The sequence below is a fragment of the Streptomyces sp. NPDC004435 genome (assembly GCF_042873895.1).
In the GTDB taxonomy this organism is placed as follows: domain Bacteria; phylum Actinomycetota; class Actinomycetes; order Streptomycetales; family Streptomycetaceae; genus Streptomyces.
On the sequence record NZ_JBIAMB010000001.1, the window covers coordinates 567,594 to 679,015 of the forward strand.

Annotated in this window: 107 protein-coding genes and 1 tRNA gene (2 of these 108 cut by a window edge); 42 read left to right on the top strand and 66 right to left on the bottom strand. The window is 72.2% G+C overall.

The features are described from left to right. The 3 genes from ACFYT9_RS02465 to ACFYT9_RS02475 all read right to left on the bottom strand — a co-directional run. A protein-coding gene (locus ACFYT9_RS02465; RefSeq protein ID WP_389160441.1) for an AAA family ATPase crosses the window boundary here: on the bottom strand, positions 1-272 show its 5' portion. The gene continues 853 nt to the left of window position 1, outside the view; the window shows 272 of its 1,125 coding nt (coding positions 1-272); it begins with the start codon at positions 270-272; its stop codon lies beyond the left edge, outside the window. Further along, on the bottom strand, positions 269-1,798 hold the full coding sequence (locus tag ACFYT9_RS02470) for a hypothetical protein (protein ID WP_389160443.1): 1,530 nt from the start codon (positions 1,796-1,798) through the stop codon (positions 269-271). The genes ACFYT9_RS02465 and ACFYT9_RS02470 overlap by 4 nt, the downstream gene beginning before the upstream one ends. Positions 1,799-1,990: 192 nt before the next feature. Continuing rightward, on the bottom strand, positions 1,991-2,407 hold the full coding sequence (locus ACFYT9_RS02475) for an organic hydroperoxide resistance protein (RefSeq protein ID WP_387274628.1): 417 nt from the start codon (positions 2,405-2,407) through the stop codon (positions 1,991-1,993). Between the two features lie 104 nt (positions 2,408-2,511). On the opposite strand from ACFYT9_RS02475, the gene ACFYT9_RS02480 reads away from it, so the two are divergent. From ACFYT9_RS02480 to ACFYT9_RS02495, 4 genes are all read left to right on the top strand, one after another. Continuing rightward, entirely contained in the window at positions 2,512-2,997 is a 486-nt protein-coding gene (locus ACFYT9_RS02480; protein ID WP_389160445.1) for a MarR family winged helix-turn-helix transcriptional regulator, read from the top strand. 120 nt (positions 2,998-3,117) lie between these two features. Continuing rightward, positions 3,118-3,585, top strand: a complete 468-nt coding sequence (locus tag ACFYT9_RS02485; RefSeq protein ID WP_387274624.1) for a GNAT family N-acetyltransferase — start codon at positions 3,118-3,120, stop codon at positions 3,583-3,585. Beyond that, positions 3,582-4,877: an MFS transporter gene (locus ACFYT9_RS02490; protein WP_387274622.1), complete on the top strand. Its 1,296-nt coding sequence runs from the start codon at positions 3,582-3,584 to the stop codon at positions 4,875-4,877. The genes ACFYT9_RS02485 and ACFYT9_RS02490 overlap by 4 nt, the downstream gene beginning before the upstream one ends. Before the next feature lie 180 nt (positions 4,878-5,057). Beyond that, the gene (locus ACFYT9_RS02495) at positions 5,058-8,744 is read left to right on the top strand and encodes a S8 family serine peptidase (RefSeq protein ID WP_389160446.1); all 3,687 of its coding nucleotides are present in this window, start codon (positions 5,058-5,060) and stop codon (positions 8,742-8,744) included. A gap of 100 nt (positions 8,745-8,844) precedes the next feature. Here the strand turns inward: ACFYT9_RS02495 and ACFYT9_RS02500 are convergent, their stop codons facing one another. The 4 genes from ACFYT9_RS02500 to ACFYT9_RS02515 all read right to left on the bottom strand — a co-directional run bounded on the left by ACFYT9_RS02500 (position 8,845) and on the right by ACFYT9_RS02515 (position 14,421). Further along, the gene (locus ACFYT9_RS02500; RefSeq protein WP_389160448.1) at positions 8,845-10,332 is read right to left on the bottom strand and encodes an acyl-CoA synthetase; all 1,488 of its coding nucleotides are present in this window, start codon (positions 10,330-10,332) and stop codon (positions 8,845-8,847) included. A gap of 58 nt (positions 10,333-10,390) precedes the next feature. Further along, positions 10,391-11,575 carry an MFS transporter gene (locus ACFYT9_RS02505; protein ID WP_376602491.1) on the bottom strand — a complete coding sequence of 395 codons (1,185 nt, stop codon included), beginning with the start codon at positions 11,573-11,575 and terminating at the stop codon, positions 10,391-10,393. A gap of 242 nt (positions 11,576-11,817) precedes the next feature. Next, positions 11,818-13,284 (bottom strand): GAF domain-containing protein, encoded by a 1,467-nt coding sequence (locus ACFYT9_RS02510; protein ID WP_389160450.1) that lies wholly within the window; start codon positions 13,282-13,284, stop codon positions 11,818-11,820. 39 nt (positions 13,285-13,323) lie between these two features. Beyond that, positions 13,324-14,421 (bottom strand): rod shape-determining protein, encoded by a 1,098-nt coding sequence (locus ACFYT9_RS02515; RefSeq protein ID WP_389160451.1) that lies wholly within the window; start codon positions 14,419-14,421, stop codon positions 13,324-13,326. A 238-nt stretch (positions 14,422-14,659) separates the two neighbouring features. Between ACFYT9_RS02515 and ACFYT9_RS02520 the strand changes: the two genes are divergently transcribed. Next, positions 14,660-15,877 carry a hypothetical protein gene (locus ACFYT9_RS02520; RefSeq protein ID WP_389160453.1) on the top strand — a complete coding sequence of 406 codons (1,218 nt, stop codon included), beginning with the start codon at positions 14,660-14,662 and terminating at the stop codon, positions 15,875-15,877. A gap of 36 nt (positions 15,878-15,913) precedes the next feature. Here the strand turns inward: ACFYT9_RS02520 and ACFYT9_RS02525 are convergent, their stop codons facing one another. Further along, positions 15,914-16,348 (bottom strand): MarR family winged helix-turn-helix transcriptional regulator, encoded by a 435-nt coding sequence (locus ACFYT9_RS02525; protein ID WP_376602486.1) that lies wholly within the window; start codon positions 16,346-16,348, stop codon positions 15,914-15,916. 91 nt (positions 16,349-16,439) lie between these two features. Between ACFYT9_RS02525 and ACFYT9_RS02530 the strand changes: the two genes are divergently transcribed. The 3 genes from ACFYT9_RS02530 to ACFYT9_RS02540 all read left to right on the top strand — a co-directional run bounded on the left by ACFYT9_RS02530 (position 16,440) and on the right by ACFYT9_RS02540 (position 18,883). Beyond that, positions 16,440-17,459, top strand: coding sequence for an NADP-dependent oxidoreductase (locus tag ACFYT9_RS02530; protein ID WP_389160454.1), 1,020 nt, complete (start codon positions 16,440-16,442; stop codon positions 17,457-17,459). Positions 17,460-17,523: 64 nt separating this feature from the next. Next, entirely contained in the window at positions 17,524-17,946 is a 423-nt protein-coding gene (locus ACFYT9_RS02535) for an organic hydroperoxide resistance protein (protein WP_030756379.1), read from the top strand. 109 nt (positions 17,947-18,055) lie between these two features. Continuing rightward, on the top strand, positions 18,056-18,883 hold the full coding sequence (locus ACFYT9_RS02540; RefSeq protein ID WP_389160456.1) for an EI24 domain-containing protein: 828 nt from the start codon (positions 18,056-18,058) through the stop codon (positions 18,881-18,883). Positions 18,884-18,937: 54 nt separating this feature from the next. On the opposite strand, the gene ACFYT9_RS02545 is transcribed toward ACFYT9_RS02540, so the two are convergent. Continuing rightward, entirely contained in the window at positions 18,938-19,915 is a 978-nt protein-coding gene (locus ACFYT9_RS02545) for a LysR family transcriptional regulator (protein WP_387274606.1), read from the bottom strand. Between the two features lie 136 nt (positions 19,916-20,051). Here ACFYT9_RS02545 and ACFYT9_RS02550 point away from each other — a divergent pair, with 136 nt between their 5' ends. Continuing rightward, positions 20,052-22,241, top strand: coding sequence for a M4 family metallopeptidase (locus tag ACFYT9_RS02550; RefSeq protein WP_389160458.1), 2,190 nt, complete (start codon positions 20,052-20,054; stop codon positions 22,239-22,241). Positions 22,242-22,393: 152 nt separating this feature from the next. On the opposite strand, the gene ACFYT9_RS02555 is transcribed toward ACFYT9_RS02550, so the two are convergent. Then, positions 22,394-23,119, bottom strand: a complete 726-nt coding sequence (locus ACFYT9_RS02555) for a carbon-nitrogen hydrolase family protein (protein WP_389160459.1) — start codon at positions 23,117-23,119, stop codon at positions 22,394-22,396. Between the two features lie 337 nt (positions 23,120-23,456). Continuing rightward, positions 23,457-24,053 (bottom strand): TetR/AcrR family transcriptional regulator, encoded by a 597-nt coding sequence (locus ACFYT9_RS02560; RefSeq protein ID WP_389160461.1) that lies wholly within the window; start codon positions 24,051-24,053, stop codon positions 23,457-23,459. Between the two features lie 121 nt (positions 24,054-24,174). Here ACFYT9_RS02560 and ACFYT9_RS02565 point away from each other — a divergent pair, with 121 nt between their 5' ends. Continuing rightward, a complete protein-coding gene (locus ACFYT9_RS02565; RefSeq protein ID WP_389160620.1) occupies positions 24,175-26,649 on the top strand; it encodes a glycoside hydrolase family 3 protein in 2,475 nt (824 codons plus the stop codon). A gap of 47 nt (positions 26,650-26,696) precedes the next feature. On the opposite strand, the gene ACFYT9_RS02570 is transcribed toward ACFYT9_RS02565, so the two are convergent. Next, complete coding sequence (locus ACFYT9_RS02570; protein ID WP_389160463.1) at positions 26,697-27,641, bottom strand: SGNH/GDSL hydrolase family protein; 945 nt, start codon at positions 27,639-27,641, stop codon at positions 26,697-26,699. A 265-nt stretch (positions 27,642-27,906) separates the two neighbouring features. Between ACFYT9_RS02570 and ACFYT9_RS02575 the strand changes: the two genes are divergently transcribed. Then, entirely contained in the window at positions 27,907-28,401 is a 495-nt protein-coding gene (locus ACFYT9_RS02575) for a DUF3145 domain-containing protein (RefSeq protein WP_376606204.1), read from the top strand. 71 nt (positions 28,402-28,472) lie between these two features. Beyond that, the gene (locus ACFYT9_RS02580; RefSeq protein ID WP_389160465.1) at positions 28,473-28,907 is read left to right on the top strand and encodes a hypothetical protein; all 435 of its coding nucleotides are present in this window, start codon (positions 28,473-28,475) and stop codon (positions 28,905-28,907) included. A 190-nt stretch (positions 28,908-29,097) separates the two neighbouring features. Here ACFYT9_RS02580 and fabF read toward each other — a convergent pair whose 3' ends face one another. The 5 genes from fabF to ACFYT9_RS02605 form a co-directional block, all read right to left on the bottom strand. Continuing rightward, positions 29,098-30,360 carry a beta-ketoacyl-ACP synthase II gene (gene fabF / locus ACFYT9_RS02585; RefSeq protein WP_376602442.1) on the bottom strand — a complete coding sequence of 421 codons (1,263 nt, stop codon included), beginning with the start codon at positions 30,358-30,360 and terminating at the stop codon, positions 29,098-29,100. Between the two features lie 109 nt (positions 30,361-30,469). Beyond that, the gene (locus ACFYT9_RS02590) at positions 30,470-30,718 is read right to left on the bottom strand and encodes an acyl carrier protein (protein WP_030756408.1); all 249 of its coding nucleotides are present in this window, start codon (positions 30,716-30,718) and stop codon (positions 30,470-30,472) included. A gap of 57 nt (positions 30,719-30,775) precedes the next feature. Beyond that, positions 30,776-31,807, bottom strand: coding sequence for a ketoacyl-ACP synthase III (locus ACFYT9_RS02595; RefSeq protein WP_376602441.1), 1,032 nt, complete (start codon positions 31,805-31,807; stop codon positions 30,776-30,778). An 18-nt stretch (positions 31,808-31,825) separates the two neighbouring features. Further along, positions 31,826-32,743, bottom strand: a complete 918-nt coding sequence (locus tag ACFYT9_RS02600) for an ACP S-malonyltransferase (RefSeq protein ID WP_389160466.1) — start codon at positions 32,741-32,743, stop codon at positions 31,826-31,828. Between the two features lie 89 nt (positions 32,744-32,832). After that, on the bottom strand, positions 32,833-34,014 hold the full coding sequence (locus ACFYT9_RS02605; protein ID WP_376602439.1) for a PucR family transcriptional regulator: 1,182 nt from the start codon (positions 34,012-34,014) through the stop codon (positions 32,833-32,835). A gap of 82 nt (positions 34,015-34,096) precedes the next feature. Between ACFYT9_RS02605 and ACFYT9_RS02610 the strand changes: the two genes are divergently transcribed. Further along, on the top strand, positions 34,097-34,750 hold the full coding sequence (locus ACFYT9_RS02610; protein ID WP_389160469.1) for a pirin family protein: 654 nt from the start codon (positions 34,097-34,099) through the stop codon (positions 34,748-34,750). Positions 34,751-34,759: 9 nt separating this feature from the next. On the opposite strand, the gene ACFYT9_RS02615 is transcribed toward ACFYT9_RS02610, so the two are convergent. Beyond that, entirely contained in the window at positions 34,760-35,941 is a 1,182-nt protein-coding gene (locus ACFYT9_RS02615; protein WP_389160471.1) for an Ig-like domain-containing protein, read from the bottom strand. A gap of 264 nt (positions 35,942-36,205) precedes the next feature. On the opposite strand from ACFYT9_RS02615, the gene ACFYT9_RS02620 reads away from it, so the two are divergent. The 5 genes from ACFYT9_RS02620 to ACFYT9_RS02640 are packed head-to-tail and all read left to right on the top strand — an operon-like array spanning position 36,206 to position 41,962. Beyond that, complete coding sequence (locus tag ACFYT9_RS02620) at positions 36,206-37,357, top strand: lipid II:glycine glycyltransferase FemX (RefSeq protein ID WP_387276324.1); 1,152 nt, start codon at positions 36,206-36,208, stop codon at positions 37,355-37,357. Beyond that, positions 37,354-39,006, top strand: coding sequence for a murein biosynthesis integral membrane protein MurJ (gene murJ / locus ACFYT9_RS02625; RefSeq protein WP_389160473.1), 1,653 nt, complete (start codon positions 37,354-37,356; stop codon positions 39,004-39,006). The genes ACFYT9_RS02620 and murJ overlap by 4 nt, the downstream gene beginning before the upstream one ends. A gap of 60 nt (positions 39,007-39,066) precedes the next feature. Next, the gene (locus ACFYT9_RS02630) at positions 39,067-39,750 is read left to right on the top strand and encodes a response regulator (protein WP_376601944.1); all 684 of its coding nucleotides are present in this window, start codon (positions 39,067-39,069) and stop codon (positions 39,748-39,750) included. A gap of 8 nt (positions 39,751-39,758) precedes the next feature. After that, the gene (locus tag ACFYT9_RS02635; protein WP_389160475.1) at positions 39,759-41,345 is read left to right on the top strand and encodes a sensor histidine kinase; all 1,587 of its coding nucleotides are present in this window, start codon (positions 39,759-39,761) and stop codon (positions 41,343-41,345) included. Next, positions 41,342-41,962 carry a hypothetical protein gene (locus ACFYT9_RS02640; protein ID WP_389160477.1) on the top strand — a complete coding sequence of 207 codons (621 nt, stop codon included), beginning with the start codon at positions 41,342-41,344 and terminating at the stop codon, positions 41,960-41,962. The genes ACFYT9_RS02635 and ACFYT9_RS02640 overlap by 4 nt, the downstream gene beginning before the upstream one ends. A 2-nt stretch (positions 41,963-41,964) precedes the next feature. On the opposite strand, the gene ACFYT9_RS02645 is transcribed toward ACFYT9_RS02640, so the two are convergent. Beyond that, positions 41,965-42,795, bottom strand: a complete 831-nt coding sequence (locus ACFYT9_RS02645) for a serine hydrolase domain-containing protein (RefSeq protein ID WP_376601949.1) — start codon at positions 42,793-42,795, stop codon at positions 41,965-41,967. A gap of 51 nt (positions 42,796-42,846) precedes the next feature. Here ACFYT9_RS02645 and ACFYT9_RS02650 point away from each other — a divergent pair, with 51 nt between their 5' ends. Continuing rightward, positions 42,847-43,266, top strand: coding sequence for a MerR family transcriptional regulator (locus tag ACFYT9_RS02650; protein WP_376601951.1), 420 nt, complete (start codon positions 42,847-42,849; stop codon positions 43,264-43,266). Then, positions 43,263-44,285, top strand: a complete 1,023-nt coding sequence (locus ACFYT9_RS02655) for an aldo/keto reductase (protein WP_389160479.1) — start codon at positions 43,263-43,265, stop codon at positions 44,283-44,285. The genes ACFYT9_RS02650 and ACFYT9_RS02655 overlap by 4 nt, the downstream gene beginning before the upstream one ends. 125 nt (positions 44,286-44,410) lie before the next feature. Here ACFYT9_RS02655 and ACFYT9_RS02660 read toward each other — a convergent pair whose 3' ends face one another. The 7 genes from ACFYT9_RS02660 to ACFYT9_RS02690 all read right to left on the bottom strand — a co-directional run bounded on the left by ACFYT9_RS02660 (position 44,411) and on the right by ACFYT9_RS02690 (position 52,256). Then, positions 44,411-45,607, bottom strand: a complete 1,197-nt coding sequence (locus tag ACFYT9_RS02660; protein ID WP_389160480.1) for an acyltransferase — start codon at positions 45,605-45,607, stop codon at positions 44,411-44,413. Then, entirely contained in the window at positions 45,604-46,587 is a 984-nt protein-coding gene (locus tag ACFYT9_RS02665) for an alpha/beta hydrolase (protein WP_389160482.1), read from the bottom strand. Before ACFYT9_RS02665 ends, ACFYT9_RS02660 begins: the two co-directional genes overlap by 4 nt. Positions 46,588-46,754: 167 nt before the next feature. Further along, positions 46,755-47,432: a response regulator gene (locus tag ACFYT9_RS02670; protein ID WP_389160483.1), complete on the bottom strand. Its 678-nt coding sequence runs from the start codon at positions 47,430-47,432 to the stop codon at positions 46,755-46,757. Between the two features lie 286 nt (positions 47,433-47,718). Continuing rightward, positions 47,719-49,062 carry a sensor histidine kinase gene (locus ACFYT9_RS02675; protein ID WP_389160485.1) on the bottom strand — a complete coding sequence of 448 codons (1,344 nt, stop codon included), beginning with the start codon at positions 49,060-49,062 and terminating at the stop codon, positions 47,719-47,721. A 227-nt stretch (positions 49,063-49,289) separates the two neighbouring features. After that, on the bottom strand, positions 49,290-50,156 hold the full coding sequence (locus tag ACFYT9_RS02680) for a DUF4429 domain-containing protein (RefSeq protein WP_387276293.1): 867 nt from the start codon (positions 50,154-50,156) through the stop codon (positions 49,290-49,292). A gap of 74 nt (positions 50,157-50,230) precedes the next feature. After that, positions 50,231-51,445 carry an alpha/beta hydrolase gene (locus ACFYT9_RS02685; RefSeq protein WP_389160487.1) on the bottom strand — a complete coding sequence of 405 codons (1,215 nt, stop codon included), beginning with the start codon at positions 51,443-51,445 and terminating at the stop codon, positions 50,231-50,233. A 166-nt stretch (positions 51,446-51,611) separates the two neighbouring features. Next, positions 51,612-52,256, bottom strand: coding sequence for a TetR/AcrR family transcriptional regulator (locus tag ACFYT9_RS02690; protein ID WP_389160621.1), 645 nt, complete (start codon positions 52,254-52,256; stop codon positions 51,612-51,614). 129 nt (positions 52,257-52,385) lie between these two features. Between ACFYT9_RS02690 and ACFYT9_RS02695 the strand changes: the two genes are divergently transcribed. Both ACFYT9_RS02695 and ACFYT9_RS02700 read left to right on the top strand, forming a co-directional pair. Further along, positions 52,386-54,008, top strand: coding sequence for an MFS transporter (locus tag ACFYT9_RS02695; RefSeq protein ID WP_387276289.1), 1,623 nt, complete (start codon positions 52,386-52,388; stop codon positions 54,006-54,008). Between the two features lie 124 nt (positions 54,009-54,132). Further along, entirely contained in the window at positions 54,133-54,543 is a 411-nt protein-coding gene (locus ACFYT9_RS02700; protein WP_389160489.1) for a peptidase inhibitor family I36 protein, read from the top strand. Between the two features lie 124 nt (positions 54,544-54,667). Here the strand turns inward: ACFYT9_RS02700 and ACFYT9_RS02705 are convergent, their stop codons facing one another. Both ACFYT9_RS02705 and aceE read right to left on the bottom strand, forming a co-directional pair. Continuing rightward, the gene (locus tag ACFYT9_RS02705; RefSeq protein WP_389160490.1) at positions 54,668-55,516 is read right to left on the bottom strand and encodes a potassium channel family protein; all 849 of its coding nucleotides are present in this window, start codon (positions 55,514-55,516) and stop codon (positions 54,668-54,670) included. Between the two features lie 101 nt (positions 55,517-55,617). After that, on the bottom strand, positions 55,618-58,350 hold the full coding sequence (aceE, locus tag ACFYT9_RS02710; protein WP_389160492.1) for a pyruvate dehydrogenase (acetyl-transferring), homodimeric type: 2,733 nt from the start codon (positions 58,348-58,350) through the stop codon (positions 55,618-55,620). A 444-nt stretch (positions 58,351-58,794) separates the two neighbouring features. Here aceE and ACFYT9_RS02715 point away from each other — a divergent pair, with 444 nt between their 5' ends. From ACFYT9_RS02715 to ACFYT9_RS02740, 6 genes are all read left to right on the top strand, one after another. Next, a complete protein-coding gene (locus ACFYT9_RS02715; protein WP_189851790.1) occupies positions 58,795-59,217 on the top strand; it encodes a DUF3052 domain-containing protein in 423 nt (140 codons plus the stop codon). A gap of 112 nt (positions 59,218-59,329) precedes the next feature. Further along, positions 59,330-59,788 (top strand): peroxiredoxin, encoded by a 459-nt coding sequence (locus ACFYT9_RS02720; protein WP_376606192.1) that lies wholly within the window; start codon positions 59,330-59,332, stop codon positions 59,786-59,788. A gap of 161 nt (positions 59,789-59,949) precedes the next feature. Further along, on the top strand, positions 59,950-60,525 hold the full coding sequence (locus ACFYT9_RS02725) for a TerD family protein (RefSeq protein WP_376606194.1): 576 nt from the start codon (positions 59,950-59,952) through the stop codon (positions 60,523-60,525). 142 nt (positions 60,526-60,667) lie between these two features. Further along, positions 60,668-61,243 (top strand): TerD family protein, encoded by a 576-nt coding sequence (locus tag ACFYT9_RS02730; RefSeq protein ID WP_376606000.1) that lies wholly within the window; start codon positions 60,668-60,670, stop codon positions 61,241-61,243. 29 nt (positions 61,244-61,272) lie between these two features. Further along, positions 61,273-62,421, top strand: coding sequence for a DUF475 domain-containing protein (locus tag ACFYT9_RS02735; protein ID WP_376605998.1), 1,149 nt, complete (start codon positions 61,273-61,275; stop codon positions 62,419-62,421). A 147-nt stretch (positions 62,422-62,568) separates the two neighbouring features. Further along, positions 62,569-63,306: a Tellurium resistance gene (locus tag ACFYT9_RS02740; protein ID WP_376598298.1), complete on the top strand. Its 738-nt coding sequence runs from the start codon at positions 62,569-62,571 to the stop codon at positions 63,304-63,306. 103 nt (positions 63,307-63,409) lie between these two features. Here ACFYT9_RS02740 and ACFYT9_RS02745 read toward each other — a convergent pair whose 3' ends face one another. After that, a complete protein-coding gene (locus tag ACFYT9_RS02745) occupies positions 63,410-64,297 on the bottom strand; it encodes a TerD family protein (RefSeq protein WP_389160496.1) in 888 nt (295 codons plus the stop codon). 302 nt (positions 64,298-64,599) lie between these two features. On the opposite strand from ACFYT9_RS02745, the gene ACFYT9_RS02750 reads away from it, so the two are divergent. Genes ACFYT9_RS02750 through ACFYT9_RS02760 form a run of 3 tightly spaced genes read left to right on the top strand, consistent with a single transcriptional unit; the run spans position 64,600 to position 69,475 of the window. Beyond that, positions 64,600-65,775, top strand: coding sequence for an HpcH/HpaI aldolase/citrate lyase family protein (locus ACFYT9_RS02750; protein ID WP_389160497.1), 1,176 nt, complete (start codon positions 64,600-64,602; stop codon positions 65,773-65,775). Between the two features lie 50 nt (positions 65,776-65,825). Further along, positions 65,826-68,582, top strand: coding sequence for a phosphoribosyltransferase domain-containing protein (locus ACFYT9_RS02755; protein WP_389160499.1), 2,757 nt, complete (start codon positions 65,826-65,828; stop codon positions 68,580-68,582). Further along, positions 68,579-69,475: an HAD family hydrolase gene (locus tag ACFYT9_RS02760; RefSeq protein ID WP_389160501.1), complete on the top strand. Its 897-nt coding sequence runs from the start codon at positions 68,579-68,581 to the stop codon at positions 69,473-69,475. Before ACFYT9_RS02755 ends, ACFYT9_RS02760 begins: the two co-directional genes overlap by 4 nt. A gap of 113 nt (positions 69,476-69,588) precedes the next feature. Here ACFYT9_RS02760 and ACFYT9_RS02765 read toward each other — a convergent pair whose 3' ends face one another. The 3 genes from ACFYT9_RS02765 to ACFYT9_RS02775 all read right to left on the bottom strand — a co-directional run bounded on the left by ACFYT9_RS02765 (position 69,589) and on the right by ACFYT9_RS02775 (position 72,188). Beyond that, positions 69,589-69,813, bottom strand: a complete 225-nt coding sequence (locus ACFYT9_RS02765; protein WP_389160503.1) for a zinc ribbon domain-containing protein — start codon at positions 69,811-69,813, stop codon at positions 69,589-69,591. Positions 69,814-70,065: 252 nt separating this feature from the next. Further along, the gene (locus tag ACFYT9_RS02770; RefSeq protein WP_376598288.1) at positions 70,066-71,433 is read right to left on the bottom strand and encodes a hypothetical protein; all 1,368 of its coding nucleotides are present in this window, start codon (positions 71,431-71,433) and stop codon (positions 70,066-70,068) included. Between the two features lie 77 nt (positions 71,434-71,510). Next, positions 71,511-72,188, bottom strand: coding sequence for a DUF4097 family beta strand repeat-containing protein (locus ACFYT9_RS02775; RefSeq protein ID WP_389160506.1), 678 nt, complete (start codon positions 72,186-72,188; stop codon positions 71,511-71,513). A 269-nt stretch (positions 72,189-72,457) separates the two neighbouring features. Here ACFYT9_RS02775 and ACFYT9_RS02780 point away from each other — a divergent pair. Next, positions 72,458-72,532 (top strand) — tRNA-Val (locus ACFYT9_RS02780). 72 nt (positions 72,533-72,604) lie between these two features. Here the strand turns inward: ACFYT9_RS02780 and ACFYT9_RS02785 are convergent. The 9 genes from ACFYT9_RS02785 to ACFYT9_RS02825 all read right to left on the bottom strand — a co-directional run bounded on the left by ACFYT9_RS02785 (position 72,605) and on the right by ACFYT9_RS02825 (position 78,608). Then, positions 72,605-73,756 carry a tyrosine-type recombinase/integrase gene (locus tag ACFYT9_RS02785; RefSeq protein ID WP_389160508.1) on the bottom strand — a complete coding sequence of 384 codons (1,152 nt, stop codon included), beginning with the start codon at positions 73,754-73,756 and terminating at the stop codon, positions 72,605-72,607. Beyond that, complete coding sequence (locus ACFYT9_RS02790) at positions 73,756-73,944, bottom strand: helix-turn-helix domain-containing protein (protein WP_382864466.1); 189 nt, start codon at positions 73,942-73,944, stop codon at positions 73,756-73,758. Before ACFYT9_RS02790 ends, ACFYT9_RS02785 begins: the two co-directional genes overlap by 1 nt. Beyond that, a complete protein-coding gene (gene repSA, locus ACFYT9_RS02795) occupies positions 73,941-75,338 on the bottom strand; it encodes a replication initiator protein RepSA (RefSeq protein WP_389160510.1) in 1,398 nt (465 codons plus the stop codon). The genes ACFYT9_RS02790 and repSA overlap by 4 nt, the downstream gene beginning before the upstream one ends. Then, on the bottom strand, positions 75,335-75,766 hold the full coding sequence (locus tag ACFYT9_RS02800; RefSeq protein WP_389160511.1) for a hypothetical protein: 432 nt from the start codon (positions 75,764-75,766) through the stop codon (positions 75,335-75,337). The genes repSA and ACFYT9_RS02800 overlap by 4 nt, the downstream gene beginning before the upstream one ends. 11 nt (positions 75,767-75,777) lie before the next feature. Then, the gene (locus tag ACFYT9_RS02805) at positions 75,778-75,936 is read right to left on the bottom strand and encodes a hypothetical protein (RefSeq protein ID WP_190103575.1); all 159 of its coding nucleotides are present in this window, start codon (positions 75,934-75,936) and stop codon (positions 75,778-75,780) included. Between the two features lie 20 nt (positions 75,937-75,956). Continuing rightward, a complete protein-coding gene (locus ACFYT9_RS02810; RefSeq protein ID WP_389160513.1) occupies positions 75,957-76,148 on the bottom strand; it encodes a mobile element transfer protein in 192 nt (63 codons plus the stop codon). Positions 76,149-76,160: 12 nt separating this feature from the next. Then, a complete protein-coding gene (locus ACFYT9_RS02815) occupies positions 76,161-76,856 on the bottom strand; it encodes a DUF2637 domain-containing protein (RefSeq protein ID WP_389160514.1) in 696 nt (231 codons plus the stop codon). 81 nt (positions 76,857-76,937) lie between these two features. Beyond that, positions 76,938-78,293, bottom strand: coding sequence for an FtsK/SpoIIIE domain-containing protein (locus ACFYT9_RS02820; RefSeq protein WP_389160517.1), 1,356 nt, complete (start codon positions 78,291-78,293; stop codon positions 76,938-76,940). Positions 78,294-78,296: 3 nt separating this feature from the next. Next, positions 78,297-78,608: a hypothetical protein gene (locus ACFYT9_RS02825; RefSeq protein WP_389160623.1), complete on the bottom strand. Its 312-nt coding sequence runs from the start codon at positions 78,606-78,608 to the stop codon at positions 78,297-78,299. 104 nt (positions 78,609-78,712) lie between these two features. Between ACFYT9_RS02825 and ACFYT9_RS02830 the strand changes: the two genes are divergently transcribed. Further along, positions 78,713-79,201, top strand: a complete 489-nt coding sequence (locus tag ACFYT9_RS02830) for a hypothetical protein (protein WP_389160519.1) — start codon at positions 78,713-78,715, stop codon at positions 79,199-79,201. Positions 79,202-79,388: 187 nt separating this feature from the next. Here the strand turns inward: ACFYT9_RS02830 and ACFYT9_RS02835 are convergent, their stop codons facing one another. From ACFYT9_RS02835 to ACFYT9_RS02885, 11 genes are all read right to left on the bottom strand, one after another. After that, on the bottom strand, positions 79,389-79,685 hold the full coding sequence (locus ACFYT9_RS02835) for a hypothetical protein (RefSeq protein ID WP_389160520.1): 297 nt from the start codon (positions 79,683-79,685) through the stop codon (positions 79,389-79,391). Positions 79,686-80,062: 377 nt separating this feature from the next. Further along, positions 80,063-80,371 carry a hypothetical protein gene (locus ACFYT9_RS02840; protein ID WP_389160522.1) on the bottom strand — a complete coding sequence of 103 codons (309 nt, stop codon included), beginning with the start codon at positions 80,369-80,371 and terminating at the stop codon, positions 80,063-80,065. Positions 80,372-80,705: 334 nt separating this feature from the next. Next, a complete protein-coding gene (drmB, locus tag ACFYT9_RS02845) occupies positions 80,706-82,598 on the bottom strand; it encodes a DrmB family protein (protein WP_389160523.1) in 1,893 nt (630 codons plus the stop codon). Further along, complete coding sequence (locus ACFYT9_RS02850; protein ID WP_389160524.1) at positions 82,595-86,062, bottom strand: helicase-related protein; 3,468 nt, start codon at positions 86,060-86,062, stop codon at positions 82,595-82,597. The genes drmB and ACFYT9_RS02850 overlap by 4 nt, the downstream gene beginning before the upstream one ends. Then, the gene (locus tag ACFYT9_RS02855; protein ID WP_389160525.1) at positions 86,059-87,795 is read right to left on the bottom strand and encodes an NERD domain-containing protein; all 1,737 of its coding nucleotides are present in this window, start codon (positions 87,793-87,795) and stop codon (positions 86,059-86,061) included. The genes ACFYT9_RS02850 and ACFYT9_RS02855 overlap by 4 nt, the downstream gene beginning before the upstream one ends. Continuing rightward, entirely contained in the window at positions 87,795-89,384 is a 1,590-nt protein-coding gene (locus ACFYT9_RS02860) for a hypothetical protein (protein ID WP_389160526.1), read from the bottom strand. The genes ACFYT9_RS02855 and ACFYT9_RS02860 overlap by 1 nt, the downstream gene beginning before the upstream one ends. Next, positions 89,357-90,247 carry a hypothetical protein gene (locus ACFYT9_RS02865; RefSeq protein WP_389160528.1) on the bottom strand — a complete coding sequence of 297 codons (891 nt, stop codon included), beginning with the start codon at positions 90,245-90,247 and terminating at the stop codon, positions 89,357-89,359. The genes ACFYT9_RS02860 and ACFYT9_RS02865 overlap by 28 nt, the downstream gene beginning before the upstream one ends. A gap of 553 nt (positions 90,248-90,800) precedes the next feature. Continuing rightward, positions 90,801-91,148, bottom strand: a complete 348-nt coding sequence (locus ACFYT9_RS02870; RefSeq protein ID WP_389160529.1) for a hypothetical protein — start codon at positions 91,146-91,148, stop codon at positions 90,801-90,803. Then, positions 91,145-91,852: a GntR family transcriptional regulator gene (locus tag ACFYT9_RS02875; protein ID WP_389160530.1), complete on the bottom strand. Its 708-nt coding sequence runs from the start codon at positions 91,850-91,852 to the stop codon at positions 91,145-91,147. The genes ACFYT9_RS02870 and ACFYT9_RS02875 overlap by 4 nt, the downstream gene beginning before the upstream one ends. After that, positions 91,809-92,072 carry a hypothetical protein gene (locus ACFYT9_RS02880; protein ID WP_389160531.1) on the bottom strand — a complete coding sequence of 88 codons (264 nt, stop codon included), beginning with the start codon at positions 92,070-92,072 and terminating at the stop codon, positions 91,809-91,811. Before ACFYT9_RS02880 ends, ACFYT9_RS02875 begins: the two co-directional genes overlap by 44 nt. Before the next feature lie 271 nt (positions 92,073-92,343). Next, complete coding sequence (locus ACFYT9_RS02885) at positions 92,344-92,622, bottom strand: hypothetical protein (protein ID WP_389160532.1); 279 nt, start codon at positions 92,620-92,622, stop codon at positions 92,344-92,346. A 78-nt stretch (positions 92,623-92,700) separates the two neighbouring features. On the opposite strand from ACFYT9_RS02885, the gene ACFYT9_RS02890 reads away from it, so the two are divergent. Beyond that, positions 92,701-93,459, top strand: coding sequence for a GntR family transcriptional regulator (locus ACFYT9_RS02890; RefSeq protein WP_389160533.1), 759 nt, complete (start codon positions 92,701-92,703; stop codon positions 93,457-93,459). A gap of 6 nt (positions 93,460-93,465) precedes the next feature. On the opposite strand, the gene ACFYT9_RS02895 is transcribed toward ACFYT9_RS02890, so the two are convergent. Next, positions 93,466-93,933 (bottom strand): DUF4240 domain-containing protein, encoded by a 468-nt coding sequence (locus tag ACFYT9_RS02895; RefSeq protein WP_389160625.1) that lies wholly within the window; start codon positions 93,931-93,933, stop codon positions 93,466-93,468. Positions 93,934-94,023: 90 nt separating this feature from the next. Here ACFYT9_RS02895 and ACFYT9_RS02900 point away from each other — a divergent pair, with 90 nt between their 5' ends. Next, positions 94,024-94,431, top strand: a complete 408-nt coding sequence (locus tag ACFYT9_RS02900) for a hypothetical protein (protein WP_389160534.1) — start codon at positions 94,024-94,026, stop codon at positions 94,429-94,431. Positions 94,432-94,521: 90 nt separating this feature from the next. Then, a complete protein-coding gene (locus ACFYT9_RS02905) occupies positions 94,522-94,812 on the top strand; it encodes a hypothetical protein (RefSeq protein WP_389160536.1) in 291 nt (96 codons plus the stop codon). A gap of 224 nt (positions 94,813-95,036) precedes the next feature. Here the strand turns inward: ACFYT9_RS02905 and ACFYT9_RS02910 are convergent, their stop codons facing one another. After that, on the bottom strand, positions 95,037-95,393 hold the full coding sequence (locus ACFYT9_RS02910) for a hypothetical protein (RefSeq protein ID WP_389160538.1): 357 nt from the start codon (positions 95,391-95,393) through the stop codon (positions 95,037-95,039). Between the two features lie 94 nt (positions 95,394-95,487). Here ACFYT9_RS02910 and ACFYT9_RS02915 point away from each other — a divergent pair, with 94 nt between their 5' ends. Continuing rightward, complete coding sequence (locus ACFYT9_RS02915) at positions 95,488-96,003, top strand: hypothetical protein (protein ID WP_389160539.1); 516 nt, start codon at positions 95,488-95,490, stop codon at positions 96,001-96,003. 215 nt (positions 96,004-96,218) lie between these two features. Here ACFYT9_RS02915 and ACFYT9_RS02920 read toward each other — a convergent pair whose 3' ends face one another. Beyond that, the gene (locus ACFYT9_RS02920) at positions 96,219-96,407 is read right to left on the bottom strand and encodes a hypothetical protein (protein WP_387279891.1); all 189 of its coding nucleotides are present in this window, start codon (positions 96,405-96,407) and stop codon (positions 96,219-96,221) included. A 161-nt stretch (positions 96,408-96,568) separates the two neighbouring features. On the opposite strand from ACFYT9_RS02920, the gene ACFYT9_RS02925 reads away from it, so the two are divergent. Further along, entirely contained in the window at positions 96,569-97,084 is a 516-nt protein-coding gene (locus ACFYT9_RS02925) for a DUF4231 domain-containing protein (protein WP_389160541.1), read from the top strand. Positions 97,085-97,150: 66 nt separating this feature from the next. Here ACFYT9_RS02925 and ACFYT9_RS02930 read toward each other — a convergent pair whose 3' ends face one another. Further along, positions 97,151-97,909 carry a GntR family transcriptional regulator gene (locus tag ACFYT9_RS02930; protein WP_389160542.1) on the bottom strand — a complete coding sequence of 253 codons (759 nt, stop codon included), beginning with the start codon at positions 97,907-97,909 and terminating at the stop codon, positions 97,151-97,153. A gap of 190 nt (positions 97,910-98,099) precedes the next feature. Between ACFYT9_RS02930 and ACFYT9_RS02935 the strand changes: the two genes are divergently transcribed. Both ACFYT9_RS02935 and ACFYT9_RS02940 read left to right on the top strand, forming a co-directional pair. Further along, positions 98,100-98,321 carry a hypothetical protein gene (locus ACFYT9_RS02935; RefSeq protein WP_389160543.1) on the top strand — a complete coding sequence of 74 codons (222 nt, stop codon included), beginning with the start codon at positions 98,100-98,102 and terminating at the stop codon, positions 98,319-98,321. 58 nt (positions 98,322-98,379) lie between these two features. Continuing rightward, a complete protein-coding gene (locus ACFYT9_RS02940; protein WP_376598182.1) occupies positions 98,380-98,646 on the top strand; it encodes a DUF2277 domain-containing protein in 267 nt (88 codons plus the stop codon). Here ACFYT9_RS02940 and ACFYT9_RS02945 read toward each other — a convergent pair. The 5 genes from ACFYT9_RS02945 to ACFYT9_RS02965 form a co-directional block, all read right to left on the bottom strand. Continuing rightward, the gene (locus ACFYT9_RS02945; protein ID WP_376598192.1) at positions 98,606-99,238 is read right to left on the bottom strand and encodes a DedA family protein; all 633 of its coding nucleotides are present in this window, start codon (positions 99,236-99,238) and stop codon (positions 98,606-98,608) included. The genes ACFYT9_RS02940 and ACFYT9_RS02945 overlap by 41 nt on opposite strands. A 319-nt stretch (positions 99,239-99,557) precedes the next feature. Beyond that, positions 99,558-100,037, bottom strand: coding sequence for a DoxX family protein (locus ACFYT9_RS02950; protein WP_389160545.1), 480 nt, complete (start codon positions 100,035-100,037; stop codon positions 99,558-99,560). Between the two features lie 363 nt (positions 100,038-100,400). Then, on the bottom strand, positions 100,401-101,051 hold the full coding sequence (locus ACFYT9_RS02955) for an HNH endonuclease family protein (protein ID WP_389160547.1): 651 nt from the start codon (positions 101,049-101,051) through the stop codon (positions 100,401-100,403). A 1,189-nt stretch (positions 101,052-102,240) separates the two neighbouring features. Then, entirely contained in the window at positions 102,241-102,909 is a 669-nt protein-coding gene (locus ACFYT9_RS02960; protein WP_389160548.1) for an HAD-IA family hydrolase, read from the bottom strand. Between the two features lie 135 nt (positions 102,910-103,044). After that, positions 103,045-104,292 carry a peptidoglycan-binding protein gene (locus ACFYT9_RS02965; protein WP_389160549.1) on the bottom strand — a complete coding sequence of 416 codons (1,248 nt, stop codon included), beginning with the start codon at positions 104,290-104,292 and terminating at the stop codon, positions 103,045-103,047. A 162-nt stretch (positions 104,293-104,454) separates the two neighbouring features. Between ACFYT9_RS02965 and ACFYT9_RS02970 the strand changes: the two genes are divergently transcribed. Further along, complete coding sequence (locus tag ACFYT9_RS02970; RefSeq protein ID WP_389160551.1) at positions 104,455-106,530, top strand: DHA2 family efflux MFS transporter permease subunit; 2,076 nt, start codon at positions 104,455-104,457, stop codon at positions 106,528-106,530. A gap of 151 nt (positions 106,531-106,681) precedes the next feature. Beyond that, the gene (locus ACFYT9_RS02975) at positions 106,682-107,506 is read left to right on the top strand and encodes a hypothetical protein (protein WP_389160553.1); all 825 of its coding nucleotides are present in this window, start codon (positions 106,682-106,684) and stop codon (positions 107,504-107,506) included. Positions 107,507-107,548: 42 nt separating this feature from the next. On the opposite strand, the gene ACFYT9_RS02980 is transcribed toward ACFYT9_RS02975, so the two are convergent. From ACFYT9_RS02980 to ACFYT9_RS03000, 5 genes are all read right to left on the bottom strand, one after another. Then, on the bottom strand, positions 107,549-108,037 hold the full coding sequence (locus ACFYT9_RS02980; RefSeq protein ID WP_389160554.1) for a GNAT family N-acetyltransferase: 489 nt from the start codon (positions 108,035-108,037) through the stop codon (positions 107,549-107,551). Positions 108,038-108,070: 33 nt separating this feature from the next. Beyond that, positions 108,071-108,397, bottom strand: a complete 327-nt coding sequence (locus ACFYT9_RS02985; RefSeq protein WP_389160556.1) for an antibiotic biosynthesis monooxygenase family protein — start codon at positions 108,395-108,397, stop codon at positions 108,071-108,073. 67 nt (positions 108,398-108,464) lie between these two features. Beyond that, positions 108,465-109,133, bottom strand: coding sequence for an O-methyltransferase (locus tag ACFYT9_RS02990; protein ID WP_389160557.1), 669 nt, complete (start codon positions 109,131-109,133; stop codon positions 108,465-108,467). A gap of 85 nt (positions 109,134-109,218) precedes the next feature. Then, positions 109,219-110,304, bottom strand: coding sequence for a DUF2330 domain-containing protein (locus ACFYT9_RS02995; RefSeq protein WP_389160559.1), 1,086 nt, complete (start codon positions 110,302-110,304; stop codon positions 109,219-109,221). Between the two features lie 107 nt (positions 110,305-110,411). Next, positions 110,412-111,422 carry the 3' portion of a cytochrome P450 gene (locus ACFYT9_RS03000; protein WP_376604072.1) on the bottom strand. Its footprint extends 249 nt past the window's final position, so the window shows 1,011 of its 1,260 coding nt (coding positions 250-1,260); its start codon lies beyond the right edge, outside the window — the gene reads right to left on this strand; its stop codon occupies positions 110,412-110,414.

Here is a 111,422-nt window from a genome sequence, read left to right on the forward strand (position 1 = left end):
GCGGTGTTGATCAGGTCGATGTCGTGCGGGTTCTGCCGGGGGGTGGCGCGGCCGACGACGCCGAGGCGGCGGTCGGTCTCGGCGCTCTCGGCCGGCACGGGCGGCAGGACGGGGCCACCGTCGAAGTTCCGCCAGCCGGGTGGCGGCGGCAGGATGTCGGCGAGGCGGATGTCGGCCAGGGGCCGGCCGGTGCCGCGGTAGATCCACCAGCTGCGGCCGCTGACGTGCCCTCCGTTCCGGCTGCTGTCGACCGGATGATGGACACCGCTCATGTTTCCCCCTCGTCGTCGTGTCCGCCGCGCGCGCTCCCGTCGGCCGGTCCCGGCGATCCGGACCAGTCGACGAGGCGGTTCGGGTCGTCGAAGAGGACGGCGAGGTGCCGCCCCACGTGGACGTCCCGCTGCGCCGCGGCGGCGGTGGCGGCCTCGCTCCGCAACTGTTTGACCCGCTGCGGGAGTTCGATCGCCCTTCCCTTCAGGAGGCGCTTGGCGCGCCTGCGGAACTCGGCGGGCGGTTCCGGGCGCCGGTCCCAGACCGCCAGCGGCACTCCGGCGCGCAGCGCGGTCTCCAGCGGGGAGCGGTCGCCGGCCGGGCCCCGGAGCGGGGGTGCGCCGAGGGCGACGGAGATCAGCCGTTCGTCGGCGACGAGCGTGCTGCTCCACCGGACGGCGTCGTGGCCGCGCCGGCCGGCCGTGTCCCAGTGGCAGACGGTCTCGGAGCTGTCGAGCAGCTGCTGCCAGCGGTTGTGCCACTTGCGGTGGTGTTCGGTGGCCCGCATCCGCTCCAGGCTGCGCAGGACCACCGGGTAGGTGAGGCAGAGGGCGGTGGTGAGGTCCGAGCCGGACGTCAGCCATTCCATCGGCTGGTTGAGCAGGTGGAAGGGGAGGACGAACTCCAGGACGGGGCGGCCGGGGCGGCCGGCCCACTCCTTCTCCGCCCGGTCGACCAGATCGCCCACGGCGGCGGGGACCTCGTCCAGGGTGACGAGCCGGTCCTCGCCGCGCTCCGGCCGCCAGGGGCCCGGCCTGATCTGGCGCCAGTGGGAGAGCAGGTACCGGTCCGGGTCCATTCCGCTTCTGCACAACTGGACAACGAGGCAGGCGGGCGAGGGGTGTGCGGCGGCGGCGCGGGTGAGCTCCGCGCGGACGGCGGCGAGTTGCGGGGCGAGGCCGAGGGCGGCGGCGCGGGTGTCGTTCCAGGTGCGCAGGGCGCCGGCGGTCGTCCGGTGGGCCTCGGAGTCGTCGAGGGCGGTGCTCACGTGCTCGATCAGCACGGTCACCGGGAGGAGCCCGTCGGGGCGGGCGTTGGCCCGGGCGAGGAGGTCGAATGCCTCGCCGAGGCCGGTGACGGGGAGCGGGGGGAGGGCGAGTCCGTCGGCCGCCGCGTACAGCAGCCCGTGCGCGTCGAGGTGCCGGACGCGGTCCAGCAGGGCGCGGGCCTCGCGTAACTCGGTGTCGGGCAGGACCGGGAGGACGTCCGGCGCGGGGGAGGGGGCGGGCGCGGCGGCGAGCTCGCCGATCCGGCGGACGGGGGCGGATCCGGGGGCGTAGAGGCTGAGGGTGTCGGCCAGTTCGCGCAGGCCGTGCGGTTCGCGCAGGCAGCTGCGGACGATCTCCAGGATGTCCAGCCGGGTGCTGCCGTGGCGCCGGACGTCGCCCACCTCGGGCAGCCGTTCCGCGAGCATGCTGATGAGGAGGTCGCGGCTGCCCGGCACGTCGAGACCGGGCACCGCGGAGAGCTGCTCGACCAGCTCACGCCGGAGGTCCGGTGCGTGAGCGCCGTGCCCCTCGTCGGACAAGAGTCCCCCCGTCACGGCTCCGGTGTTCCCAACTCCCGCTCGGGCATGGGTGGTACGGGCGCCGCCGCCCTGTCCTCCAGGGTATGGCGAGGGCCGGATCCGTCGCCACCCCGTACGCCGATCCTTCCTGCGGAACGGGTCGGGGCCGGCCCGGCGCCCGCCCGGACCGGCCCCGGCGGGGCTGCCCGCGGACTACTCGACGACGAGGTCCACGGTGATGTTGCCGCGGGTCGCCTTGGAGTAGGGGCAGAAGGCGTGGGTCTTCTCCAGCAGGACGCGGCCGGCCTCGCCCTGGAGGTGGTCGGGGAACTCGGCGCGCATGACGACGGCGAGGCCGAAGCCGCCGTCGGCGGCGTCCTTGCCGATGGAGACCTCGGCGGTGACGGACGCCTCGGAGATGTCGATCTTCTCCTGGCGGGCGACGACGCCCATGGCGCTGGCGAAGCAGGCGGCGTAGCCGGCGGCGAAGAGCTGCTCGGGGTTGGTGCCCTGGCCGTTGCCGCCGAGGGCCTGGGGGTGGGCGAGGGGGAGGTCGATGTGGCCGTCGGAGCTGACGGCGCGGCCCTCGCGCCCGTTGGCGGTGGCGACGGCGGTGTACAGGGCGTCCATGGGTTCTTCCGTTCTGTCCTCGGGAGGGGCTGCCCTCTATTAGTAGCGCACTATTCAGTTGTGCACAACTGAATAGTGCGCGGGGGTTCGCGTACCCTGGAGTCATGGAGACGCTCGACACGGTCCCGGACGAGGACTTCCTCCGGCTCGACCACCAGATCTGCTTCTCGCTGCACGCGGCCACCCGCGCGTTCAACGGCGTCTACCGCGAGGCGCTGAAGGAGCTCGGGCTCACCTACCCCCAGTACCTCGTCATGCTCGTGCTCTGGGAGCACGGCGAGCTGCCCGTGAAGGGCATCGGGGAGCGGCTGCGGCTCGACTCCGGCACCCTGTCGCCGCTGCTCAAGCGGCTGGAGGCGGCCGGATACGTGGAGCGCAGGCGCAGCGCGGAGGACGAGCGGTCCGTCACCGTCCGCGCCACCGCGGCGGGCGCCGCGCTGCGCGAGCGGGCCCTCGGCGTGCCCCGCCGGATCGCCGCCGCCACCGGCCTCGACCTCGCCTCCATCGGCGAACTCCGGGAACGGCTCACCGCCCTCGCCGAGCGCCTCGACTCCCTCGACCCCGGCGAGCTGCGCTCCTCCTGCGACTGACGGTTCCGGCGAGCTGCGCCCCTCCTGCGACTGACGGTTCCGGCGGACCGAGGCCCTCGGTCACCCGGCCGTCACCAAAATGTAAGGGCTGAAACTCGTAGACGCTCCTATACTCGGCGCATGCCCGAGATCACCGTCCGCCGCGCCACGGCCGCCGACTCCAAGCGCCTGACCAAGCTCGTCCGCGGCTCCGCCGCCTACCGGGGGCCGTACGCCGTCATGGTGGAGGGCTACCAGGTCGGCGGGGCCTACATCGAGCACCACCCGGTCTACGCCGCCGTCGACGCCGACGACCGCGTCCTCGGCTTCTACGCCCTCCTCCTCGACGAGGCCGAGCTCGACCTCGCCTTCGTCGCCGACACCGCCCAGGGCCTCGGCATCGGACGCACCCTGATGACCCACATGGCGGGCGAGGCCCGCGCCGCGGGGCTCGACGCCGTCCGGGTCGTCGCCCACCCGCCCGCCGAGGAGTTCTACCTCCGCACCGGCGCCCGCCGCACCGGCACCGTCGCCCCCACCGGACGCATCCACTGGGAGCGCCCCGAGCTGAGCTACGACCTCACCGGCCCCGCCGCGGCCGCGGCGTGACCGCCGTCGAGTCGCCGCGGGACGACAAGCGGCGGATCCTCGCCGACCTCACCCCGCTGCGCACCTCCGCCGACTACCGCCGCCTCTGGTTCGGGAACACCGTCTCCTGGGTCGGCCAGGGCATGACCGCCCTCGCCATCTCCCTCCAGGTGTACGACATCACCGGCTCGGCCTTCTCCGTCGGCCTCGTCGGCCTCTTCTCCCTCGTGCCGCTGGTCGTCTTCGGCCTGTACGGCGGGGCGATCGCCGATACCGTCGACCGCCGCGCCCTCGGGCTCGCCGGCGCCACCGGCTCCGCCGTCCTCGCCGCCGCGCTCTCCGCCGCCGCCTTCGCCGGCTTCCACCGCGTCTGGTTCCTCTACGCGATCGTCGCCCTCCAGGCCGTCTGCGCCGCCCTCAACTCCCCCGCCCGCAGCGCGATGATCCCCCGGCTGCTCCCGCCCGAACAGCTGCGCGCCGCCAACGCGCTGAACTCCATGGTCATGACCTTCGGCACGCTCGTCGGCCCCAGCCTCGGCGGTGTGATCGTGGGCGTCGCCGGCTACCAGACCGCCTACCTCATCGACGCCCTCGCCTTCTTCGCGAGCCTGTACGCGATGTGGCGGCTGCCCTCCATGCCGCCGGAGCGCACCGGGGCGGCGGGAGCCGCCTCCGCGGGAGGGAAGCCGGGAGCCCGGGAGAGGGCGTCCGTCCTCGACGGGCTGCGCTTCCTCGGCACCCGCCCCAACCTGCGCGCGACCTTCGTCTCCGACCTCTTCGCGATGATCCTCGCCCAGCCCAAGGCACTCTTCCCGGCCGTCGCCGTCCTCTGGTTCGGCGGTGACGCGAAGACCACCGGACTCCTCGTCGCCGCACCGGCGTTCGGTGCGCTCCTCGGCGGGGTGGTCTCCGGCTGGCAGAGCCGGATCCGGCACCACGGGCAGGCCATCCTCATCGCCGTCGCCGCCTGGGGCCTCGCCATCGCCGCCTTCGGCCTCAGCCGGAACCTCTGGATCGGCCTCCTCTGCCTCGCCGCCGCCGGATACGCGGACACCTCGTCGATGATCTTCCGGAACACGATGATGCAGGTCGCCGCCCCCGACGAGATGCGCGGCCGGCTCCAGGGCGTCTTCATCGTGGTCGTCGCGGGCGGGCCCCGGCTCGGCGACTTCGTCGCCGGCTCCGTCGCCGACCTCACCTCGCCCGCCGTCGCCATCACCGGCGGCGGCATCCTCTGCGTCCTCGCCGTCGGCGTGTTCGCCCTGTTCGCACGGGGGTTCCGCCGGTACGACGCGCTCGACCCGACCCCCTGACGCGTCCATCCGGAGCGTCCCGGACGCTCCCGTACCGACCCGTCTTCGCCCGACTGGCGGTTGGCCGCCACGGCACATAGCCGCCAGCCGCGACAGGACTCAACTTCCCTCCCAGCGACCAGACTCCTCGCGGATCCGGAATCCCACCCCCGAACCCCCGGGTCCGCGAGGAGTCCCCCCATGACCGCACCGTCGACCAGAGGAAGGGCCGGGCTGATCGCCGCCGGCGTCTCCCTCGTGATGCTCTCGGCCGGGCAGACCGCCGCCGCGCCGGGCGCCACGGCCGCCGCCGTTCCCGACACCTTCCGGGGCCCGGCCGCCTCCGCCACCGTCACCCTCGTCACCGGCGACCGGGTCACCCTCACCGGACTCGACGGCGGCCGGCAGACCGTCACCGTCGACCGGGCGAAGGGCGCCACCGGCGCCGTCCGCACCCAGGTCACCGACGGCCGGGTCACCGTCGTCCCCGACGAGGCCCGCCGCCACCTCGACTCCGGCGCCCTCGACCCTCGCCTCTTCGACATCACCGGCCTCGTCGAACAGGGCGTCACCGACACGCTCCCGCTGATCGTCACGTACGGCGGGAAGAACGCCCGCGCCGCCCACGGCACCCCGCGCGGCACCGAGACCGTCCGCGCCCTGCCCAGCGTCGGCGGCGCCGCCGTCACCGCCACCGACCCGGCCGCCTTCTGGCAGTCCTTCACCGGAGAGGCCGGCCCGGCGGCCCGCGCCGCCGCCCCCGCCAAGGTCTGGCTCGACGCCCGGGTGACGGCCGCCATGGCCGAGTCCAACGCCCAGATCGGCACCCCGAAGGCGTGGGAGGCCGGGCTCACCGGCAAGGGCGTCAAGGTCGCCGTCCTCGACACCGGCGTCGACGCGAGCCACCCCGACCTCGCCGGCCGGGTCGCCGAGTCGAAGTCCTTCATCGAGGGCCAGGAGGTCGCCGACCGCGACGGCCACGGCACCCACGTCGCCTCCACCGTCGGCGGCAGCGGCGCCGGCTCCGACGGCAAGGAGAAGGGCGTCGCCCCCGGCGCCACCCTCGCCGTCGGCAAGGTCCTCAGCGACGAGGGCTCCGGCACCGAGTCACAGATCATCGCCGGCATGGAGTGGGCCGCCAAGGACATCGACGCGAAGATCGTCTCGATGAGCCTCGGCTCCCGGGAGGGCAGCGACGGCACCGACCCGATGGCCCAGGCCGTCGACACCCTCTCCGCCGAGACCGGCGCCCTCTTCGTCATCGCCGCCGGCAACTCCGGCGCCCCCGGCTCCATCGGCTCGCCCGGCGCCGCCGACTCCGCCCTCACCGTCGGCGCCGTCGACTCCGCCGACGAGGCCGCCTCCTTCACCAGCAAGGGCCCCCGCTACCGCGACCAGGCCCTCAAGCCCGACCTCTCCGCGCCCGGCGTCGGCATCCTCGCCGCCCGCTCCCAGCTCACCGAGGGCACCGGCCTCTACACCTCGATGAGCGGCACCTCCATGGCGACCCCGCACGTCGCCGGAGTCGCCGCCCTGCTCGCCGAGAAGCACCCCGACTGGACCGGCGCCCAGCTCAAGGACGCCCTCATGTCGAGCTCCAAGACCCTCGACGCCTCCGTGTACGACCTCGGCGCCGGCCGCGTCGACGTCGCCTCCGCCATCGCCGCGGACGTCACCGCCACCGGCTCCGCCGACCTCGGCTTCTTCGCCTGGCCCTACGAGGAGAACAAGCCGGTCACGAAGACCGTCACGTACACCAACTCCTCCGACACCCCCGTCGAGCTGGACCTCGCCGTCGAGGGCATGCCGGCCGGCACCGCCGCCCTCGCCGACACCACCCTCACCGTCCCGGCCCACGGCTCCGCCTCCACCACCGTCACCGGCGACGGCACCGGCGCCCCGGTCGGCACCAGCTCCGGCCGGATCACCGCCACCGCCGACGGCACCCCGGTCGCCCGCACCGCCCTCGGCCTGGTCAAGGAGGAGGAGCGCTACACCCTCACCGTCCACGTCAAGGACCGCGACGGCGCCCCCGCCTCCGCCGGCCTCGGCATCAAGGAACTCACCCCCGGCGAGGACCCCTTCCCCGCCTCCGTCGGCGAGTCCGGCACCGTCGAACTCCGCCTCAAGCCCGGCACGTACACCGTCGACACCTTCCTCGACGTGCGCGGCGCCCAGGGCTCCGACTCCCTCGGCCTCGGCTTCATGGTCGCCCCCGAGGTCGTCCTCGACCGCGACCGCGAGATCACCCTCGACGGCCGGCAGCTGCGCGAGATACGCGCCGACGTCGAGAAGCGCACCGAGACCCGCCAGCTGGTCATGGAGTACGACCGCCAGGCGAACGGCACCGGCTACACCGACATCGTGCAGGTCCCGCTCACCTACGACTCCCTCTTCGCCGCGCCCACCGCGCCCGTGAGGAACGGCACCTTCGAGTACCGGACCGTCTGGCGGCTCGGCAAGCCGATGGCGGAGGCGAGCGTCGACGGCGCCCGCCTCGCCGACCTGCGCCCGCAGGGCGGCAGCGCCCTCCTCGAAGGCCGCCACCGCCTCCGCCTCGCCGACGCGGGCACCGGCACCCCCGCCGAGTACGCGGGGAAGGACGTCACCGGCAAGGCCGTCCTCGTCCGCCTCGCCGAGGGCGCGGACCCGGTCCAGGTCGCCCAGACCGCCCAGGACGCCGGCGCCACGGCGCTCGTCGTCACCGACGACACCGCAGGCCGGCTGCTGAAGTGGTTCGGCACCGCCGACTACCAGGACCGCCCGCTCGCCGTCGTCACCGTGAACCGCGCCGACGCCGCCCGGCTCGCCGCGGGAGCCGCCCGCGGCAAGCGCCTCGACCTCACCGGCACCCGCTTCACCCCGTACGTCTACGACCTCTCCGAGGGCCACCCCGGCCGCATCGGCACCGACCTCGTCCTCCGCCCCGGCCACCGGGACCTGGCCACCGTCCGCTCCACCTTCCACGCGCCGACCAAGCGGAAGGAACTGGGCGGCGAGTTCCGCTTCTCGATCACCGACACCTTCAAGGTCGGCGTCGGCTTCAAGGAGTGGATCGCCTTCCCGGCCGAGCGCACCGAGTACGTCTCCACCGGCACCGGCCAGCAGTGGCACGAGTCCGTCGACCTCGGCGAGTCCCTGGAGCAGCGCGGCGGCCGCTCGGTCTACCGCGGCGGCTCCGTCACCCGCAGCGAGTGGTTCGGACCCGTCTGGCACCCCTGGCTCGGCACCGGCCTCGGCTGGGGCCAGCAGCGCACCGGCAACGACCTGCGGTTCAACACCCCCGGCTGGGGCGACTCCGGCCGCGACCACACCGGCTTCGGCAACGTGTGGGGCGACGACAGCATGACCCAGTACACCGAGGTGTACGTGAACGGCGTCCGCGTCGACCGCAAGATGAGCTCCGGCGCCTACGCCTGGGACGCCCCGGCGGAGGAGGCCACCTTCAAGGTCGTCACCGACACCACCCTCGACCCGGCCCGCTGGCGGCTCGGCGCCAAGGGCCACACCGAGTGGACGGTCCGCTCCGCCGAGACCCCGTCCGACCGGGTGACCTACCTGCCGATGCTCAACCTCGGCTTCGACCTCGACACCGACCTGTACGGCGACGTCCGGGGCGGCTCCCGGATCCCGGTCGGCATCTTCGCCGAGTACGTCGAGGGCGCGACCGGCACCGGCACCATCACCGGCGGCAGCCTGGAGGTCTCCTACGACTCCGGCGCCACCTGGCGCGCGGTCGAGCTGCGGAAGTCCGGGAAGGGCGCGGCCTGGACCGGCGAGCTCCGCGTCCCGTCCGGCGCCCGGGCCGTCTCCCTGCGGGCCGGCGCGAGCGACGACCAGGGCGGCTCCGTCACCCAGGAGCTGATCCGCGCGGTCGGCGTGAAGTGACCCGCTGAGCGGAAGAGGGCCGGACCCCGTCGGGGGTCCGGCCCTCAGGGCGTGCCGGGCGTCGCGTGCCGGGCGGGACGTGCGGGACACGCCCTGGCCGTCATCCCCGCGGCAGCCGCTTCTTCAGCACCTTCCCCAGGTCGTTGCGGGGGAGGGAGTCCAGCAGGCGGACCACCCGGGGCCGCTTGTGCGGGGCGAGCAGCCGGGCCACGTGGTCCGCCAGCTCCGCGTCCGCCGGCGGGTCCGCCGGGTCGGCCGGCACCACCCAGGCCACGATCCGCTCGCCCAGGTCGGGGTCCGGCTCGCCGGTGACGGCGGCCTCCCGCACCCCCGGGTGGTCCAGCAGCGCGTTCTCGATCTCGCCCGCGCCGATCTTGTACCCGCCGCTCTTGATCAGGTCGGTGGCCTTGCGGCCCACGAGCCGGATCGTTCCGTCGGCCTCGCGGACGGCCATGTCGCCGGTGCGGAACCAGCCGCCGGCCACGCCCCCGTCGAAGGCCGCCTCCGTCGCGTCCGGCCGGTTCAGATAGCCGGAGAAGAGGTTCGGCCCGCGCACGTGCACCTCGCCGACCGTCTCCCCGTCCGAGCCGCCGAGCACCGAACCGTCCTCCTCCACCAGCCGCACCTCCACGCCCGGCAGCGGCGTCCCCACCGTGCCGGGGCGCGGCGGGCCGCCGGGCCGCACGCTGGTGTTCATCAGCGTCTCGCTCATCCCGTACCGCTCCACCACCGTCCTGCCCGTCGCCGCCGCGATCCGCTCGTGGTCGCGCACCGGCAGCGCCGCGGAGCCCGACACCAGCAGCCGCGCCCCGGACAGCGCCTCCACCAGCGCCGGATCCCCGGGGAGGGCGTCCGCGAGCCGGTGGTACATGGTGGGCACGCCGAACAGCATCGTGCCGCCGGAGGCCAGCTCGCGGGCCACCCCCTCGGCCGAGAAGCCGCCCAGGTGCCGGACCTCGCCACCGCGCCGCAGCGGCCCGAGGATCCCCAGGACCAGGCCGTGGACGTGGAAGAGCGGCAGCCCGTGGACGAGGACGTCGTCCGCCGTCCACGCCCACGCCTCCGCGAGCGCGTCGAGCGAGGCGGCGACCGCCCGGCGGGAGAGCAGGACGCCCTTCGGGGGGCCGGTGGTGCCGGAGGTGTAGACGATCAGGGCGGTGGACTCCGGACCCGCCCCGGCGGGCGGCGGCACCGCCCCGGCGCCTGGATCCGCCTCCGCTCCTTCCAGCTCCACGTCGACCCGGGGGAGCGCGGCGAGCGGGGCCGGCAGTTCCTCCGCCGGGCCCGCGAGAACCAGCTCCGGAGCGCTGTCGCCGAGGATGTGCGCCAGCTCCCGCTCGCCGGAGCGGGGGTTGAGCGGGACGGCGGGGACGCCCGCGAGCAGCGCCGCCACCACGGCCACCGCCGTCCGGGCGGTCGGCGCGGCCCACACGGCGACCCGCCCGGACCCGGCGATCCTGGCGGCGAGCGCGCCGACGGCCCGGGCCAGCTCCTCGTACGACAGCGCGTCCGGGCCGCAGCGCAGGGCCGGGCGGCCGGTGGGGGCCGCGAGGGCCGGGAACAGGGGCGGGGAGAGCGGGGCGTCCACCGGTCGAACTCCTCGGGTCGGGGGCGAGGGTGCTGCCGGGGACGATTCTGCCGGGGCGTCAGGGCGAGCCGGCCGTGACCTTCGTCGCCCCGGCCGCCGGCTCGTCGCCGCCCGGCCGGATCCCGCGCATCCGCCCGTAGGCGTAGACACACCCCGCGAGCGCCAGGTCGGAGAGGAGCATGAAGCCGATCGAGTACGAGTCCTTGGCGCTGTAGATCGCGCCCATGACCAGCGGCGGGACGAAGCCGCCGAGGCCGCCCATCGCACCGACGATGCCGGTCACCGAGCCCACCTTGGCCTGCGGGGTGACCTGCGAGACCAGCGCGAAGACCGAGCCGCTCGCGGTGCCCAGACCGGCCGCCATGACGAGCAGGGCGATCGTGCCGCCCGGGTTCAGCTTCGGGTCGAAGGCCTGGACGATCGCGAAGAGGGCGACGGTGCCGAGCGCCCACGTGGTGACGACCGCCGGATGGACCCGGTCCGAGAGCCAGCCGCCGATCGGCCGGAAGACGACGGTGACCAGCGCGAACCCGGCCGCCTTGGTGCCCGCGTCGGTCGGGTCGAGCTCGTACCAGGTCTTCAGGTACGTCGGCAGGTAGACGCCGAAGGCCACGATGCCGCCGAAGCCGATCGCGTACAGCGCCGACAGCTCCCAGGTCACCCGCAGCCGGCCGGCCGAGCCCAGCCGGCTCGCCAGCGAGGCGGTCGGCACCGGGCGGTCGGGGCGGTCGGTGATCAGGGCGGCGGCGAGCACGGCGTACACGGCGAGCGCGATCGCCACGACGATGAAGGGCAGGTTCTCGCCGTGCTTGGCGATCCGGGGGGTGAAGTAGCCGGAGAGCGCCACGCCGCCCATGCCCATGCCGAAGACGCCGAGCGCCAGACCCCGCTTCTCCGGTGGGAACCACGAGTTGACCAGCGGGATGCCGATGGCGAAGGTCGTGCCGCCGAGCCCGAGGAGGAAGCCGACCACGAGCATCAGGCCGTAGGAGTCCTTCACCACGATGAGCAGCAGCACCGGGATGATCGTCAGCGCCGAGACGAGCGGGAACATCAGCTTCGCGCCGTACCGGTCGGTCAGCGCGCCGGCCGGGATCCGGCCCAGCGAACCGACGAGCACCGGCACCGCGACGAGGAAGGACTGCTGGAAGGAGCTCAGGCCCAGGCGCTCGCCGTACCAGCTGCCGAGGGGCGCGATCAGGTCCCACGCCCAGAAGGTGAGCGTGAAGCCGATGGTGGCCATCACCAGATTGCGGTAGGCCGCCGCGGTGGGGGGTTTGGCGTCGGAGTTCACCCCCTCAGTCAAGATCCGGCACCGGCCCCGGGCGCGCGGGACTGCTCCGTCCGGGGGGTGGAGCCCAGGGGGCGTCTCGTCGATCAGGCCGGATCGAGGGAGCGACAGGCCGGATCAGGGAGCGCCGACGACGCGGCGGGGCGTGGTGCCGGAACGCCGCGAGCCCGGCCTGATCGGCACGACGCCCCCTACTACGGCCAGGTCACCTTCGCCGGTGGGGTGCCGTCGTCCTCGACGCGCAGCCAGGCGCCCTCGTCGCCGACCCCGACGTCCACCTGGATCCGCCCGATCCCGGACCGCCGGTGGGCCGCCGCGAGCGCCCCGCGCAGCGCGCCGAGCAGCTTCCGCGCCTCCGGTTCGTCCACGAGCGTGTCCACCGCCCCGGTGAAGCGCACCGACGGCTGGAAGCCGAGCAGCACCCCCGCCCCGCCGGTCTCCCGGAGCACCCGCCCCCGGAAGGTCGTCGGCGCCTCGGCCGGCGGCTGCTGGAGGGCGAAGATCGTCGTCCGCACCTCCTGGATCGTCGAGTCCAGCTCGTCCACCGCCCTCCCCAGCAGCTCGTCCTCCTCGGGCGGGCTCTCGGCGCGGCGGCGGGTCGACTCCAGCATCATCTCGGTGGCGAACAGCCGCTGGACGACGAGGTCGTGCAGGTCACGGGCGATCCGGTCGCGGTCCTCGAAGACCGCGAGCCGCTCCCGGTCGTGCCGCGCGTCCGCCAGGACCAGCGCGAGCGCCGCCTGCGAGGCGAACTGGGAGGCGAGCAGCCGGTCCACCGCCGAGTACGGCTCGGCGTCCCGGCGGCGGGGGAGGGCGAGCGTGCCGATCAGCCTCCCGCCGCTGCGCAGCGGCAGCATCATCGACGGCCCGAACCGCGAGCGGACCGGGGTCGTCATCCGCGGGTCGGTCGACGAGTCCTCGATGAAGACCGGCTCCCCGCCGAGGAGCTGGACGAGGACGGCGGAGCCGGGCCGGATCGTGGTGCCGACCAGATCGGCGGGGTCGTCCGTGGTGGAGGCAGTGACGATCTCCATCCCGCCCTCGGGGGTGGGCTGGAGGATCACGCCGGCGGCGGCGTCGGCGAGGATCCGGGCCTGTTCGGCGACGGTCATCAGGGCGTCCTCGGCGGACTCGCCGGTGAGCAGCGCCGTGGTGACGGCCGCCGCGCCCTCGATCCACCGCTCGCGCAGGCGGGCCGTCTCGTAGAGCCGGGCGTTGCCGATGGCGATGCCGGCCTGGGCGGCGAGCACCCGCAGCAGGGCCAGGTCCTCCTCGGTGAAGCCGCCGGGCTTCCCCGCGAGGTGGAGGTTGCCGAAGACCTGCGTGTGCACGCGGATCGGGACGCCGAGGCCGTCGCCGGGGCCGAGGTCGTCGGGACCGGCGAGGTCGTCGGGGCCGGCGGGGAGCCGGGCGGCGCGGGCCCGCTCCTCGTCGGTCATCCCGGTGGTGAAGAGTCCCGTGAGCCGGGGGCGCTCGGGGTCCACGACCCCCAGCGCCCCGCGGTGGGCCCCGACGAGATCGGCGGCCGAGTCCACGATGTGCTGGAGCGTGGCACGGAGTTCGAGGTCCGTGCCGACGCCGAGGACGGCTTCGAGCAGCATCGGCAGCCGGGCCTGCTCCCGCTCCTGCCCCTGCCCGGTGTCCTCGTCCATGATCACCATGGTCTCATCGGCGTACGAATCAGGCGATGTCGGGATTGTTCACTCCGTCAGGTCGTCGGCGAGCTCGCGGTCGAGGTCGCGGTCGTCCGCCAGGCCGCGGTGGGCGCCGAGCGGATCGAGGACCATCGGCTGGACCTTGCCCTCCAGCATCGCGCCGAGGCCCAGCACGGCGCAGACGTCGGGCCGTTCGGCGATGTGCACCGGCATCCCGGTCGCGTCCCGCAGCATCTGGTCCAGGCCCGGGAGCAGCGCGCTGCCGCCGACCATCATGATCCCGCGGTCGGCGAGGTCGGCCACCAGATCCGGCGGGCAGTCCCGGAGCACCTTGCCGATGCCGTCGAGGACCGCCGTCAGCGGGGTGTGGATCGCCTGGCGCACGGCGGCCGTGTCGACGGTGACCGAGCGGGCCAGGCCGGTGGCCACGTCCCGGCCGTGGATCTCGGTGGACGCCGGGCCGTGCGGGGTGAGGCCGTTGCCGCTCAGCGCGAGCTGGAGCGGGCGCACCGACTGGCTCGGCAGCATCAGCTCGTGGTGGTGGCGCAGGTGCTGGATGATCGCGTGGTCGATGGCGTCGCCGCCGACCGGCATCCGCTCGGCCGTCACGATCGCGCCGAGCGAGAGCACCGCGACCTGGGTCGTCGCCGCCCCGCACACCAGGATCATGGTGGCGGTGGGCTGCTCCACGGGGAGGCCGCAGCCGACGGCCGCCGCGATCAGCGTGTCGACCAGCTCGACCCGGCGCGCCCCGAGCCCCACCAGGGTCTCCACGGCGGCCCGCTGGGCGAGCGGGTCGCTGTCGTGCGGGGTGCAGGCGGCGGCGCGCAGCCGGGGCTTGCGGCGGAGCTGGCGGCGGAGCTTCTCGCCGAGGAGGTGGCGGAGCATCCGCTGGGCCATCTCGATGTCGACGACCGTGCCGCCGGAGACCGGGCGCACGACCCGGATGTAGTCGGGGGTGCGGCCGGTCATCTTCTCGGCGAGCGCGCCGACCGCGATCAGCGCTCCGGTACGGGTGTTGACGGCGGCGACGCTCGGCTCGTCGACGACGAGCCCGGCTCCCTTGACGAAGACCCGGGTGCGGGCGGCACCCAGGTCGACGGCGACATGGCAACGGCGCAGCTGATCGAGGCTGACGGTCACGGCGGATCCTCCGGAGTGCGGTGCTGACACGGGCGAGGTGTCGCGTTTCGGTTCCTGTTCGCATGGTGCGACCGCCGGGCCCGCCGCGCGCGCTGGGCTGAGCCGCCCGGGGCCGGGCGGACGGAGGTGGCGAAGCGGGTGAATCACGGCGCCACGGCGCTCACCTGTGGTTTCCTCACAGGATCCTCACGTCTTTGCCTCCCCGGAGCCGTGCCGCTCGTTCTAGCGTGCGAGCCCCATGGACTACTGCCACGCGTGCCGGCGGCATCTCAACGGGGCCCTCGCCTGTGCCGGGTGCGGAACTCCCGTCGAGCGGCTGCGGTACGACACCCCCCAGGCCCCGTCTCACCCCGCGCCTCACGAGGGCGCCGAGACCCCGGAGCCGTACCGGTCGGAGCCGTACCCGGCGGAGCCGTACGTCTCCGGGGCCCACGCCTCCGAGCCGTACGGGTCCCGGCCGTACCCGTCACAGGCGTACGGCGGGTCCGAGGCGTACGGCGTGCCCGGGCAGTACGGCGGCGCGTCCGGGCAGTACGGCGGCTCCGGGCAGTACGGCGGCTCCGAGGCGTACGCCTCCGAGCCTCACACCCCGACGGCGTACGCCTCCGAGCCGTACGCGCCCGTCCCTCAGCCGCAGGTGCGGGAGGAGGCTCCGGAGCCGGAGGCCGACGCGCCGCTCGCTCCCGAGCACGTCTTCGAGCTGGACGTGGTGGTGCCGCCGAGGTCCGGCGGAAGGGCGGGGGACCGGTCCGCCGCGCGCCGCCGGAAGCGGGGGAGCGGCGGGCGGGGCGGTCGCGGCCGGACGGTCGCGGTGAGCACGCTGGGGCTCGTCCTCGCGGCCGGGTCGCTGGGCCTGGCGAAGTCCGTGTTCGAGGAGCCGGAGGAGAAGGGGCCCGCCACGGCGGTGGAGGAGCTGGAGGTCACCGAGACCCCGCTGCCTCCCGCGCTGCCGTCCCGAGGTCCGGACGGCGGGGCGGGGGAGGACGGCGGGGAGGGCCGCGAGGCGGTCGGCGCTTCCGGGATTCCGGCGTCGCCGACCGTGCGCCCGCGCCGGATCAGTACGGGATCGGGCTCCGGCTCCGGCACGGCCGCCACCCCGGCGGGAGGCCCGGGCGCGGGTACGGGCTCCGGCATGGGAACGGGCACGGGTACGGGCTCCGGTACGGGAACGGGCGCCGGTGTGGCCACGGGCGGCGCGTCCGCCGGTCCGTCCTCCGCCGCACCGTCGTCGGCCGCCCCCTCCTCCCCGGCGCCGACCGTGCCGGAGGTCACCGGGGGGCCGCAGGGCGAGGGGCCCGGGCCCACGCCGAGCGCCTCGGCCTCGTCCACCGCCCCGGCCACGGGCGGCCCGGCGCCGAGCGCCTCCGCGAGCACCACCCGCCCGCCGACGACCGCGCCGGCCCCGACGCCGGAGCCCACGGAGAGCTGCACCCAAATCTTCTGGTGGTGCGTGTAGGGCTCCGCCGGGCGCCCCTTGCCGTGCCCCGCTCCGTCAGGCCGGGGATCCGCCGAGCATCCGGAGCAGCAGGTCGCGGAGGAGGGTGCGCTCCACGCCGGTCAGCTCGCCCAGCGGCTCGCGCGCGAAGTGCAGGGAGTCGCGCAGCCTGCGGGCGGTGTCCCGGCCCTCGTCGGTGGGCGCGGCCAGCTTGACCCGCCGGTCGGCGGGGTCCGGGCGCCGCTCGACCAGGCCCCGTGACTCCAGGCGGTCGATGATCCCCGTGACGTTGGACGGCTCGCACTTGAGCTTCTCGGCGATCTTCCGCATCGGCGTGGGCTCCAGGGTGAGCAGCCCGAGGACGCGCGCCTGCGCGCCGGTGAGGGAGTGGGCGGCGGCGGCCTCCTCGTACTCCTGGTGGTAGCGCGCCACGACCGTGCCGATCAGCTCGACGACTTCGAGGGTCACGGGGTCGGTGTGTGAGGTGGGCATGGGCACCATCGTACTCCGATGCTTGACAACATGAAATATTCAGGAGCATGGTTGTTTCATCAAGTGAAGCTTTTTCGAGGAGGTCCCCACCATGACCGCTCTGCCCGCCACCAGCCGTGAATGGCACCTCGTCGCCCGCCCGCACGGCTGGCCCGCCCCCAGTGACTTCGCCCTGCGCGAGGTCCCGGTCGAGGCGCCCGCCGAAGGCCGCGTCCTGGTGAAGAACCTCCACTTCTCCGTCGACCCGTACATGCGCGGCCGGATGAACGACGTGAAGTCCTACGCCCCGCCGTTCAAGCTGGACCACCCGATGGACGGCGGCGCGGTCGGCGTCGTCGTCGCGTCGAACGCGGAGGGCTTCGCCGAGGGCGACCACGTCCTGCACGGCCTCGGCTGGCGTGAGTACGCCAGTGTGCCCGCCGAGCACGCCACCAAGGTGGACCCGGAGCTCGCCCCCCTCTCCACCTACCTCGGCGTGCTCGGCATGCCCGGCCTGACCGCCTACGCGGGCCTCTTCGAGACCGCCTCCTTCAAGGAGGGCGACGTCGTCTTCGTCTCCGGCGCGGCCGGCGCCGTCGGCAGCCAGGTCGGCCAGCTCGCCAAGCTGGGCGGCGCCTCCCGGGTCATCGGCTCGGCCGGCTCCGACGAGAAGGTGAAGTGGCTGGTCGAGGAGCTCGGCTTCGACGCCGCCTTCAACTACAAGAACGGCCCGGTGCGTGACCAGCTCCGCGAGGCCGCCCCGGACGGCATCGACGTCTACTTCGACAACGTGGGCGGCGAGCACCTGGAGGCCGCGATCTCCTCGCTCAACGTGCACGGCCGCGCCACCATCTGCGGCATGATCGCCCAGTACAACGACACCGAGCCGGTCCCCGGCCCGCGGAACATGGCGATGATCATCGGCAAGCGGCTCCGCCTCCAGGGCGTCCTGGTCCGCGACCACTACGACCTCCAGCAGAAGTTCGTCGAGGAGGTCGGCGGCAAGCTGCGCTCCGGCGAGCTGAAGTACCGCGAGACCCTCGTCACCGGGATCGAGAACGGCGTGGACGCCTTCCTCGGTCTGCTCCGCGGTGACAACACCGGAAAGATGATCGTCTCGCTGGACCGGTAGTCTTCCCTCAGCCGTCGCGATCGTGGGCGCGAGTCGAGGCGGGGAGAAGAAGGCAGGAACCAGCATGTCCATCCAGCACTCCGACGTTCTCTACACCGCCGTCGCCACCGCGGAGAACGGCCGTGACGGCCGTGTCGCCACCGACGACGGCAAGCTCGACGTCGTCGTCAACCCGCCGAAGGCCATGGGCGGCTCCGGCGACGGCACCAACCCCGAGCAGCTCTTCGCGGCCGGCTACAGCGCCTGCTTCCAGGGCGCCCTCGGCGTCGTCGCGCGGAACGAGAACGCGGACATCTCCGGCTCGACGGTCACCGCCGAGGTCGGCATCGGCAAGAACGACGACGGCTTCGGCATCATCGTGAAGATCTCGGCCTCCATCCCGAACGTGGACGCCGAGACCGCCAAGAGCCTCATCGAGAAGGCCCACCAGGTCTGCCCGTACTCCAAGGCGACCCGCGGCAACATCACGGTCGAGCTCGCGGTCTGAGCCACCGGCCGCACCGCGTGCGGACCCGTGCGGGCCGCACCCCGACCGACCGGGGTGCGGCCCGCACGCATGTGCGGAGCCGGTGATCGCATGCCGCTAGGCTGCCCGCATGCGCGATTTCGGGGTGGGTTTCGGTTATCTGGTCCAGGGCCAGAAGTGGGTGGCACAGCACGGACGCCAGTTCGGCTTCGGGCTGCTGCCCGGTCTGCTGGCACTCGTCCTCTACGTCGGCGCGCTCGGGGCCCTCGCCTTCAACGTGACCGAGGTGGTGGCCTGGGCGACTCCCGTCGCCGACGACTGGTCCACCCTGTGGCGCGAGATCTTCCGCGACGTCATGGCGGCCCTCCTCCTCGGCTTCAGCGTCTTCCTCGCCGTCGTCACCTTCACCGCCGTCACCCTCCTCATCGGCCAGCCCTTCTACGAGAAGCTCTCCGAGGACGTCGACCGCAGCCAGGGCGGCGATGTCCCCGAGTCCGGCCTGCCGCTCTGGCGCGAGCTGCTGATCTCCGCCCGCGACAGCCTGCGGGTGGTGCTCCGGGTCGCCTTCTACGCCGTGCTCCTCTTCGCCTGCGGCTTCATCCCCGTCGTCGGCCAGACCGTCGTCCCCGCCCTCGGCTTCTGCGTCTCCGGCTTCTTCCTCGCCGAGGAACTGACCGCCGTCGCCCTCCAGCGCCGGGGCGTCGAGCTCAAGGAGCGCCTGACGCTGCTGCGCGGCCGGCGCGGAGCCACGCTCGGCTTCGGCGTCCCGCTCGCCGTCGCCTTCATCGTCCCCTTCGTCGCCGTCTTCCTGATGCCCGGCGCCGTCGCCGGTGCCACTCTCATGGTCCGCGACCTGCGCGGCGAGACGGGCGACGTGACCGGTGAGGACGACGATCACGAGGGCGGCAGCCTTCTCTCCCCGGGCGGCGACCAGGGGGCGCACCACCGCCCCCACTGACGCAGGACCCCGCGTGACGCCGCACGAGCGCGGTCGCAAAGCCTCGGACGTCGGCTACGCCCCGTCGCCGCGGTCCGCCAGGGCGGGGTGAAGCTCCGGCCTGGCGGCCCACCACTCCTGGTGGAAGGGGTTGTTGGTGACGTTGGCCAGGTACGCCTCGGCCGCCGCGCGGTAGAGGAGGTCCGCGTGGCGGGCGGAGACCGTGGAGCGGTTCCAGGCCAGGCGGATGCGGCCGGTCACCGGGTCGCCCTCCAGCGGGCGCAGGACCGTGCCGTCGGTGGGCGGGGCCGTGGGCTGGCTCAGGGAGATCGCGCGGCCCGAGGCGATCAGGTCGTAGTGGATCTTCCGGTCGGAGACCCGGTGCCGCAGTGACGGGGTGAAGCCGGCCCGCTCGCAGGCCGCGGTCAGCGCCTCGGGGCCGCCGTCGTCGTCCTCGACCAGCGTCATCCAGGACTCGCCCGCCAGCTCGGCCAGCGGAATCCGCTCCTTCGCGGCCAGCGGGTGCTCCGCGGACAGACGTACGCAGAACGGTTCCTTCGCGATGAGCGTCCGGGCCGTCGTGCCCTGCGGCAGCGGCACCTCGTGGTCGTTGACCTCGCCGTACAGCACCGCGTCGTAGCGGCCCGCGCCGAGCTGCCGGGTCAGCGTCGTCGCCGAGTGCTCCACCGTCACCGCGATCTCCCGCCCGGCCACGACCTGGTCGAGCCGGCCCAGCAGGGTGTCCACGAGCACCAGCAGGATGCAGCCGAGCCGCAGCGGGGTGTCCGGGTCGGCGGCCCGCGCCCCGGCCGCGAGCGCGTCCATCTCGCCGAGCACGAGCCGGGCCTTGGAGAGGACGAACTCCCCCAGCGGGGTGGGCTCCACCCCGCGCCGGCCGCGCAGGAACAACTCCCCGCCCGCGACCCGCTCGATCCGCCGCAACTGCGCCGAGAGGGCCGGCTGCGAGACGCCGAGGAGCTGCGCCGCGCGGCCGAGACTGCCCGCCTCCGCAATCCGGCAGACGGCTTCCAGATGCCTCAACTCCAGCTGCATTTCAGCAGCGTACGCAGGGCCGGACGGCCGCACCATAACCCGCGTCTTATGCCGGATGAGATGTCCCGAACTGGCCATGTCCACGCCCATACTCGGCGCGACGATCCGTCTCCCCCACCCTGAACGGAGCACGACGTTGCACCCCACCAGACTCACCGCGGCCGTGGCCGCCCTGGCCCTCTCGGCGAGCCTCGCGACCGCCCTGGCCGGACCCGCGGCCGCGGCCCCGAAGGAGCAGCCGGTCCCGCCGGGCCAGGGCAGGTCCCTCGCCCTGGCAGCCGCCGACACCGCCGCCGCCAGCGGTCTCGACGAACTGCGCCACGGCGCCGACGAGGACCTCGTCCGGACCTCGGTCACCCCGTGGTCGAACGGCCTCTACTACGCCGCCTACCAGCGGACGTACAAGGGCCTCCCGGTCCACGGCGGCGGTGACGCCGTCGTCCTCTCCGACTCCTCCGGCAAGGTCCGCGACGTCACCGGCGCCCCGGCCCCCGCCCTGAAGCTGGCCACCACCGCCCGAGTGACCTCCGCCGCCGCCCTCGCCACGGCCCGCGGCCGGCTGGCCGTCGTGGAGAGCGCGAGCGCCCCCGAACTCACCGTGCTCCTCAAGGCGGGCAAGCCCGTCCTCGCCTGGCACACCCTGGTCGTCGGCCGCACCGCGAAGGACGTGCCCAGCTCGCTCGACACCTATGTCGACGCCCGCACCGGCAAGGTCGCCCAGGCCACCGACAAGATCCGGCACGCCGACGGGCGCGGCTACCACAACGGCAACGTCACCATCGACACCGCCGCCGGCTCCATGACCGACACCAGCCGCGGCGGCTTCAAGTGCGGCGGCCAGAACGGCAGCGCGTACACCGGCTCCTCCCCGTGGGGCAACGGCGGCGCCAACGATCTCGTCACCGCCTGCGTCGACATCATGTACGCGGCCCAGCGCGAGTCCGACATGCTCAAGGAGTGGTTCGGCTACAACGGCATCAACGGGCAGGGCGGCATGGTCCCGGCCCGGGCCGGGCTCTCCCAGGTCAACGCCTACTACGACGGCACGAAGACCACGTACGGGCGCAACCAGAACGGCACCAACCAGCTCACCGGCATCGACGTCGTGGCCCACGAGTACGGCCACGAGATCTTCGACCGGACCCCGGGCTCGGCCGGCTCGTCCAACGAGAACGGCGGCATGAACGAGTCCACCGGTGACATCTTCGGCGCGCTCACGGAGCACTACGCGAACAACCCGAACGACACCCCGGACTACACGGTCGGCGAGGAGCTGAACTTCACCGGCAACAACCAGCCCATCCGCAACATGTACAACCCCTCGCTCATCAACAACGACCCCAACTGCTACCCGCAGCTGACCTCGGGCACCGAGGTGCACGCGGCGGCCGGCCCGCAGAACCACTGGTTCTACCTGCTCGCCGAGGGCTCCAACCCCGGCGGCGGCAAGCCCAGCAGCCCGATATGTTCCGGCGGCCCGTCCTCCGTGACCGGCATCGGCATCCAGAAGGCCGGCAAGATCTTCATGGGCGCCCTGCTGCTGAAGACCTCCACCTGGAACCACCCCGCGGCCCGCCGCGCCACCCTCACCACCGCCAAGAACACCTACGGCGCCACCGAGTGCAACGCGGTGAAGGCGGCCTGGAACGCGATCGGGGTCCCGGCCCAGTCCGGCGAGACCGACTGCGGCGGCACCACCAACCCGGACTTCTCGCTCTCCCTGAACCCGTCCTCGGGCTCGGCCCAGCCCGACACCTCCGTCACCACCAAGGTGAGCACGAGCACCACCGGCGGCTCCGCGCAGACCGTCCAGCTCTCCGCGAGCGGTGCCCCCGGCGGCGTCAGCGTCTCCTTCGACCCGGCCTCGGTGACCTCCGGCAGCTCCTCGACGATGACCGTCAAGGTCGCCGCGGGCACCCCGAACGGCACCTACCCGATCACCGTCACCGGTACGGGCTCCGCGACCCACACCGTCACCTACCAGCTGACGGTCGGCTCCGGCACCCCGCCCACCGGCTGCGACAACAGCGAGTACACCTACCGGGGCACGCTGGCCTCCGGTCAGGCCGGCGTCCAGCCGGACGGCTCGTACTACTACGCGGCGAGCACCGGCACCCACACCGGCTGCCTGCGCGGCCCGGCCGGCACCGACTTCGACCTCTACCTGCAGAAGTGGAACGGGGCGGGCTGGGTGGACGTGGCCGTCGGCGGCACCGCGGGCGCCGACGAGGACACGAGCTACCGGGGCACCGCGGGCTACTACCGCTACGTCGTGCACGCCTACAGCGGCTCCGGCGCCTACACGCTGGGCCTGAGCGCCCCGTGACGGGCGACGCGAGCGCCCCGGTGCGGGGCGCCTGACACCCCGCACCGGGGGAGGGAGACCGTACGGCGGACCGGGGGTTCTGTCGTACGGCCTCCCGGGCCGGGCCGCCGGAGTCCCACGGCGGCCCGGCCCCTTCCGCGTCCGGCCGGCGCTCAGCCCACCTCGGCGAGCACGAAGCACGGCTTCTCCGGCCCCGCGTCGGCGAGCCGGCCGCCGTCGGGACCCCAGACCCCGGACCTGCCCCCGCCGTCGCCGACCTCGCTCGGACCCAGGGCGTTGCCCAGCGCGACGAAGAGGCCGAAGTCCCGGGCCCTGACCGGGTAGACGGTCTCGAAGGAGTCGTTGTCGGCCTCCAGCATCGAACTCGCCAGATAGACCGCGCAGCCGTCGGCGGCGGCCCGCTCGGCGAGCTCCGGGAAGCGGTTGTCGTAACAGGTGGCGAGAGCGAACCGGACCCCGTCGAGCGTGAACCGCCCGTCGGCCGTGCCCGCCGTGAAGGTGTCCTGCTCGTCCCCGTGGTACAGGTGCCGCTTGTCGTAGCGGGCCAGCGTCGCACCGTCCGGGCCGATCACCAGCGTCGCCAGTCCCGGCAGCGAACCCCCGCCCCGCACCGGCCCGTTGACGACCGCCGCCGTGCCGGCGTCGCGGCAGGCGTCGCGGACCGGCTCCAGCCGGGGATCGTCCTCGGCGAGCGTCAGACCGGGGCGCTCCCGGATCAGGGCCGTGTCGTAGCCGGTGAGCGACAGCTCGGCGAAGACGACGACCTGGGCGCCGGCGCCCCCGGCCTCCCGGACCAGGCCGGCGATCGTACGGACATTGGCCTCGATGTCCCCGGGGACCGGGGCGAACTGGGCGGCGGCGAGCTTCATGGCCCCCATGCTCGCACCTCCGCGGCGGGCCCCCGCGCCCGCTCCCCGCTCCCCGCCGGCGGATCCCCGCGAGCACCCCCCGAGGTCCGGGCCGCACCTCCCCGGGCGGCCCCCGCGCCCCCCGGTCCCGCGAAAACCTAGGGCGTCCGACCGTCGTCGCTCCTAGACTCGCCGGCAGCGGCGCCGCGCGCGGGGTCGCAGGGTGCGGGGCCGTGGCAGAGCGGTCGATTGCGGACCCGGGTCGAGGAGGTCCCCGAGGCCCGGGAAGAGGGAGCGGTCGCCGGACCTGGCGGCAGGCTCGCGCGGGTTCGAATCCCGCCGGCCCCGCACCCGTCCCGTACGCCCGCTACGCCTCCGGGGAGCCTGGAGCGGAGCCCGGAGCGGAGCCCGCGAGCAGCCGGAGGAAGTCCCGGAAGGCGCCCGGCATGTCGACGGCGGACGGGTCGAGGAGCCACTGGTACTGGAGGCCGTCCAGCACGGCCGTGAGCAGGGGGGCGGCCCGCTCGGGGGTGAGCCCGCCCGGCAGCCGCTCGCCGAACTCCAGCCGCAGCACATCCGTCATGCTCGCGCGCACCTGCGCGTACCGCTCGGTGAAGAACTCCCGGGCCGGATGCCCGTCCGTGACGCTCTCGCCGAGCAGCGCGGAGAAGGTCTGCACGATCCCGGGCCGCATCGCGTTGTACTCCACCAGCGACTCCAGCAGGTCGAGCCGCCAGCCCTCCCGGCCCCGGCCGCCGCTGGTGTCCCAGCGGTCGCGCTCCTCCAGGACGGCGACGAGCAGGGCCTCCTTGGTGGGGAAGTAGTGCAGCAGGCCCTGCTGGGTCAGGCCGACGCGCTCGGCGACGGAGCCGAGCGTGGCGCCCCGATAGCCGCGCTCCGCGATCACCTCCAGGGCGGCGCGCAGGATCTCCGCGCGGCGCTCCTCGCTCCTGGTCCGAGCCATGGTCCGGCCCCCTTTCCGCGGGTCCCCGTCGACAGGACCGTACGGCATGGCCCGCGCCCCGACGAGCTTGGATAACGAAGAGATCACATCACCTACCGATTTACAGGTAAGTGGGTTCATGATGGCCGGACCAGCACTTCAACGCGGAGGTACGGACGTGAACGAGGACGCCGTGCGCGAGGCAGCGGTCGAGGCCGCACTCGCCCAGCTCGACCTGGACGCCAAGACCCGGCTGCTCGGCGGCCAGGACATGTGGTCCCTGCCCGCCCTGCCGGAGATCGGCCTCGCCTCGCTCGTGATGTCCGACGGCCCCATCGGTGTCCGCGGCGTGCGCTGGACCGCCGACGACCCGTCCGTCGCCCTGCCGTCCCCGACCGCGCTCGCCGCCACCTGGGACCCCGCCCTCGCCCGCCGGGCCGGCCGGCTCCTCGCCCAGGAGGCCCGCCGCAAGGGCGTCCACGTCCTGCTCGCCCCCACCGTCAACCTGCACCGCACCCCGCTCGGCGGCCGCCACTTCGAGGCGTACAGCGAGGACCCGTACCTCACCGGCGCCATCGGCACCGGCTACGTCCAGGGCGTCCAGGACGGCGGCGTCGGCACCACCGTCAAGCACTTCGTCGCCAACGACGCCGAGACCGACCGCTTCACCGTCGACAACACGATCGCCCCGCGCCCGCTCCGCGAGCTCTACCTCGCCCCCTTCGAGGCGATCGTCGAGAACGCCCACCCCTGGGGCATCATGACCGCCTACAACCAGGTCAACGGCGTGACCATGACCGAGCACCGCCACCTCGTCAACGAGGTCCTGCGCGGGGAATGGGGCTTCGACGGCGTCAACGTCTCCGACTGGATGGCCGCCCGCTCCACCACCGGCGACATCGACGGCGGCCTCGACGTGGCCATGCCCGGCCCCGGCACCGTCTACGGCGAGCACCTGGCCGCCGCCGTCCGGGCCGGCGAGGTCGAGGAGTCCGCGGTCGACGCCGCCGTACGGAACGTGCTCCGGCTCGCCGCCCGCGTCGGCGCCCTCGAAGGCGCCCCCGCCGCCGTCCCCGAGCCCCCCGCCCCCGTCGACGGCGACGCCCTCGCCCGCGAGGTCGCCCGCCGCGGCTTCGTCCTCGTCCGGAACGAGAACGGCGCGCTGCCCCTGCGGCCCGGCACCGTCGCGCTGTCCGGCGCCGCCGCCCGCGACGCCCGCGTCCTGGGCGGCGGCTCCGCCCAGGTCTTCCCCGAGCACGTCGTCTCCCCGCTCGACGGACTCACCGCCGCCCTCGGGGCGCTTCCCGGCGGGGCCTCGCTCACCTATGTGATCGGCGCCGACCCCAGCGACGAACTCGCCCCCGCGGACCAGGGCTTCACCCTCCGCGCGGTCTGCCGCGACGCCGACGGCGCCGTCCTCGGCGAGGGCAGCCTCCCCAACGGCCAGGTCCAGTGGATCGGCGACGACCTCCCGGCCGGCGTCACCCACGACGCCCTCGCCTCCATCGAGGTCACCGGCGTCTTCACCCCCCGCGAGTCCGGCGCCCACGCCTTCGGCACCCGCGGCCTCGGCGCCTTCACCCTCACCGTCGACGGACGCGAACTCTTCGACGGCGTCCAGGCGATGGGACCCGAGACCGACCCCTTCGAAGCCTTCTTCGGCTCCCCGGTCGAGCGCGGCACCGTCGAGCTCACCGCCGGGCGGACCGTCGAGGTCTCCCTCCGGCACACCCTCGCCAAGGAGTTCGCCGCCCCGCTCCCCGCGGTCATGTTCTCCTTCGTCCACCTCGGTCCCCGCCGTGACCCCGACGAACTGATCGCCGAAGCCGTCGAGGCCGCCCGCGCCGCCGACACCGCCGTCGTGGTCGTCGCCACCACCGAACGCGTCGAGTCCGAGGGCTTCGACCGCAAGGACCTCGCCCTGCCCGGCCGCCAGGACGACCTCGTCCGCGCCGTCGCCGCCGCCAACCCGAACACGGTCGTCGTCGTCAACGCCGGCTCACCGGTCGAACTGCCCTGGCGCGACGAGGTCGCCGCGATCCTGCTGAGCTGGTTCCCCGGCCAGGAGGGCGGCGCCGCCCTCGCCGACGTCCTCACCGGCGCCGAGGAGCCCGGCGGCCGCCTCCCCACCACCTGGCCCGTCGCCCTCGCCGACGTCCCCGTCACCGAGGTCACCCCCACCGAGGGCGTACTCGACTACACCGAGGGCCTGTTCATCGGCTACCGCGCCTGGGACAAGGCCGGCGCCGTCCCCGCGTACCCCTTCGGCCACGGCCTCGGCTACACCACCTGGTCGTACGACTCCGTCACCGCGACCCCGGAGACCGTCACCGTCCGCCTCACCAACACCGGCGACCGCCCCGGCCGCGAGACCGTCCAGCTCTACCTCGCGCCCGTACGGGACACCGTCGAGCGCCCCGCCCGCTGGCTGGCCGCCTTCGCCGGGGTCGAAGCCGCGCCCGGCGAGACCGTCGAGACGGTGATCGCCCTCCCGCGCCGCGCCTTCGAGATCTGGGACGAGGAGAAGAACGCCTGGACCGCCGTCCCCGGCCGCTACGAACTCCACGCCGCCCACTCCCTGACCGACGCCCGCCTCACCACCGAGGTCGAGCTGTAGGCACCCCCGGACCGGCCCCGGGGCGGGAACTGACGCCCGCCCCGGGGCTACTTCCCCGTGATCCTCCGGTACGCCAGCTCCGCCAGGCGCGCCTGGCCCGCGCGGCTCGGATGGAACCAGTCCCAGCCGCTCAGCAGCGACCCGTCGAAACGGAAGCCGAACACCGCGCCGCCGTCGTACCGGCAGAGCCCGTCCGCCGCGCAGACCTCCGCCAGGACCTCGTTGTACGCCACCACCCGGTCGCGCACCGCCGCCCGGCGCTTCCCGGCCGCCGCGCCCAGGTCCTCCGGATCCGCCAGCATCGAACCGCAGACGCCCAGCTCCCAGACCCGCAGCGCCGTCGGGCTCGTCCGGCCGGTGTCCCACAGCCGCAGCAGGTCCGGCACGCTCGCCACATAGACCCGCGCCTCGGGTGCGCCCTTCCGCAGCCGGGCCATCGCCGTCTCGAACGACCGGCGGAACTCGGCCACCGACGTCATCCCCGCCGGGGTCGGCCGGCAGGCGTCGTTCGCGCCGATCATCACCGTGACCAGGCCGGGCCGTTCGGCCGCCGCCCGCGCCATCTGCTCGGGCAGCGCCGCCACCCGGGCGCCGCTGCGCGCCAGGTTCCAGCTGTTCCCGGCCACCCGCCCGGTGCCGAGCAGCCGCAGCGCCAGACTGTTCACCGCCGGATCCGTCCCGGTCGCCCAGGACGCCTCGGGACAGTCCGCGAGCAGCGCGCAGGCGTCGAACGCGCGGGTGAGGGAGTCGCCGACGGCGGCGACGGAGCCGGGAGCGACGTCCCACGGCGAGGCCGGCGCAGGGGTCGGCGTGGGTGTCGGCGTGCGCGGCGGTGTGGGTGTCGGCGTGGGCTTCGGCTCCGGCGGGTGCGCCGAAGCCGTCGCGGGGGCGGCCGGCCCGGCCGCCGGGCCGCTCGTGCAGCCCGCGAGCGAGGCCGCCGCGAGCACGGCGCCCACGGCGGCGGTACGGAATCGGCGACGACCGTACGGCACCGGCCCCTCCTTCGCGCTGGCGGCCTCCTGGCGGGTGAAAGCTTGGTGTCCACCCGCCCCCGGACCGACCGTACGTCACCCCGATGACGGTGCGGCACGGTAGCTTTTCCCCCGTCGAACCTGCGGCGCGCCCGCGCCGACCGGCTCCGGTAAATTACATCACGTCACATGCTGTCCCTTTTCAGAAGGTTTGCGGAGTTCTTCGCCTGATGCTGTTTACCGAGGCCGCTGGGAAGGCGAACCTCGTCCCACACTGGAGGTCCCGGTGACGACACGTGGAGTCCTGTACGTACACTCCGCACCGCGCGCGCTCTGCCCGCACGTCGAATGGGCGGTGGCGGGCGTCCTCGGTGCGAGGGTCCAGCTCGACTGGATCCGCCAGCCCGCGGCGCCCGGCACCTGGAGAGCCGAGTTCTCCTGGCAGGCCGAGACCGGCACCGCCTCCAAACTCGCCTCCGCGCTGCGCGGCTGGCAGATGCTGCGCTTCGAGGTGACCGCCGAGCCCTGCCCGACCGCCGAGGGCGAGCGCTACAGCGCCACCCCCGACCTGGGCATCTTCCACGCGGTCACCGGCATGCACGGCGACATCCTCGTCCCCGAGGACCGTCTGCGCGCCGCCCTCGTCCGCGCCGCCCAGGGCGAGACCGTGCTGGAGGCCGAGATCGCCAAGCTCCTCGGCAAGCCCTGGGACGACGAGCTGGAGCCCTTCCGCTACGCGGGCGAGGGAGCCCCGGTCCGCTGGCTTCACCAGGTCGTCTGAGGGCGTTCACCCGGGCCCGATAGCTTCCCGCACCTGGGCGCGCAGGGGGCGCGCCGGGGCGGGGGGACGGCATGACAGGTCTGCGCAGAACGGCCGGGGCGGTCGCCGTCACCCTGGCGTCGGCCGCGCTGGGCGCGGCCCTGGTGCTGCTGGCCGGACTCGCGTACCAACTCGTGGACGGCGACGTGACCCGCCCGATGGTGGCCTGGATCCTCGGGCTGCTGCTCGCCGCGGTCCTGCTCTTCGGGGCCTTCGGAGGCACGCTCCCCGACGACCCGGCGGGCGCGGCGGACGGCCCGGACGGCGGCTCGGGCGGCGCCCCGGACGACGGCTCCGGCACGCCGGAAGGGGACTGGTACGACGCGCTCGTCTTCGGCCTCGTCCTGCTCGGGCTCGTCGCCGGAGGCCCCCTCGGCATCGCCGGCTACGAGGCCCTGCGGCCGGAGCGGCCGCCGGCCGTGGCACCGGCCCCTCCCTCCGCGCCCCCGGCGCCCGGCGTCAGGTGAGGCGGGGACGCCGTCGTCCCCGTCCGGCTCACCGGCCTCTCGGCTTACGCCGTCCGGGACGGGGCCGTCCGGTGGAACGTTCCGTCTCCGCCGCGCGAGGGCGTCCGCGCGACGAGCGAGGGTCCCGGGCGGCACACACGGAAGGCCCGCCCCCGTACCCGGGGGCGGGCCTCCTGTGTGGCGTCGTGTGTCAGATCGTGCGGAACGCGAGGACCACGTTGTGGCCGCCGAAGCCGAACGAGTTGTTGACCGCGGCGATCGTGCCCTGGGGGAGGGCGCGGGGCTCGCCGCGGACGATGTCGGCCTCGACCTCGGGGTCCAGGTCGTCGATGTTGATGGTCGGCGGGGCCAGGCGGTGGTGGAGCGCCAGGACCGTCGCGACGGTCTCGATGCCGCCGGCGCCGCCCAGCAGGTGACCGGTCATCGACTTCGTCGCGGAGACCGCCACGTGGTCGAGGTCGTCGCCGAAGACCTTCCGCAGCGCCTTGATCTCGGCGACGTCGCCCTGCGGCGTCGACGTGGCGTGCGCGTTGAGGTGCACGACCTCGGACGGCTTCAGGTCGGTGGAGTCCAGCAGGTGCTGGAGCGCGGAGGCGATGCCCCGGCCGGTCGGCTCGGGCTGCGCGATGTGGTGGCTGTCGGCCGACAGGCCCTGCCCCAGCGCCTCGCAGTAGATCTTCGCGCCGCGGGCCCTGGCGTGCTCCTCGGACTCCAGGATCACGACACCGGCACCCTCACCGAGCACGAAGCCGTCGCGCGCGGTGTCGTAGGGGCGCGAGGCCTTCGTCGGCTCGTCGTTGCTCTTCGACATCGCCATCATGTTGGCGAAGGCGGCGATCGGCAGCGGGTGGATCGCGGCCTCGGTGCCACCGGCGACGACCACGTCGGCACGGCCGCTGCGGATCATCTCGATGGCGTAGCCGATCGCCTCGGCGCCCGACGCGCAGGCGGAGACCGGGGTGTGGACGCCGGCGCGGGCGTTCACCTCCAGACCCACGTTGGCGGAGGGGCCGTTCGGCATCAGCATGGGCACGGTGTGCGGGGAGACGCGGCGGACGCCCTTCTCCTTGAGCACGTCGTACTGGTCGAGCAGGGTCGTCACGCCGCCGATGCCGGAGGCGATGACGGAACCGAGCCGCTCGGGGGCGATCGCGGCGTCCTCGCCGGCCGGAGCGGTGTAACCCGCGTCGGCCCACGCCTCACGGGCCGCGATCAGCGCGAACTGCGCCGAGCGGTCCAGCTTGCGCGCGAGCGGGCGGGGCAGTACCTCGCCCGGGTCGACCGCGGCGAACGCGGCGATCTGGACGGGAAGTTCGGCGAAGCGCTCGCCCTCGAGGGGCTTGACGCCGGAGCGTCCCGCAAGAAGACCTTCCCAGGTCGTTGCGGAGTCGCCACCCAGCGGTGTGGTTGCGCCGATACCGGTGACGACCACGGTGCGATTGGTCGAGCTCACAGGAATTCGTTCTCCATGTGTGTGATGGTCGAAGACGGCGCCACCGCCGGGTGGCGGACCGAATCAGCGGGGACCGGGCCCGGTAGGGCCCTGGTCCACCAGGGCCGAATCAGGCCTGGTGCTTGAGGATGTAGTCGACAGCGTCGCCCACGGTCTTGAGGTTCTTGACGTCCTCGTCGGGGATCTTGACGTCGAAGCGCTCCTCGGCGGCGACGACGACCTCGACCATGGACAGGGAGTCGACGTCCAGGTCGTCGGTGAAGGACTTGTCCAGCTGGACGTCCTCGACCGGGATGCCGGCGATCTCGTTCACGATCTCGGCGAGACCTTCGACGAGCTGCTCCTGGGTGAAGGCCATGGTGGCGCTCCTTCTGTGGTTGCTTCGGTGGGTTGGCGTCCGGGAGATCCCGGTCGCCTAGGGGAGAGTAACGACCGTCGCGGCGAACACGAGACCCGCCCCGAAGCCGATGACGAGCGCGGTGTCCCCGCTCTTCGCTTGTCCGGTCGCCAGGAGCCGCTCCATCGCGAGCGGGATCGAGGCGGCCGAGGTGTTGCCGGTGGTCTCGACGTCACGGGCGACCGTGACGTGCTCCGGCAGCTTCAGGGTCTTCACCATCGAGTCGATGATCCGCATGTTGGCCTGGTGCGGGATGAAGACGTCCAGGTCGTCCGGGGAGATGCCGGCGGCGTCGAGCGCCTCCTTGGCCACCTTCGCCATCTCGAAGACGGCCCAGCGGAAGACCGCCTGGCCCTCCTGCGTGATGGCGGGGAACTTGATCTCTCCGGCCTCGTTGAGGGGCAGGGTGGAGACGTCGCCGATGTGGAACTCGTTCCACGGGACGGTCTGCTTGATCGTCTCGGACTTGTCGCCCTCGGAGCCCCAGACGGTCGGGCCGATGTGCGGCACGTCGGAGGGGCCGACCACGACCGCGCCGGCGCCGTCGCCGAACAGGAAGGCCGTCGCGCGGTCCTCCAGGTCCGTCAGGTCGCTCAGCCGCTCGACGCCGATCACCAGGACGTACTCCGCCGAGCCCTCGACGATCATGCCCTTGGCGAGGGTCAGGCCGTAGCCGAAGCCCGCGCAGCCGGCGGAGATGTCGAAGGCCGCCGGCTTCCCGGCACCGATCTTGTCCGCGATCTCGGTGGCGACCGCCGGGGTCTGCTTGAAGTGCGAGACGGTCGAGACGACGACGGCGCCGATCTGCTCCGGGGTGATCCCGGCCTCGGCGATCGCCTTGCCCGACGCCTCCACCGACATGGCGGTGACGGTCTCCTCGGGGGAGGCCCAGTGGCGGGTGGCGATGCCCGAGCGCGAACGGATCCACTCGTCGGACGAGTCGATCTTCTCGAGGATCACCTCGTTCGGCACGACCCGGGCCGGGCGGTAACCGCCGACGCCCATGATCCGCGCGTACGGGGCGCCCTTGCTGGGCTTGATCTTCGACATGCTTCTCGACACTCCTCGTCAGACGGCCGTGTGCTCGGCGACGAGCGTACGGGCCGCGTCCAGGTCGTCGGGGGTCTTCAGCGCCACCGTGGCCACGCCCGGCAGCGCGCGCTTGGCGAGGCCGGTGAGGGTGCCGCCGGGGCAGACCTCGATGAGCGCGGTCGCGCCCCGTGCCTGGAAGGTCTCCATGCACAGGTCCCAGCGGACCGGGTTGGCGACCTGGCCGACCAGCCGCGCGAGGACCTCGGCGCCGGTGGCGACGGCCTGCCCGTCCTTGTTGGAGACGTACGGCACGGTCGGGTCGGCCGGGGACAGCTCCCGGGCGGCCTGCTCCAGGGTGGCGACCGCGGGTGCCATGTGGTGCGTGTGGAAGGCGCCGGCGACCTTGAGCGCGACGACCCGGCGGACGCCCTCGGGCTTGTCCGCCTCCAGGGCGGCCAGCTGCTCCAGCGTGCCGGCGGCCACGATCTGGCCCGCGCCGTTCACGTTGGCCGGGGTCAGGCCGAGCTTCTCCAGGTGCGGGACGGTCACCTCGGGGTCGCCGCCGAGCAGGGCGGACATGCCGGTCGGGGCGATCGCGGCGGCCTCGGCCATCGCGAGACCGCGGGTGCGGACCAGCTTCAGGGCGGCGGTGTCCTCGAGGACGCCCGCGAGGACGGCGGCCGTGAACTCGCCGACGCTGTGGCCGGCGACAGCGTCGGGGGCCGTCTGCCCGAGGGCGGCGGCGGAGAGGAGGCCGGCCGCGACGAGCAGCGGCTGGGCCACGGCGGTGTCACGGATGTCGTCCGCGTCCGCCTTCGTGCCGTAGTGGACGAGGTCGAGCCCGATGGCGTCGGACCAGGCCGCGAGGCGGTCGGCGGCGCCGGGGAGTTCGAGCCAGGGGGTCAGGAAGCCGGGCGTCTGGGCGCCTTGGCCGGGAGCGACGAGTACGAGCACCCTCACACTCTCTCTTGGGGACGGCGTCCGGCGCCCGTGGGGACTAGGACGAAGAACCGTCGGGGTAATTGTTGGTGTTCGACAAAAGTCTAGGACTGGCCGTCCGCCTCGGCCAAGCGTCCGAGGATCAGGGCGATCCGCAGGGTGAACGCGGATCGGACATCGGAGGGTGACCAGCCGGTGACGTCGGTCACACGTCGAAGCCGGTAGCGCACGGTGTTCGGGTGGACGAAGAGCATCCTCGCCGCGCCTTCGAGACTGCTGGCCTGTTCCAGATAGACACTCAGAGTTTCCAGCAGCGCCGAGCCCGCTTCCTCCAGCGGTCTGTAGATCTCCTCCACCAGCTGCTCGCGCGCCGAAGGGTCCGAGGCGATGGCGCGCTCCGGAAGGAGATCGTCCGCGAGCACCGGCCGGGGCGCGTCCTGCCACGCCGTGCACGCCTTCAGTCCGGCCGCCGCGGCCTGCGCGGACCGGGTCGCCGCCAGCAGGTCGGGCACCACGGGACCGGCCACGACCGGGCCCGCCGCGTACGGCCCGATCAGCGCCTTCGCCACCCCGAGCGGATTGTCGGAGCCGCCCGCGATCACCACCAGGCGGTTGCCGAGCACCCCGGTCAGGACCTGGAGCTTGGCGTGCCGGGCGGCCCGCCGGATCGCCTCCACGGTCAGCTCGCTGTCGCCGTCGGGGGCGGTGCCGAGCACCACGCACACGTGGTCCGGCGAGTTCCAGCCCAGCGCGGCGGCCCGCGAGACGGCGCCCTCGTCGGCCTCGCCGGACAGCACCGCGTTCACCACCAGCGACTCCAGGCGGGCGTCCCAGGCGCCCCGCGCCTCCGCCGCCTGCGCGTACACCTGGGCGGTCGCGAAGGCGATCTCCCGCGCGTAGACGAGGAGCGCCTCGCGCAGCACCGACTCGTCGCCGGGCGCCGCGACGTCCTCGATCGCGACCTCCATGACCTCGATCGTCGTCCGGACCATCTCCACGGTCTGGCGGAGCGTGATCGCCCGGGTCAGCTCGCGCGGGGCCGTGCCGAAGACGTCCGTCGAGATCGCCTGCGGCGTCTCGGGGTGCCGGAACCACTCGGTGAACGCGGCGATGCCCGCCTGCGCCACCAGACCGATCCACGAGCGGTTCTCGGGCGGCATCGCCCGGTACCACGGCAGCGTCTCGTCCATGCGGGCGATGGCGTTCGCGGCGAGCCGCCCGGAGGACTGTTCGAGGCGCTTCAGGGTCGCGGCGTGCGGATGGGCGGCGTTCGTGGGTTCAGACACGGGGACAAGACTGCCTCATCCGGGCACCGGCGTGCAGGGTCGGGGCGGTTTCGCCCGCGCCGCTCCGGCTACCGTACGCAGGGTGATCCGTATCCAGCGCTCCGGCGACCGGTACCCGGGCGGCGACCCCGGGGCCGGCATCGAGACCCGGCACGCCCTCTCCTTCGGGTCGTACTACGACCCCGACAACCTCCGTTTCGGCCCGCTCCTCGCCGTCAACGAGGAGCGGCTGGCCCCCGGCGCGGGCTTCGACGAGCACCCGCACTCCCACACGGAGATCGTGACGTGGGTGGTGGAGGGGGAGCTCATCCACCGCGACACCACCGGCCACGAGACGGTCGTCCGCCCCGGCGACCTCCAGCACCTCTCCTCGGCGGCCGGCGTACGGCACGTCGAGCGCAACGCCGGCGACGTACCCCTGGCCTTCGTCCAGATGTGGCTGGCCCCTCGCGAGGCCGGCGGGGAGCCCGCGTACACCCTCGTCCGCGGGCTACCGGGCCGGTACGAGCTCCCGGCCGCCGGCGCCACCCTCCACGTCCACCGCCTGGCGCCCAACGAGAAGGCGGAGCTGCCCGCCGCCGCGGCCCTCTACGTCCACGTGGTCCGGGGGACGGTCGCCCTGGGCGGCGAGGAACTGGAGCCCGGCGACGCGGCACGCGTGACGGAGGCGGCGGGGCTGACGCTCCGGGCGGCCACCGCCGCGGAGGCACTCGTCTGGGAGTCGGGCGGCGCCTGAGGCGGCCCTTCAGCCCAGCGCGCTCTTCGCCTTCCAGGCCGTCCAGGACAGGTTCCACGCCCCGTACCCGTTCCCCTCGGCGACGACGCCCTTCGTGTCGCCGCCGCGGATCTCGAACGGGTCCCCGACATTCACGCTCGCGTAGAACGAGGCCGCGTCCTCCGTACTCATCCCGATGCACCCCGAACTGGCGTTGACGCGGCCGAAGTTCCCCGCGTTCCACGGCGCCGCGTGCGCGTACATCCCCGACCACGTCAGCCGCATCGAGTAGTCGACCATCTTGTCGTAGGCGTCGCCGAGGCCGACGGTCTCCGAGTTCATGTTGATCGTCCCCTCCTTCGCCATCAGCACGGCCGTCCCCCGCCAGGACCGCTTGTCGCCGCCGGGCGTCCCGCCCGACACCGGGATCGTCCGGACCGCGCGCCCGTCCTTCACCAGCGTCAGCCGCTTCGTGTCCAGGTCCACCTTCACTACCTGCGAGGCGCCGATCGTGAAGCCGGTCCGGTAGTCGCGGACGAACCAACCGCCGCCCGAGTCCGTCCCGTTCAGGTCCGCCTCCAGCGTGACCTTCGTCCCCGGCTTCCAGTACGCGCGGGGCCGCCAGTCCACCCGGTCCCGGCCGGAGTGGTCGGTCACCCAACCCCAGGAACCCTCGGTGCCGTTCGAGGTGGTGACCTTCAACTGCCGCTCCACGTCGGCCTTCTTCGTCACCGGCCGATCGAAGACGATCGACAGCGGCTGCCCGACACCGACGGTGGTGTTCTTCCCGGGCGCGAGCGTCAGCTTGTTGACCTCCCCGGCCTCCGGCGTGGTGAAGGTGGACCGCGTCGTGGTCTCCTTCCCGCCGGAGGTACGGGTCACCGCCTCGACCGTGTACGAGGCACCCGGCACCGCCTTCCGGTCCGAGGTCCAGCGGGCCCCGCCCGCCGCCGACTTCCCGGCCAGCTTCCCGCCCTTCCCGTCCGTGACCGTCACCGACGAGAAGGTCCCGCCGGCCGCCGTCACCGTCACCGGCTTCCCGGCCGTCCGGTCCACCACCGTCACCTTCGCGGGCGGCCCGTCCTGCCCGGCGCCCCCCGAGGGGCCGCCCGAGGAGCCGGGACCGCTCGCGGCCTGGGCCGTGCACGCGGTGAGGGAGACGGCCAGGGCGACGGCGGCCAGGGCGGGGCGGGACGTGCGTATCGGCGGCACGGAGCACCTCCGGAAGAGGAGAGAAAAGGGTGGGATGCCCGGACTCTAGGCCGCCCCGCCCACCCTCCGCCCCGCCCGGGGCCCATGTGACGAGGGCTGATGGGAAACGGTCATCGTCCCGTCACACACGCCGCGCGGACCCGTCTCATCCGGCTGTGAGCCTGCTGTGCGCCGCGCCACCGAGGGGGCGGACGAACCAAGGAGGCTCTCGTTGTGTCAGCGCTGCTCGTGACGCCCGCACCCGTCAAGCGCCGTCCCGCCGCCGTGCCGGCCGCCGGCCCGGTCCGGCTCGGCCCCGTGACCGCCGAGGTCTACCGCGCCTTCCTCGCGTCCCGCGCGACGGGACCCGACGGGCCCAGCTTCCTCCAGCTCCCCGCCTGGGCCCAGGTGAAGGACGGCTGGAGCCACCAGCTCATCGGCTGGGGACCCGAGTCGGGAGAGCTGACCGGCGCCGCCCTCGTCCTGCTGCGGACCTTCCCCGGCACCCGCAAGCACTTCGCCTACCTCCCCGAGGGACCCGTCGCCGACTGGGCCGACCCGGACCTCGACCGCTGGCTCGACCCGCTCCTCGCCCATCTGCGGGCCTCCGGCGCCTTCGCCGTACGCATCGGCCCCGGCCCCGACCACCGCCGCTGGACAGCCGCCACCGTCAAGGCCGCCGGCGGACCCGGCCGCCGGCTCGGCGACGTCCTCGCCGACGAGGTCGACCCGCTCGGCACCGCCGTCGCCGAACGCCTCCGCGCCCGCGGCTGGAAGCGCTGCGGCGGCGACTCCGAGGACGGCGCCGACGCCCAGCCCCGCCACGTCTTCCAGGTCCCGCTCACCGGCCGCACCCCCGACGACCTGTGGTCCGGCCTCAACCAGGAATGGCGGCGCAACGTCCGCAAGGCCCGCAAGTCCGGCGTCGAGATCACCGTCGGCTCCGCCGCCGACCTGCCCGAGTTCCACCGCCTGCTCCGCATCACCGAGGAGCGCGACGGCTTCCGCCTCGGCCGCTCCCTCGCCTACTACGAGCGCCAGTACGCCGTCCTCAACGCCGAGCACCCCGGCCGGATGAAGCTCTACCTCGCCCGCCACGAGGGCGAGATCCTCGCCGCCCACACCATGATCACCGTCGGCCGGCGGGTCTGGTACCAGACCGGCGCCTCCGCCGACCACCGCCGCGAGGTCCGCCCCTCCAACGCCCTGCAGTGGCGGATGCTCCTCGACGCCCAGGCCCTCGGAGCGGACGTCTACGACCTGCGCGGGGTACCCTCCACCCTCGATCCGGACGACCGCGCCCACGGACTGCTGCGCTGGAAGCTCGGCACGGGCGGACAGGTCGTCGAGACGCTGGGGGAGTGGGAGACACCGATGCACGGCACGACCAACCAGGCGCTGTACCGCGCCTTCCAGGCATACATGAACCGCCGATGAGCAACGGCACCACCCTCGCCCCGCCCCCGCCCACCCGGCGCAAGCCCGCCTCCGCGCTCCGCAGCGGCGCCCTCATGGCCGCCGGATCGCTGGTCTCCCGGGCCACCGGCTTCGTCCGCGCCTCCGTCGTCGCCGCCGCCCTCGGCGCGGGCGTGGTCGCCGACGGCTACGCGGTGGGCAACTCCGTCCCCACCATCGTCTACATGCTGCTCCTCGGCGGCGCCCTCAACGCCGTCTTCGTACCCGAACTGGTCAAGGCCGCCAAGGAGCACGAGGACGGCGGCGCCGCCTACACCGACCGGCTCCTCACCCTCTGCGCCCTCGCCCTCGCCGCCCTCACCGCCGGCGCCGTCCTCGCCGCGCCCCTCGTCGTCGACACCTACACCGACTACACGGGCGGCCAGCGGGACCTCACGATCGCCTTCACGCGCGCGTGCCTCCCGCAGATCCTCTTCCTCGGCCTCTTCACCCTCCTCGGCCAGGTCCTCAACGCCCGCGGCCGCTTCGGCGCCATGATGTGGACCCCGGTCCTCAACAACGTCGTGGTCGTCGCCGTCTTCGGCCTCTTCCTCGTGGTCAGCGACGGCGGAGAACTCACCCCCGGCGAGACCGCCCTCCTCGGCTGGGGCACCACCGCCGGCATCGCCGCCCAGGCCCTCGCCCTGCTGCCCTCGCTGCGCGCCGCCCGCTTCCGCTTCCGGCCCCGCTTCGACTGGCGCGGCAGCGGCCTCACCGCCCCGCTCCGGGCCGCCGGCTGGCTGGTGCTCCTGGTCGCCGTCAACCAGGCCGCCTACTGGGTCACCACCTGGGTCGCCACCTCCACGGGCAGCGCCGAGACCGGCGCGGACGCCGGCCTCGCCGCGGCGACCGGCGGCGTCGCCGGCCTCGCCGTGTACAACAACGCCTACCTCCTGTGGGCCGTCCCGCACGGCATCGTCACCGTCTCCCTCGTCACCGCCCTCATGCCCCGGATGAGCGGCGCCGCCGCCGACGGCGACCTCGCGGGCGTCCGCCGGGACGTCTCCTACGCCCAGCGCACCACGTCCGCCGCCGTCGTCCCCGCCGCCTGCGCCCTCTTCGCCCTCGCCACCCCGCTGATGAGCGCCGTCTTCGGCCACGGCGCCACCGACGAGGCCGACGTCCGCGCCATGGCCTGGACGCTGACCGCCTTCGCCCCCGGCCTGATCGCCTTCTCCGGCCAGTACGTGTGCACCCGCGCCTTCTACGCGCTCCGCGACACCCGCACCCCCTTCCTGCTCAACCTGGTGATCGCCGGCCTCAACGCGGGCCTCTCGCTCGCCGCGTACCACTGGCTGCCCGCCCACTGGGTCGTCGCCGGCATGGCCGCCGGCTACTCGCTCGCCCTCTGGGCCGGCTGGGGACTCACCGCGTACGTCCTCCGGCGGCGCCTCCCCGCGGCGAAGGACGGCGGCGACGGCCTCGGCCGGCTGCTGACCGCCGCGATCCCCGCCACCGGCTACGGGCTCCTCGTCACCGACACCACCGCCCCGGCCGGCGCCGTCCTCTCCGGTCTCGCCGGCGCGGCCACCGTCCTCGGCGTCTTCGCCCTCCTCGCCCGGCCGCTGCGCCTCACCGAGGTCTCCGCCCTCCTGGCCAAGGCCACCGGGCGTCTCACCCGCCGCACCTGACCTCACCCACCAGGAGACTCCCCGAGCCGGGGCCTCCACCGACCCTGGGATACTCCACCCATGCCCCGCGTGCTCCTCATCGAAGACGACCCCTCGGTCCGCGAAGGCGTCGAGCTCGGGCTCCGCCGCCGCGGTCACGAGGTGCGCGCCGCCGCCACCGGCGAGGCCGGCCTCGCCGCCCTCGGCGAGTTCCGCCCCGACCTGCTCCTGCTCGACCTCATGCTGCCCGGCATGAACGGCGTCCAGGTCTGCCGCCGGGTCCGCGAGAGCAGCCAGCTCCCGATCATCATGCTCACCGCCCGCGGCGATGACTTCGACGTCGTCATCGGCCTGGAGGCGGGCGCCGACGACTACATCGTCAAACCGGCCCGCACCGAGGTCATCGAGGCCCGCATCCGGGCCGTCCTGCGCCGCATCGAGGACATCGGCGGCGGCCGGCCCGCCGTCGAGCACCACGGCGCCCTCGCCGTCGACCGGGCCGGCCTCACCGTCGCCAAGAACGGCGAACGCCTCGCCCTCGCCCCCTCCGAGCTCAAGCTCCTGCTCCACCTGACGGCCGCCCCCGAGCAGGTCTTCAGCCGCCAGCAGCTCCTGGAGCACGTGTGGGAGCACAACTACCACGGGGACGCCCGACTCGTGGACGCCTGCGTCCGCAGGCTCCGCGCCAAGATAGAGGACGCCCCCGGCGAGCCCCGCTACATCCAGACCCTGCGGGGCTTCGGCTACCGCTTCGGCCCGCTGTGAAGGCATGCGTGCGCCCCCTCGAGGAGGCCGCCACGGACCCGGCGGAGCGCGGGGAGGGGACCGCGGACGCGCACCGGGACGCCACGTCCGTTCCGGAGGACGGCGCGACCCGGCGCAGCCGGTTCCGGGGCCGCCGCCCCCGTCCCTTCGGCCTGCGCACCCGCATGATCTTCGCCTTCCTCCTCGTCGCGGCCGTCGGCTGCGGCACCACGGCGGCCCTCACCTACCGGGCCGCCCGCAGCGCCGTCCTGGAACAGACCCAGAACACCGCCGTCTCCGCCTTCCGCGAGCAGGTCGACGAGCTCAACGTCTCCCTGCCCCTCGACGAGGCGTCGCTGCGCGAGCGCCTCCTGTACATCGCCCGCCTGGGCAAGCCCCGCCCCTGGCGGGTCTACGCCGAGTACGGCACCCTCCGCGTCTCCTCCACCGACCGCCCCACCTCCTCCGTCCTCACCCCGGAGCTCAGGGCCCGCGCCCACGCCCGCGAGGGCACCCCGCACACCTCCTTCCAGCGCGTGGTGAAGGCCGGCACCCCCTATCTGACGATGGCCGTCCCCGCGGTCTTCCTCCCCGAGAAGAACGGAACCGCCCAGCCCACCGGCCTCGTCGTCTACGCCGTGATGGAACTGGACGAGGAGGAGGCCAACATCGAGGCGATGGTCACGGCGGCCCGCGACGGCGCCCTGCCCGCCCTCGCCATCGCCCTGATACCCGCGCTGATCGCCGCCCGCAGCGTCCTGCGCCCGGTCCGCGAGCTCCGCCACGCCGCCCGGAGCATGGGCCGGGGCCGGCTCGACACCCGCATCCACGCCAAGGGCAGCGACGAACTCGCCGACCTGGCCCGCACCTTCAACGAGTCCGCCGCCGAGCTGGAACGCTCCGTCACCGAGCTGCGCAGCGCCGAGGCCCGCGCCCGCCGCTTCGCCTCCGACGTCTCGCACGAACTGCGCACCCCGCTCGCCGGGATGCTCGCCGTCACCGAGGTGCTCGACGAGGACGCCGGCACCCTGGACAGCGACACCGCCCGCGCGGTCCGGCTGATCAGCGCCGAGACCGTCAAGCTCGCCGTGCTCGTCGAGGACCTGATGGAGATCTCCCGCTTCGACGCCCGCGCCGCCGAACTCCACACCGACGAGGTCGACGTCGCCGACTGCGTCCGCAAGACCCTCAGCAGCCGGCACTGGACCGACCCGGAGCAGGTCCACGCGGCCCTCGGCGAGGGCATCCGGGCCCGCCTCGACCCCCGCCGCTTCGACGTCGTCGTCGCCAACCTCGTCGGCAACGCCCTGCGGCACGGGCGGGCGCTGGTCACGGTCCGGGTGTACGTGGACCACGACGGCGCCGCCGAGGCCCCCGCCGACTCCGGCGGCACGCTCGTCGTCCAGGTCTCCGACCGCGGCCCCGGCATCCACCCGGACGTCCTGCCACACGTCTTCGAGCGCTTCTACAAGGCCGACCAGGCCCGTACCCGCTCGGCCGGCAGCGGCCTCGGCCTGGCGATCACCCAGGAGAACGTACGGCTGCACGGCGGCACCGTGCGGGCCGGCAACCACCCGGCGGGAGGCGCCGTGTTCACGGTCAGGATCCCGCTGTGAGGCGCTGCCCGCCGCTGCTCGCGCCGGCCGCGCTGCTGGCCGCCGCCCTGCCGCTGCTCGCCGGCTGCGGCATCCAGGGCAGCGACGTGGTGGAGGCGGGCGAGGCGCCCGTCGTCGTGGTGCAGCCCGTCCCCGAGAGCCGGATGCTGCTCTACTACCTCGGCCCCGACGGCGAGCTGATGCCGGTCGCCCGGGAGGTCGGCACCACCTTCGTCCCCCTCCCCGAGCGGACCCTGCCCGGAGGCGAGCGGGAGGAGCTCCCGGACCACGTCGACGGCTCAGGCTTCGAGACGGCCGTCGGGCAGGCGGACGTCCCCGACGTCGCCACCGTGAAGGTGCTCGCCGCCCTGCTCGCGGGCCCCGGCGGCGCCGACCGGGAAGCGGGCCTCACCACGGATCTTCCCGAGACCCAGGAGCTGATCAGGGTCGTGTCGGAGGGGACGGGCGAGGTCCGGCTCCGGACGCCCTTCCTCACCCACGAGCTGTCGGAGCGCGCGCTCGCCCAGCTGGTGTGCACGGCGGCCCACGCCGTGGACCGGTCCGGCACGGCGGCGATCACCGTCGAGGGCCCGGACGGCGCCCTCCCGGCCACGACCTGCGAAGCCGCGGGATCCTGACCTCAGCGGCGCAGGTCCGCGAGGACCGCGTCCGTGAACGGCGTCCACGCCTCGATCGCCCACGGCCCGAAGGCCCGGTCCGTGAGCGCCACACAGGCGGCCCGCGCGTCCGGGTCGATCCACAGGAAGGTGCCGGACTGGCCGAAGTGGCCGAAGGTGCGCGGCGAGGACGTGGTGCCGGTCCAGTGCGGGCTCTTGGCGCCCCGGATCTCGAAGCCGAGCCCCCAGTCGTTCGGCCGCTGGTGCCCGTACCCGGGCAGGATGCCGGTGAGCCCGGGGTACGTGACCGTCATCGCGTCCAGCACCGTGCGGGCGTCGAGCAGCCGGGGCGCCTGCACCTCGGCCGCGAACCGCACCAGGTCGTCCACGGTCGAGACCGCGTCCTTGGCGGGGGAGCCGTCGAGCGACGTGCTCGTCATGCCCAGCGGCTCCAGGACCGCCTGGTGCAGGTAGTCGGCGAAGGAGATGTCGGTCGCCTTGGCGATCAGGTCGCCCAGGACCTCGAAACCGGTGTTGGAGTAGATCCGCCGGGTGCCCGGCGCGGCCTGGACCCGGTTCTCGTCGAAGGCGAGCCCCGAGGTGTGGGCGAGCAGGTGCCGCACCGTCGCCCCCTCGGGCCCGGCCGGCTCGTCGAGGTCGATCGCGCCCTCCTCGTACGCGACGAGCACCGCGTACGCCGCCAGCGGCTTCGTCACCGAGGCGAGCGGGAACCGGTGCCCGGTCGGCCCGTGGCTCCCGGCCACCGTGCCGTCCGCACGGACCACGGCCGCCGCCGCGGTGGGGACGGGCCAGTTCTCGATCGCCGCCAGGCCGGGCACGCTGCTGCTCTCCATGGGGCCGAGCCTACTTGCTTGGAGTGCACTCCAACGTTTTAGCGTGGAGGCATGAGCGTGATCGAGAGCGTCGAGAGCACGACCGGGCCCAGGACCAAGGACCGCTACACGATCAGCGAGGTCGCCGCCCTGACCGGGCTCACCGCGCACACGCTGCGCTGGTACGAGCGGATCGGCCTGATGCCGCACGTCGACCGGACGCACACCGGACAGCGCCGGTTCTCCGAACGGGACCTCGGCTGGCTGGAGTTCGTCGGCAAGCTCCGGCTGACCGGGATGCCGGTGGCGGACATGGTGCGGTACGCGGAGCTGGTGCGCGAGGGCGCCCACACCCACGGGGCGCGGCGCGCCCTCCTGGAGGAGACCCGCAGGGACGTCCTGTCCCGGATCGCCGAGCTCCAGGACACGCTCGCCGTCCTCGACCTCAAGATCGACCACTACGGCACCGTCTGCGGAGGCACCCCGTCATGACCGACAAGATCGACACCGTACGCCTCGGCCCCGGCCGGGACGGCCCCGAGATCGGCGTCCAGGGCTTCGGCGCCATGGGGATCAGCGAGTTCTACGGCTCCACCGACGAGACCGCCGCCCGGGACACCCTCGACGCGGCCCTGGAGGCCGGCGTCACCCTGTTCGACACCGCCGACATCTACGGCAGCGGGACCAACGAGGAGTTCCTCGCCCCCTTCGTCGCCGCCCACCGCGACGAGCTCGTCCTCGCCACCAAGTTCGCCATCGAGCGCGACCCCGCCCGGGCCGCCTACCGGGGCGTCCGCAACGACCGCGGCTACATCCGGCAGGCCGTCGAGGGCAGTCTGCGCCGCCTCGGCGTCGACACCATCGACCTCTACTACATGCACCGGCGCGACCCGTCCGTGCCGTTCGCCGAGTCCGTCGGCGCGATGGCCGAACTCGTCGCCGAGGGCAAGGTGCGCCACCTCGGTCTGAGCGAGGTCACCGGCCCCGAGCTGCGGGAGGCGTTCGCCGTCCACCCGATCGCCGCCCTCCAGTCGGAGTGGTCCCTCTTCTCCCGGGACGTCGAGCGCTCCGCCGTGGCGGCCGCCGCCGAGCTGGGCGTCACCTTCGTCCCGTACTCGCCGCTCGGGCGCGGCTTCCTCACCGGTGCCTTCGCGGACGCCGGCAAGGAGCTGCCGGACGACGACTTCCGCCGCCACCAGCCCCGCTTCACCGGCGAGAACGCCGAGCGGAACGCGGCCCTCCTCGACCCGGTCCGCGCCGTCGCCGCCGCGCACGGGGCGACGCCCGCGCAGATCGCCCTCGCCTGGGTGCAGCAGCGCGGCGCCGTCCACGGGCTGACCGTCGTCCCCATCCCCGGCACCCGCAAGCGGTCCCGTCTGGAGGAGAACGCCGCCGCCACCCGCATCACCCTGACCGGGGCCGAGCTCGCCGCCCTCGAACCCCTCGCCGGCCTGGTGGCGGGCGACCGCTACCCGGACATGAGCCTCACCTCGGCCGCCCGCGAGCTCTGACCGCCCCACCCCCGGGACTCCGCACGCGAGGCCCGGGGCACGGGCGGTCGAACGCACGCGAGGCGCTGGGCGGGGGCTCACGCGAGGCTCTGCGGAGGGGCTCACGCGAGGCCTGGGGCGGGGGCTCACGCGAGGCCCAGGGCGAAGGCGGCGAAGCCCGCCGCGAGCAGTCCCGCGAGCGTGCGGCGGGCCGGGCCGGTGCGCGCCCACGGCGACTCGAAGCCGCGCGCGTACCGCCCGATGAGGACCAGCAGTCCGGCGAAGACCGGCATCCAGGCCAGCCGGGCCAGGATCCAGCCGACCGAGTCCGGCGCCCCGACGAGACCGGGCACCTCGCCCAGGTACGAGGCGGGCACCGCCGCCGCGAGCATCGCGGTCTGGTGCCAGCACAGGATCGTCATGGCCGACAGGTTGATCACGACGACCGGCGCCCACAGCGCGGGCCGCCGCAGCAGCCGCCCGAGCCGGTCCCGCAGCAGGATCGCGGCCCCGCTCTGGGTGGCGGCGAGCGCCAGGACCAGCAGCGACGGCGGATGAGAGTTGGTGCGGGCCTCACCGGGGACGCCGACCATCGACGCCGGGTAGCCGAAGGCGAGCAGCAGCGCGGCGAAGAGCGCCGCACCGCCGAGCAGCAGGGCCCAGGCGTGCCGGCGGTTCACCCGGCCCTCGCCCCAGGAGACGCCGAGCTGGTACGCGAAGAGCCAGCCCGGCAGGATGTTCAGCAGGCTCAGCCAGGACGGCACGGCGTCCGCGTACGGGCCGTACCGCAGGAAGTCCACGACGGCGACCGAAGCGAGCAGCGGGGCGGCGGCCCACACCCCGAGCCGGCGCGCGGCCCACACGCAGAGCGGGGTCAGCGCCGTCACCACGGTGTACACCCCGACGAACCACAGCGGCTGGATCACCAGCGTCGACGCCGTCCGCAGGGTGTCCACCGGGACACCGAGGCCGTGGTGGAGCAGCGGCAGCAGCACCGCCCACACGGCGGTCACCCCGAGCACCGGCCGGCCGAGCCGGGCGAGCCGCCCGCCGAGCCAGGCCCGGTCGGTGCCGGTCCACCGGCGGTAGGACAGGACGGAGGCGTAGCCGCCGACCAGGAAGAAGATCCCCAGCATCTGGAGGATCCAGCTGGCCGGGGCGAGGGCGCCGAAGGTCGCGAGCGGCGAGGCGTTGTGGATCGCGCCGTCGCCGGAGAGGGTGAAGCCGCCGAGCAGCCAGTGGCCGGTGGGCACGGCGAGCAGCGCCAGGGCCCGCAGGCCGTCGACGGCACGGTCGCGGTGGGCGGGGGTGCCGGCCTCGATCTTCCGGACGAGCGTCTTCATCGGACGTCCCCCTCGGCGATCGCGGCGAAGGCGCGCAGCGAGGAGGTGCCGGGCGCGAAGTAGCCGTCGTGGCCCTTCGCGTCCCGCGCGGGCACGACCCTGGCGCCGAACTCGGGCGTCGTGGGGTCGGTGTCGTGGCCGTAGCCGGCGACGGCCACGTTCGGCACCCGGTCGATCCAGTCCGTCGGGTCCTTCGCCGCCCACACCCGGGCCGTGGTCCGCAGCCCGGCCACGTTCTCCGCCCGCATGCCGGGGGAGCCGAACACCACCAGGTCCTTGGCCTTCAGCCGGTGCGCGGCGATCCCGCAGACCACGGAGCCGTAGCTGTGGCAGAACACGGACGGCTCGGGGCGCACCCCGGCGGCCCGCAGCCCGTCGGCGAAGCGGGCCAGCCGCTCGGCACCGGCTTCCGCCAGCTCGCCCGAGGCGGCGTCGAGGCCGACGCCGAGCGGGGTGGTGTAGCCGGCCCAGGCGACCACGGCCGTACGTCCGCCGGTCGCCGTCCGCAGGGCGGTGGCCTTCCGGGTGAGGGAGTCCATCCGCCCGGCGTCGACGTCGGAGCCCGGCACCAGCACCGCGATCCGCTCGGCCTTCGCCAGGTCCCCGTAGACCAGTACCGTCTGCCCCCGGCCCCGGGCGTCGTGCGCCAGGACCCGGGCTCCCGGGTACGTCTCGTGCGAGGTGCGGGCGTTGGCCGCGTACCGGAGGTCGAGCGGGGCCCCGTCCAGATTCCCGACCACCGTCGGGTGCGCCCGCACGAGCCGTCGCCGCTCCTGGGGGCCGAGCCCGGCGAAGAAGCGGGCGACCGCGGCCGGGTCCATCAGCTCGGGGTCGGGCAGACCCGCCGCCCGCCACTCGGCGGTCCCGGCCGGCGGCCCGGTCACCGGCTCCTGCGCGGTCCCGGACGCCCAGCCCGCCGTCCCCGCGACGACCGCCGCCACCATGGCGGCGGTCACCAGGGTCCTCGTGATGCGGCGCATGTCCGCCCTCCCTCTCTCGCTGTCGGCGACGCGCTGTCGGCGACTCGTTGTCGGCGAGAGGAAGGTAGGAAGACGGTGGGTGACGGCACGTCACACCGGGGAGCCAACTCCCGTGCCATACCGGGGTAGGGGGTGGACGAGGCGCCCGCCCCCGGCCGGTGGTGGGGCTAGCCCCCGGGGGTCACCAGGCCCGACTCGTAGGCGAAGACCACCGCTTGGGCGCGATCGCGCAGGTCGAGCTTGGCGAGCACCCGCCCGATGTGGGTCTTCACGGTCTGTTCGGCGAGCACGAGCCGCTCCGCGATCTCCTGGTTGGACAGGCCCCGGGCGATCAGCTCCAGCACCTCGGTCTCACGTGGTGTCAGACCGTTGAGCCGGAGCGCCGTCACGTCCTTGCGGGCGGCGGGGCGACTGGCGGCGAAGTCAGCGATGAGCCGGCGGGTCACGGACGGCGCGAGCAGCGCGTCGCCCGCCGCCACGATCCGCACGGCGGCGATCAGGTCGGCCGGCGGGGCGTCCTTGAGCAGGAACCCGGAGGCCCCGGCCCGCAGCGCTTCGTACACGTAGTCGTCGACGTCGAAGGTGGTCAGCATCAGCACCTTGGGCCGGTGGGTCGCCCCGGCCGGCGGGTGCAGGATCTCCCGGGCCGCCGCGAGCCCGTCCAGCTCCGGCATCCGCACGTCCATCAGCACGACGTCGGGGTGGACGGCCCGCGCCACCTCGACGCCCTGCCGTCCGTCCGCCGCCTCACCGACCACGTCGATGTCGCTCTGCGCGGCCAGCAACGCGGCGAACCCCGCCCGCACCATCGCCTGGTCGTCCACGATGATCACCCGAATGGTCACACGGCATCCTTGCTCGTCGTTCGTTCCCCTGAACGCCCGACCCTAGGCGATCCCCGCCCGAGCGCCCGCGCCCGCGAGGCCCCGCCCGCGCGACCCCGCCCCGTGCGACCGCGCCCGCGCGACCGCGCCCGCGAGGCCCGACGGCCGGCCTGGGTGTCGGTGGTGCGGGTGTGCACCGCGCGACCGCGGCCGCGCGGCCCGACGCGAGGCTGCCGGAGCGCCTTCCTCGCTCCGTATGCCCGCCAGTGGGGGCCGAGTCCCGGCCGCCACGTGACTCGACACGCCGTCAGGCCGCCGCCGGGTCGTCCGCGGTGAGCGGCACGAGCGGCAGTCGGGCCGCGATGCGGAAGCCGCCGTCCGGGAGGGGGCCGGTGTCGAGGGTGCCGCCCGTCAGCCGGACGCGCTCGCGCATCCCGACCAGACCGTGCCCGGTACCGGTGCTCTCCAGGGGCGAGACCGGCTCCGCCGCCGGGCCGTTGACCACCAGGACCGTCAGCCGGCCGGACCCGTCCTCACGCACCGACACCCGGGTCGGGGCGCCGGGTGCGTGCCGCACCACATTGGCCAGCGCCTCCTGCACGATCCGGTACGCGGAGAGGCCCACCGCCTGCGGTACCTCGGTCCGTCCGTCCACGAGCTCCGTGGCGAGCGACAGCTCGGCCGGCACGCCCGCCCGCACCGTCGCCTCCACCAGCTGCTGGAGCCGGTCCAGGCCGGGCTGCGGCGCCCGCTCTCCCTCGCTGCCGTCGCTGCGGAGCACCGCGAGCAGCCGCCGCATCTCGGCCAGCGACTCCCGCGCGCTGCCCGCGATCGACGCGAACTCCTCCCGGGCCGCCTCCGGAAGCTCCGGTATCCGGTACGGGGCGGAGTCCGCCTGCACGGTGATCACCGACATGTGGTGGGCGACCACGTCGTGCAGCTCGCGCGCGATCCGGGCCCGCTCCTCCAGGAGCGTCCGGCGGGCCCGCTCGGCCTCGCTGATCGTCTCCTGCTCGGCGAGTCTTCGCTGCGCGTCGCTCCGCGCCCGTATCACCGAGGTGAGCAGGAGCAGCACGCCGCTGAGAACGAAGAGGAGCGTGCTGACGCCCGTGTCGCCGTAGGGCCGCACGGTCTCCAGGAGATAGCCGGCCGCGCCGGTGGCGAGCCACACGCCGATGAGGGTGCGGCGCGGCTCGCGCAGCCCGAGCGCGAGCATCAGGGCGCAGTACCCGACGACGACCGGCGGGGTCCACGGCCACAGCTGGGCCCGGGGTCCGTCGGAGGCCATCAGGACGAGCGCCCCGGCGATGTCGGCGGGCAGCACGACCCACCAGGCCTGGAGCGGCCGGGTGGTGGCGAGCAGCAAGGGCGCGGTCTGCGCGGTGGCGAGCGCTCCGGCCAGCGCGCCGGGCACGTCGTAGTCGTTGATGAGGAGGTGGACGGTGACCGGGAGCAGGGAGGCGACGAGCGCGACTCCGAACGCGTACGGCAGCAGCCGCATCCACCAGGACGAGGCGGCCGCGAAGGGCGCGGAGCCCGGCGCGGCGGGTGCGGCGAAGGTGGCCTCCAGGGCTTGGAGGGCCACCCGCCACCAGCTCTGGAGCCGCGCCGCGACCCGCCGCGGCTCCGGCCGCTTCTCGAACGCTTTCATGTCGAGTCAGCCTAGGTCGGCGGCCCGGCCCCGTCGTCGTACCAGGGGTGACAATCGCGGATCAGACCCTGGTATGACGGCGCGCGACCTTGGTCGCGCGCCCCGCGCCCGGTCCGCCGCCCGGCCCGCCGGCCGGTCCGCCCCCGGCCCGCCGCCCGCTCAGCCGGCCGATCCGCTGCCCGGTTGTCCGCTGCCCGGCCCGCCGGCCGGTTCGCCGCCCGGCGCCGCTACAGCTCGGCGAGCAGTTCCGTCTTCTTCGCCGTGAATTCCTCGTCCGTCACCAGACCCGCCTGATGCAGTTCGCTCAGGTGGCGAATCCTTTCAGCAATGGCGCCGGGATCCCCGTGCGCCGTGCTGCGCGCCCCCGCGGGGACGGGGGTGCGGTCCTTGGCGCGGATCGCCGCGAGGACGGCCGCCGCGAACGGGAGGGAGTCGTGGACCGGACCGTAGCCGAGGCCGAAGACGACCGAGGCCGGATCGTGGTCGGGCCGCTCGGGCCGCGCCGCACCGCCCCGGGGGAGCAGCCGCAGGAAGCCGCCGGGGGAGTCGGGCGTCCGCCACTCGACCCCGCTCAGCTCCCGGACCCGGAAGGACTGGTCGCCCGTCTTCCACTTCTCCGACGTGGCCATCGTCGAGGACCAGCGGAAGGACACCTCGGACGTCCCGTCGAACGTCGCCTTCCCGTCGTACGCCTTGAAGGAGCGCGGTCCCTGCGGCGCCGCGACGAGGAAGCCGCTGTCGAGCCGGTCCGCCGGGTCCGGGGGGATCACCGCGGCCAGCTCGTCGCGCCAGCGCGCGGCGAGCTCCTCCCGGTCGGCGGGCAGCGCCAGCCGGTACGGGTCGCAGGTCTCCTTCAGCTGCCCCGCCGCCGCCTCCATCAGCGGATCGGCGCCCGGTCGCGGCACGGCGTGCAGCACGACGGTCCCGCGCCGGCCCGGCGCGAGCACCGCCGAGGCCAGCGCCTCGTACGGCACGCGTCGCTCACGCAGCGCCTGGAACAGCCTCGGCGTACGGATCCCCCGTTCGAAGCGGATGACAAGTGCGTCGCTCTCCAGCTCCCAGGTGGCATGAATTCCGGCCAGCACATCACCCATACGCCTCATCGTATGCGGCGCGTGGCCGTGCGTCGCCCCTCGGAACTATCAGGAAATTCCGTGATCTACGCGCGTCAGAAGCCGCCGCCGCCGGAGATTCCGCCGTGGCACGCGGGGGTGGCGGGGGCGCAGACGACCCGTTCGAAGGCTCCGGCGCCGATCGCCGCGAAGTTGCCGAGGCTTTCCGTGCCCGGCTCGAAATAGCCGCTGTGCCCGGCCGCGCCCGCCGCCGAGACCAGCCGTGCGCCGAACTCCGGCGCCACCGGATCCGCCCCGTGCCCGACCCCGCCGAACTCCAGATGGGGCACGTCCCCGATCCAGTCGCCGGCGTCCCGCATGGCCCATATCCGGGCCGGAGTGCTCAGCTCCGCGGCCGTCTCCGCCCGCATTCCCGGGCTGCCGGCCACCGCCAGGTCGGTCACCCGCTCCGGCAGCCGGGGCGCGGCGAGCCCGCAGAGCACGGAGCCGTAGCTGTGGCAGAAGAGCGCCACCCGGGCCTTGCCCGGCAGCCCCTCGGTGAGCCGGACCAGCCGGTCGGCACCGGTCGCGGCGAGCCGGCCGGTCGCCGCGTCCACGCCCACCCGGGCCGGCGCGGTGTAGCCGGCCCAGGCGATGACCGCGACCCGGGCGCCGGGCGCGGTGCGCCGCTCGGCCTCGTACAGCGCCCGCGCCATGCCGACGGGGGCGGTGTACTGCCCGTGCGTCTTCTGGAAGGTGAGGAGGTGGGTGTCGACCCCGGGCACGATCACCGATATCCGCCGCGCGCGCTCCAGATCGCCCAGCACCTCGGCCGCCCGGCCCGTGCCGGTGGGGTCGAAGGCGAGGATCCGGCGCCCCGGGGTCAGCAGGGAGCGGAAGCGATCCACCCGTCGGCGGGCCTCGTGCCGGCCCTCGGCGGAGAGCCTGGGGTCGTCGAGGCGGGGCCGCTCGGCCGCCAGCGCGCGGGTGAGGCCGATCCGGTTGGCGCGGTAGCGCAGCGCCGGTGGGGCCCCGTCGAGGTTGCCGACGACGAAGGGGTGTCGCTCGGCGAGACCGGCGGCGCGGGCCGGTCCGAGCGCGTCGAACCAGTCCGCGACGGTACGGGGCGGGGCGGTGGCCGGGTCGGGCGGCGGTGCGTCGCCGATCCGCTCCCGCCCCCAGGCGGACAACGCGGCCTCCATGGAGGTCCCGGAGGGCGGCCGGTGCCGCAGGGCGGTCCATCCGGTGGTGGCCAGCATCACGAGGACCACACCCAGCACGAGCAGGGTGCGCAGGACGGTCAGGGACGGTGGCACGTCGACGGAGGTCACGGGCGCACACCCTAGACGGCGAAGATGACGGAACCGTCCCGGCCGCCGGAGCACCGCCTTCCGCGGCTCCGCCCCGTCGGCCCCTCCCCGGCACCGGCCGGGACCCGCGCCCGCCGGGCCCGCCGGAGCGGCGTCCAGCCGCCGAAATCCCCCTGGTGGAAGGCGTTCAGGCGCCGGAACCCGGTTCCCGCCAGTGCAGCGAGAGCGCCGGGCCCAGGTGGTCCAGGTACCACTCGGTGAGGGCCCGGATCCCCTCAAGGCTCCGGTCCGGTCCCTTGCCCCACATCTGCCCGGTGACGCGCATCACGCCGCTGAAGGCGGCCACCGCGATCCGGGGCCTCGGGTCGGCGTCCACGTCGAGCCCCTCGCGGCGGGCGACCAGCCGGGCGATGGTCTCCTCCATCTCGCTGGAGCGCCGCAGGTGCGCGGCGAGCAGCGCGGGCGTCGACTCGATCATGAAGAAGGTCCGCAGGTACAGCTCGACCGGGACGATCCGGTCGATCGTGTCGCCCACGCGGTCCCACGAGGCGAGCACCGCGTTGCGCATCGCGTCGAACGGGCCCTCCTCGTCCGGGCGCAGCGCCAGCGCCCGGACGAACTCCTCCTCCACGATCCGCTGGACCGCGAACGCGACCTCCTCCTTGGAGGAGAAGTAGCGGAAGAAGGTCCGCTGGGAGACCTCGACCGCGTCGACGATCTCGTCGACGGTCGTCGCCTCGTACCCCTGGGTGGTGAAGAGCTCCAGGGCGACCCGGACGAGCGCGTCGCGGGTGCGCTGCTTCTTCCGCTCGCGCAGGCCGGGCGCGGGCACGGTCACGGAGTCTCTTTTCGGTCGATCGCAGGATGTTCTACCTGCTCAGGGTACCTGTGAGCTACATGACAGTTACCGACGCGTGAATCACTTTGTCAATTGTCAGTGACTGTCACTAGCCTCGTTCCCATGACTAGTCAGACCACCGTGGAAAAGGCCCCGCAGGGCCAGGGGGGCGCCGGGGAGCCAGGTCCGGTCCCGGCGAAGGGCCTGCGCGGCCACCCCTGGCTGACCCTGTTCGCCGTCGCGGCCGGCGTCATGATGGTGGCGCTCGACGGCACGATCGTGGCCATCGCCAACCCCGCCATCCAGGCCGACCTCGGCGCCACCCTGGACCAGCTCCAGTGGATCACCAACGGCTACCTGCTCGCGCTCGCCGTCGCCCTGATCACCGCCGGCAAGCTCGGCGACCGCTTCGGCCACCGCCAGACCTTCCTCATAGGCATCGCGGGCTTCGCCGCCGCCTCCGCCGCCATCGGCCTCTCCGACTCGATCGCCTTCGTGATCGCCTTCCGGGTGCTCCAGGGCCTCTTCGGCGCCCTGCTGATGCCGGCCGCGCTCGGCCTGCTGCGCGCCACCTTCCCCGCCGAGAAGCTGAACATGGCCATCGGCATCTGGGGCATGGTCATCGGCGCCTCCACGGCGGGCGGCCCGATCCTCGGCGGCTTCCTCGTCGAGCACGTGAGCTGGCAGTCCGTCTTCTTCATCAACGTGCCGGTCGGCGTGCTCGCGCTCGCCCTCGGCCTGATCATCCTGAGGGACCACCGCGCCGAGAACGCGCCGCGCTCCTTCGACGTGGTCGGCATCGCGCTGCTCTCCGGCGCGATGGGCCTGCTGGTCTGGAGCCTCATCAAGGCCGGCGCCGACTGGGGCTGGACCAGTGGCAACACGTGGGGCTGCCTGCTCGGTTCGATCGTCCTCTTCGCCGTCTTCGCGGTCTGGGAGACGAAGGTCAAGGAGCCGCTCATCCCGCTGGCCATGTTCCGCTCCGTGCCGCTCTCGGCCGGCGTGGTGCTGATGGTCCTGATGGCCTTCGCCTTCATGGGCGGCCTCTTCTTCGTGACCTTCTACCTCCAGGGCGTGAAGGGGCTCGGCCCGATCGACGCCGGTCTGAGGCTCCTCCCGCTGACCGCGATGATGATCGTCTCCTCGCCGCTGGCCGGCGCGCTCATCACGAAGTTCGGCCCGCGGGTGCCGCTCGTCGGCGGCATGGTCTGCACGGCCGCCGCGATGTTCGGCATGATCACGCTCTCGGCCGACACGGGCACCCTGACCATGTCCCTCTGGTTCGCCCTCCTCGGCCTGGGTCTCGCCCCGGTCATGGTCGGCGCGACCGAGGTCATCGTCGGCAACGCCCCGCTGGAGCTCTCCGGCGTCGCCGGCGGTCTCCAGCAGGCCGCCATGCAGGTCGGCGGCGCGCTGGGCACCGCGGTGCTCGGCGCGGTCATGTCCTCCAAGGTCGCCGGCGCCTTCGAGGAGAACTGGAAGGAGGCCGGCATCCCCGTCCCGGCCGACCCGCGCCTGGAGGAGGCCGCCGAGTTCGGCATGGCGCCGGAGGCCATGAAGGAGGCGCCCGGCATGACCCCGGACCTCTTCGCCAAGATCTCCGACGTCATCCACGACACCTTCCTCCAGGGCATGGGCCTGGCCTTCACCGTCGCCGGTGTCGTCGCCGTGGTCGCGGCCCTGGTCGCCACCCTGACCAAGCGCGGCGAGAACGCGCAGGCGGGCATGGGCGGCGGGCACATCTGACCCCGACCTTCCCTAGGGGGCCGTCACCCGTTCGAAGGAACGGGGGCGGCCCCTCTTCCGTTCGGGGGGTCCCCTCCTCCATGATCGTGATTACAGAGAGTGACGACATGGGGGGTTGATCTGTATGAACGTGAAGGTGTCGACCGTGCTCGTGGGGGTGGCCGTCCTGCTCCTGGCCGTGCTCCCGGCCTCGGCCGGGCCCGGAGCCTCGGCCGCCCCGGGCGCATCGGCGGCCCCGGCCGCCGGGACGGCGCTCGGGACGTGCGGGCCCGGGCGGCTCTGTCTCTGGCCGAAGCCCGACTTCAGGGGCCGGCCGCGGACGTACGAACTGGCGACGACGGACCTCGACAGCTGCGTCGCCCTCCCGGCCGGCGCCTCGGCCCAGTCCCTCGCCGTCCGCACGGGACGGCCGGTGACGACGTACCAGTCGGAGGAGTGCGCGGAGGCGGGCGAGTTCGAGACCTACCCGGGCCGGGGGACCTGGGTCCCGCAGACGCCCTACGAGGTCAGAGCCTTCAAGCTCTGGGAGCGCTAGACGCCCCGGGCGCCGGCACCCCCGCCCGGCATGGCACCCGGTACGGCCTCCGTCCCCCCGTCCGCCGCGGATCCTGTTACGGCGTCCGATCCGGCCTCCGGTACGGAGTCCGATCAGGCCTCCACTACGGAGTCCGATCGGCCTCCATTACGGACTCCGATCCGGCTGCCGGTACGGCTCGCGGCGCAGCCTCCGCCAGGCCTCCCCGCGCGACCGCCTGCCGTCCGGCCTGCGGCGGCACCGGGCCCGAGAGGCGGGCCACCTCGGCGCGGAGCTCGCGGACCTCCCGGGTCAGGGCCTCCAGCAGCTCCGTCTGACGGCGCTCCACCGCGTCGTCCCGCTCGAAGCGGGAGATGAACCAGGCCGCGATGTTGGCCGTGACCACACCCAGCAGGGCGATGCCCGAGAGCATCAGCCCCACCGCGAGCACCCGCCCGAGTCCGGTCGTCGGCGCGTGGTCGCCGTAGCCGACCGTCGTCATCGTGGTGAAGGACCACCAGACGGCGTCGCCCAGGGTCCTGATGTTGCCGTCCGGCGCGTCCCGCTCCACGTGCAGCACCGCGAGCGAGCCGAACATCATCAGCCCGACCACCGCGCCCGCCACATAGGTGGTGAGCGTTATCTGCGGGGCCATCCGGGCCCGCCGGCCCACGAGAAGGAGGGTGGAGACCAGACGCAGCAGCCGCAGCGGCTGTACCAGCGGCAGCAGGACCGCGAGGAGGTCGAGGGGGTGGGAGCGGACGAAGGCCCAGCGGGCCGGAGCGAGGCACAGCCGGACGAGGTAGTCCAGGGCGAAGACGCCCCACACCGCCCACTCCACCCGGTGGCACAGCCGGTGCACCCACGGCTCGGCGCCGGGCGCGACGATCGGCACGGCGTACGCGACGCCGAAGGCCACCGCCAGCACCAGCAGCGGGGTCTGGGTGCGCTCTTCCCAGCGGACCTGCGGGGGGCGCTCCTTCTTCATGGACATGCGGGGCATCGTAAGGAACGCGTCAGGGAGGAACGCGTCGGGGGCGGTGGGAGCGCCGCTCCCACCGCCCCCGACCAGGCGCTACCGACCGCCGCGCGCGGTCAGGCGTCGCCGCCCGCGGGCCCCGGGTCGGCGGCCGCCACGTCCAGGAGCTGGTAGCGGTCCACCGCCTGCTTCAGGACCGCCCGGTCCACCTTGCCCTCGCGGGCCAGCTCCGTCAGCACCGCCAGGACGACCGACTGGGCGTCGATGTGGAAGTACCGGCGGGCGGCGCCGCGGGTGTCCGCGAAGCCGAAGCCGTCGGCGCCGAGCGAGGTGTACGGGCCGGGGATCCAGCGGGAGATCTGGTCCGGCACCGAGCGCATCCAGTCCGAGACCGCCACGAAGGGGCCCTCGGCGGACTGGAGCTTGCGGGTCACGTACGGGACGCGCTGCTCCTCGTCAGGGTGGAGCAGGTTGTGCTCCTCGACCGCCACGGCCTCGCGGCGCAGCTCGTTCCAGGAGGTCGCGGACCAGACGTCGGCCCGCACGTTCCACTCCTCGGCCAGGATCCGCTGCGCCTCGATCGCCCACGGGACGGCGACACCGGAGGCCATGATCTGCGCCGGGATCGAGCCCGCCTCGGCCCGCTTGAAGCGGTGGATGCCCTGGAGGATGCCCTCCACGTCCACGTCCTCCGGCTCGGCCGGGTGCTGGATCGGCTCGTTGTAGACCGTCAGGTAGTAGAAGACGTCCTCCGCCTGGGGGCCGTACATCCGGCGCAGACCGTCCTTGACGATGTGCGCGATCTCGAAGCCGAACGCCGGGTCGTAGGAGAGGCAGGCCGGGTTCGTCGAAGCGAGGAGGTGCGAGTGTCCGTCCGCGTGCTGGAGGCCCTCGCCGGTCAGCGTGGTGCGGCCGGCGGTGGCGCCCAGGACGAAACCGCGCGCGAGCTGGTCGGCCATCTGCCAGAACTGGTCACCGGTCCGCTGGAAGCCGAACATCGAGTAGAAGACGTAGACCGGGATCAGCGGCTCGCCATGGGTGGCGTAGGCCGAGCCGGCGGCGATCAGCGAGGCCGTGCAGCCGGCCTCGGAGATGCCGTCGTGCAGCATCTGGCCGGTCGGGGACTCCTTGTAGGCGAGGAGGAGTTCACGGTCCACCGCCTCGTACTGCTGCCCCAGCGGGTTGTAGATCTTGGCGCTCGGGAAGAAGGAGTCCATGCCGAAGGTGCGGTACTCGTCCGGCGCGATCAGCACGAAGCGCTTGCCGATCTCCTTGTCCCGCATCAGGTCCTTCAGCAGCCGGACGAAGGCCATCGTGGTGGCGATCGACTGCTGGCCCGAGCCCTTGCGGACCGCCGCGTAGGTCTGGTCGTCCGGGAGCGCCAGCGGCTTGGACCGCACGACCCGGGTCGGCACGTAGCCGCCGAGCGCGTTGCGGCGGTCGTGCATGTACTGGATCTCCTCGGAGTCCCGCCCCGGGTGGTAGTACGGCGGCAGGCCGGACTCCAGTTCCTTGTCGGTCACCGGGATGTGCAGCCGGTCGCGGAAGCGCTTGAGGTCGTCGACCGTCAGCTTCTTCATCTGGTGGGTGGCGTTGCGGCCCTCGAAGTTGGGGCCCAGGGTCCAGCCCTTGACGGTCTGCGCCAGGATCACCGTCGGCTGGCCCTTGTGGGCCTTGGCCGCCGCGTAGGCCGCGTAGATCTTCTTGTGGTCGTGGCCGCCGCGCCCCAGGTGGAGGATCTGGTGGTCGGACATGGATTCGACCATCGCCCGCAGCCGGTGGTCGTCGCCGAAGAAGTGGTCGCGGATGTACGAGCCGGTCTCGGTCGCGTAGGTCTGGAACTGCCCGTCCGGCGTGGTGTTCAGCCGGTTCACCAGGATGCCGTCCCGGTCCTGCGCGAGCAGCGGGTCCCAGGAGCGGTCCCAGATCAGCTTGATGACGTTCCAGCCGTTGCCCCGGAAGATCGACTCCAGTTCCTGGATGATCTTGCCGTTGCCGCGGACCGGGCCGTCGAGCCGCTGGAGGTTGCAGTTGACGACGAAGGTCAGGTTGTCGAGGCCCTCGCGGGCCGCGATGGAGAGCTGGCCGAGCGACTCGACCTCGTCCATCTCGCCGTCGCCGAGGAAGGCCCACACGTGCGAGGCGGAGGTGTCGGCGATCCCGCGCGCCTCCATGTACCGGTTCATCCGCGCCTGGTAGATCGCGCCGAGCGGGCCGAGGCCCATCGACACCGTCGGGAACTCCCAGAAGTCCGGCATCAGCCGGGGGTGCGGGTACGAGGACAGCCCGTTCGGGTACTTCGACTTCTCCTGCCGGAAGCCGTCCAGCTGCGTCGTGGTCAGCCGGTCGAGGAGGAACGCGCGGGCGTAGATGCCGGGGGAGGCATGGCCCTGGAAGAAGATCTGGTCGCCGCCGTCGCCCTCGTCCTTGCCCCGGAAGAAGTGGTTGAAGCCCACGTCGTAGAGGGAGGCCGAGGAGGCGAAGGTGGCGATGTGGCCGCCGACGCCGATGCCCGGGCGCTGGGCGCGCGAGACCATCACGGCCGCGTTCCAGCGGGTGGCGTTGAGGACCTTGCGCTCGATCTCCTCGTTGCCGGGGAAGAAGGGCTCGTCCTTGGTGGCGATGGTGTTGACGTAGTCCGTGCTGCGCATCTCGGGCACGGCCACCCGCTTCTCGCGGGCGCGTTCGATCAGCCGGAGCATCAGGTAGCGGGCCCGCTCCCGGCCCCGCTCGTCGACGGCCGCGTCGAGGGAGTCGAGCCACTCCTGGGTCTCTTCGGGGTCGAAATCCGGGACCTGGCTGGGAAGGCCGCCAATGATGATCGGGTTGCGATCGGATCCGGGAGCCACGCTGTTCCTTCGCTGGTCGGGGGGAGCCCCAGGAGGGAGGGGAGCCCCGTTGAGGCCGGGATGTCCGAGGCCGGTGACGTCCATCGTGTACCCGGCTCGCGGCACACGTCATCTTTACCGAGAGGTAATCCTTCCCGCGCCCTCCCCGCGCAAGGGGTGTGGTCAAATCGCAACCTTACGCCCAATCCGCGCATGCGTTCCGGCGAAGCGTTCGGCAGACTGAAACCGCAGAAGCCCGCGAAGCGGGACGAATCGTGTACGCCCGATCACGGAGAGCTGCCGGCGGCGGCCGGAAGTTGCGGTGAGACGGCCCCAAACGTCACCGTTTCGGCGGTCTCCACGGCCGGGTACTTGCGCGATCCGCCCCGTCACGTGTGGACTACGGCCAGCGCCGCGCGCATGCGCGGCCCGAGCATTTTCCGATACATGATCAGGAGGCAAGCCGTGAGCGCGACCGCGGACCACGCGGAGGAGCGGACCAACCCGGCGACGAGGCTGGGGTTCGAGCCCGGACAGGTGGTCCAGGAGATCGGCTACGACGACGACGTCGACCAGGATCTCCGAGAAGGCATCGAGTCCATCATCGGCCAGGAGCTCGTGGACGAGGACTACGACGACGTCGCAGACGCCGTCGTCCTCTGGTTCCGTGACGAGGACGGTGATCTCACCGACGCACTGGTGGACAGCATCGGTCTGCTGGAGGACGGCGGCAACATCTGGCTGCTGACCCCCAAGACCGGCCGCGACGGCTACATCGAGCCGAGCGACATCAACGATGCCGCGCAGACCGCTGGTCTCTCCCAGACCAAGAGCATCAGCGTCGCCAAGGACTGGACGGGCACCCGCCTGGCCGCTCCCAAGCGCTGAGCCCCCGAGGGCCCCGCCGGCGGCGGCGCGCGGCGGGCCGCCGGCCAGGCCGTAGGGTGGGGTTCACCGGTTCGGCCCAGAGGCCGGGCCCCGTCGAAGGGATGCGTACGCGATGGCGATCGAGGTCGGCACCAAGGCCCCCGATTTCGAGCTCAAGGACAACCACGGGCGCACCGTGAGGCTCTCCGACCTCCGCGGCGAGAAGAACGTGGTGCTGCTCTTCTACCCCTTCGCCTTCACCGGCGTGTGCACCGGCGAGCTGTGCGAGCTCCGCGACAACCTGCCGGCGTTCGTCAACGACGACACCCAGCTCCTCGCCGTCTCCAACGACTCCATCCACACCCTGCGCGTCTTCGCCGAGCAGGAGGGCCTGGAGTACCCGCTGCTCTCCGACTTCTGGAAGCACGGCGAGGTGTCCCGCGCCTACGGCGTCTTCGACGAGGACAAGGGCTGCGCCGTCCGCGGCACCTTCATCATCGACAAGGAGGGCGTCGTCCGCTGGACGGTCGTCAACGCCCTGCCGGACGCCCGCGACCTCGACGCCTACGTGAAGGCCCTCGAAACCCTCTGAGCCCGCCGGGGCGGACCGGAAATCGGCGGCTTCGCGCCGACACCCCCGATTCCCCGGGCGAATCGTCTGTTTCGACTGGGAACCCGTCACTAGGATCCAGTCGTTGATCCGATGCCAACGCACGACTGGGGGCGCTGCCCCTGAAACCAATGGAGGGACTCGTGGGAGTCAGCCTCAGCAAGGGCGGCAACGTCTCGCTGACCAAGGAGGCCCCTGGCCTCACCGCCGTGACCGTCGGTCTGGGCTGGGACGTCCGCACCACCACCGGTACGGACTTCGACCTCGACGCCAGCGCCATCCTGGTGAGCGAGGCCGGCAAGGTGCGGAACGACCAGGACTTCGTCTTCTTCAACAACCTCAAGAGCGCCGACGGTTCCGTCGAGCACACCGGTGACAACCTCACCGGTGAGGGCGAGGGCGACGACGAGCAGGTCAAGGTCAACCTGGCCGGCGTGCCGGCCGAGGTGGCCAAGATCGTCTTCCCGGTGTCCATCTACGACGCCGAGAACCGCCAGCAGTCCTTCGGCCAGGTGCGCAACGCGTTCATCCGCGTCGTGAACCAGGCCGGCGGCGCCGAGATCGCGCGGTACGACCTCTCCGAGGACGCCTCGACCGAGACCGCCATGGTCTTCGGCGAGCTGTACCGCCACGGCGCGGAGTGGAAGTTCCGCGCGGTCGGCCAGGGTTACGCCTCGGGTCTGCGCGGCATCGCGCAGGACTTCGGCGTCAACGTCTGAGCCGAACACCTTCAGGGCCGTCCGGGCCGGGCCGACGAGGCCCGGGACCGGACCCCGCTCGACGACGTCCGGCGCCGCACCTCACGTGCGGCGCCGGACGTGCCTCATGGCAGCAGCATCCACCGGGGAGGAACCGAACACCATGGGCGTCACGCTCGCCAAGGGAGGCAACGTCTCCCTCTCCAAGGCCGCACCCAATCTCGTCAAGGTCCTCGTGGGCCTCGGCTGGGACGCGCGGTCCACCACCGGAGCCCCCTTCGACCTCGACGCCAGCGCGCTGATGTGTCAGGCCGGCCGGGTGCTCGGTGACGAGTACTTCGTCTTCTACAACCAGCTGCTCAGCCCCGAGGGTTCGGTCGAGCACACCGGTGACAACCTCACCGGCGAGGGCGACGGCGACGACGAGTCGCTGATCGTCGACCTCACCCGCGTCCCGCCCCAGTGCGACAAGATCGTCTTCCCGGTCTCCATCCACGACGCCGACAACCGGGGCCAGACCTTCGGCCAGGTGAGCAACGCCTTCATCCGTGTGGTGAACCAGGCGGACGGCCAGGAGTTGGCCCGGTACGACCTCTCCGAGGACGCCTCCACCGAGACCGCGATGATCTTCGGCGAGCTCTACCGCTACAACGGCGAATGGAAGTTCCGCGCGGTCGGTCAGGGGTACGCGTCCGGGCTGAGGGGCATCGCTCTAGACTTCGGGGTCAACGTTTCGTAAAGCCGCGTTATCACACAATGGGGTAGGCAGTGGTTCTGAAAACCTTCGGCTGGTCGTTCGCGATCACCGCGCTCGGCCTGGTCGCCGCGGTGTTCTACGGGGGATGGGAGGCGTTCGGGATCGTCGCGATCCTCTGCGTCCTCGAGATCTCGCTCTCCTTCGACAACGCGGTGGTCAACGCCGGCATCCTGAAGAAGATGAATGCCTTCTGGCAGAAGATCTTCCTCACCATCGGCATTCTGATCGCCGTCTTCGGAATGCGACTGGTCTTCCCCGTCCTGATCGTCGCGGTCAGTGCGCAGATCGGCCCGATCGAGGCCGTCGACCTCGCGCTCAACGACGCCGACCGTTACCAGGAACTCGTCACCGACGCGCACCCGTCGATCGCCGCGTTCGGTGGCATGTTCCTCCTGATGATCTTCCTCGACTTCATCTTCGAGGACCGTGACATCCAGTGGCTGCGCTGGATCGAGCGCCCGCTCGCCAAGCTCGGCAAGGTCGACATGCTGTCGGTCTGCATCGCGCTGATCATCCTGGTCATCACCTCGGTGACCTTCGCGACCCAGGCCCACCAGCACGGCGGCGCCCACGTCGACAAGGCGCAGACGGTCCTCATCTCCGGCGTCCTCGGCCTGATCACGTACCTCGTCGTCGGCGGTCTCTCCGGCTTCTTCGAGAACAAGCTGGAAGAGGAGGAGGAGCGCGAGCACGAGGCCGAGGAAGAGGCCCGGCGCAGCGGCAAGAAGGTCTCCGCGGTCCAGCTGGCCGGCAAGGCCGCCTTCTTCATGTTCCTCTACCTGGAGGTCCTCGACGCCTCCTTCTCCTTCGACGGGGTCATCGGCGCCTTCGCCGTCACCAACGACATCGTCCTGATGGCGCTCGGCCTCGGCGTCGGCGCCATGTACGTCCGGTCCCTCACGGTCTACCTGGTCAAGCAGGGCACCCTGGACGAGTACGTGTACCTGGAGCACGGCGCCCACTACGCCATCGGCGCCCTCGCCGTCCTCCTCCTGGTCACCATCCAGCACGAGATCCCCGAGGTCATCACCGGCTCCATCGGCGTCATCCTGATCGCCTGGTCCTTCTGGTCCTCCGTCCGCCGCAACCGCGCGCTGGCGGCGGCCGACGGCGGCTCCGGCTCCTCCGGGGACAAGGCCGAGGTGAGCTCCGGGGTGTGACACCCTGCACCCGGGTGTGCGCCCCGCCACGGGGTGTGACACCGGGGACAATGAGGAACGCTTCCCTGCGGGGCGACCGGCCCGTCCGGTCGCCCCGCAGGCGTGTGACGGCCGGGCAAGCGACCGATTGTGGGGGGTGGGGGCCCGATGGCCTTCTGGGACAACCTGATTCCGGGGCGGACGACGTCCTTCGACACGGGTGTGGGCGCGTCCCACACCATCGACCTGACCAGGCGCCGCCCCACGGTCTCGCTCGCCCAGCAGGGCGGCGCCACCGGCAACCTCCGCGTCAACCTCTCCTGGCGGATGCGGACCTCCGACATCGAGGGCCGCTCCCGGCAGAGCGGCCGGCTGCTGCGCAACCCGGCCCAGTTCTTCCGGCCCGAGGTCGTCCAGGCCCACACCCAGGGCATGGTCAACGTCGACCTCGACCTCGGCTGCCTGTACGAGCTCAAGGACGGCAGCAAGGGCGTGGTGCAGCCGCTCGGCGGCTTCTTCGGCGACCTCAACGCCGCCCCGTACGTGAAGCTCAGCGGCGACGACCGGTTCGGCGCCCCCTCGGGCGAGACGATCTTCGTCAATCTCGACCACCAGGACCAGATCAAGCGGCTGCTCTTCTTCGCGTACATCTACGACCAGACACCGGCCTTCGACCGGACGCACGCCAAGATCACGCTCTACCCGAGCAACGGCCCCCGGATCGAGATCGATCTCGACGAGCGCGCCCCGCAGGCCCGCTCCTGCGCCGTCTTCTCCGTGGACAACAGCAAGGGCGAACTGCTGGTCCGGCGCGAGGTGCGGTTCGTGTACGGCTTCCAGGCCGAGCTGGACCGCCTCTACGGCTGGGGCCTCCAGTGGGGCCGCGGCTACAAGACGAAGACCTGACCGCGCCCCGGCACCCCCTGGAAGCCCCGGCACCCCCCGGAAGCCCCGGGCCGCTTCCTCCGGACCCCGCCGGGCCCGGAGGAAGCGGCCCGGCGGAGACGACCTAGGAGCGGCCGTTCTGGAACTGCGGGCCCATCGGCGGCATCCGGAACTCCTGGACCGGCTCCGTGCCCTGCCCGGCGTGGACCGGCTGCGGATAGCCGTACGCGGGCCCGGGGCCCGGCACCTGCGGCTGCGGGTAGCCGTAGGAGGGCGCGCGGTCCGGCATGGGCGGCACGGCCGGCACCGGCGGCACGGGGGCGTGGACGACGGTCGCGTCGAGGTCGCCGTGCCCGGCGGAGCCCGTACCGGCCTCGACGGCGTCGACGGCCGCGGTCTCGGCGAGGGCGTCCGCGGGGGCCTCCGCGGCCGTCCCGGACGCGCCGTCCGGCTCCTCGGCGTCCTCGTCGACCGAGATCCCGAAGTCCGTCGCCAGCCCCACCAGGCCGGTCGGATAGCCCTGGCCGACCGCCCGGAACTTCCACCCGTCTCCGCGGCGGTACAGCTCGCCGCAGATGACCGCGGTCTCCTCGCCGGTCTCCGCCGTCACGTCGAAGAGCGCCAGCTCCCGCTCGGGCGCCGCCGCGGCGTCGTACAGGACGATCCGCAGGTCCGTCACCGAGCGGAAGGTCCCGCCGTCCGAGGAGGCGGCGAGGACCACCCGGTCGATGGAGGGGTCGAGTGCGCCGAGATCCGCCTCCACGGTGTCCGTCAGCCCGTCCGCGACCCGCTTCTTCGGCAGCCGCCGCACCAGGCCCGAGGGGTGGCGCGGCTGGTTGTAGAAGACGAAGTCCTCGTCGGAGCGGCACCGCCCGTCAGGACCGAGGACCAGGGCGGAGGCGTCCACGTCGGGGACCCCGGGGCCCGGGGTCCAGCGGAGCACGGCCCGTACGGCCGCGGTGTCGAGAGGGACGTTGGAGCCCTTCAGCATCGCGTGCGTCATGACGGCCATCCTGCCCTCCTGCCCGACCGGGGGACAACGCGGGGGCACCACGCGTAGCGGAGCCGCCGCCACCGGTCACGTGCCGGGACCCCGGGACGGCCGCGGCGACGCCCGTCCACCTGACGGAATCGGAGGGAGTCCATCTGATGGGACGGGAGGGAGTCCACCCGGCGGAACCACGGGGAGCCGAGGTGCCCGATGGGGACGAGTTACCTGGATTTCATGCAGGGTGGGAACTACGGACACCCGCACCTACGTACTATTACCGGCCACCTATCGACACGGCCCAGGCAACCAGACGGGGGACTTACATGCGTCATTTCGGGCACATCCCGTCCGCGGCGCGGAACGGGCTGTTCCACCGCGAGCCGGCCGAGTTCACCGCCGACTCGCCCTCCCGCACGCTCGCGGTCGCCCTCGGCGCCACCCTCTACAGCCCCGCCACCCGGCCCCGGCTCGCCGACGACATCCGCAAGCAGGCCGCCCGCGGAGTCGTCTCCATGGTCCTCTGCCTGGAGGATTCGATCAGCGACGCCGACGTCGAGGCCGGCGAGGAGAACCTGGTCCGCCAGTTCCGCGACCTCGCCGACGCACGGGCCGCCGGCGGCCCCGACGTACCCCTCCTCTTCGTCCGCGTCCGCGAACCGCACCAGATCACCGACCTCACCGCCCGCCTCGGCGACACGATCGGCCTGCTGTCCGGATTCGTACTGCCCAAATTCACCGAGGCCCGCGGCACCGCCTTCCTCGAAGCCCTCACCCGGGCCGAGCACACCGCCGGACGCCGCCTCTACGCCATGCCCGTCCTGGAGTCCCCCGAGCTCCTCCACCTGGAGACCCGGGCCGAGACCCTCGCCGGCATCGCCTCGATCACCGACAAGTACCGGGAGCGCGTCCTCGCCCTCCGCCTCGGCGTCACCGACTTCTGCTCCGCCTACGGACTCCGCCGCTCGCCCGACATGACCGCCTACGACGTCAAGGTCGTCGCCCACGTCATCGCCGACGTCGTCAACGTCCTCGGCCGCGCCGACGGCACCGGCTTCACCATCACCGGACCCGTCTGGGAGTACTTCCGCCCCGGCGAGCGCATGTTCAAGCCCCAGCTGCGCCGCAGCCCCTTCCTGGAGGGCCGCGCCGAGGACCTGCGCACCGCCCTCATCGAGCACGACATGGACGGCCTGCTGCGCGAGATCGAACTCGACCGCGCCAACGGCCTCCTCGGCAAGACCTGCATCCACCCCACCCACGTGCTGCCCGTCCACGCGCTCTCCGTGGTCAGCCACGAGGAGTGGAGCGACGCCCAGGACATCCTCCGGCCCGAACAGGACGGCGGCGGAGTGCTCCGCTCCGCCTACACGAACAAGATGAACGAAGTGAAACCGCACCGCGCCTGGGCCGAGCGCACCCTCGTCCGCGCCGAGGTCTTCGGCGTCGCCCGCGAGGACGTCGGTTTCGTGGAACTGCTCACCGCCGGCCTCGCCGGCTGACTGCCCTCACCGCCGGCCCCCTGGCCGGCCGAAGAAAGGACTGCGGCGACGTGGTGTGGACCGGAACATGGGTCGCGGAGCGGCTCGGCGTCGAGCTCGTCGGCGACGAGGAGCTGACGGCGCTCCTCGGCCTCGCGCTGCGCCGCAACCCCAAGCGGGCCCACCTGCTCGTCTCCAGCGTGCTCGGCAAGCACGTGCCGCAGCACCCCTCCGTCGTCTACGGCTCCGGCCTCGGCCTCGGCCTGCGCGTCCGCGAGCTCCTCGGCGGCGACGAGGCCGAGAACGCCGTCGTCCTCGGCTACGCGGAGACCGCCACCGCCCTCGGCCACGCCGTCGCCGACGGCCTCGGCACCGCCCCGTACCTCCACTCCACCCGCCGCCCCGTCGCCGGGGTCACCACCGCGGGCGGCTTCGAGGAGTCCCACTCCCACGCCACCTCGCACCTCCTGCTCCCCGAGGACCCCGAGCTGCTGGCGGGCAAGGGCCCCCTGGTCCTCGTCGACGACGAGTTCTCCACCGGCAACACCGTCCTCAACACCATCCGCGGCCTCCACGAGCGCTACCCCCGCGACCGGTACGTCGTCGTCGCCCTGGTCGACATGCGCGCCCCCGCCGACCGCGACCGGCTCACCGGCTTCGCCGCCGAGATAGGCGCCCGCGTCGACCTGATCAGCCTCGCCGCCGGCACCGTCGGCCTCCCGGACGGTGTCCTGGAGAAGGGCCAGGAGCTCGTCGCCCGGCACGAGCCCGCCGGCGGGACGGCCCCGGCACCGCGCTCCCGCGGCGGGTACGCCGCCGTCGCCACGCCCGTACGCGTCGACCTCGACTGGCCCGCCGAGCTCCCCGACGGCGGCCGGCACGGCTTCACACCCGCCCACCGCGCCCGCCTGGAGGCAGCCCTCCCGGCGATGACGGACGCCCTCACCGAGGCCCTGGCCGTCGGCACGACGGCCCCGGCACCCGGCGACGCCCCCCACGCTCCCCACGCTCCCCGCGCCCCCCGCGTGCTCGTCCTCGGCTTCGAGGAGCTGATGTACGCGCCGCTGCGGCTCGCCGGAGCACTGGAGGACGCCGGACTCGACGTGCGCTACTCCACCACCACCCGCTCGCCCGTCCTGGCCGTCGACGACCCCGGCTACGCCATCCGCACCCGGCTCGTCTTCCCCGCCCACGACGCCCCCGCCGACGGCCCCGGCGAGCGCTACGCCTACAACGTGGCGGGCGGCGGCTACGACGCCGTCGTCGCCGTCGTCGACTCGACCGCCGACACTCCCGAGCTGCACGCCCCCGAGGGCCTGCTCGCCCAGCTCGCCGCCCACATCCCGCACGTCGTCCTCGCGGTCGTCCCGTCGTACGCGCCGCAGGCGCCGGCCGCCCCGTCGCGCGTACCGCAGGCCCCGTCGTCGGAGCGGGTCGCCCAGTCGCCCGTGCCGTCGCCGGAGCCGGCCGTCCCGGCGCGCGTGCCCTCTTCGGAGCCGGCCGACCCGTCGCGCGTACCGCAGGCCCCGTCGTCTCCCGCACCGCACCCGCAGGCGGCCGTGGAACCGGTCGCCGAAACCGAATCCGAAGCGATCGGATCATCCGAGACGATCGGGTCGTCCGTAGCGATCGGACCGTCCGTAGCCATCGGATCCGAAGCTCCCGAAAGGAGCTCCATGCTGCCCGAGCCCCTCCGCGGCCCCACCTTCTCCTCGTACGCCCCCGAGGAGGTCGGCTGGCTGCTCCAGGACCTCTCGGACGTCGAGCTGGAGGCGCCCACCGAGGAACGCGAGGAAGCCATCCAGAGCGGCGGCGCGCACTACGCCGAGTCGCTGCCCGTCGAGTACCAGCCGAGCGCCCGCTACCAGGAGCTCTTCCACAGCGCCCTGGAGTCCTCCGCCGCCCGCATCGCCCACGCGGTCGGCACCGTCACCGAGACCGTCCTGGCCGAGAAGTCCGGCCGTCCCGTCCTCGTCTCGCTCGCCCGCGCCGGCACCCCGGTCGGCGTCCTGATGCGGCGCTGGGCGCACCGCCGCCACGGCCTCGAACTGCCCCACTACGCCGTCTCCATCGTCCGCGGCCGCGGCATCGACGCCAACGCCCTGCGCTGGCTCGCCGCCCACCACGACCCGGCCGACGTCGTCTTCGTCGACGGCTGGACAGGCAAGGGCGCCATCACCCGCGAACTCGCCGCCGCCCTGCGGGAGTCCGAGGAGTTCGCCGGCTTCGACCCGGAGGTCGCGGTCCTCGCCGACCCCGGCTCCTGCGTCCGCACCTACGGCACCCGCGAGGACTTCCTCATCCCCTCCGCCTGCCTCAACTCCACCGTCTCCGGCCTGATATCCCGGACGGTGCTCCGCTCCGACCTGGTCGGCGCGGACGACTTCCACGGCGCCAAGTTCTACCGCGACCTGGCCGGCGCCGACGTCTCGAACACCTTCCTCGACGCCGTCGAGGCCCGCTTCGACGAGGTCACGGACACCGTCGACCGCGACGTGAAGGACCTCCTCGCCGGCGACCGCACCCCCACATGGGAGGGCTGGGCGGCCGTCGAGCGGATCAGCGAGGAGTACGGCATCCACGACGTCAACCTCGTCAAGCCCGGCGTCGGCGAGACCACCCGCGTCCTCCTCCGGCGCGTCCCCTGGAAGATCCTCGCCCGGCGCGGCGCCGGCATCGACCTCGCCCACGTCCGCCTCCTCGCGGAGCAGCGAGGCGTCCCGGTCGAGGAGGTCGACGGCCTCCCGTACACCTGCGTGGGCCTGATCCACCCCCAGTACACACGGGGTGCGACAGGTGCCGACGGCAAGGCGGTGGTGTCCCGATGAACGCCCCGGCCCCCACCCCGGCCACCGCGCTCGCTCCGGCCGCCGCCACCGCTCCGGCTGCCGCATCCGCTCCGGCTGCCGTCTCCGCGACGACCCTCGTCGCCAGCGACCTCGACCGCACCCTGATCTACTCGACCGCGGCCCTCGCCCTCGGCATGCCGGACGCGCAGGCGCCCCGGCTGCTGTGCGTGGAGGTCCACGAGTCCAAGCCGCTCTCGTACATGACCGAGGAAGCCGCCGAACTCCTCGCGCGCCTCACCGCCGAGACCGTCTTCGTGCCCACGACGACCCGGACGCGCAAGCAGTACCAGCGCATCCAACTCCCGGGCACCGCACCGAAGTACGCGATCTGCTCCAACGGCGGGCACATCCTCGTCGACGGCGTCTCCGACGACGACTGGCACGCCTCCGTCGTCCGCCGGCTCGCCGACGAGTGCGCCCCGCTCTCCGAGATCCGCGCCTACCTCACCGCGACGACGGACCTGTCCTGGGTGCGCAAGCACCGGGTCGCCGAGGACCTCTTCGCCTATCTGGTCGTCGAGCGGGAGCGGCTCCCGGAGGACTGGCTGGACCGCTTCGGCGCCTGGGCCGGCGACCGCGGCTGGACGGTCTCGCTCCAGGGCCGCAAGGTGTACGCGGTGCCGAAGCCGCTGACGAAGAGCGCCGCCGTCCGCGAGGTCGCCCGCCGCACCGGCGCCGCGCTCACCCTCGCCGCCGGCGACTCCCTCCTCGACGCGGACCTGCTGCTCGCCGCGGACCGAGCCTGGCGCCCGGGCCACGGCGAACTCGCCGACACCGCGTGGACCGCCCCGCACCTCGACGTCCTCGCGGAGCGGGGCGTCGCGGCGGGCGAGGAGATCCTCCGCCGCTTCCGCGCGGCGGCTATCGGCTGATCCGGGCCGCTTCGGCGCGGCGGGGGAGCGGTCCTCCGCCGCTTCGGCGGGGAGGGGAGAGCCAGCCCTCCGCCGCTTCGGCGGCCCGGCACAGGAATCCGGTGGGCCGACCGTCAGCCGCAGCAGCCTCCGCCGCAGCAGCCGCCCCCGCCTCCGCCTCCGCCGCCGCTCGGGGCGGGGCCGGCCGCGGCCGAGCCGCCGACGGCCACGGCCGACAGCAGCTTCACGGTGTCGTCGTGCCCGGCGGGGCAGGCGGCGGGCGCCGAGGACTCGGCCATCGGCCGGCTCAGCTCGAAGGTGTCACCACAGGTGCGGCAGCGGTATTCGTAACGAGGCATGGGGCCAGGTTAGCGGCGGGTGCGGCCGGCGGGCAGGGGGCTCAGGCCGGGGGCGTCGAAGGGCACGCGCGGTGTCCGGCGGCCCCGTCCGCAAGTACGGGGGCTCCGCTCGCTCGGAGCAAGCGGCTCGGCGGGCGCGCCACCGCTCAGGGCATGCCCCTCAACGCACACAGCCCCTCAGGCGCACGGTCCCTCAACACGCCCAGAGCCCCTCACCACGCACGGCGGCCCCTCAACGCGCACCGCCGCCGCTCAGTGCGCGCCGGCGCCGCGTTCCTCGCGGATGGCGGTGACGACGGCGGCGGCCGCGGCCCGTACGCCCTCCAGCTCCATCAGGAAGTGCCAGTAGTCGGGGTGACGCCCTTCGAGCCCGGCGACGGCCCGGTCGATCCGGGCCACGGCCTCGTCGAGGGGACCGGCGTGCCGCGGATCGGGGCGCTGCCGGCCCTCCATGGCGAGCCGCTGCGCGTCCCGCACCGCGAACCGGGCCCGGTCCGTCTCCGTCTTCGGGTCCTTCGCGACCGCGTCGAGCCGCCGCAGCCGCTCCCCGGCCGCCGACACGGCCTCCCCGGTCGTGTCGAGCAGCGCCCGTACGGTCGAGAGCAGCGCGACCGCGTCCGGCCACCGCTGCTCGGCCCGGGCCGCCGTCGCCTCCGCCAGCCGCTCCTCGGCCTGCCGTACGGCGTCGGCCGCCTGCTCCGGCACGTGCTGGAGGTCCTGCCAGCAGGCCAGGGAGTACCGGCGGCGCAGCTCCGAGAGCACCGGCTCGACCGCCTCCGACCGCGTCGTGAGCGCCTGCGCCCGGGTCCGCAGGGACACCAGACGCTTGTCGATCTCGGCCGCCCGCTCCGGCAGCCGCTCGGCCTCGGCCCGTACGGCCTCGGCGTCCCGCAGCACCCGGTCGGCCCGCTGGAGCGTCTCGGCGACGCCGTGCCGGCCGGCCCCCTCGTTGAGCCGGGTCAGCTCGGGCCCGAGCGCGGCGAGCCGGGCCGCGAGATCGTCCGCGCCCAGCCCCTTCCCGCGTACGGCGTCGAGCGCGTCGCTCGCGCCACGCAGCGCCTGCCGGGCGCGCTCCACGGCGGGCGCGAGCCGTGCGAGCTGGGTCTCGGCCCGCCCGAGCAGCGGAGCGAGCCCGCTCTCGAACCGGTCGAGCTCCTCCTTGACCCGGTCCAGCTCCTCCCTGGCACGGGTCAGCTCGGCACGGGCCCGGGAGGCGGTGCCGGCATCGAGCTCGTCCCGGTCGAGATCGTGCGCGTCGACGGCGGAGATGTAGGTGTGCGACACCTCGTCGATCCGCCGCCCCAGCGCCGCGAACCCCTCGACGGCCCGCTGCGCCTCCGGGGACCCGTCGACGGCGGTGATCGTCTCGATGGTGATGCGCAGCCCGCGCTGGGCGGTGTCGAGCTCGTAGAAAGCGGCGGCCGCGGCGTCCTTCGCGGCCTGCGCCTCGGCCCGCTGCCCCTCCCCGCGCCCGCCGAACCACCGGCGGGTCCCCCCGCCGGCGAACGACTGCGGCAGCAGCGCCGCGGCGAGCAGCGGAAGCGCGAGGGCCAGTCGCCAGGTGGAACCGGTCCCGGGCGCCGTGCCGTCCCCCGAGGATGTCTCGCCGCTCGCCGCCAACGTCCCTCTCCCGTGCCGTGTCCGCCGTGCCCCGTCCGGTTCATTCTCCCACCGGTAAGGACGAACACACGGGCCGATCAGTTCGCCGTGCGCACGACGACGTCGCCGTTGTCGCTGCGGACGCTCACGGTCCGGCCGCTGCCGCGCCCCTCGGGGACGTCGATGCTGCGGTCGCCGTTCTCGGAGGTGCCGGTGACGTCGTACGCGGCGGAGGGCAGCGCGACGGTGAGATCGCCGTTCTCCCCGGCGACGTCGACGCGGCGGGGCACGGAGCCGAGCGTGATCCGCACGTCCCCGTTGTCGGACCGGGTCACGACCTCGGGCGAGGTGGCGGAGGCCTCGACGGTCACGTCCCCGTTCTCGCTCCCGATGTCGAGCGTCCCGGACACCGACCGCACCCGCACGTCCCCGTTGTCGGAGCGCACCTTCAGCGGCGTGGCGAACCCCGCGACCGTCACGTCACCGTTGTCCCCCTCGACGGACACCGCCACCGTGCGAGGGACGCGCACCCGGTGCACGGCCCCGCAGTTCGAGGCGACGCCCCCGCACTCCACCCGCAGCGAGAGCCGCCCGTCCGCCAGCCCCCAACTGGCCTTCGGCCCGCTCCCCATGAACACCCACCCCTCGACCTGCCGCTCCACCCGCACGTCCTCGACGTCATCGGGCACGACCTCCACGTCGGACCCCTCCACGTCCACGACCAACGCGTCCCCGCCGAACGCGAACGCCCGCCGCTCCACAGGCGCCCCGTCCACCTCGGGCCCCCCGCACCCCACGACCCCACCCATGAGTGCCAGCACCCCGACACCCCCGACGACCCCACGCCGCCACCCACGCACAGCAACCTCCAAGAACCCCGCACCGCCCCGACACACCCCGACCCTCCCGAACCTACGCACCCCCACCCCCACCCACGATCCGGCAGCCCACCCACCCGATGGTGGGGCTGTCCCCCCACCCCTACCGGCCACCCCTACCGGTTTGCCCCACCCACCCGTCCGCCATGTACTGTGTTGCCTTCCACGGGTGCGTAGCTCAGGGGTAGAGCGCTGCTCTTACAAAGCAGATGTCGGCGGTTCGAAACCGTCCGCGCCCACCAGTGCAAAGGCCCCCTACTGATCTTGGTAGGGGGCCTTTGACATCTACATCTGACATCAACGGGGACGGTCGATCACGACCGGGGACGGCTCCTGAGCAGCCGGTCCATGTGACTCACGGCTTCGCGCTGCGTGTCCTGGACGACGTGGGTGTAGACGTTCATCGTGACGGCGATCTGGCTGTGCCCGAGGATCTCCATCACGACGCGGGGCGGGACGTCGGCGGCGGTGAGGAGCGTCGCCGTACCGTGCCGGGCGTCGTGGAGCCGGACGACACGGAGGTCGGCGTTCTTCGCGACGCGGGTGAACGAGCGGTAGAGGTTGCGCGGCTCGGTGGGCTGCCCAGTGCGGGTGGTGAAGACGTACCCGGTGTCCGTCCACTTCTCCCCGGCGCGCTCGGGGGCAGCGGTCTGCTTGAGACGCTGCCACCGCAGGGGAGCGACGCAGATCGCGGGGAGCGGAAGCGTCTGCTTGCGCCGGCGCCCCTTGGGATCGTCTTCGTACACCTCACCGGCCACCCGCTGCCGCTGCGTCCTGACCCGGATCTCCCGCTTGTCGAGGTCGACGTTCTCCCAGCGGAGGCCGACGACCTCCCCGCAGCGGAAGCCGAGGGCGATGGCGAGCACGAAGGCGGCGTAGAGCGGGTCCTTCCAGGCGGCGGCGAGAAAGTCGAGCGTCTCGTCCAGCGACCAGGGCGAGAGCTCCCGGGCGGCGACGGTCGGCGGTTCGACGAGCGTCGCGACGTTCCGGGTCACCAGCTCCTCACGGCAGGCGGCGGTGAGGGCGGTGCGCAGGACGCGGTGCGACTCCTTGGCCGTGGCAGCGCTGGCCTTCTTCTCCACCTGGACGAGGAAGCGGCGGACGTCGGCGACGCTGAGCGATTCCAGCCGCTTGGTACCGATCATCGGGACGAGGTAGAGCCGGACGTGTACCTCGTACTTGGCCGCGGTGGTCTTCTTACGGCGCGGCTTGACGATGTTGTCGAGCCAGTACGGCAGCCACTCGGAGAGCTTCATCGAACGGGTGGGTACGGGAACGCCGTTGTCGACCTTGTCGAGGAGTGCGCGGCGCTTGGTGTCGCACTCGGCCCAGGTCTTGCCGTAGGCGAACTTCCGGGCCGTCGTGCCGTCGGGCTGGAGGACGTAGACGGCGGCCTGAAAGCGGCCGTCCTTCCGCTGGGTGATGGTGCCCGCCCCGTTGGGGTTGCGCTTGCGCTGGGTGGCCATCAGGCGGCCTCCTCGATCTGGTTGTCGATGAAGTCCCGGACGGCGTCGGCGGGGACGCGGCGCGAGCGGCCGATGGTGATGGAGACCAGGCGGCGGGACCGGATGAGGTCGTAGACGGTGGAGCGGCCGAGCTTGAGGCGCGTCATGACCTCGGGCACGGTCAGCAGCTCGGCGGTGGCGGTGGTCATGCTGCGGCTCCTTCCAGGGCGAGTTGGTCGCGCAGGGCTTCGCGGGCGGTCTCACGGTTGAGCTGGATGTCCCGAGCGATCGAGGCGGCGAGGGCGGCCTCACCGGGGGAGTGGCCTTGGCCGGCGTAGGCCCAGGAGGTGAGGACGAGGACGGTTTCCGGCGCGATGTCGTCGAGGCCGCGGGTGGTGCGCTCCTGGGCGGCGCGGTAGTCGGCGCGGGTCTGGCGGAGTTCGCCGAGGGTGGTGGAGTACTGGCGGGACTTGGTGGAGAAGTGGCCCCGGAAGCCGAGCATGTGGGCCCAGGCGAGGAGGCGGCGGTCCGGGTACAGCGGGTTGAGGTCGAAGCAGGCTTCGACGAGGCGCCGGGTGTGGTCGGGGACACCGAGGAGGACCAGGGCCTCGCGGTTGCCGATGCGGCGGTCGAGACTGCCGGTCGTCTCCGCGGCCTTGGTGGAGTACTTGGCGATGTAGGAGGCGACGGCCTGTTCGGTGATGTCGGAGCCGTCGCCGAAGGCTTTGACGGGGCGGATGTCGAGCTGGGTGCCCCAGCGGAGGCGGCGTAAGGGCTGATCGTCGACGGCCGGAACGGCGACGGTCGTGTAGGCGTGCGCTGCGGCAGCCTGAATGGCATGGGTGAGGAGTTCGGTCGTGGCCCAGGAGGGGGGAGGGGTGTCGGGCCCGTCGGGTCCGTCGAGGCGGACCACCGCGTGGAAGTGGACGGCGCCGCGCTTCTGGAATTCGGCCACCTTCCCGTAGGAGAGCCGGGCGACCTCCTTCAACTCCCGCTGCGAGAGACCGGCAGCGGCCGCGATCTCACGGCGGAGCCGGGTGGCGAACCTCTGCCAGAGCTGTCCGGCGTGGTTGTTGAACAGCACGGCGCCCGCGTAGTCGTACGAGTCGGGGTCGAGCGGAGTACCCAGTTCGGCAGCGTCCTCAGGGTGGCGGGTGCCGCAGCGGCAGGGCCGGGTGTCGGGCCGGTTGTGGACGGGCCCGAACGACGGCGCCGTGAGGGTCAGGAACACTCGGGGGTGGTCGCGGACGGTGCCGGGGATGTCGCGGCGGTCGTCCCCGGCGAGACCGGCGCGGATGAGGTGGTACGTGTCGCCCGCGTAGGTCCAGGCACAGGCGGGGCAGCGGGAGACCCGTCGGTTGCCGCAGGCGATCCGGAGCCGGGCTCCCGGTTCGGTGTCGGTGGAGTACCGGTGGAGGGTCTCGCCGGAGGCCTTGTCCCGGGTGAGGGTCCAGCCGGTGAGGTGGATGGGGTGGGAGCAGCCGCCGGTGCGGTGGATCTGCTCCTGCCAGCGGTCGAAGCCGGGGGACCCGGCCACCCGGAGCATGTCGCCCAGGGTGGCGGTGTCGAACCCCTCCGACGAGGCGGCTGGGACGGTCATCATGGAGTGCTTCCTTCTGGTTCTGCGAGCCGGGTAGGGGCGGGGCTTCCGGGCGGCGGAGACTTGGCGGTTGAGCTGCCCGGAAGCCCGACTAGCGGCGCCGCTGCTGGCCGTTGAGGAGCGAGCGCAGGACGACGGCGCACGGCGACCGAGGCGGCGCTGACGGCGAGGAGCATGGAGACCAGGACCGTGCCGACGACCAGGACGGCACCAGCGCCGCCAGCGACGACAACGGCCAGGCCGGCCGGGCTGAGGCGGACGGCCGAGGACGGCGCCGGGGCCGGAGCAGGGGCGGCCGGGGCGTGGTGGTGGTTGCAGGCCACCGCGTCGGCGGTGTGGTGGGGCGCGATGTCGGCGGTGACGGTCGGCTGGACGAGCGGGATGACGATGCCGGTCGGAAGCGGGTTGACCGGGATGCGCGGCTGGAACATGGTGGTTCTCCCTACTTGTTGATCGTGTTGTCGATGAGCGGGGCGAGGACGCTGTCGGCGAGGAGGTAGCCGCCGAGGAGGATCACGGCGACGAGCCACCAGGGCGGGCGGATGAGCTTGATGCCGAGGCCGCCAACGACGATCAGGGCGAGCCAGAGCGGGACGTCCATGACGCGGGTCTCCTTCGAGGTCAGCGGGGCTTGCAGCGGTGGGTGCGGGCGGAGAGTTGGGCGGCGGAGGAGCTGTAGTACTCGGCGGACCAGCCGCAGCCGTCGGACGTGCACACGGCGGCGTACTTGGTGCGGCCGTGGCGGTCGCGGTGGGTACCGATCTGCACGGGGCCGATCCGCATCACGGAGTGGAAGTGGTCGCGAGGGGCCATGAGGGTCTCCCTTCAGGCGAGTTGGGCGGCGATAGCGTTGGCCATGAGGGGCGGGACGCCGAGGCGAGCGCGCAGGGTGTCGGCGTCGATCGGGTAGCCGGTGCGGGCGCGGTAGTCGTCGGCGATTTTCCGGGCGTGAGCGACGAGCGCCGGCGGTACGGCTACGGGGGCGGGCTCGGACTCCGGGACTGGCTCCGGTTCCGGAGAGGGGAGGGCCGGGGCGGCGGCGATCTCGGGCTCCGGCTCGACCAGGTCATCCCGCTCGATGACCGCTTCCACGGCCGAGGGGTGCCCAGTGTCTGTGTCGGGTTCGGCAGGCTTGGTGACCGCCGGATGGCCAGGGGAGTGGACAAGAAGGGTCCCGCCGAGGAACGCGAGGGCGGGCCAGCCCGCGACGAGGATGCGCAGCCAGGCGGGAACGTGGCCGAGGTCGAGGAGCCCGGCGGTGGCGACGTTCGCACCGAGCGACGCGGCCAGGGCGACCATGAACCACGTCCAGGCGGAGCGGGCAGGTTCACCGGCGGCCCGCGAGGTCCGCAGCCGATGCCAGGCGGCGACGAGCAGGAGATCCACGGAGACCGGATAGGCCCAGGCCTTCCAACCGGACTGTCCGGCAGCCGCAGCCAGGTCGTGGAGATGAGCGAAGGACAGGGCGCCGGCGATCACGGCTTGTACGAGGACGGCGTCCGGCCGGCGGATGGGACGCATCGGGGGTCCTCCTTCCGGTTTCGGGCATGGGCGGGGTAAGGACATGCGTGAAGCGGTCACGCCGCCGTGGAGCGAGGGGATTCAGGCGATCGCGGGAGCCGTGACGGCCGAGGGCGCCGCGGCTTTGCCCAGAGGCGGCAGGACGGGCCGGAAGGCGTCCAGCGCGGGGATCTCGGGCGTGCGGTGGGCGTGGGAGTTCGCGATGTTCGCGGCCCGCCGGAGCGTGAGATGGGGAGTGCGGATGCGGACCCACCCACCGGAGGAGTCGCCTGCGACGGCGGTGCCGGGCCGGTCGGTCCGGATCTGGACCGTGGCGAGCACGGCGTCCGGGGCGATGTCGCCGAAGGCCATATTGGCGGAGGTCTCGTCGTTGACGCGGTGAGCGGTGCGGCCGGTGAGCTGGGCACGGAGCATGGTGATGCCCTTGCCGAGTTCGGAGCCGAAGCGCTCACCGCAGATCTCCAGGTAGATGCCGGCGGCGCGGCCGAGCTGGGAGAGCCGGACGAGGGAGGTGATGATCCGATCCCGCCGCTTCTCTTCGTCCTTCGTGGCGAAGAGGGCGAGTTCGGCGACCTCGTCGACCAGGAGCACGATCGGGATTGGCCGCAGGTGGTCGGGCAGGTCCCAGATGTCGGCAGTGATCTCCACATCCGGCAGGTCTGCACTCAACCTCTGCTCGCGGCGGATCAGTTGATAGACCTCCTCCATGTGCTCGACGAGCGCATCGAGGAGGTCAGCGGCGGCGTCAGGTTTGTCGGCCAGAGCGGTGAACCGCCGGGCGAGCGGGGCGAGTTCGACCCCCTGCTTGCAGTCGATCCCGACGAGGGCGACATCCAGCGCGGCGAGGGCGGCGACGAGGTTGCGCTGATAGACGGACTTCCCGGACTGGGTGGCACCGACGTTCAGGGCGTGCGGGGTCTGGCGGTAGTCGCGGTAGTAGACCTCCCCTTCCTCCCACATGGCGACCGGAACCCGCATCACCCCAGCACGGGCAGCCGCGGGCATCTGCACCCGCTTGAGGACGTCGTACCCGGTCATCCGCAGCTCGACGACACCCGAGCGGACCTCCCGGGCGGTGACGTTCTGCATGACGAACGAGTGCCGGAGCCGGTCCGAGGCGGCGGAGAAGTCGAACGCATCCTGACCGGGGCGGAGCTTCACCCGCAGTACGAGCCCGGTACGCGTCGGCCGCAGCCGCAGAATCCGGGGCGCCCGCGAGTCGGGGATGGGCCAGCCGGTCATCCGGGCCAACGCCAAGCGCCAGCGCGAGGGCGGGACAGTCAGCCCACACGCGTCCATGACCGACGCGTACCGAACAAGGATCCGCACCACGGCGAAGACGACGCCGAAGCTCATCCAGTACCAGGCCGGGCCCTGCCACCGCAGCAGCAGCGCGACCGTGGCGACCAACGCGAAGGCGACCGTTAACCCGGCCATGGGTCAGCCGACCTTCGCGGCGGCGAGCGACGTGACGGCGACCGCGCGGAAGCTGATGCCGTGGCGCTTCCGGCCGTTGAACTCGTTCTCCCACGGCCGGGCGACGACGCCGGTCAGGGCGACCGGAGTGCCCATGGACAGCTCCTCGGAGATGCCGGTCTTGGGCACGGTCAGGTTCAGGATCTCGGCGTTGCCGTCCATGACGAACATGACGTCGACCGTCATCAGCGGGGCACCGGTGTCCCGGTCGGTGGCGATCTCACCGGTCTGGCGGTTGGCAATCTTCGGGGCCGGGGGCTGGGCCACCATCACCATCGCGGCGGAGGTGGCGACGGGGATCAAGATGGAGCGTTTCTCGCCTTTGATGTCTGCCGGGGCGAGCATGCTCGCCCCGGTTCCGAAGCGGGAACGATGGGGCCATGACCAACGACCAGAAGGCAGCACAGCAGTTGGCCGACCAGGCTCACGAGGTGGGACGGGTGTCTGGGCGAGAGTGGTGGCGCAACGTTCTGCAGCGGGTGTGCCGCGGGCGGTTCGGGCGACAGCGCGGGTGGGTAACGGTGCCGAAGCTAGACACGCCTTGGCAGGACACCGTCTCCGGGGAACGGCAAGGCTGGCGTGAGAGTGCAGCCAATCTGGACGGGGAGTTCGCATTCAGCGTTGACTACCAGGTCTGCCCTCACTGCCAGCTTGGGTGGGTCGAGCAGCCTTACACGCTGCCGGAGTATCAGCGATGCGGTCTGGCATCTGCCGGCCTCGCGGTGCTGCGGATCGAGCATCCAGGCCTGTCTTGGCACACCTTGGGTGGGCACCTCCATGATTCCAAGGCATTCTGGGCGGCCGTAGGGACCAACGTGCCCGGCAGGTATCAACAGCGGAGCCTCTGTGCCCACATCGCTGCCGGGTGAGGTGCAACCGAGCCTTCGCGAGATGCGGCCTATGTGTGGACGGACGAGGCTTGGCCACCAGCTCGTAGGCCGCTGACCTGCATATACGCCTCAGGCGCACGCCCCCTCCGGAGCCGTGTGCAGACGCCCACTGGTGTCGGACTGCTGCCCAAGGAGCTGCTGCCGCGACGGCTGGGGGCAGGGGCGTTCAACCGGATACAGCAGCCTGGCCCAGCTTCCTGAGCACGTCTTGCGGAGACAACTGTTCGTCTCGCATCTTCTTGTATCCGGCAACGACCTCATCCGGGTCCAGGCCTGCCGCTTGAGCCTCGTTGCGTAGGCCAGCAAGGTCGATGGCGTCCCTAAGCGCCTGCTTCGCGGCCTCAGCGTCCTGATGCTGCAACTGCTTGGCTGCTTCTTGCAGACCACGCTTCCACATATACCACCCTCCGCCGGTGCCGCCTGCGAAGAGGGCGCCAGCAGCGGCGAAGAAGAGAATGGGCATCTCAAATCCTTTCGTCACCATTCGTAGGCTGCCAGGTCTGTGACACCGTTGTGAGCAAGTCGGAGAAAGCTGACGATGCAGAGGCAGCGCTGAGTGTCTATCTGCGTGACAATCGTGACGCGCATCCTCGAACAAGCGTGAACGTCAGCGGGCCATCAGCGCAGGTGGCGGGCGTAGCAGCCCAAGGAAGACCGACACTCCAAGTTGCTTCGGGACGATGAGCTCGCCGTGCCACATCCGTGCCAGACCGTGCGGGGACCCACGGGGAACGAGGGGCATATCTAGGGCGCCTACACGGTGAAGCGGCCAGGACCGCAGCCATGCAGGTCAGACCGAAGCACACCCTCCCGCTCCTGTAAAGAGGCTGTTCAGTGCGTTCACCGGTTCCAGACCTCCTGGAACTCTTCGGCTGGGATGACCTCTAACGGATCCTCCTCGGGGTCGATCGCCTGATCCGTCAGGAAGCCGTGCTCGAGGTGTTCCCAGGCGTACCGGTGAAGTCGGCCAGCCGGAGTCAGCTCGGCCTGCATGATGGCAACCAACTCACCGCGGTCGGGTACGACCTCGAAGTACCACAAGCCCCCCTCCTCGCCGACGTGGCGGAAGTACTTCCGCAGGGTGGCTCTTTCGTCGAGGGACCGGAAGTGCGCCATGCGCTCCACCTTGATTTGCTCCAGGGCAACCATGGGATCATCGTGCCAGCGAACGCGTATAGTCGCGCCGTTCTGACATCTACAAGTGACATAAACGACCCTGGACGCCAGCACCCCTAGGTGGTCCTGCACCGCTGGCGTGGCCGAGTTGATCCCCCAGCTGTGCCGGGCACTGGCCGAACTCCTAAAGCTGTGGTTAGTGAGGCCGTGGACTATCTGTGGACTCGGCCCACCTGTTTTGCGACGAGCGTTGCCGCGACCTGCTGCGATACCAAACTCCCATAGGGCCTCCGGAACCGCTCAGATGCAGTGCCAGACGAAGGTGGTGTGCGTGAATGAGACGCTCACGCACACTACCAACTTGCTCTCAATTCGTGGCGAAATAACCGAGCTCGCTCTTTCCGAGCCCACCGACCACCAAGGCACGGTCAAGGAAGCGGTTGTACTCCTCGCACGCAGTCTCAGGAAGCAGCGCGCAGCCGTGGCAGGCGGCGAGGTTGCAGGATCCGAGGCCTTGGCCCTTGCTCTCGATGCACACCGGGTCCGAGGAGCACCATGCGGCGTGAGCCAGGGCGTTCTCCAGCACTCCTTCCAGCCGGCCGGGCTCGCCCATTCGAACTAGGCCGCCCAAAGTGCCTTCGGAGTCCCCGGCGGCGGTGTAGATGAGGATACCGGCCATGCCGTCCAAGCCGGGGCTCACGTAGAGGCGCTCCCTCAGGGAGGCCGAGCTGTAGCCGCACTCGTAGGTGAGCTGGTTGATGAGCAGGTGCGCCAGTGTGTGCAGGAGGATGAAGCGCGGCGACAACTCGCGCTTGGTCAGGCCGCGCTGTTCGGCCAGATCCGAGAAGCGCTGTGTGAGTAGTTCAGCCTGTGCCAGGACTGTCTGGTGCTCCTCCCAGGCACCCAGCAGCGTCGTGTCGAGTTCCAGGTATATGCCCTCGCCGCTGACAGTGTATGCCGGAAGCCAGTTGCCACCCGGGCGCGCGGGTGTGCGGCGCAGCATTGCATTGCGGGACGCGTCATCGTAAGAGGATTCCGCGAAAACGCGGTTGAAGCCCCATAGTACCCGAGTTTCGCGGAGCTTTTCTACAAGCCTTACGCGAGAAAAGGCGGAGGCCACGCTGGCGGCGTACTGTCCTCGAGGTTCGCGTACGACCAGTTCTTCGGACTCGATCGCACCGCGCAGCGTCTGGTACTCGGTGGCGCGGAATGGAGCTGGGTCCTGCGCGGATTCTGGCTCCTCTGTCTCTGAAGCTCCGGATTCGGACTGTTGCAGCACGGCCAGTGCGCGAGCGATCTCCTCGTCGCTGAAGTCGTCGAGGAGGAAGGCGTTACCCTGGGCCGCTTTCCGGAGCATGTGGACAGGCAGAGCCTCTCCCTTGTCAAGGAAGACCGTTGCCCTCTGCCGGGCCTGCACGATCACCCCGTCCTGGAGGACAGAGAGGACCTTTGGGTCGGCGGTCGACTCGGCCACCTCTGGCACGAAGATGGAGCTTTTCAGGAGCGAGTAATAGACGTTCGCGGCGCCGCGCAAACTTCCGCGGAGAGGGCTCCCGCACGGCTCCCCTTCGCGGTCGATCCCCAGCCAGGGCGCCCCGCCGCGGCACAGGTACGCCGGCCCGCCCGGCTCGAGCTCCTCCGAGAGGAACGTGGAAGGGCCGCTCTCGGCACTGCTCCTTGTTGATGTGATGCCTTCCAAGCTGCGGGTCGCGTTGCAGGAACAGGACACCCGTTGGGAGGCCAGAGTGCCGCCGCCGGAGGACCGCAGTGAGAGGCGGTGCCCCCGGCAGGAGGGCGACGCTGACTTGTGCGCCCATTCGAACCAGGGGAAGTCCTGGAGGTGCCCTCGCTCACAGATCGCAACAAAGGGCACCTGGGCGAAGAAGGGTTTGCGGCCGGAGGACTCATGCTCCTTGCAGGCCGGACGGTTCTCCTGGTGAAGCCGGTCCTTGGCCAGCTTGCGGCAGCGCGGGCAGAAGCCCCAGGTGGGGAATCGGAGTACCGGGACGGTGAGACCGGTGTTGACCCCGTTCTCAGAACGGGTGCGGTGGTCCGGGGGAGAGTAGAGCGCGTCGACACCGAGATGCTGTTCCAGGCGCCACTCGTGGATCCGGAACTCTTCCTGGTTGCGGTCGTCTCCGCGTGGAAACCAGTGGTCGAGGCCTGCCGTGATGACCGACGTCCCGTCGGACAGCACGTGCATGGCCCCGGGGCCGAACGGAGCGACCATCTGAGAGCGCCGGACCTTGCCGCGGATCATGACTGTCCTTCCTGGATCGCGTACTCCGAGGTGACCTCGATCTGGCATTCGGCGTCGACGCCGCGCATGGAGGAGGGGATCGCCCAGGTCATACTCTGCGCCTGCTCGTCCGCGTACTGGCCAAGGGGACGCAGGAGTTGGTCGCTGCTGACCGTGGGCCCGAAGTCGCCCCAGTGCCCGGGCTGCCACGCCTCCCACTCCTTGCGCATCCTGTCCAGGATGTCGGCTGTGCGGTCGGCTTCTTCGGAGTCGCAGAAGTCGACCCGGTCGAGGAGAAGCCTTCTGGCCGCTTCCCAGCCTTCGGTGGGGAACGGCTGAGGCTCAAGCGCCTCCGGTCCGGTCTGCCGGATGTAGGCAACCGCGACTGCGCGCAAGGCCCGGTCTAGGGCGGGCGGGGCGAATGGGGTGGAACTGGTCGGTTCGACCTGCGCGTACAGGCGTTCGTGGTAGCTGCGGAAGCGCTCAAAGTGGCTGCGGTCGCGGGGCTTGCCGGCCCCGTACAGGGTGACGACCAGTCCGGGAATGCGTCGTCCGACGCGACCGGTGACCTGGATGTACTGGGAGGTGCTCTTGGGCTGGCCGACAACGGCCATGAGGGAAAGGCGGGGGATGTCGATGCCGACCTCAATCAGACTGGAGGCCAGGCAGGTGTCTACGGCCCGCTGCTCGTCCGTGAGCTGCCGCTCGAGCTTCTGGATGGCTTCGGGGATCTGGTCCTGACGGAGGCGGCTGGTCATCTCCTCGACCCAGTTGAGGTAGCGCATCCCGGTGCGGTACGTCTCTGAGCGGTTGTTGATGGTCCTCAGGTAGTCGGGGATGTCGGACTGCATGAGCGACAGCGAGTTGCCGAGCTCGCGGAGGCTGTTGAAGAAGGCAAGCAGCGTCCACCAGGGGTCACGGAGGCCTTCGGGAAGTTCCTTGGCGGCCTGGAGCAGAGCGGCGAACGTGCGGACCTGTGTGGTCTGCATGGAGCCGAGGGCAGGGGCGTGCACGCCGATGTAGCGCCGCCCTGGCTTAAGAGTGCCGGTCTCCGGATCGCAGTCGTAGACGGCGAAGAAGGAGTCGGAGGCATCGATGCCATGCGGCGGGAAAAGGTGGACCTGCTCCCGGCCGTAAAGGGCCTTGACCTGCTCCTCGTGCCGCCGAATCGTCGCGGTGGAGGCGACGATCTTGGGAAGGATGCGCGCGCCGTCTCGCCTGTCGGTGCACAGTTCTTCGATAACGCCCTCGTAGAGGCCCGTGAGGGAGCCGAGCGGACCGGCGATGAGGTGCAGCTCGTCCTGGATGATCAGGGAGGGGGGCGAGTAGGCCCGGGAGCCGTCCGAGCCGAGGCCGTCGGCTCCGAAGCCGAACAAGGCCCTTGCTTTGGGCCGCCAGGCAATCAGGGCGAACTTGTCCACCGTTCCGATCACGAGCGTCGGCCGGTGCTCGTAGAGGTCATCGTCAACCACGTAGACGGGCAGTGGCGAGTCCTCCGCGGAGAAGCGGCACTCGTTGTCTGGGCAGATGAAGCGCACGGTCCCGCGGTACTCCGTGTACCCGGCTACGGGTGTGCGGGCTGCTGCTCCGGTGCGCCGACCGGTCCTACGGCGGCGCTGCCCGGGCGCGGCGTCATCCTCCTGGCTGGGGACGGGGCCCATTTGAGCCGCGCACCAGGGACAGCGCAGCAGCAGGAACGGGTTCTCCTGCTCTCCGCGGTGGAGCCTGCCAAGTGCTGACTTCGCATCCGCGCGTCGGTTGGGAGTGGTTTCGCCACCCACCCAGATCCCGATCGAGAAGGGGACCGTTCCGAGGTCCGGCGTGTCTGCGCGCAGCTCCTCAAGCGCACAGACGAGAGCGGCGGCACGCAGGAATTGCTGAGCGGTCAGCAGACGCAGCGTATAGCGCATGAGGACGGTGACACTCGTGTCACCAGGGTCACGCAGACGACGGAGCAGCATAGTGAAGGCGGACAGTCCGAGATAGGCCTCAGTCTTGCCACCGCCGGTGGGGAAGTAGATGAGGTCAACAACCTCGCGGTCGTCATGGAGGGGATCGGCACTTGAGGGGATGGCGGCCAAGAGGAACGCGATCTGGAAGGCACGCCAGTTCCCCTTGCCCTTGCGGCGGCCCTCGTTCTCGTCCGGCTGAGCCCCATCCACCTGGAACCGCCCGTCGACGGACCGCGTCGGGCGCAGGTCGGCCCCGGAGCGCAGCTGCTGGCGCAGCATGGCACGGTTCGCCATCCGGAAGGCACGGCCCACGTCGCTCCGGGCATCACGGACCAGTTCGAGCCCTTCCCGCATCCGGCCCAGAGCCTTGCGGCAACCTTCGATATGCTGCGCGGCAGTCGGCCGAAGCCGCTCGTCGAGGCCGACAGCCTTCGCTTCAAGTCCCTCGATCCACTCCGCGTACGCGCCGACGACCTGCTCCAGACGCTCAGGACCGCCAGGGCCGTCCCCGGAGAGCTGCTCCATAGAGACGGTGAGCGGGCTGCCGTTCTGCCGGATCTCGGGGGTGATGCTGGGTGCCTCGTACCAGGGCAGAGGGTCGGCCTTGGCCCAGGCGGCCCGGCCCTCTGTGGGGTCGGCCCAGTCCGCGGCGCAGCCATGCCCTACGGCAAAGGTCCGTGCTTCCCGGTAGAGCAGATTGAACGAGGCATCGTCCGGGTGCGCCTCGGCTTCAGCCGCCTCCGGGTAGGGGGCGAGCCACCCGCCCTGCGGCTCGACGGTCATCTCGGCCTGGAACAGGCTCACAGCATCGAGTGGCTGGGTTCCGGGGGCCGTCCGGTTGACGAGGGCGACTGTGATCAGCCTGCCGTCCTCATGGCTGCGCACGTTGACGATCAGCTCCAGGTCGAGCCCGTCAATGCCGCGCGAGGCATCCGCGTCCGGCTGCGGCTTCCGCAGGACCCGGTTGGCCGGGGCGATCTCGTCCGCTGACAGCTCCCAGACCGCCGTAACGGGGCTGCGCACCCACCACCGCCGCGCATCGCCCGCCACAGACACGTTCTGGCGCCGGTAGCGGCCTCCTGTGAAAACGATGCGGAGAGCCGTACCGCTCCCGCCCGCCAGCATGAACGACAGGCCTATGGTGCTGGGACGCCGGTCGTTCGCGCCAGCGAGGTCGAAGTCGTCGTCCTCGGGCGGCCCGCCAACCGTGCGCTGTGCAGCTTCCTGGAGGCCCTCGAATACCTTTCCGTCGAGCTCACCGTCCACGAGACCGACGACGACCGTGCGATCCTCGTCCGCGGGCTGAGCAGTGCTCTCGGCGGGGTACAGGACACCGACGCCGTACCGCACCAGCGGGGCCCGGTCCAGGATTTCCTCTCCGGACTCGGGCTCCACCCAAGGGCCTTGAGCTGCCTCCCAGTTGTCGAATGATTCCCGGTCGAGGGACTTGCCGGCGGGCGCAGGACCGAGCAGCTCGGCCCTCAGGGCGTCGATAACGTCCTCACGCGGACCGAGGTGGTCGCTGATGGTCATGCTTCCTTCTCCTTAAAGACCTGCTCGCGGAAGCCGGGACGTGCTTTCTGGGACATCAGCACCGTGAGTTCGTCCCTGGCGCGGGAGGCGCCCACATAGAAGAGCGTCTGTTCGCGCGCCGACCCGAAAGAGGCGATATCAGTGAGGATGACCGCTGGGGAGTCCAGGCCCTTGAACGCGTGCACTGTCCCGTACCGCACCGCCCCCGGCCGCGGGAGGCTGAAGGGCACGAGCCGGTTCCGCCAGCGGGGGTCCTGGCAGCTGCCGGCCGCGCTCTGGTCATTGCGCAGCGGTGACAGGACGACGACGTCCTCGGGCCGGAACCCCTCGCGGGTGAGCTGGGTGAGCCTGTCCGCCAGTAGCCGCTGTTGTTCCTCGCTGTCCGTCCACCACAGGTGCTCTGCGGTCCGGTCGTTGGAGGGCCGCAGCGTTCCGGCATAGCCTGGGTCAAGGTCGGACGTCGCTTCTACGTAGAAGGTGATGTCGGGGACACTTCTGCAGTTGTGACGCAGTATGAATACCGCTGGCTCACCCGCCGTCCGCTTGTGGAGGGCTTCTATTCCCTCGCCGTCGGAGTCATAGAGGGCCTGGCGCGTGAAGTCCCCGAACGCCAGCCACTGACCACTAGACAAACCTCCGCGCAAGGAGGAGTCGAGCACGTTGAGGTAGGACTCGCGCATCAGATCCTGTGCCTCGTCGATCACCAGCACGTCGAACGGCGGGCCATCGCGCTCCAACAGGGCTTCCAGGGCGAGGTCGGGAAGCTCTTCGGTGAAGTACCTGTCGTCTCCGCTTGCCGCGGGGCGTGCAGAGGGCGCCAGTCCTGTCATGTAGGAGTGAAGGTGAGCCGCCGTGATCCCATCCACCCCGGCGGTCTCTTCTTTGAGCCAGTGGCCCAGCTGCCGGTTGAAGCAGCACAGCAAAACTCTCTGACCGTTCCCGGCGAACCGCCGTGCCGCCTCCACCGCCACGAACGTCTTGCCCGTCCCTGCGGCACCGCGTACAAGGCATCGCCGGTTGGCGGCGATCATGTCGAGTACCTCGTACTGCTGCTTCGTGAAGGTCTGCGTCTCCCGCTCCATCCGCTGCCGCCGCAGCTTGGGCGGTTCGGCGAATTCGAATGAGGGCCGCAGCGCCTCCAGGATCCGGTCGGTCTGGCCGGTGTCAGGAGCGGCGGATGACGGGGTGAACCAGCCGGCTGTGGGAGTCGAGGTGAGGTGCGCACGGTGAGCGTCCAGGACCCCGGCGATCAGCGTGGAAATGGGGCGGCTGTGCAGAGCCACCGTGTCGATCGCCTGCCATGAGTGCCACTCCATGGGGCCCGAGACCGCGAACCGGCTGTGCGTGAACAGCACCGCTGACGTCATGGGTACAGCTCCGAGCCCACCGCCGTGGCCCATGATCTTGTCCTTGACCGCGTGCATGGCCTCATCGGCCTGTTGGAAAGGGCTCCTCAGGCTTAGCGGCTGGCTGCCCAGACGCCACTCACCACTCGGGAGGCGCCTGACCTGCTGATGGGCCTTCACCTCTAGGACTACGAGTCCCTTCCCGGGCACGATGATGACGAAGTCTGCTTCACCCTGGATCTGTCGCGGATGGTTGGCGATTCCCAGCGAGTGCAACACTACCCAACCTGCCGTGCCAGGGTCATCGCGCAGCCGCTGAAATACTGCTTTCTCCCCGGGACTTGGGGTGGTTTCCGGGTCGAAAGCCGACGGGATCATGCGCGCCATCAGAATACCTCCGAGGTGCGGAGCCGACAGAGATAGTGCGGGGGTACGCACAGCTGTCCGGGGAGGAGGGCGTCGACCAGAGCTGCCCGCGCGCCCGATTCTGTGTCGTCCAGGGGGATCTCACACCAGCGGTCCGCCCAGAGCTGCTGCCACAGATTCCCGGAGACAGCACGCTGCACAGCCTCGGCGTAGCTCCGCCCGGCACTGCGGTGTGCGTGATCGATTCGGCCGAGAGCCACCCAAGCGTCCCGTGCCTCCCCCTCGCGGCCCAGGTACGCCATGACGACAGCGAAGTCATCTTTACGCCTGGTTCTGATGCACCAGGGACTCGTCCAGTAGTCCAGGTTGGTTGTCACCGCGCCGCGCGCCACCAAGTCCTTCGCAACCCCCTGACGACCATCTGGGTGCTGGGCAATGCGATCGCCCAGCTGGGCTTTCCACCCCTGTTGTAGCGCGCGAAGCGTAGGTGCGTCCTTGCCCAGGACGGCATCGGCCCGCTCGATCAGGCTCTGATAGTAGGAGCTACCGCGAAGTACGACGTAGTCGCCGACTGAAATCGAGGCCCCGTCGACGGCCTCGACAGACGGCTCATCATGCCGATCCGGCTCAATCAATAGGATTTTGTGAACGCCGGATTCCAGGGGCAGCAAGACATATGAACCGTCAGCGAGCAGAGCCGCACGGGCCTCCACCCCCTCATGGTCGCCTGAAACACTGTCCCGCAGAGCTTCGCTGGGAAGTCCTGCAACAGCATCCTGTGCCAGGGAAGCGGCATCGACATCCGTCAGCAGGGACTCCGCCATCTCAGGCGTCGCATCACCCGCGAAATTGGACGGTGTTCCGACTGTCTTCGTGCCGCGACGACGTACACGTTTTGGCATGGTGCCGCGAAGCACAGGCCCCTCGTCGAATAGCGGCTGTATGCCAAGCGGTTCGCGGTAGAAGTCATAGTGGATCAGGCCGAGCCGCGCTGCTCGGGGAGCATTCAGCACACCCGGCGGAAGCCAGCCGACCGGTCCAACAACCACGGCCGAGTCATATACCTCAGCCCCCAACAGGTCGCTGACCGTGCCAATCTCCATTGGATAGTGGATCACGCCAAAAGCGCGGACAATGGCGTCCTGGTAGAAGCGGTTGGTCACTGCCACAAGCGAGGTGCCCTTGCGGCCAGACGACAGGAACGTCATAACCCCGGCCGCAAGCGGATTGGAGCAGTCCGATCCCAGGCGGGTCAGAGCCTGCGCAGCGGCGGACAGCTGGCGCACCAGGTTGCCATCCGCAGCCTGCCGCAAGCGAGCGCTAATGCTTGCCAAACTGCGCGCCGCCTCCTCAAGCCTGAGATCCAAGCTATTGAGGGGCACCGGCACGGTACCGAGGAGCCACCTGACGCGCCGGATCTCGACGCAGGCTTGCCTCCACAGGTCAGAGCTCTCCAACTCCCCTACTGCACGCAAAAATGCCGACGCTGCCAGCATGAACGAGTGAACTCCTGAGTGGTGCACAGGCTGTTCCTCAATAATGCAGTCGGCGTGCCGGTAGACCTTGTCTGCCTCCGACAAACTCATCGCGCCGCCCCCCTGCCCTTCCATGCCAGCAGTTCAACTCCCGGAGGAATCCGGATGCCAAGGTCTCTGGGCACATCGACGTCGGCCACGCTGCGCCTTCGGTTTTCGTAGAGCCCGTCCGCGGCGGCCAGTGCTGACGGGCTGGTGCGCTCGACCACGGCCACCGTCACGCCTGCGAGGCCGGCTCCAAGCCACCGCCGAACCGTTGCCGCACCGTCGAGCACGGCCACAGCCGGCTGGCAGGATCGCACCACATCGCGGTGCTCCTCCGGATCGCCCCGGCTCGACAGCACCACACTGCGATAGTGGGATCCAGGCGAGCGGACTGTGCGCAGACGCAGGAGCTCCTGCAGGGGCAATGCCGGTCCTCCGGCTGCTCCAACGACGAGCTGGGCTTCAGTCAGGACCGTGTTCCTTACCCCCACCACGACGCTGTGCAGCGAGCAGCGTCCGTAGAAGTCGGCCATCTGTCCGGGCAACAGCTTCTCGGCGCCGACGGGTATTTCAAGCTCTTCGCTGAAGCGGTTGCTACCCCTGTAGTCCTCCGGCCGGTCTGGCCAGCGAAGCAGTTGGAGCCGGTAGTCGTCTGCCGGAAACCACGAAATCGGTCCAGGACGCCGACCAGGACTCTTACTGCCTGCGAGTTCATAGACCCGCCCATGATGGTTTTGAATCGCCCCGCCGAACACTCCCGTGTACACGCGCCGTCCCTGCCCGGGACCCTTGACCGGGATGACGCGAACGCAGTTGCCGACAGGCAGGCATTTGGCCTGCTCGAAGTTCTGCTCCGACTCCGCAGGGACCACTTCTGTCTGGGACGCCCGGTTCACAACCCCATAGGTCAGCAGCACCGCGAGGTAATCACGCGTCGGAACGGACAGCGCCACTAACGCGGTTGATCCTGCCTCGCGTAGGCCTGCCGCCCAGTACCCGACCTCCGAGAACCATGCCGCCCACTCAGGCAGCCTCTCCCACCTGTCGCCGACCAAGATGGACGCGCTACGGAGCGACGTCTTGCCTCTTGTCACCGCCCCCAGCCCCCAGCCCCCACCAAGAGAACATCTCTGAGCACCGCCATCGAAGGTATCCCCCGCTAGCGGTGCGTGGATACTACAACATCTTCACGTTTAAACTACCCCTGCTTCACTCTTTGAGGTGACGGGTGACACGGAGGGAACAGTCCTTGCAGGAGTGGCCGGTAAGGGCTGCGGCAACGCCGTAGACCTGTCGTGCGCCATCCGGGGTTAGCCCTACGCCACTCCCTGGCCCCCTCCCCCGGCTTCCCCAACGCGTGGACCATCTGCGGACTGGGATGGGTCGTTGGATCGGTCGGAGGTGCGTTACCTGCACGAATAGCCCGGCCCGAAGCGGCCTCCTGAGCCGTGTGCACGAAGCCCCGGGCCTTGGCCCGGGGCTTCGTGTCGTTGTGGCGCGTGGCTGTTAGCCGAAGGCACCTGCCGGCAGGTGGGGGACCTCGTTGCTGTCTCCGTGGTTGGAGGTGCCCAGCGTCGGGAGGCGGTGGCCGCGGCTTGCGGCTACGCGGAGTGCGTCTCGCAGAGCGCCGGTGAGATCTGACGCCACGAGACGGAGTTCTTCCGGGGCCGTCGACTCGTCGGCGAGTACCTCTTGGGCGTGCTCCAGGAGCTCGGCGGCGACGTCGAGTTGGACGGCTTCGGTGCGGTCGGCCAGGCGGGACAAGGGGCCGTTGGAGCCGTCGGTGCTCAGGAAGCAGGGCTTGCCGTCGGGTCCCGACCATGGGAGGAGTCGGAGCTCGTTGTGAGGCGTCATCCTTCGGCCCTTCTGCCTTCGGGCGTGTGGTGGGTGGTGAAGGCGGCTTCCGCGCGGTCGCCGGGGAGGGCCAGGAGTGCGGCCTCGACGACGCGGCCGGCGGTGTCGGTCGCTACGCGGGTGATCGCCAGAACGGCGAGGGTCGGGCTGATTCGGAGGGTTGCCGCTTCCACTGGGGTGGGGAGGCGAGCGCAGAGTCTCTCCTTGACCTCGGCCAGTGGCGTCGCCACGGTTGTGGGCCAGGTCGACTCGTCGGGTATGACAGTCGGCGCCAGATCGCGAGGGATGTAGACGTGGGACAGGCTGTGCGGCGAGGTTCCGTCGTGACTCAGGCACTGGAATTCGGTGAGGGGACTCCCAGCCGGTACGCGCAGCAAGACGGACAGGTGGCCGCGCGCCCGGATTTTGGTGGTCCGGACGCTGATCTGCAAGCCCGGAGTGGGCAGTGTTGGGCCGCCGCCGAGATACGTGATCCTGCGAAGAGGGGGGCGGACGAAGTTGCCCTTGCCGTGGACCTTTTCGACGAGGCCTTCGGCCTGGAGGAGCGCGAGGGCGCTCCGTAGGGTCGGCGTGCTGACCGTGTAGCGGGCGGCGAGCTGGGCTTCGGAGGGGAGGCGGTCGCCGGCCTTGATGTGGCCGGTCGAGATCTGGGCCCTGAGGTCATCGGCGATGACGTGACGGCGAGAGGCCACGGCGCTGATCACCAACTCTCTGCATCCTCAGGGCGATGAGCCGGGTTCGGGAGTGCATGGTCAGCAGTTCGCCCGACTCGAAGAGGAGGCGCTTTGCGCCGCCCGGAAGTTGGATGAGGTCGGCCACGCGGCACGGCTGGCCGCCGATCTGGATGACATCGCCCCGCTGGACGTTGGCCGAGGTGATCTCGACGTTGGAGGCCAGCGCGCCGCTCGGCGTCCAGCTCTTCATGAGGTCGCCTCCTTCGGTGCTTCCCGGTCGGCCGCCGGGTGGCAGGGGCAGTCGCACGCCTCGTAGATCACGGGGACGCCGACCGGTGCCAGGGACGGCGAGGACTGCGCGCACTCGTGGTGCGTGCCGATCCGACACGAGCTCGATCGGTAGGGGACGGCTTTCGCATGCATCAGTTGACCTCCGGCGGCACGAAGCGCGGCGGTCCTAAGGGGCGCACTCTGGTGCGCCCAACTGCGCGGCGGATACGGTTCAACACGCTGATCAGCTCCTATCGCTGATGGCCAGGTCCCCGGACATCGCGCGTCGCGGGGACCGTTCCGTGTACGGCGGCCCATAAGGTGCGGCCGTTCAAGCTGCTGGCCTGGAGCCCGAATCGATCGGCCTCCGCCACCACTTCCAAGGCCTCCCGCCATGTCTCGGCGGGGAGCGATTCCGGCACCTCCGCTTCGATCCACATGTGACGGGCGTGCTCCTCCACGCGCGTGGTGAGTCCGAGGGCGGACAGCCGGGCGGCGATGTCCTCCGCGCTTGCTGCCGAAGCGGGCACAGGAGAGCCTCCGTCGCCAGGGATCACGTTGCGTGAAGCTAGTTAACTAGATTAGGGCTAGTGGACTAGATTTTCCATATGCCTGAGCAGCAGCCGCCGTATCTCCGCATCGCTGACGAACTCCGGCGGAGGATCGCGGAGCACGAGTGGGGGCCCGGAGACCGGCTCCCCTCGCGTGCCCAGATCGGCCAAGAGTGCGGCGTCGGCGAGAACGTCGTCCGCCGGGCGCAGGAGCTGCTGATCTCCCAAGGGGTCCTGGAGGGGCGGGCGGGATCCGGAACGTACGTCGCGGAGCCTCGTCAGCGTGTGTGCGTGGTCCGCTCGTCAGCGCGCGAGCAGGGCGGTGGTTCGCCGTTCCGGGCCGACATGAAGGCCTTGGGTAGGCAGGGGGACTGGGAGAGCCGGACCGAGGCCAAGGTTCCGGCGCCGGCGGAGATCGCCGCACGGCTCGGCATCGCCGAGGGCGACCTGTGTGTCCGCACGGTGTACGAGTTCCTCGCCGACGGACGGCCCGTGCAGTTGTCCACGAGCTGGGAGCCGTACGACCTCACCGGCGGAACTCTCGTCGTCCTTCCCGAGGGCGGGCCACACGCCGGGGCTGGCGTCGTGAACCGGATGGCCGAGATCGGCATCACGGTCAGCCATGCCGTCGAGCAGCCCGAACCGCGTCAGGCCACCGCCGAGGAAGCCTCACTCCTCGGGATCCAGAAGGCCGCGCTCGTCACGCACATCCGGCGCACCTACTACAGCGACCAGGGGCGACCCGTGGAAACGGCGGACATCGTCGTGCCCGCCACCCTGTGCGAGATCGTCTACGAGATCCCCATCGCGCGGTAGTCCGGTTCAGCCCTGTAGGTAGGGCCATCCGTCCTGGTTGGAGTAGCTCTCAAAGCAGTACCGGGTCAAGCGGTCCCACTCCTTGCCGGTGGCCAGTTCGTACGCTTTGTCCGGTATGGATAGCAGCCATTCACCGTCGTACTCGGTGGAGGTGTACGGGGCGAACTTGTCGACGTCGAAGAAGACGCTCTCCCACACGGTTTGGCCTGCGGCTACGACGGCGCAGCGTGTGTACAGGAACACGTCGGACGATTGCGGGAACGGGCTGCCGTCTCGATCTGTCAGGTCGACCACGGGGAGGGTTCCGAACTTCTCCTGGTCCAGGCGGTAGAGGGCCTCGGCGTGACGTTCGGCGAAGCCGATGATGTCGGGGATGGGGCGGCGGCTCAGCTCCTCGGCAAGGCGCTGGCAGCTCCCTTGGGTTGCTTCGCCGTCCAGGGTGGCTATCAGTGCCCAGAAGTCGGCCCATGTCATTCTCACTTGCGCAGGATGTCAGGGCGGTCTGACATCAACGAGAGCGCACAACCGAACTGGGTTGTCAGTGCTTCGGCGTACCTTTTCGCCATGGTGAACAGACCACCTGAGAACTGGCGTGCCTGGATGGCGGAGGTGGCCCGCGATGTCGAGGCCGGGATCTTGGGGCCCGAGTGTGCCGGCGGGGCGGAGATGTACCCCGAGTCCTTGCTGAGGGCGACGGATTCAGTGTTGGAGGCGTTCGAGGCGGAGGTACGTGGGCTCCTGGGGCCCTCCGACGATGAGGTCTTTGGAGCGGTCGAGAGGGTTGTTCTCGCGCTCAATGCTGTCGACGGCGACGCGAGCCACGGTGGCGCCGGCTACTGCACTGAAGAGCGGGAGCAGCTGTGCGAGTACATCGATCTCACCTTGGGGGAGCGCGGTGTGGACGTGGCTGCTCTGGCAGCGAGGAGGGGCATCGATCGTGCCGAGATCACGGACGCCTGGCGCGACTGGTGACCACCGTTTCCTGAGCTTCCGTCGGTGTCTGTGTATGAAGACCGAGCCCCTGTCTCGGCACCTTGCCCGTGCGGCGGCATCATGATTTCCATGACTTCCGGAACCGGCTCAGCGCCGATCGAGAGCACTCATGTCACGGCCGCCGTTGAGGGCACGGCGCTCCGCTTCACCTGGGATGCCGATGCCCGGATCGAGGTGCGGAACCTCGGGGCCGAGGTCGTCATCGAGGCGAATGCCGCGGGGCTAAGGACGCTTGCCGGGCATCTTCTGGTGCTGGCAGGCGAAGGAGTTCCCGATGGAGCCCATCTGCACCTCGAAGACAGCAACGGGCTGGAAGACGGGTCCGTCGGACTGGTCCTGGAGCGCAGCGACGAGGAGTGACTGGCCACTCGTAGCCGCCGCCGGAGCTGACATCCAAAACTGACATCAACGACGGCGGATGACGGTGGTCGTACGCGGTTTGCCGTGGCGGAGGTGACCAGCGATCGGCCCCTGGTGAGAGCGCCCCGCACGAGCTTACAAAGCAGATGTCGGCGGTTCGAAACCGTCCGCGCCCACCAGTTCAAAGGCCCCTAGCCGATCATGGCTGGGGGCCTCTGGCGTTCCTAGTGGTGGTGGGCGAGCACCCGCTGTTGTTCGTCCTGCCAGGTCCAGGCGGCTGGGCGCGTGAACGGCTCGGTTCTGGCGAGGGTGGAGAACTGGTCGGACGGCTCCCGGGTGGCCTTGTTCACCACGAGTGCCGAGAGCATCGGTGAGCGGCCGTCATCGTTGTGGTGGAGGCAGACGTCCTTGAGCAGGTAGGTCATGACTCCGCGGTGAGGTGGGATGGAGCCGAACCCCTGGTCCGCCAGCTCGGCGCTCAGCTCCCCGTACGTGATGGTCTGATGCCGGTGGGCCCGCTGCCGGAGAATATCGACGGCCGCCTCGACCGCTGCTGGGTACTCCGGGTCCTTGGTTCTCATTGCCGTCCCCCCTCAGCTGGTTCTGAGTCTCGCGCGCATCGTAGGAGCGAGGGACACTGTTGCACGGTTACGGGCACGGTTCAGGAGGGGGACGGTGGGCGAATTCCGGTTTAGTTGGGAGCTGCGTGGCGCCGGGGGTGTCACGTATCGGATCGACGACGGTGTTTCGGAGCATGAGACTCTGATCGGCTACTGCACGGACGCACTTGCCGACCTGCTGTACGCCATGACGGGGCTCTACGGGGACTCGTTCGGTGAGCGCTTCTCGTTCGACCGCGAGCCCATGGAGACGAGGTGGCTGCTCCGGCGTCGGGGGGCTGACGTGGCCATCGACATTTTCGAGTTTCCGGACGGGGGAACGAGCTGGGGTTCGCCCGACGAGACAGGCGGCATCCTTCTCTGGAGCTCCACCCAGCCCCGTGGCGTGCTGTGCCACGCGGTGAAGGAGGCGGCCGAGGGCGTACTGCGGGAGCATGGTGAGGAAGGGTATCTGGAGAAGTGGATGCGGCACCCGTTTCCTGTTGCCGCCTTGCAGGATTTGCGGCGCCTGCATCGGCGAGGCGACGACTGCCGGTATGAGGAGTGCCGGAGCGATTCTGGGGGCTGGTGACTTACAGGGGGCATGCACGATGCGAGGTTTGATGAGCGTCTGCCGGACGAGGAGTTGGAACTCAGAACGCTGTTTATGTGGCGTTCCTCGGTGGGTGCCAGCTCGGGATTCCGGCGGTCGTTTGCCGGCCGGCGTCAGAATGTGTTGGCGTCCGCCAGTGCAGAGGCCCCGGGCCGGTCATGGTCCGGGGCCGTCGGCGTGGGTGGGGGCGAGGGCTACTTGATGACCTCGACCTTCTTGTCGCCCGCGGACTTGGCCAGGGTGAGGGGCTTGACCGTGCCCGTTTCGCGGTTGCTCGCGTCGGTGGTGGTGGAGGTGGGGGCGGTCAGGAGGGTGGCCAGGGCGGCGGCTGTGGTGGCGAGGAGGGCTATCGCGAGGCGGGTGCGGGTGGGTGACGTCGTCATGACGGCTCCTGTGGTGGCGTGGTGGTGGCGGGGGGAACGTATCGTGCCGGGGCCTTCGGGGGAACGGGGGCTGTGAGTTGACCGGTGGGGCCGCGGGCCGGTGTACTCCGGGGATGGTTGACGTGGGGGACGCGCCTGAAGTCGGCGTGAGTGGTGGGGACATGACCGCGCAGGGGTACGTCGAGGGGCGGCTGGCGCAGTACCAGGAGTGGTACGACGTCAAGGCCACGCGGATGAAGGCGATGCATCTGCGGATGCGTACCGTGTCCGTCGTGGGCGGGGCGCTGGTGCCGGTGTTCGTGAATCTGGACGCGGGGTTCGCGCGGGTCACCGCCACCGTGCTGAGCGTGGTCGTGGTCGCGGCGGTGTCGCTGGAGAGCGTCTACCGGTATCGCGAGCAGTGGAAGAACTACCGGTCCACCGAGCAGCTGCTCGGGCACGAGCGGGTCTACTTCGAGACCCGGGTCGGGCCGTACCGGGAGCTGTCCAAGCGGGAGGCGTTCACCCTGCTCGTCGCCCGGGTCGAGAAGGCCATCGCCAACGAGAACGCCGCCACGCTGAACGTGATGACGCTGGGTGGGCAGGTCAGCGCCGATCTTCAGGGGGGTGGGAGTGGGAGTGGGCAGGGGAAGGGGGAGGTTCCCGCCGCTCGGGAGGTGCGAGTTCGGGAAGGGTGAGCTCGGGGAGTCTGAGCTCGGTAGGGGTGAGTTCGGGAGGGTGAGGGGGGTGGCTTCGGCGAGTTCTCACGCGTCGAAGTCGTATTCCAGGATGTAGGACGACGCGTCCAGGGTCATCTCGTTCAGCTCGACCGGCCGGCCCTGGTCCGTGAAGGCCGTGCGGCCGATGAGGACCACCGGGGTGCCCGGGGGGAGGGTCAGGCGGTCGGTCTCGTCCGCCGTCGGCATCCGGCAGCGGATCTCCTCGCGGAAGCGGACCGGGCGGTGGCCCAGCTCGCCGAGGCGGGCGTACGTGCCGCCGGGGCCCGTGTCGGGGCGGGCGACGGGCGTGCCGCGGACCAGGTCGGCGGAGAGGTACGAGACCGAGAGCAGGACCGGCTTGTCGTCCAGTACGAAGCGGCGGCTGCGGACGCAGACGGGGGCGTGCGGCGCCAGGTCCAGGGCGTCCGCGATCCGGCCGCCCGCCGTCTCCTCCGACACCACGATCTGGTCCACCACCAGAGCCCGGTTCTCCACCTCCGCCGCCCACACCGAGCGGCCGCCGCCCCAGCCGTCCCCGGCGAGGCGCGGGATGCCGCGGCGGCGCAGCGGGCGGAAGGCACGGACGAAGACGCCGGCGCCCCTGCGGGCCTCCGTGAGGCCCTCGCCGCGCAGGACCGCGAGGGCCTGGCGGGCGGTCATCCGGGCCACCTCGTAGGTGGACATGAGGTCGTTCTCGCCGGGGAGCCGGTCGCCCGGTGCGAAGTCGCCGGACTCGATCGCCGTCCTCAACTCATCCGCGATGCGCTGGTACTTGGGGCGACGAGTGCCGTCCTGGTCGGTCACGGGTGGACCACTCCCTTCGTCTGCGGGACACCCTAAGGGGCTCCCCGCGGCCAGGGTGCGCACCTGTGCGCCGTCCTGCCCTCGTGATCCATCCATCGGGGGACATCTCTAGAGATACGTTGACAGGGCGGGGTCTCCACGTTTCCCTAGGTGTCCCCATGCAGCGTGCGGGACGGGACGGAGGGGTTGCGTGCAGCCAGTGCCCGAGGTCGGCGACCTCGTCCGTGACACCGCCACGGGGCGGGTCGGCTTCTTCGTGCGGAGTGTCTCCGGGCGCTTCCTGATCCGCGCCGTCCACGGCAGCGGCGAGTGGGAGGCCGAGCCCGGCGACGTCCAGCTCGCCACGCCCCTGCGCGAGCTCCGCGCCCGCGCCGCCGAGATCAACGCGCGCAGCCGGCGTGGCCTGAACTGAACCATGCCGCTCCCGGCGCCGCCCCGCCGCTGTCAGCGGGGCGCGTCACACTGGAGGCATGTGCCGCAGCATCAAGACGCTCCGCCCGCCCGTCCTGCCCCATGAGGCGACTCAGGACGACATCCACGCCGCCGCGCTCCAGTACGTTCGCAAGGTCTCCGGCTTCCGCGCCCCCGCCGCGCACAACCGGGAGGTCTTCGACCGGGCCGTCGAGGAGATCGCCGACGCGACCGCCCGGCTCCTCGCCACCCTGGAGGTGAGAGGAGCGCACCACCACCCTCAGGTCAGGACGCCGGAGCCGGAGCCGCGCCCGGACGCCGTATGAGGTAGCCGGCCAGTCCGCCCGCCAGCAGCAGCGCCAGGGTCGAGACCCCCGCGCTGAACCAGGTCGCGCCCAGCCACGCGCCGCCCAGCCAGCCGAGCCCGACGCTGTACGAGGCCCAGATCACCGCCGCCAGCGCGGACCAGGGCAGGAACTCCTCGGGGCGCCGCCCCGCCGCGCCCGCGCCCAGGGAGACCACGGAGCGGCCCGCCGGGGCGAAGCGGGCCAGGACGACGATGAAGCCACCGCCCCGGGCCAGGGCGGTGCCGAGACGTTCCCGCGCCACGGTCAGGCGGCGGGAGCGGGCTATCGCGCCGTCCAGCCGCCGGCCGCCGCGCAGCGCCAGCCGGTACGCCAGGAAGTCGCCGAGCATCGAGGCCGCCGCCGCGGTGAGCAGCAGCGGCAGGAGGGAGGGGACGTCCGCGGGGGCCGTGGCCGCGCCGAGGGAGGCGGAGGCGGCCGTGGCGGCGGAGATCACGAGGAAGCCGCTCGGCAGAACGGGCAGAAAGACGTCGAGCAGGATCGACGTCGCCACCACCGGATAGATCCACGGGCCCGCGGTCAGCGACCTCAGCGAGCCCATGCTGTCGAGCAGATTCACAGGGCCAGAGCCTACGCGCCGATGCGCCCGGCCTTGCCGGGAGGCCCCCCGCCTGTGTCGGGTGGGTGCCTGGGGCCCGTCGGGTGGGGGTCTGGTTGCCGCCTGATGGGGCCCGGTTGCCGTCTGGTGAGGGCCGGGGCCTCGCCTGACGCCCCCCGGGGCCTCGCCTGACGGCTAGGGCCCGTCGAGCCCCCGTCGGGTGTGCCGACGGGGGCCAGAGAGCGGGTTGCGCGGGGAAAGCGAAGGGGAAGCGGAAGGCGCAGGGGCAAGGGCAGGGGAGCGGGGAGGGGGTGGGGGAGAGCGGGGGTGGTGGTCAGGCGGCGACCGGGGCGCCCTGCTTCTCGGTGCCGTGCGCGTTCGGGTCGCGCTGGGATGCCTTCGCGGCCTTCTGGCCGAAGAGGGCGTCGAGCGCGAGGCCGCCGGGGCCCGTGAAGATCAGCAGGGCGAAGGTCCAGCAGAAGAGGGCGGACAGCTCGCCGCCGTTCTGGAGCGGGAAGAGCGCTTCGGACTGGTGGGCCCAGAAGTACGCGTACGCCATCGAGCCCGACGCTATGAAGGCCGCGCCGCGCGTGCCGAGGCCGAGGAGGACGAGGCCGCCGCAGACGAGCTGGATCACCGCCGCGTACCAGCCGGGCCACGCGCCGACGGCGACGGTGCCGCCGCCCTTCGCGCCGCCGAGGATGCCGAAGAGCGAGGCGGCGCCGTGGCAGGCGAAGAGCAGGCCGACGACGATCCGGAAGAGGCCGAGCGCGTAGGGCTGCGCCTGGTTCAGGCGGTTGGTGAGGGTGCTCATGGTGGGGGTACTCCTTCGGCCGGCCCGCCCCGGGGAGAGGGCGGGTACGTGGGGGACTGGTACCGAACGGCCGCCAGGTTAGGCTCACCTGAGTTGTACTTGCAAGTTCAAACATCTCCTTTCGTGGGGCGCGCCTGAGGGAGGGCCGTCTGGTCTGGACCAGGGTGGCTCAGGTCTGGACCACAGGCGCGCCGAATTCACGCCGTTTCTTATGTGTTGCTTACGTGGTACTGGGGTGGCGCTTGTGTGCCGCCCGTTGCTGCTTGTCGGTGCTGGAGTCCGCGCTCGTGCAGCGCGCGAGTTGTGCCGGTGTCGCGCCGGTGCGGTGCTCGCGCGGTGCTCGCGGTGTCAGGAGGCGTGTGGTCAGCAGCCGTTGAGGACGGACTGGAGGGCACTCTTCTCCGCGGAGTCGACGCTGAGCCCGTAGTGGTGCTTCACGTGCACCCAGGCGCGGGCGTACGTGCAGCGGTACGCCGTGCGCGAGGGCAGCCACTTGGCGGGGTCGAGGTCGCTCTTGGCCTGGTTCACGTTGTCGGTCACGGCTATGAGCTGCGGCCGGCTGAGGTCGTTGGCGAACGCCTGGCGCTGGCTGGTGCTCCAGGAGTTGGCGCCCGAGCGCCATGCCTCGGCGAGCGCGACGACGTGGTCGATGTCGAGGTCGGAGGCGGCGGTCCAGGTGGCGCCGTCGTACTGCGAGTACCAACTGCCGCTGACCGAGGCGCAGCTGGAGTCGGTGACGACGCCGGAGCCGTCGCGCTTGAGGACGGTCTCCCGGGTGTTGCAGGCGCCGGACTGGGTGATCCAGTGCGGGAACAGGTCGCGGTTGTAGCCGGTGAGGGAACCTTCCGCCTTCACCGTGAGGGCGGCGAGATAGGTGCGGGCGGTCGCGGCGCTGACCGGGGTCGGCATCGCGGCCTGCGCGGAGGGCGCGGTGGTGACGAGGCCGGTGAGGGTGAGGGCGGCGGTGGAGGCGAGCACGGCGACTCGACGCGCGTAGACCTTGCCGACGGGCATGGGGGAACTCCCTTGATTCGGTGGGACCTTGGCGGTTCGGCCGGTCCCGTGCGTACCGGGCGGCGCCCGGTCATCGTGGCGGCGCGAGGTTTCGCTGCGGGGTGCGCCAGGTAACAGAGTGGCGACATGGACACGTCACATCAAGGGGTGTGCCGCTTTCTGACGGGGCATCGGATTCCGCCGGGCTGATTCCGTCGGGCCGATTCCCCCGGATGGGATGTCCGTCGGGCCCGACTCCGCCAGGCCCGATTCCGCCGGATCTGCTTTCCGTCGGGGCCCCGATCCCGGGCAGGACGAGGCAGGGGCAGGGGCAGGGGCAGGGGCAGGGGCAGAGAGGCAGGAGGGGCCAGGAGGGCGGGGGAGTAAGGGGAGGGCGGGCGCCATCTCCCGCCTGCGGGAACGCGGTGGGCGCGAGGGGGGTGAGGGTGCCCGGCGTGGGCCGGGCGTGGTGGCCGCCCGGGGTGGTCGGACTGGTTCGGTACGACTCCGAGGGTGGGCGCGCCGTGAGGTGCGGCGGACCGCGGCAGGCGGGTCGGGCGGCGGGACGGCCTGGCGGCGGTGAGGGCGCCGCCGAGGGGGAGGTCCTCGGCGTGTCGCCGGCTGTGGCGTCGGGCGGTATGCGGGCGCGCCGCCCGCGCGGGCCGTACGGACGGGCGGCTCGGGCTGTGCCGTACGGCGGCCCGAGGCGGGCGTGTCGTCCTGCCGTGGGGCTCAGGGGTGGGCGTGTCGCCGGGTGCGGCGTCGTACGGGGGCGCGGTCGACCCTGCGCGGCGCCACACCCGTCGCGGACGTCGGAGGCGGCCGGGGGTACGCCCTGGCGAGCCTCCTGGAGTGTCGCCCCGCCCCTGAAGGTGAGCTCCTCGCCCCTGCCCGGGGGCGTCCCGGGGCCCGGACCCGCGCCCGCGGGACGGCGGCGCGCTCGACTCCCGGGTCGGGGGCGGGTGCCTGCGCCTTGGCGGGGGCGGGCGCGTCGTCGCGCCCGCCCGCGTACCACCGGTGGGTAGGTCAAGTGTGGGCCGTCGGTGCCGGGTCCGTCCTCATGCCCGGCGGCGGCACCGCTCGGGAGCGGGCTCGGAGCGGGCTCGGATCGTCGGGCCGGCGCCCTCGCGTGGCGCAGCGGCCGCGCCGTCAGGCCCTCGGGGCCCCGTGTCCGGGCGCCGCTCCGGCCCGCCCGTGGCGGGGTGGGCCGTCAGGCGCCCGGCGTGCTCAGCGTGATCGTCCCGTCCGGGGTGCTGGTGACGTGGAGGGAGGTCAGGTCCGGGACGTGGAGGTCGGGGGACTGGGCCGCCGCGCGCGGGCCCACGCCCACGACGCGCATGCCGGCGGCCTTCGCCGCCTGGATGCCGGCCTCGGAGTCCTCGAAGGCCACGCAGTCGGCCGGGTCGACGCCCAGCTCGGCGGCGCCCTTGAGGAAGCCCTCCGGGTCCGGCTTGCTCGCGCCGACCTGCTCGGCGGTCACCCGGGTCACCGGCATCCGCAGGGCCGCCGCGCCCATCCGGGCCTGGGCGAGGGCCTCGTCCGCCGAGGTCACCAGGGCGTGCGGGAGCGACGCGATCGCGTCCATGAAGACGGGGGCGCCGGCCACCGGCACGACGCCGTCGATGTCGGCGGTCTCCTCGGCGAGCATCACCGCGTTGTCCGCGTGGTTCTCGGCCATCGGGCGGTCCGGGAGGAGGACCGCCATCGTGGCGTAGCCCTGGCGGCCGTGCACCACCTTCAGCACCTCGTCGGCGTCCAGCCCCTGGCGGTCCGACCAGCGGCGCCAGCAGCGCTCCACGACGGCGTCCGAGTTGACCAGGGTGCCGTCCATGTCGAGCAGGAGGGCGCGGGCGGTGAGCGTTGCCGGGGTGGCGGCCATGGGGGTCTCCAGGGGGGTGGTGCGGAGAACGAAGCGGTCCCGCCCGCCGGTCAGGGGGTGCGGGCGGGGCCACTTTGTTTCTTCACGATACAAAAACGAGGGCGGTCTTGGCCACTCGCCCCCCTGTGACCTTCGTCAGCCGTGGTCGTAGTAGTCCTCGGTGTCCCGCTCCAGCTCGCGCCGCGTGTGGGGGCCGTACACGCCCTCCGTGTCCTTCAGCCGCCAGAAACGGCTCTGGTACTGGATCAGCGCGCCGCGCAGGCTCTCGTCGAACACCCCGTCCGCCTCCTCCAGGTACACCCACAGGATCCGCAGGCGCAGCTGGAGCTCCCGCACCTCGGGTCCCGTGTCGCCGACGCTCAGGGCCGCCCCCTCGGGGGCGTCCGTGTGGGTGGGGGTGGGGGAGGCGGTCGTCGGGGCGGAGGAGGTCTCCGGGGTCCCGGCCGGGCTCTCCGAGGCGGCCGCGCCGCCGGTCGCGGACGGCGAACCGGTGACCGTCGGCGCCGCCGACGCGGACACCGGCGCCGAGGCGGACGCGGAGGTGGAAGCGGAGGAGGACGGGGACGGGGAGGCCGACGCCGTCGTGGGGGTCGCCGTCGGGGAGGACGAGCTCGGGGACGGTGTCCGGGAGGGCGTGCGGCTCGGCGACGGTCCGCCGGAGGACGTCGTCTCCTCGGGGACGGCGAGGTTCAGGGACGCGCTGGTGACCACCTCGGGGGCCAGCGACCGGTCGGCGGTCCCGCCGCCGCTCAGCACCGCCGCCGCCAGCGCGGCCGTGCCGACCACGGCCACCGCCGCGACGCCCACGACCACACCGCCGCGCCGCCGGCCCTTCCGTCCGTCCCGGGCCCCGGCCGGAGCCGGCCCGGAGTCGCGCACCCCGCCGCCGGCCCCGCCCAGCAGCAGCGGCATCGTCTCGTGCGCGCCGCCCTCGGAGCCGTACGGAGAGGAGTCGTACGGAGAGGAGTCGTACGGAGAGGAGTCGTACGGAGAGGACGGGCCCGGAGAGGAGTCGTACGAGGAAGCGCCGTACGGAGCACCCTCGTGCCCGTGCCCGTGCCCGTGCCCCTGCCCCTGCCCGTGCCCGTGCCCGGCCGCCCCGGCCCGTACCGCCCGCAGCTGAGTCGTCGGCGGGTCACCCCCGTCACCCGCCCCGTCCGGCCCGCCCGCGACGGCCCCGCCCGCCCCGCCGGGGACAGCCCCGCCCGGCCCATCAGGCCCGCCCCGTCCGTCCGCCCCGCCCCCCGGCTCCTCCTGCGCGTCCAGGGTCACGTACGGCCTGATGCGGAGCGGGTCGAAGTCCTCGGCCGCCGCCAGCTCCGCGCGTGCGCAGGCGCAGCCCGGTCTCTGTCCGCCACATTCAGGACATGCCTGTCCGGTCATGATCTGTCCCCTCCCCAAGCAACTGGCAGTGATTATGCAGGCCACCCGCACAGCACCCCCCGCCGCCGGGTGAACACCCGTACCCTCCGCAGGCCATATCCGGACATTCGACTCAGGATGGAGACCACGCCCGGGAGCGACGCGACGCGCAGGGAGACGCCCATGGCCCAGGAGACCAGTCCGCCTCAGCTCGGCGGGGAGCCCGCTCCCGTCCCCGGCGAGGGGCAGAGCCACCGCACCGTCCTCGTCGCGATCGGGGCGCTGCTGCTGGGCATGCTGCTCGCCGCCCTCGACCAGACCATCGTCTCCACCGCCCTGCCGACGATCGTCAGCGAGCTCGGCGGCATGGAGCACCTCTCCTGGGTGGTCACCGCCTACATGCTCGCCTCCACGGCCGCCACCCCGCTCTGGGGCAAGCTGGGCGACCAGTACGGGCGGAAGAAGCTCTTCCAGGCCGCGATCGTCCTCTTCCTCATCGGCTCCGCGCTCTGCGGCATCGCGCAGGACATGCCCCAGCTGATCGCCTTCCGCGCGGTCCAGGGCCTCGGCGGCGGCGGTCTGATGGTGCTCTCGATGGCGATCGTCGGGGACCTCGTCTCACCCCGGGAGCGCGGTAAGTACCAGGGGCTCTTCGGGGCCGTCTTCGGCGCCACCAGCGTCCTCGGGCCGCTGCTCGGCGGGCTCTTCACCCAGCACCTCTCCTGGCGCTGGGTCTTCTACATCAACCTCCCGATCGGCGTCGTCGCGCTCTTCGTCATCGCCGCCGTCCTGCACATCCCGGTCCGCTCCACCCGCCACACCATCGACTACCTCGGCACCTTCCTCATCGCCTCGGTCGCCACCTGCCTGGTCCTCGTCGCCTCCCTCGGCGGCACCACCTGGGCGTGGGGATCACCGCAGATCATCGGCCTCGCCGTGCTCGGCGCCGTCCTCCTCGTCTGCTTCGTGGCCGTCGAGCGGCGGGCCGCCGAACCCGTCCTGCCGCTCAAGCTCTTCCGGATCCGGACCTTCACGCTGGTCTCGGTCATCAGCTTCGTCGTCGGCTTCGCGATGTTCGGCGCGATGACCTACCTGCCGACCTTCCTCCAGGTCGTCCAGGGCGTCACCCCCACCATGTCCGGCGTCCACATGCTGCCGATGGTCGTCGGCCTGCTGCTCACCTCGACCGTCTCCGGCCAGATCGTGTCGCGGACGGGCCGCTGGAAGGTCTTCCCCCTCGCCGGCACCGCCGTCACCGGCCTCGGGCTGCTCCTCCTCAACGAGCTGACCGAGACCACGCCCACCTGGGAGATGAGCCTCTACTTCTTCGTCTTCGGCGCCGGGCTCGGCCTGGTCATGCAGGTGCTCGTCCTCGTCGTGCAGAACGCTGTCGGATACGAGGACCTGGGCGTCGCCACCTCCGGCGCGACCTTCTTCCGCTCCATCGGCGCGTCCTTCGGCGTCGCCGTCTTCGGCACGATCTTCACCAACCGTCTCACCCACAAGCTGGAGGACGTCTTCGCCCGGGCCGCGGAGAGCGGTACGGCGCTCCCGCCGGGCACCGGACCCGACCAGGTCGCCGCCGACCCGCGCGCCGTCGCACAGCTCCCGACCGAACTGCGGTCCGAGGTCCTCCACGCGTACGCCACCTCCATCACGGACGTGTTCCTCTACGCGGCGCCGGTCGTCCTCGTCGCCTTCGTCGTCGCCTGGTTCCTCAAGGAGGACCCCCTCCGCGGCTCCGTGACCGCCCCCGACACCAGCCAGACCCTCGCCTCCAACCCCGTCGAGCGCTCCTCGTACGAGGAGGCCGCCCGCGCCCTGTCGGTGCTCGGCTCCCGCGAGGGCCGCAAGGAGATCTACGAGACGATCACCGCCCGCGCGGGACTCGACCTGCGCCCCGCCGCCAGCTGGCTGCTGCTCCGCATCCGCCGCCACGGCACCGTGGAACCCGCGCGGCTCGCCGAGGCCGCCCCCGTGCCGCTGCGGGTCGTCACCGACGCGGCCCGGGAGGTCGAGGAGCGGCAGCTCGCCCGGCGCGAGGGGCTCCAGCTGGTCCTCACCGAGGAGGGCGTCCTGGCCGCCGTCCGCCTCGCGAAGGCCCGCGAGGAGTCCCTCGCCGAACTCCTCGGCGACTGGTGGGGTCCCGACCGCCCCACGGATCTGGTGAAACTGGTCGAGGAGCTCAACGCCGAGCTCTGCGGCTCCGACGCGGAACGCCCCCGCTCCCCGGAACCGCCCCGCGACCACCGGGCCTGACCCCTCCGGGACCGCCCGAACGCGTCCTGGGGGAAACCGGCATGACGGGTCCTCAGCGCGGCTCGGTACCCTGACCAGCCGAAGATCGATTCGTGGGTGCGCGGATACGCGGATACCCGGAGAACACGGACACACAGGGGGACGGGGCAGGATGAGCAGCCACGAGCCGGGCCGGGACTGGCCGCCGCAGGGACACCCGCCGCAGGCGCCGGGGTACGGGGCCTACGGCACCCCGCCGCCCCCGAACAACCCGCCGCCCCCGCACAACCCGCCGCTCCCGGGCGCCCCGCCGCTCCCGGGCCACCCGCCCGTCCGGCAGCCGTCGCACAGGGGTGCCTGGATCGGCGCGGCGGCCACGCTGGTGGCGGCCATGATCGGCGTCGTCGGCACCTACCTGGTGAACACGCGCGACGACGGCCCCGAGGCTGCGCCGGCCCCCGCGCCGACCTCGGCGAGCCCCACGGCCGACGACAAGCCCGCGACGGACGCCACCGAGGGCCAGGAAGCCTCGGAGTCCCCGGAGACACCGACGGCCACCACCGCACCGCCCACCACCGCACCGCCCACCACCGCGCCGACCACCCCCTCCGGTCCGCCGCCCGGGACGGTCGCCTGGCAGGGCACGCTGGTCATCACGTACGTCGACGACAAGGACCTCGACGCGGCGCCGCCGGTGGAGTCCGAGATCAACGGCGACAACGACTTCGCCGTCTACCCGTTCGGCGACCACATGCTGCGGCCCGACAACGGCGCCAAGGCACTCGTGTGGAAGGGCTCGGCGAAGGCGCCGTCGGACACCGACTGCCGGGGCGTCGTCGACACCCAGGCCACCTCGAACGACATCCCCATCAAGACCGGCCTGCACATCTGCGGCCGCACCGGTGAGGGCCGGCTGGTCCGCCTGACCGTCAAGGAGCTGGCCGGCCAGGCGAGCGACACGAACGCCACCTTCGACGTCGTCGTCTGGAACGGCTGACGTGCGGGGAGACCGGGGCCAGGAGGCCAGGAGGCCAGGAGGCTAGGAGAGCTCCTTGCCGTACCAGATCTCCATGTACGGCCCCGAGCAGTACGCCGGGATCTCTCCGTAGCCGTGCCGCGCGTACAGCGCACGCGCCTCGACGAGGTCGAGGCGCGTGTTGAGGACGGTCCGGCGGGCGCCGAGCGTGCGGGCGGCCCGCTCCAGGCCGTCCATCAGCAGGTCGGCGCCGCCCAGGCCGCGGAAGGCGGGGCGGACGAAGACCCGGGTCAGCTCGGCCCGGTCGCGGTCCAGGAGGACGAGGCCGCCGCACGCGGCGGCCTTCCCCTCGTACCGCCCGACCAGGAACTCCCCGGCGGGCGGTGCGAGGAGCTCAAGACCCTCGTCGATCATTCCCTCGTCGTACTCGTCCTCGGACAGCACGCGGCCGTAGTAGCGTCCGGCGACATCGCCGAAGTAGTCGCGGCGCAACGCGGTGGCGTCCGGGGTGTCGACGCGCTCGGGGGAGAAGGTCCAGGTCATGCGGGCCATTCTGCGACCCGCACGACCGGCCGCGCCTCCGGATTACTTCGGGGACGCCTGCTGCACGACCTCGAACGACCACAGGGTGGAACCGGACGCGGCGGGCTTCGGCCGCTCGCCGCCCTCGCCCCCGGCGGCGCCCTGGTGGGCGGCCTTCATCGACCCGTTCATCCAGTTCTGGAAGTCCTCCTCGCTCCGCCAGCGCGTGTACACCAGGTACTGGTCGGTGCCCTCCAGCGGGCGCAGCAGCTCGAACCACTCGAAACCGTCCGAGCCCTCCACGGCCCCGGCCCGCGAAGCGAACCGCTGCTCCAGCACCTCCCGCTGCTCGGCCGGCACGGTCAGGACGTTGATCTTCACGATGCTCATGGGAGGAAGGATATGACCGGTACCTCCTCGGCGGGGCCGGCGGGGCCGGCGGGGCCGGAGGGGACGGTCAGGACGTGACGCGGGCGAGGAGGAGGCCGTCGTGGCCCTTGGTGCCGACCGTCTGGATCGCGGTGGCGTCGAGGCGGGGCTCGCGGGCGACGAGGTCGAACATGGCGCGGGTACCGGTGACGGCCGGGTCCGAGGGGTCCTCGGTGGCGACGCGGCCGCCCCGGACGACGTTGTCGACGACGATCAGGGTGCCGGGGCGGGAGAGCTCCAGGGCCCAGGTCACGTAGTGCGGGTTGTTCACCTTGTCGGCGTCGACGAAGACCAGGTCGAAGGGGCCCGCGCCCTCCTTCGCGAGGAGCGGGAGGGTGTCGAGGGCCGGGCCGGTGCGGACCTCGACCCGGTCGGCGAGGCCCGCCCGGGTGAGGTTGGCGCGGGCGACCTCGGCGTGCCGGGGGTCGTACTCCAGCGTGATCAGGCGGCCGTCCTCGGGCAGGGCGCGGGCCAGCCAGATCGTGCTGTACCCGCCGAGGGTGCCGATCTCCAGGATGCGTTGGGCCCCCTGGACCTGGGCGAGGAGGTTCAGGAGCTTGCCCTGGTTGGGGGCGACGGCGATCTCCGGGAGGCCCGCGGCCGTGGAGTCGGCGAGGGCGGCGGTGAGCGCCTCGTCGGCGGGAGCGAGCAGATCGGTGAGGTAGGCGTCGGTGGCCGTCCACTGAGGGTTCGTCATACGCCGACGGTACTGGGCGGGTTCGCCGGGCGCGCGTCGGTTCACGCCAGGTTCGGCGTACGGGCGGGGGTTCGCGGCCGGTCCGTCACGCGGGCGACGGCGCTCGGCGGCGGCGGTTCGCCCGTACGGTGAGGAGCACGGTCGTCACGGTGATCACCGCCGCGCCCAGGCCCGCCGTCAGCAGCCAGGCCGGCACGCCGGCGACGGTCAGCAGGCGGTCACGGTGGATCACCCGGCGGTACGGGGTGTCGGCGACGGCGCGCAGGACGTGGTCGTCGTCGATCCGGGACGGTTCGGGGAAGCGCTGTTCCAGGACGGTGAGATGGGCGGGCGCGCCGCCGGTGAGCGCGGCGACCGGGCCGTCGGGGCGGTCGATCCGGCCGGAGAAGGTGACCTCGGGGCGGTCGCCGCCGATCGCCGCGCGGGGCTCCATGCGGTGGTCGGCGAGGATCGACAGGCCGAGGGTCTGGGAGCCGGCGGCGAGCCGGGAGAGACGCATGGGATAGACGAGTTCGGTGGAGGCGAAGGTGATGCGGAGCGGGGTGAGTTCGCCGTAGAGCTGCTCGCCCCGCTCCTCCGGGGCGAGGCGGACGGCGACGTACTCCCACTTCCGCTCGACGTACGGCCGGAGTTCGGGGGTGAGCCGGTCGGGCAGCTCGAAGCCGTTGGCGCGCAGCCAGGTGCCGAGGGCCTCGGGGTCGGTGGCGGTGAGGCGGGCCACGTCGAAGGGGCCGAGCCGCTCGCGGCCGACGACGCCGACGGAGGCGCCGGGGGCCGCGCCGGCGGAGGCGCCGTCGCCGTAGCCGCCGTCGAAGGGCCAGTCGTCCTCGCGGGGCCAGAAGTAGGTGCGTTCGCGTTCCTCGGGGGCGGCGAGCTCTTCGAGGCGGTCGAAGAGCCCGGGGTCGCCGAGGGTGACGTCCGCCCGGTGCGGCACCGGCATGACCCAGGCGGCCTGGCGGGCGTTGCCGTGGACGCGGAAGCGCATGACGACGGTCTCGGTCCGTCCGTCCCAGTGGACGGCGGACTCCTCCCGGTCGACGCCGATGCGTTCCGACGGGCGCGTGATCATGGCTCCGCAGCCGCACGCCCAGGCGGGCGCGACGAGCGAGCCGAGCTGGAGCGCGAGCAGCGCGACGAGCGTGGTCAGGATTCTGTGTGTGGTCCCCCGCATGCCCGATCGGACGTGCGGGGGACGGCCGCGGTTCCGCCCCCCGTCGGCCGCCGGTTCCGCCCCCCCGTCGGGCGCGGGTTCCGCCCCCCGCCGCCCCCCGCTGACCGTCAGGCGGGTGCCGTCGTGCGGACGCGGAGTTCCTTGACGCCGTTGAGCCAGGCGGCCCGCAGCCGGCGCGGTTCGCCGACGAGGGTCAGGTCCGGCATGACGTCGGCGACGGCGTCGAAGATCAGCTCGATCTCCTTCACGGCGAGGGCCTTGCCGAGACAGAAGTGGGGTCCGCCGCCGCCGAAGCCGAGGTGCGGGTTGGGGTCGCGGCTGATGTCGAAGGCGCCCGGGTTCTCGAAGACCTCGGGGTCGTGGTTGGCGGAGGAGTAGAAGAGGCCGACCCGGTCGCCGCGCTTGATCTTCTGGCCGCCGAGCTCGGTGTCCTGGGTGGCGGTGCGCTGGAAGGAGACGACCGGGGAGGCCCAGCGGACGATCTCCTCGGCGGCGGTCGCGGGCCGCTCGCGCTTGTACAGCTCCCACTGGTCGGGGTGGGTGAGGAAGGCGTGCATGCCGTGGCTGATCGCGTTGCGGGTGGTTTCGTTGCCGGCCACGGCGAGCAGGAGGACGAAGAAGCCGAACTCGTCGGAGGAGAGGTTGCCTTGGCCCTCGGCGGCGACGAGCTGCGACACGATGTCCTTCGCGGGGCACTCCTTGCGCGCGGCGGCCATGTTCATCGCGTAGCTGATGATCTCCGTGGCGGCCTCGACGCCGACCTCCTCGGTGATGGCGTACTCGGGATCGTCGTACGCCACCATCTTGTTGGACCAGTCGAAGATCCGGGAGCGGTCCTCCTGGGGGACGCCGATGAGTTCGGCGATGGCCTGGAGGGGCAGCTCGACGGCGACCCGGGTGACGAAGTCGAAGGTGCCGTCGGGGTCTTCGGCGGCGGCGGCCCTGGCCTCGTCGGCGATCGCGCGGGCGCGGGTGCGCAGGACGGTCTCCAGGGTGCGGATCGCGCGCGGGGTGAAGCCGCGCTGGACGATCTGGCGGACCCGGGTGTGCTCGGGCGGGTCCATGTTGAGCATGATCAGCTTCTGGACCTCGATCTGGTCCCGTCCGATGTGCTCGTT

Excerpts from the sequence above, each read along its gene's own strand:
- ACFYT9_RS02475 (WP_387274628.1), bottom strand. The coding sequence starts at position 2,407 with ATGGACGCCCTGTACACCGCCGTCGCCACCGCCAACGGGCGCGAGGGC.
- ACFYT9_RS02480 (WP_389160445.1), top strand. The coding sequence starts at position 2,512 with ATGGAGACGCTCGACACGGTCCCGGACGAGGACTTCCTCCGGCTCGAC.
- ACFYT9_RS02485 (WP_387274624.1), top strand. The coding sequence starts at position 3,118 with ATGCCCGAGATCACCGTCCGCCGCGCCACGGCCGCCGACTCCAAGCGC.
- ACFYT9_RS02495 (WP_389160446.1), top strand. The coding sequence starts at position 5,058 with ATGACCGCACCGTCGACCAGAGGAAGGGCCGGGCTGATCGCCGCCGGC.
- ACFYT9_RS02505 (WP_376602491.1), bottom strand. The coding sequence starts at position 11,575 with ATGGCCACCATCGGCTTCACGCTCACCTTCTGGGCGTGGGACCTGATC.
- ACFYT9_RS02510 (WP_389160450.1), bottom strand. The coding sequence starts at position 13,284 with ATGGTGATCATGGACGAGGACACCGGGCAGGGGCAGGAGCGGGAGCAG.
- ACFYT9_RS02520 (WP_389160453.1), top strand. The coding sequence starts at position 14,660 with ATGGACTACTGCCACGCGTGCCGGCGGCATCTCAACGGGGCCCTCGCC.
- ACFYT9_RS02525 (WP_376602486.1), bottom strand. The coding sequence starts at position 16,348 with ATGCCCACCTCACACACCGACCCCGTGACCCTCGAAGTCGTCGAGCTG.
- ACFYT9_RS02530 (WP_389160454.1), top strand. The coding sequence starts at position 16,440 with ATGACCGCTCTGCCCGCCACCAGCCGTGAATGGCACCTCGTCGCCCGC.
- ACFYT9_RS02535 (WP_030756379.1), top strand. The coding sequence starts at position 17,524 with ATGTCCATCCAGCACTCCGACGTTCTCTACACCGCCGTCGCCACCGCG.
- ACFYT9_RS02540 (WP_389160456.1), top strand. The coding sequence starts at position 18,056 with ATGCGCGATTTCGGGGTGGGTTTCGGTTATCTGGTCCAGGGCCAGAAG.
- ACFYT9_RS02545 (WP_387274606.1), bottom strand. The coding sequence starts at position 19,915 with ATGCAGCTGGAGTTGAGGCATCTGGAAGCCGTCTGCCGGATTGCGGAG.
- ACFYT9_RS02555 (WP_389160459.1), bottom strand. The coding sequence starts at position 23,119 with ATGGGGGCCATGAAGCTCGCCGCCGCCCAGTTCGCCCCGGTCCCCGGG.
- ACFYT9_RS02560 (WP_389160461.1), bottom strand. The coding sequence starts at position 24,053 with ATGGCTCGGACCAGGAGCGAGGAGCGCCGCGCGGAGATCCTGCGCGCC.
- ACFYT9_RS02565 (WP_389160620.1), top strand. The coding sequence starts at position 24,175 with ATGGCCGGACCAGCACTTCAACGCGGAGGTACGGACGTGAACGAGGAC.
- ACFYT9_RS02580 (WP_389160465.1), top strand. The coding sequence starts at position 28,473 with ATGACAGGTCTGCGCAGAACGGCCGGGGCGGTCGCCGTCACCCTGGCG.
- ACFYT9_RS02590 (WP_030756408.1), bottom strand. The coding sequence starts at position 30,718 with ATGGCCTTCACCCAGGAGCAGCTCGTCGAAGGTCTCGCCGAGATCGTG.
- ACFYT9_RS02595 (WP_376602441.1), bottom strand. The coding sequence starts at position 31,807 with ATGTCGAAGATCAAGCCCAGCAAGGGCGCCCCGTACGCGCGGATCATG.
- murJ (WP_389160473.1), top strand. The coding sequence starts at position 37,354 with ATGAGCAACGGCACCACCCTCGCCCCGCCCCCGCCCACCCGGCGCAAG.
- ACFYT9_RS02630 (WP_376601944.1), top strand. The coding sequence starts at position 39,067 with ATGCCCCGCGTGCTCCTCATCGAAGACGACCCCTCGGTCCGCGAAGGC.
- ACFYT9_RS02645 (WP_376601949.1), bottom strand. The coding sequence starts at position 42,795 with ATGGAGAGCAGCAGCGTGCCCGGCCTGGCGGCGATCGAGAACTGGCCC.
- ACFYT9_RS02650 (WP_376601951.1), top strand. The coding sequence starts at position 42,847 with ATGAGCGTGATCGAGAGCGTCGAGAGCACGACCGGGCCCAGGACCAAG.
- ACFYT9_RS02655 (WP_389160479.1), top strand. The coding sequence starts at position 43,263 with ATGACCGACAAGATCGACACCGTACGCCTCGGCCCCGGCCGGGACGGC.
- ACFYT9_RS02660 (WP_389160480.1), bottom strand. The coding sequence starts at position 45,607 with ATGAAGACGCTCGTCCGGAAGATCGAGGCCGGCACCCCCGCCCACCGC.
- ACFYT9_RS02665 (WP_389160482.1), bottom strand. The coding sequence starts at position 46,587 with ATGCGCCGCATCACGAGGACCCTGGTGACCGCCGCCATGGTGGCGGCG.
- ACFYT9_RS02675 (WP_389160485.1), bottom strand. The coding sequence starts at position 49,062 with ATGAAAGCGTTCGAGAAGCGGCCGGAGCCGCGGCGGGTCGCGGCGCGG.
- ACFYT9_RS02680 (WP_387276293.1), bottom strand. The coding sequence starts at position 50,156 with ATGGGTGATGTGCTGGCCGGAATTCATGCCACCTGGGAGCTGGAGAGC.
- ACFYT9_RS02695 (WP_387276289.1), top strand. The coding sequence starts at position 52,386 with ATGACTAGTCAGACCACCGTGGAAAAGGCCCCGCAGGGCCAGGGGGGC.
- ACFYT9_RS02700 (WP_389160489.1), top strand. The coding sequence starts at position 54,133 with ATGAACGTGAAGGTGTCGACCGTGCTCGTGGGGGTGGCCGTCCTGCTC.
- ACFYT9_RS02705 (WP_389160490.1), bottom strand. The coding sequence starts at position 55,516 with ATGTCCATGAAGAAGGAGCGCCCCCCGCAGGTCCGCTGGGAAGAGCGC.
- ACFYT9_RS02720 (WP_376606192.1), top strand. The coding sequence starts at position 59,330 with ATGGCGATCGAGGTCGGCACCAAGGCCCCCGATTTCGAGCTCAAGGAC.
- ACFYT9_RS02730 (WP_376606000.1), top strand. The coding sequence starts at position 60,668 with ATGGGCGTCACGCTCGCCAAGGGAGGCAACGTCTCCCTCTCCAAGGCC.
- ACFYT9_RS02740 (WP_376598298.1), top strand. The coding sequence starts at position 62,569 with ATGGCCTTCTGGGACAACCTGATTCCGGGGCGGACGACGTCCTTCGAC.
- ACFYT9_RS02745 (WP_389160496.1), bottom strand. The coding sequence starts at position 64,297 with ATGGCCGTCATGACGCACGCGATGCTGAAGGGCTCCAACGTCCCTCTC.
- ACFYT9_RS02750 (WP_389160497.1), top strand. The coding sequence starts at position 64,600 with ATGCGTCATTTCGGGCACATCCCGTCCGCGGCGCGGAACGGGCTGTTC.
- ACFYT9_RS02760 (WP_389160501.1), top strand. The coding sequence starts at position 68,579 with ATGAACGCCCCGGCCCCCACCCCGGCCACCGCGCTCGCTCCGGCCGCC.
- ACFYT9_RS02765 (WP_389160503.1), bottom strand. The coding sequence starts at position 69,813 with ATGCCTCGTTACGAATACCGCTGCCGCACCTGTGGTGACACCTTCGAG.
- ACFYT9_RS02785 (WP_389160508.1), bottom strand. The coding sequence starts at position 73,756 with ATGGCCACCCAGCGCAAGCGCAACCCCAACGGGGCGGGCACCATCACC.
- ACFYT9_RS02790 (WP_382864466.1), bottom strand. The coding sequence starts at position 73,944 with ATGACCACCGCCACCGCCGAGCTGCTGACCGTGCCCGAGGTCATGACG.
- repSA (WP_389160510.1), bottom strand. The coding sequence starts at position 75,338 with ATGATGACCGTCCCAGCCGCCTCGTCGGAGGGGTTCGACACCGCCACC.
- ACFYT9_RS02800 (WP_389160511.1), bottom strand. The coding sequence starts at position 75,766 with ATGTTCCAGCCGCGCATCCCGGTCAACCCGCTTCCGACCGGCATCGTC.
- ACFYT9_RS02805 (WP_190103575.1), bottom strand. The coding sequence starts at position 75,936 with ATGGACGTCCCGCTCTGGCTCGCCCTGATCGTCGTTGGCGGCCTCGGC.
- ACFYT9_RS02810 (WP_389160513.1), bottom strand. The coding sequence starts at position 76,148 with ATGGCCCCTCGCGACCACTTCCACTCCGTGATGCGGATCGGCCCCGTG.
- ACFYT9_RS02815 (WP_389160514.1), bottom strand. The coding sequence starts at position 76,856 with ATGCGTCCCATCCGCCGGCCGGACGCCGTCCTCGTACAAGCCGTGATC.
- ACFYT9_RS02820 (WP_389160517.1), bottom strand. The coding sequence starts at position 78,293 with ATGGCCGGGTTAACGGTCGCCTTCGCGTTGGTCGCCACGGTCGCGCTG.
- ACFYT9_RS02825 (WP_389160623.1), bottom strand. The coding sequence starts at position 78,608 with ATGGTGATGGTGGCCCAGCCCCCGGCCCCGAAGATTGCCAACCGCCAG.
- ACFYT9_RS02830 (WP_389160519.1), top strand. The coding sequence starts at position 78,713 with ATGACCAACGACCAGAAGGCAGCACAGCAGTTGGCCGACCAGGCTCAC.
- ACFYT9_RS02835 (WP_389160520.1), bottom strand. The coding sequence starts at position 79,685 with ATGCCCATTCTCTTCTTCGCCGCTGCTGGCGCCCTCTTCGCAGGCGGC.
- ACFYT9_RS02840 (WP_389160522.1), bottom strand. The coding sequence starts at position 80,371 with ATGGTTGCCCTGGAGCAAATCAAGGTGGAGCGCATGGCGCACTTCCGG.
- drmB (WP_389160523.1), bottom strand. The coding sequence starts at position 82,598 with ATGATCCGCGGCAAGGTCCGGCGCTCTCAGATGGTCGCTCCGTTCGGC.
- ACFYT9_RS02850 (WP_389160524.1), bottom strand. The coding sequence starts at position 86,062 with ATGACCATCAGCGACCACCTCGGTCCGCGTGAGGACGTTATCGACGCC.
- ACFYT9_RS02855 (WP_389160525.1), bottom strand. The coding sequence starts at position 87,795 with ATGGCGCGCATGATCCCGTCGGCTTTCGACCCGGAAACCACCCCAAGT.
- ACFYT9_RS02860 (WP_389160526.1), bottom strand. The coding sequence starts at position 89,384 with ATGGAAGGGCAGGGGGGCGGCGCGATGAGTTTGTCGGAGGCAGACAAG.
- ACFYT9_RS02870 (WP_389160529.1), bottom strand. The coding sequence starts at position 91,148 with ATGACGCCTCACAACGAGCTCCGACTCCTCCCATGGTCGGGACCCGAC.
- ACFYT9_RS02880 (WP_389160531.1), bottom strand. The coding sequence starts at position 92,072 with ATGAAGAGCTGGACGCCGAGCGGCGCGCTGGCCTCCAACGTCGAGATC.
- ACFYT9_RS02890 (WP_389160533.1), top strand. The coding sequence starts at position 92,701 with ATGCCTGAGCAGCAGCCGCCGTATCTCCGCATCGCTGACGAACTCCGG.
- ACFYT9_RS02895 (WP_389160625.1), bottom strand. The coding sequence starts at position 93,933 with ATGACATGGGCCGACTTCTGGGCACTGATAGCCACCCTGGACGGCGAA.
- ACFYT9_RS02900 (WP_389160534.1), top strand. The coding sequence starts at position 94,024 with ATGGTGAACAGACCACCTGAGAACTGGCGTGCCTGGATGGCGGAGGTG.
- ACFYT9_RS02905 (WP_389160536.1), top strand. The coding sequence starts at position 94,522 with ATGACTTCCGGAACCGGCTCAGCGCCGATCGAGAGCACTCATGTCACG.
- ACFYT9_RS02910 (WP_389160538.1), bottom strand. The coding sequence starts at position 95,393 with ATGAGAACCAAGGACCCGGAGTACCCAGCAGCGGTCGAGGCGGCCGTC.
- ACFYT9_RS02920 (WP_387279891.1), bottom strand. The coding sequence starts at position 96,407 with ATGACGACGTCACCCACCCGCACCCGCCTCGCGATAGCCCTCCTCGCC.
- ACFYT9_RS02925 (WP_389160541.1), top strand. The coding sequence starts at position 96,569 with ATGACCGCGCAGGGGTACGTCGAGGGGCGGCTGGCGCAGTACCAGGAG.
- ACFYT9_RS02940 (WP_376598182.1), top strand. The coding sequence starts at position 98,380 with ATGTGCCGCAGCATCAAGACGCTCCGCCCGCCCGTCCTGCCCCATGAG.
- ACFYT9_RS02950 (WP_389160545.1), bottom strand. The coding sequence starts at position 100,037 with ATGAGCACCCTCACCAACCGCCTGAACCAGGCGCAGCCCTACGCGCTC.
- ACFYT9_RS02955 (WP_389160547.1), bottom strand. The coding sequence starts at position 101,051 with ATGCCCGTCGGCAAGGTCTACGCGCGTCGAGTCGCCGTGCTCGCCTCC.
- ACFYT9_RS02960 (WP_389160548.1), bottom strand. The coding sequence starts at position 102,909 with ATGGCCGCCACCCCGGCAACGCTCACCGCCCGCGCCCTCCTGCTCGAC.
- ACFYT9_RS02965 (WP_389160549.1), bottom strand. The coding sequence starts at position 104,292 with ATGACCGGACAGGCATGTCCTGAATGTGGCGGACAGAGACCGGGCTGC.
- ACFYT9_RS02970 (WP_389160551.1), top strand. The coding sequence starts at position 104,455 with ATGGCCCAGGAGACCAGTCCGCCTCAGCTCGGCGGGGAGCCCGCTCCC.
- ACFYT9_RS02975 (WP_389160553.1), top strand. The coding sequence starts at position 106,682 with ATGAGCAGCCACGAGCCGGGCCGGGACTGGCCGCCGCAGGGACACCCG.
- ACFYT9_RS02980 (WP_389160554.1), bottom strand. The coding sequence starts at position 108,037 with ATGGCCCGCATGACCTGGACCTTCTCCCCCGAGCGCGTCGACACCCCG.
- ACFYT9_RS02985 (WP_389160556.1), bottom strand. The coding sequence starts at position 108,397 with ATGAGCATCGTGAAGATCAACGTCCTGACCGTGCCGGCCGAGCAGCGG.
- ACFYT9_RS02990 (WP_389160557.1), bottom strand. The coding sequence starts at position 109,133 with ATGACGAACCCTCAGTGGACGGCCACCGACGCCTACCTCACCGATCTG.
- ACFYT9_RS02995 (WP_389160559.1), bottom strand. The coding sequence starts at position 110,304 with ATGCGGGGGACCACACACAGAATCCTGACCACGCTCGTCGCGCTGCTC.